This is a genomic window from Kitasatospora sp. Ki12, from assembly GCF_054601375.1.
Genome location: NZ_BAAIHT010000003.1, coordinates 1482252 through 1596177, shown reverse-complemented (window position 1 = coordinate 1596177; position 113926 = coordinate 1482252). Strand labels below are relative to the sequence as shown.

The 113926-nt window shown below is 74.2% G+C and carries 98 protein-coding genes, 1 pseudogene and 1 riboswitch (2 of these 100 only partly in view); of the genes and pseudogenes, 56 read left to right on the top strand and 43 right to left on the bottom strand.

Annotated elements, in window-relative coordinates; translation table 11 throughout:
* Positions 1 to 4, bottom strand: partial view of an ABC transporter ATP-binding protein gene (locus ACYP53_RS37600; RefSeq protein WP_459650692.1) — the beginning only. Its footprint begins 914 nt before the window's first position; the window shows 4 of its 918 coding nt (coding positions 1-4); it begins with the start codon at positions 2 to 4; its stop codon lies beyond the left edge, outside the window.
* Between the two features lie 198 nt (positions 5 to 202).
* On the opposite strand from ACYP53_RS37600, the gene ACYP53_RS37595 reads away from it, so the two are divergent.
* Complete coding sequence (locus ACYP53_RS37595) at positions 203 to 1513, top strand: sensor histidine kinase (protein ID WP_459650691.1); 1311 nt, start codon at positions 203 to 205, stop codon at positions 1511 to 1513.
* Positions 1510 to 2217, top strand: a complete 708-nt coding sequence (locus tag ACYP53_RS37590) for a response regulator transcription factor (protein WP_459650690.1) — start codon at positions 1510 to 1512, stop codon at positions 2215 to 2217. The genes ACYP53_RS37595 and ACYP53_RS37590 overlap by 4 nt, the downstream gene beginning before the upstream one ends.
* Positions 2218 to 2287: 70 nt before the next feature.
* On the opposite strand, the gene ACYP53_RS37585 is transcribed toward ACYP53_RS37590, so the two are convergent.
* The 4 genes from ACYP53_RS37585 to modA form a co-directional block, all read right to left on the bottom strand.
* Positions 2288 to 3382, bottom strand: a complete 1095-nt coding sequence (locus ACYP53_RS37585) for an ABC transporter ATP-binding protein (RefSeq protein WP_459650689.1) — start codon at positions 3380 to 3382, stop codon at positions 2288 to 2290.
* Complete coding sequence (locus ACYP53_RS37580; protein WP_459650688.1) at positions 3379 to 3507, bottom strand: hypothetical protein; 129 nt, start codon at positions 3505 to 3507, stop codon at positions 3379 to 3381. Before ACYP53_RS37580 ends, ACYP53_RS37585 begins: the two co-directional genes overlap by 4 nt.
* Positions 3504 to 4313 (bottom strand): ABC transporter permease, encoded by an 810-nt coding sequence (locus tag ACYP53_RS37575; RefSeq protein WP_229928360.1) that lies wholly within the window; start codon positions 4311 to 4313, stop codon positions 3504 to 3506. Before ACYP53_RS37575 ends, ACYP53_RS37580 begins: the two co-directional genes overlap by 4 nt.
* A 92-nt stretch (positions 4314 to 4405) precedes the next feature.
* Positions 4406 to 5290, bottom strand: coding sequence for a molybdate ABC transporter substrate-binding protein (modA, locus tag ACYP53_RS37570; protein WP_459650687.1), 885 nt, complete (start codon positions 5288 to 5290; stop codon positions 4406 to 4408).
* A 368-nt stretch (positions 5291 to 5658) separates the two neighbouring features.
* On the opposite strand from modA, the gene ACYP53_RS37565 reads away from it, so the two are divergent.
* The 7 genes from ACYP53_RS37565 (at position 5659) to ACYP53_RS37535 (ending at position 13962) form a co-directional block, all read left to right on the top strand.
* Positions 5659 to 6726 carry an RNA ligase (ATP) gene (locus tag ACYP53_RS37565; protein WP_189913820.1) on the top strand — a complete coding sequence of 356 codons (1068 nt, stop codon included), beginning with the start codon at positions 5659 to 5661 and terminating at the stop codon, positions 6724 to 6726.
* A gap of 89 nt (positions 6727 to 6815) precedes the next feature.
* Entirely contained in the window at positions 6816 to 8162 is a 1347-nt protein-coding gene (locus ACYP53_RS37560) for a cytochrome P450 (protein WP_459650686.1), read from the top strand.
* A gap of 416 nt (positions 8163 to 8578) precedes the next feature.
* A complete protein-coding gene (locus ACYP53_RS37555) occupies positions 8579 to 9427 on the top strand; it encodes an MHYT domain-containing protein (protein WP_189913818.1) in 849 nt (282 codons plus the stop codon).
* A gap of 72 nt (positions 9428 to 9499) precedes the next feature.
* Positions 9500 to 12358 (top strand): sensor histidine kinase, encoded by a 2859-nt coding sequence (locus tag ACYP53_RS37550; RefSeq protein WP_459650685.1) that lies wholly within the window; start codon positions 9500 to 9502, stop codon positions 12356 to 12358.
* On the top strand, positions 12355 to 12765 hold the full coding sequence (locus tag ACYP53_RS37545; RefSeq protein ID WP_189913816.1) for a roadblock/LC7 domain-containing protein: 411 nt from the start codon (positions 12355 to 12357) through the stop codon (positions 12763 to 12765). Before ACYP53_RS37550 ends, ACYP53_RS37545 begins: the two co-directional genes overlap by 4 nt.
* Before the next feature lie 5 nt (positions 12766 to 12770).
* Positions 12771 to 13283, top strand: a complete 513-nt coding sequence (locus ACYP53_RS37540; RefSeq protein WP_459650684.1) for a DUF742 domain-containing protein — start codon at positions 12771 to 12773, stop codon at positions 13281 to 13283.
* Positions 13264 to 13962, top strand: coding sequence for a GTP-binding protein (locus ACYP53_RS37535; protein WP_459650683.1), 699 nt, complete (start codon positions 13264 to 13266; stop codon positions 13960 to 13962). Before ACYP53_RS37540 ends, ACYP53_RS37535 begins: the two co-directional genes overlap by 20 nt.
* 73 nt (positions 13963 to 14035) lie before the next feature.
* Here the strand turns inward: ACYP53_RS37535 and ACYP53_RS37530 are convergent, their stop codons facing one another.
* Positions 14036 to 14407, bottom strand: a complete 372-nt coding sequence (locus tag ACYP53_RS37530) for a hypothetical protein (protein ID WP_189913813.1) — start codon at positions 14405 to 14407, stop codon at positions 14036 to 14038.
* Between the two features lie 245 nt (positions 14408 to 14652).
* On the opposite strand from ACYP53_RS37530, the gene ACYP53_RS37525 reads away from it, so the two are divergent.
* Together ACYP53_RS37525 and ACYP53_RS37520 are read left to right on the top strand one after the other, a co-directional pair.
* Entirely contained in the window at positions 14653 to 15255 is a 603-nt protein-coding gene (locus ACYP53_RS37525; RefSeq protein WP_189913812.1) for an RNA polymerase sigma factor, read from the top strand.
* Positions 15256 to 15332: 77 nt separating this feature from the next.
* A complete protein-coding gene (locus ACYP53_RS37520; protein WP_189913811.1) occupies positions 15333 to 16310 on the top strand; it encodes a hypothetical protein in 978 nt (325 codons plus the stop codon).
* A 183-nt stretch (positions 16311 to 16493) separates the two neighbouring features.
* Here ACYP53_RS37520 and ACYP53_RS37515 read toward each other — a convergent pair whose 3' ends face one another.
* Entirely contained in the window at positions 16494 to 17912 is a 1419-nt protein-coding gene (locus tag ACYP53_RS37515) for a cation:dicarboxylate symporter family transporter (RefSeq protein ID WP_189913810.1), read from the bottom strand.
* A gap of 154 nt (positions 17913 to 18066) precedes the next feature.
* Between ACYP53_RS37515 and ACYP53_RS37510 the strand changes: the two genes are divergently transcribed.
* The 6 genes from ACYP53_RS37510 (at position 18067) to ACYP53_RS37485 (ending at position 26660) form a co-directional block, all read left to right on the top strand.
* Positions 18067 to 20112, top strand: coding sequence for a sensor histidine kinase (locus ACYP53_RS37510; RefSeq protein WP_459650682.1), 2046 nt, complete (start codon positions 18067 to 18069; stop codon positions 20110 to 20112).
* Positions 20109 to 20849, top strand: a complete 741-nt coding sequence (locus tag ACYP53_RS37505; RefSeq protein ID WP_189913809.1) for a response regulator — start codon at positions 20109 to 20111, stop codon at positions 20847 to 20849. Before ACYP53_RS37510 ends, ACYP53_RS37505 begins: the two co-directional genes overlap by 4 nt.
* 210 nt (positions 20850 to 21059) lie before the next feature.
* Complete coding sequence (locus ACYP53_RS37500) at positions 21060 to 22541, top strand: diaminobutyrate--2-oxoglutarate transaminase (protein WP_459650681.1); 1482 nt, start codon at positions 21060 to 21062, stop codon at positions 22539 to 22541.
* Entirely contained in the window at positions 22538 to 24052 is a 1515-nt protein-coding gene (locus ACYP53_RS37495; RefSeq protein ID WP_229928299.1) for a pyridoxal phosphate-dependent decarboxylase family protein, read from the top strand. Before ACYP53_RS37500 ends, ACYP53_RS37495 begins: the two co-directional genes overlap by 4 nt.
* A 505-nt stretch (positions 24053 to 24557) precedes the next feature.
* Positions 24558 to 25403, top strand: a complete 846-nt coding sequence (locus ACYP53_RS37490) for a tRNA-dependent cyclodipeptide synthase (protein WP_459650680.1) — start codon at positions 24558 to 24560, stop codon at positions 25401 to 25403.
* Between the two features lie 54 nt (positions 25404 to 25457).
* On the top strand, positions 25458 to 26660 hold the full coding sequence (locus ACYP53_RS37485) for a cytochrome P450 (RefSeq protein ID WP_189913806.1): 1203 nt from the start codon (positions 25458 to 25460) through the stop codon (positions 26658 to 26660).
* Positions 26661 to 26731: 71 nt separating this feature from the next.
* Here ACYP53_RS37485 and ACYP53_RS37480 read toward each other — a convergent pair whose 3' ends face one another.
* The 10 genes from ACYP53_RS37480 to ACYP53_RS37435 all read right to left on the bottom strand — a co-directional run bounded on the left by ACYP53_RS37480 (position 26732) and on the right by ACYP53_RS37435 (position 39310).
* Positions 26732 to 27529, bottom strand: coding sequence for an inositol monophosphatase family protein (locus ACYP53_RS37480; RefSeq protein WP_189914093.1), 798 nt, complete (start codon positions 27527 to 27529; stop codon positions 26732 to 26734).
* Positions 27530 to 27757: 228 nt separating this feature from the next.
* Positions 27758 to 28996, bottom strand: a complete 1239-nt coding sequence (locus ACYP53_RS37475) for a type III PLP-dependent enzyme (protein ID WP_459650679.1) — start codon at positions 28994 to 28996, stop codon at positions 27758 to 27760.
* Complete coding sequence (locus tag ACYP53_RS37470) at positions 28993 to 30762, bottom strand: IucA/IucC family protein (RefSeq protein ID WP_459650969.1); 1770 nt, start codon at positions 30760 to 30762, stop codon at positions 28993 to 28995. Before ACYP53_RS37470 ends, ACYP53_RS37475 begins: the two co-directional genes overlap by 4 nt.
* A 26-nt stretch (positions 30763 to 30788) precedes the next feature.
* Complete coding sequence (locus ACYP53_RS37465; protein ID WP_189913804.1) at positions 30789 to 32012, bottom strand: MFS transporter; 1224 nt, start codon at positions 32010 to 32012, stop codon at positions 30789 to 30791.
* Entirely contained in the window at positions 32009 to 33922 is a 1914-nt protein-coding gene (locus tag ACYP53_RS37460) for an IucA/IucC family protein (protein ID WP_459650678.1), read from the bottom strand. The genes ACYP53_RS37465 and ACYP53_RS37460 overlap by 4 nt, the downstream gene beginning before the upstream one ends.
* Positions 33919 to 35145 carry an ATP-grasp domain-containing protein gene (locus ACYP53_RS37455; RefSeq protein WP_189913803.1) on the bottom strand — a complete coding sequence of 409 codons (1227 nt, stop codon included), beginning with the start codon at positions 35143 to 35145 and terminating at the stop codon, positions 33919 to 33921. Before ACYP53_RS37455 ends, ACYP53_RS37460 begins: the two co-directional genes overlap by 4 nt.
* Positions 35146 to 35306: 161 nt before the next feature.
* Positions 35307 to 36302, bottom strand: a complete 996-nt coding sequence (locus ACYP53_RS37450; protein WP_189913802.1) for an ABC transporter substrate-binding protein — start codon at positions 36300 to 36302, stop codon at positions 35307 to 35309.
* A 46-nt stretch (positions 36303 to 36348) separates the two neighbouring features.
* Entirely contained in the window at positions 36349 to 37299 is a 951-nt protein-coding gene (locus ACYP53_RS37445) for an ABC transporter ATP-binding protein (protein ID WP_459650677.1), read from the bottom strand.
* Entirely contained in the window at positions 37299 to 38333 is a 1035-nt protein-coding gene (locus ACYP53_RS37440) for a FecCD family ABC transporter permease (RefSeq protein ID WP_459650676.1), read from the bottom strand. The genes ACYP53_RS37445 and ACYP53_RS37440 overlap by 1 nt, the downstream gene beginning before the upstream one ends.
* Entirely contained in the window at positions 38330 to 39310 is a 981-nt protein-coding gene (locus ACYP53_RS37435; RefSeq protein ID WP_459650675.1) for a FecCD family ABC transporter permease, read from the bottom strand. Before ACYP53_RS37435 ends, ACYP53_RS37440 begins: the two co-directional genes overlap by 4 nt.
* A 226-nt stretch (positions 39311 to 39536) precedes the next feature.
* Between ACYP53_RS37435 and ACYP53_RS37430 the strand changes: the two genes are divergently transcribed.
* Both ACYP53_RS37430 and ACYP53_RS37425 read left to right on the top strand, forming a co-directional pair.
* Complete coding sequence (locus tag ACYP53_RS37430; protein ID WP_459650674.1) at positions 39537 to 40418, top strand: (2Fe-2S)-binding protein; 882 nt, start codon at positions 39537 to 39539, stop codon at positions 40416 to 40418.
* Positions 40419 to 40484: 66 nt separating this feature from the next.
* Entirely contained in the window at positions 40485 to 40886 is a 402-nt protein-coding gene (locus ACYP53_RS37425) for a VOC family protein (RefSeq protein ID WP_189913797.1), read from the top strand.
* On the opposite strand, the gene ACYP53_RS37420 is transcribed toward ACYP53_RS37425, so the two are convergent.
* Positions 40847 to 41293 (bottom strand): DUF6191 domain-containing protein, encoded by a 447-nt coding sequence (locus tag ACYP53_RS37420; protein ID WP_459650673.1) that lies wholly within the window; start codon positions 41291 to 41293, stop codon positions 40847 to 40849. The genes ACYP53_RS37425 and ACYP53_RS37420 overlap by 40 nt on opposite strands.
* 107 nt (positions 41294 to 41400) lie before the next feature.
* On the opposite strand from ACYP53_RS37420, the gene ACYP53_RS37415 reads away from it, so the two are divergent.
* The 5 genes from ACYP53_RS37415 to ACYP53_RS37395 all read left to right on the top strand — a co-directional run bounded on the left by ACYP53_RS37415 (position 41401) and on the right by ACYP53_RS37395 (position 49042).
* Positions 41401 to 42159, top strand: coding sequence for a dienelactone hydrolase family protein (locus ACYP53_RS37415; RefSeq protein ID WP_189913795.1), 759 nt, complete (start codon positions 41401 to 41403; stop codon positions 42157 to 42159).
* Between the two features lie 197 nt (positions 42160 to 42356).
* Positions 42357 to 43367 carry an alpha/beta fold hydrolase gene (locus ACYP53_RS37410; protein ID WP_459650672.1) on the top strand — a complete coding sequence of 337 codons (1011 nt, stop codon included), beginning with the start codon at positions 42357 to 42359 and terminating at the stop codon, positions 43365 to 43367.
* A 113-nt stretch (positions 43368 to 43480) separates the two neighbouring features.
* Positions 43481 to 45625, top strand: a complete 2145-nt coding sequence (locus ACYP53_RS37405; RefSeq protein WP_459650671.1) for a serine/threonine-protein kinase — start codon at positions 43481 to 43483, stop codon at positions 45623 to 45625.
* A 507-nt stretch (positions 45626 to 46132) separates the two neighbouring features.
* Positions 46133 to 47773 (top strand): M4 family metallopeptidase, encoded by a 1641-nt coding sequence (locus ACYP53_RS37400; RefSeq protein WP_459650670.1) that lies wholly within the window; start codon positions 46133 to 46135, stop codon positions 47771 to 47773.
* A 315-nt stretch (positions 47774 to 48088) separates the two neighbouring features.
* Entirely contained in the window at positions 48089 to 49042 is a 954-nt protein-coding gene (locus ACYP53_RS37395; protein WP_459650669.1) for a CPBP family intramembrane glutamic endopeptidase, read from the top strand.
* A gap of 112 nt (positions 49043 to 49154) precedes the next feature.
* On the opposite strand, the gene ACYP53_RS37390 is transcribed toward ACYP53_RS37395, so the two are convergent.
* Together ACYP53_RS37390 and ACYP53_RS37385 are read right to left on the bottom strand one after the other, a co-directional pair.
* Complete coding sequence (locus ACYP53_RS37390) at positions 49155 to 50132, bottom strand: ABC transporter substrate-binding protein (protein WP_459650668.1); 978 nt, start codon at positions 50130 to 50132, stop codon at positions 49155 to 49157.
* A gap of 255 nt (positions 50133 to 50387) precedes the next feature.
* Positions 50388 to 51176 (bottom strand): MerR family transcriptional regulator, encoded by a 789-nt coding sequence (locus ACYP53_RS37385; protein WP_459650667.1) that lies wholly within the window; start codon positions 51174 to 51176, stop codon positions 50388 to 50390.
* 301 nt (positions 51177 to 51477) lie between these two features.
* Here ACYP53_RS37385 and ACYP53_RS37380 point away from each other — a divergent pair, with 301 nt between their 5' ends.
* The 3 genes from ACYP53_RS37380 to ACYP53_RS37370 are packed head-to-tail and all read left to right on the top strand — an operon-like array spanning position 51478 to position 54931.
* Positions 51478 to 53001 carry a flavin-containing monooxygenase gene (locus ACYP53_RS37380; protein ID WP_373313679.1) on the top strand — a complete coding sequence of 508 codons (1524 nt, stop codon included), beginning with the start codon at positions 51478 to 51480 and terminating at the stop codon, positions 52999 to 53001.
* Positions 52998 to 54029 carry an alpha/beta fold hydrolase gene (locus ACYP53_RS37375; protein WP_459650666.1) on the top strand — a complete coding sequence of 344 codons (1032 nt, stop codon included), beginning with the start codon at positions 52998 to 53000 and terminating at the stop codon, positions 54027 to 54029. The genes ACYP53_RS37380 and ACYP53_RS37375 overlap by 4 nt, the downstream gene beginning before the upstream one ends.
* Positions 54026 to 54931: an SDR family oxidoreductase gene (locus tag ACYP53_RS37370; RefSeq protein ID WP_189913787.1), complete on the top strand. Its 906-nt coding sequence runs from the start codon at positions 54026 to 54028 to the stop codon at positions 54929 to 54931. Before ACYP53_RS37375 ends, ACYP53_RS37370 begins: the two co-directional genes overlap by 4 nt.
* Before the next feature lie 86 nt (positions 54932 to 55017).
* On the opposite strand, the gene ACYP53_RS37365 is transcribed toward ACYP53_RS37370, so the two are convergent.
* Positions 55018 to 56412, bottom strand: coding sequence for an aminotransferase-like domain-containing protein (locus tag ACYP53_RS37365; protein ID WP_459650665.1), 1395 nt, complete (start codon positions 56410 to 56412; stop codon positions 55018 to 55020).
* Between the two features lie 100 nt (positions 56413 to 56512).
* Between ACYP53_RS37365 and ACYP53_RS37360 the strand changes: the two genes are divergently transcribed.
* A complete protein-coding gene (locus tag ACYP53_RS37360) occupies positions 56513 to 57175 on the top strand; it encodes a LysE family translocator (RefSeq protein WP_459650664.1) in 663 nt (220 codons plus the stop codon).
* A gap of 17 nt (positions 57176 to 57192) precedes the next feature.
* Here ACYP53_RS37360 and ACYP53_RS37355 read toward each other — a convergent pair whose 3' ends face one another.
* From ACYP53_RS37355 to ACYP53_RS37340, 4 genes are all read right to left on the bottom strand, one after another.
* Positions 57193 to 58218: a serine hydrolase domain-containing protein gene (locus tag ACYP53_RS37355; protein ID WP_459650663.1), complete on the bottom strand. Its 1026-nt coding sequence runs from the start codon at positions 58216 to 58218 to the stop codon at positions 57193 to 57195.
* Positions 58215 to 59150, bottom strand: coding sequence for a DUF6895 family protein (locus ACYP53_RS37350; protein WP_459650662.1), 936 nt, complete (start codon positions 59148 to 59150; stop codon positions 58215 to 58217). Before ACYP53_RS37350 ends, ACYP53_RS37355 begins: the two co-directional genes overlap by 4 nt.
* On the bottom strand, positions 59147 to 59881 hold the full coding sequence (locus tag ACYP53_RS37345) for a hypothetical protein (RefSeq protein ID WP_459650661.1): 735 nt from the start codon (positions 59879 to 59881) through the stop codon (positions 59147 to 59149). The genes ACYP53_RS37350 and ACYP53_RS37345 overlap by 4 nt, the downstream gene beginning before the upstream one ends.
* A gap of 80 nt (positions 59882 to 59961) precedes the next feature.
* Positions 59962 to 60168, bottom strand: a complete 207-nt coding sequence (locus ACYP53_RS37340; RefSeq protein ID WP_459650660.1) for a hypothetical protein — start codon at positions 60166 to 60168, stop codon at positions 59962 to 59964.
* A gap of 155 nt (positions 60169 to 60323) precedes the next feature.
* On the opposite strand from ACYP53_RS37340, the gene ACYP53_RS37335 reads away from it, so the two are divergent.
* A complete protein-coding gene (locus tag ACYP53_RS37335; protein WP_459650659.1) occupies positions 60324 to 61097 on the top strand; it encodes an SDR family NAD(P)-dependent oxidoreductase in 774 nt (257 codons plus the stop codon).
* 171 nt (positions 61098 to 61268) lie between these two features.
* Positions 61269 to 63101, top strand: coding sequence for an ABC transporter ATP-binding protein (locus ACYP53_RS37330; protein WP_459650658.1), 1833 nt, complete (start codon positions 61269 to 61271; stop codon positions 63099 to 63101).
* 116 nt (positions 63102 to 63217) lie between these two features.
* On the opposite strand, the gene ACYP53_RS37325 is transcribed toward ACYP53_RS37330, so the two are convergent.
* Positions 63218 to 63886: a lysophospholipid acyltransferase family protein gene (locus ACYP53_RS37325; protein WP_189913780.1), complete on the bottom strand. Its 669-nt coding sequence runs from the start codon at positions 63884 to 63886 to the stop codon at positions 63218 to 63220.
* 176 nt (positions 63887 to 64062) lie between these two features.
* Between ACYP53_RS37325 and ACYP53_RS37320 the strand changes: the two genes are divergently transcribed.
* Entirely contained in the window at positions 64063 to 64275 is a 213-nt protein-coding gene (locus ACYP53_RS37320; RefSeq protein WP_189913779.1) for an EF-hand domain-containing protein, read from the top strand.
* Between the two features lie 149 nt (positions 64276 to 64424).
* Here the strand turns inward: ACYP53_RS37320 and ACYP53_RS37315 are convergent, their stop codons facing one another.
* Positions 64425 to 66626 (bottom strand): bifunctional glycosyltransferase/CDP-glycerol:glycerophosphate glycerophosphotransferase, encoded by a 2202-nt coding sequence (locus ACYP53_RS37315; RefSeq protein WP_459650657.1) that lies wholly within the window; start codon positions 66624 to 66626, stop codon positions 64425 to 64427.
* An 866-nt stretch (positions 66627 to 67492) separates the two neighbouring features.
* On the opposite strand from ACYP53_RS37315, the gene ACYP53_RS37310 reads away from it, so the two are divergent.
* Positions 67493 to 67759, top strand: coding sequence for a hypothetical protein (locus ACYP53_RS37310; protein WP_189913777.1), 267 nt, complete (start codon positions 67493 to 67495; stop codon positions 67757 to 67759).
* Between the two features lie 232 nt (positions 67760 to 67991).
* The gene (locus ACYP53_RS37305; RefSeq protein ID WP_189913776.1) at positions 67992 to 68438 is read left to right on the top strand and encodes a YjbQ family protein; all 447 of its coding nucleotides are present in this window, start codon (positions 67992 to 67994) and stop codon (positions 68436 to 68438) included.
* A gap of 87 nt (positions 68439 to 68525) precedes the next feature.
* On the opposite strand, the gene ACYP53_RS37300 is transcribed toward ACYP53_RS37305, so the two are convergent.
* Positions 68526 to 69077, bottom strand: coding sequence for a DUF1990 family protein (locus ACYP53_RS37300; protein WP_189913775.1), 552 nt, complete (start codon positions 69075 to 69077; stop codon positions 68526 to 68528).
* Between the two features lie 153 nt (positions 69078 to 69230).
* Here ACYP53_RS37300 and ACYP53_RS37295 point away from each other — a divergent pair, with 153 nt between their 5' ends.
* Entirely contained in the window at positions 69231 to 69449 is a 219-nt protein-coding gene (locus tag ACYP53_RS37295; protein WP_444542933.1) for a hypothetical protein, read from the top strand.
* Between the two features lie 57 nt (positions 69450 to 69506).
* Here ACYP53_RS37295 and ACYP53_RS37290 read toward each other — a convergent pair.
* Together ACYP53_RS37290 and ACYP53_RS37285 are read right to left on the bottom strand one after the other, a co-directional pair.
* Positions 69507 to 72547 (bottom strand): annotated as a pseudogene (locus ACYP53_RS37290) (AAA family ATPase).
* Positions 72544 to 73713 (bottom strand): exonuclease SbcCD subunit D, encoded by a 1170-nt coding sequence (locus tag ACYP53_RS37285; RefSeq protein ID WP_459650656.1) that lies wholly within the window; start codon positions 73711 to 73713, stop codon positions 72544 to 72546. Before ACYP53_RS37285 ends, ACYP53_RS37290 begins: the two are co-directional and overlap by 4 nt.
* Positions 73714 to 73977: 264 nt before the next feature.
* Between ACYP53_RS37285 and ACYP53_RS37280 the strand changes: the two genes are divergently transcribed.
* From ACYP53_RS37280 to ACYP53_RS37270, 3 genes are all read left to right on the top strand, one after another.
* On the top strand, positions 73978 to 75147 hold the full coding sequence (locus tag ACYP53_RS37280; protein ID WP_189913772.1) for a hypothetical protein: 1170 nt from the start codon (positions 73978 to 73980) through the stop codon (positions 75145 to 75147).
* Between the two features lie 324 nt (positions 75148 to 75471).
* The gene (locus ACYP53_RS37275; protein WP_189913771.1) at positions 75472 to 76098 is read left to right on the top strand and encodes an NUDIX domain-containing protein; all 627 of its coding nucleotides are present in this window, start codon (positions 75472 to 75474) and stop codon (positions 76096 to 76098) included.
* A gap of 528 nt (positions 76099 to 76626) precedes the next feature.
* A complete protein-coding gene (locus ACYP53_RS37270; RefSeq protein ID WP_189913770.1) occupies positions 76627 to 77424 on the top strand; it encodes an SGNH/GDSL hydrolase family protein in 798 nt (265 codons plus the stop codon).
* A 93-nt stretch (positions 77425 to 77517) separates the two neighbouring features.
* Here ACYP53_RS37270 and ACYP53_RS37265 read toward each other — a convergent pair whose 3' ends face one another.
* The 3 genes from ACYP53_RS37265 to ACYP53_RS37255 all read right to left on the bottom strand — a co-directional run bounded on the left by ACYP53_RS37265 (position 77518) and on the right by ACYP53_RS37255 (position 82267).
* Positions 77518 to 78492 (bottom strand): nitroreductase/quinone reductase family protein, encoded by a 975-nt coding sequence (locus tag ACYP53_RS37265; RefSeq protein WP_459650655.1) that lies wholly within the window; start codon positions 78490 to 78492, stop codon positions 77518 to 77520.
* Between the two features lie 496 nt (positions 78493 to 78988).
* Positions 78989 to 80155: a polysaccharide deacetylase family protein gene (locus ACYP53_RS37260; RefSeq protein WP_459650968.1), complete on the bottom strand. Its 1167-nt coding sequence runs from the start codon at positions 80153 to 80155 to the stop codon at positions 78989 to 78991.
* Between the two features lie 285 nt (positions 80156 to 80440).
* Positions 80441 to 82267, bottom strand: coding sequence for an AMP-dependent synthetase/ligase (locus ACYP53_RS37255; protein ID WP_459650654.1), 1827 nt, complete (start codon positions 82265 to 82267; stop codon positions 80441 to 80443).
* 609 nt (positions 82268 to 82876) lie between these two features.
* On the opposite strand from ACYP53_RS37255, the gene ACYP53_RS37250 reads away from it, so the two are divergent.
* The 6 genes from ACYP53_RS37250 (at position 82877) to ACYP53_RS37225 (ending at position 89779) form a co-directional block, all read left to right on the top strand.
* Complete coding sequence (locus ACYP53_RS37250) at positions 82877 to 86122, top strand: sensor histidine kinase (protein WP_459650653.1); 3246 nt, start codon at positions 82877 to 82879, stop codon at positions 86120 to 86122.
* Positions 86119 to 86538, top strand: coding sequence for a roadblock/LC7 domain-containing protein (locus ACYP53_RS37245; protein ID WP_189913765.1), 420 nt, complete (start codon positions 86119 to 86121; stop codon positions 86536 to 86538). Before ACYP53_RS37250 ends, ACYP53_RS37245 begins: the two co-directional genes overlap by 4 nt.
* A gap of 182 nt (positions 86539 to 86720) precedes the next feature.
* On the top strand, positions 86721 to 87188 hold the full coding sequence (locus ACYP53_RS37240; RefSeq protein ID WP_459650967.1) for a DUF742 domain-containing protein: 468 nt from the start codon (positions 86721 to 86723) through the stop codon (positions 87186 to 87188).
* 67 nt (positions 87189 to 87255) lie between these two features.
* Complete coding sequence (locus tag ACYP53_RS37235; protein ID WP_229928350.1) at positions 87256 to 87804, top strand: GTP-binding protein; 549 nt, start codon at positions 87256 to 87258, stop codon at positions 87802 to 87804.
* A 397-nt stretch (positions 87805 to 88201) separates the two neighbouring features.
* Complete coding sequence (locus ACYP53_RS37230; protein WP_189913763.1) at positions 88202 to 88345, top strand: hypothetical protein; 144 nt, start codon at positions 88202 to 88204, stop codon at positions 88343 to 88345.
* 693 nt (positions 88346 to 89038) lie between these two features.
* Positions 89039 to 89779 (top strand): winged helix-turn-helix domain-containing protein, encoded by a 741-nt coding sequence (locus tag ACYP53_RS37225; protein WP_459650966.1) that lies wholly within the window; start codon positions 89039 to 89041, stop codon positions 89777 to 89779.
* Between the two features lie 110 nt (positions 89780 to 89889).
* Here the strand turns inward: ACYP53_RS37225 and ACYP53_RS37220 are convergent, their stop codons facing one another.
* Together ACYP53_RS37220 and ACYP53_RS37215 are read right to left on the bottom strand one after the other, a co-directional pair.
* On the bottom strand, positions 89890 to 90672 hold the full coding sequence (locus tag ACYP53_RS37220) for an IclR family transcriptional regulator (protein ID WP_459650652.1): 783 nt from the start codon (positions 90670 to 90672) through the stop codon (positions 89890 to 89892).
* A gap of 673 nt (positions 90673 to 91345) precedes the next feature.
* The gene (locus ACYP53_RS37215) at positions 91346 to 92338 is read right to left on the bottom strand and encodes an aldo/keto reductase (RefSeq protein ID WP_459650651.1); all 993 of its coding nucleotides are present in this window, start codon (positions 92336 to 92338) and stop codon (positions 91346 to 91348) included.
* A gap of 440 nt (positions 92339 to 92778) precedes the next feature.
* On the opposite strand from ACYP53_RS37215, the gene ACYP53_RS37210 reads away from it, so the two are divergent.
* The 7 genes from ACYP53_RS37210 to ACYP53_RS37180 all read left to right on the top strand — a co-directional run bounded on the left by ACYP53_RS37210 (position 92779) and on the right by ACYP53_RS37180 (position 98336).
* Positions 92779 to 93798 carry an LLM class flavin-dependent oxidoreductase gene (locus ACYP53_RS37210; protein ID WP_459650650.1) on the top strand — a complete coding sequence of 340 codons (1020 nt, stop codon included), beginning with the start codon at positions 92779 to 92781 and terminating at the stop codon, positions 93796 to 93798.
* A 331-nt stretch (positions 93799 to 94129) separates the two neighbouring features.
* Positions 94130 to 94696, top strand: coding sequence for a TetR/AcrR family transcriptional regulator (locus ACYP53_RS37205; RefSeq protein ID WP_459650649.1), 567 nt, complete (start codon positions 94130 to 94132; stop codon positions 94694 to 94696).
* A gap of 125 nt (positions 94697 to 94821) precedes the next feature.
* Positions 94822 to 95439 (top strand): DUF4865 family protein, encoded by a 618-nt coding sequence (locus tag ACYP53_RS37200; RefSeq protein WP_459650648.1) that lies wholly within the window; start codon positions 94822 to 94824, stop codon positions 95437 to 95439.
* A 17-nt stretch (positions 95440 to 95456) separates the two neighbouring features.
* Positions 95457 to 95936 (top strand): carboxymuconolactone decarboxylase family protein, encoded by a 480-nt coding sequence (locus tag ACYP53_RS37195; RefSeq protein ID WP_459650647.1) that lies wholly within the window; start codon positions 95457 to 95459, stop codon positions 95934 to 95936.
* The gene (locus tag ACYP53_RS37190; protein ID WP_459650646.1) at positions 95933 to 96877 is read left to right on the top strand and encodes a phosphotriesterase family protein; all 945 of its coding nucleotides are present in this window, start codon (positions 95933 to 95935) and stop codon (positions 96875 to 96877) included. The genes ACYP53_RS37195 and ACYP53_RS37190 overlap by 4 nt, the downstream gene beginning before the upstream one ends.
* Positions 96878 to 97087: 210 nt before the next feature.
* The gene (locus tag ACYP53_RS37185) at positions 97088 to 97762 is read left to right on the top strand and encodes a Pr6Pr family membrane protein (protein ID WP_459650645.1); all 675 of its coding nucleotides are present in this window, start codon (positions 97088 to 97090) and stop codon (positions 97760 to 97762) included.
* A gap of 37 nt (positions 97763 to 97799) precedes the next feature.
* Positions 97800 to 98336: a GNAT family N-acetyltransferase gene (locus tag ACYP53_RS37180; RefSeq protein WP_459650644.1), complete on the top strand. Its 537-nt coding sequence runs from the start codon at positions 97800 to 97802 to the stop codon at positions 98334 to 98336.
* Positions 98337 to 98409: 73 nt separating this feature from the next.
* On the opposite strand, the gene ACYP53_RS37175 is transcribed toward ACYP53_RS37180, so the two are convergent.
* The gene (locus tag ACYP53_RS37175; RefSeq protein ID WP_459650643.1) at positions 98410 to 99174 is read right to left on the bottom strand and encodes an SDR family NAD(P)-dependent oxidoreductase; all 765 of its coding nucleotides are present in this window, start codon (positions 99172 to 99174) and stop codon (positions 98410 to 98412) included.
* A 138-nt stretch (positions 99175 to 99312) separates the two neighbouring features.
* On the opposite strand from ACYP53_RS37175, the gene ACYP53_RS37170 reads away from it, so the two are divergent.
* Positions 99313 to 99933 (top strand): TetR family transcriptional regulator, encoded by a 621-nt coding sequence (locus ACYP53_RS37170; RefSeq protein ID WP_459650642.1) that lies wholly within the window; start codon positions 99313 to 99315, stop codon positions 99931 to 99933.
* Positions 99934 to 99963: 30 nt separating this feature from the next.
* Here ACYP53_RS37170 and ACYP53_RS37165 read toward each other — a convergent pair whose 3' ends face one another.
* Complete coding sequence (locus ACYP53_RS37165) at positions 99964 to 100398, bottom strand: PPOX class F420-dependent oxidoreductase (RefSeq protein WP_459650641.1); 435 nt, start codon at positions 100396 to 100398, stop codon at positions 99964 to 99966.
* 344 nt (positions 100399 to 100742) lie between these two features.
* On the opposite strand from ACYP53_RS37165, the gene ACYP53_RS37160 reads away from it, so the two are divergent.
* The gene (locus ACYP53_RS37160; protein WP_189913749.1) at positions 100743 to 101885 is read left to right on the top strand and encodes an alpha/beta hydrolase; all 1143 of its coding nucleotides are present in this window, start codon (positions 100743 to 100745) and stop codon (positions 101883 to 101885) included.
* A 108-nt stretch (positions 101886 to 101993) separates the two neighbouring features.
* Here the strand turns inward: ACYP53_RS37160 and ACYP53_RS37155 are convergent, their stop codons facing one another.
* Complete coding sequence (locus ACYP53_RS37155) at positions 101994 to 102323, bottom strand: phenolic acid decarboxylase (protein WP_189913748.1); 330 nt, start codon at positions 102321 to 102323, stop codon at positions 101994 to 101996.
* Positions 102324 to 102694: 371 nt separating this feature from the next.
* A riboswitch (cyclic di-AMP (ydaO/yuaA leader) is annotated at positions 102695 to 102851 on the top strand.
* Positions 102852 to 102871: 20 nt separating this feature from the next.
* Between ACYP53_RS37155 and ACYP53_RS37150 the strand changes: the two genes are divergently transcribed.
* Positions 102872 to 104107, top strand: a complete 1236-nt coding sequence (locus tag ACYP53_RS37150; protein WP_459650640.1) for a glycoside hydrolase family 16 protein — start codon at positions 102872 to 102874, stop codon at positions 104105 to 104107.
* Between the two features lie 128 nt (positions 104108 to 104235).
* On the opposite strand, the gene ACYP53_RS37145 is transcribed toward ACYP53_RS37150, so the two are convergent.
* The gene (locus ACYP53_RS37145; RefSeq protein ID WP_459650639.1) at positions 104236 to 104883 is read right to left on the bottom strand and encodes a hypothetical protein; all 648 of its coding nucleotides are present in this window, start codon (positions 104881 to 104883) and stop codon (positions 104236 to 104238) included.
* 235 nt (positions 104884 to 105118) lie between these two features.
* Positions 105119 to 105964, bottom strand: a complete 846-nt coding sequence (locus ACYP53_RS37140; protein ID WP_189913746.1) for an IclR family transcriptional regulator — start codon at positions 105962 to 105964, stop codon at positions 105119 to 105121.
* Between the two features lie 153 nt (positions 105965 to 106117).
* On the opposite strand from ACYP53_RS37140, the gene aceB reads away from it, so the two are divergent.
* Together aceB and ACYP53_RS37130 are read left to right on the top strand one after the other, a co-directional pair.
* Positions 106118 to 107797 carry a malate synthase A gene (gene aceB, locus ACYP53_RS37135; protein ID WP_459650638.1) on the top strand — a complete coding sequence of 560 codons (1680 nt, stop codon included), beginning with the start codon at positions 106118 to 106120 and terminating at the stop codon, positions 107795 to 107797.
* Between the two features lie 146 nt (positions 107798 to 107943).
* A complete protein-coding gene (locus ACYP53_RS37130; protein WP_189913744.1) occupies positions 107944 to 108345 on the top strand; it encodes an allophanate hydrolase-related protein in 402 nt (133 codons plus the stop codon).
* A 108-nt stretch (positions 108346 to 108453) separates the two neighbouring features.
* Here ACYP53_RS37130 and ACYP53_RS37125 read toward each other — a convergent pair whose 3' ends face one another.
* Positions 108454 to 109482: a winged helix-turn-helix domain-containing protein gene (locus tag ACYP53_RS37125; protein WP_459650637.1), complete on the bottom strand. Its 1029-nt coding sequence runs from the start codon at positions 109480 to 109482 to the stop codon at positions 108454 to 108456.
* A 55-nt stretch (positions 109483 to 109537) separates the two neighbouring features.
* Between ACYP53_RS37125 and ACYP53_RS37120 the strand changes: the two genes are divergently transcribed.
* Positions 109538 to 110815, top strand: a complete 1278-nt coding sequence (locus ACYP53_RS37120) for an MFS transporter (RefSeq protein ID WP_459650636.1) — start codon at positions 109538 to 109540, stop codon at positions 110813 to 110815.
* Between the two features lie 237 nt (positions 110816 to 111052).
* Here ACYP53_RS37120 and ACYP53_RS37115 read toward each other — a convergent pair whose 3' ends face one another.
* Positions 111053 to 112438, bottom strand: coding sequence for an 8-oxoguanine deaminase (locus ACYP53_RS37115; protein ID WP_459650635.1), 1386 nt, complete (start codon positions 112436 to 112438; stop codon positions 111053 to 111055).
* A 78-nt stretch (positions 112439 to 112516) separates the two neighbouring features.
* Positions 112517 to 113926, bottom strand: partial view of a nucleobase:cation symporter-2 family protein gene (locus ACYP53_RS37110; RefSeq protein ID WP_459650634.1) — the 3' portion only. The gene runs 66 nt beyond the window's last position; 1410 of the gene's 1476 nt are visible here — the last part of the coding sequence; its start codon lies off the right edge, out of view; the stop codon is at positions 112517 to 112519.

Below are 113926 nucleotides of genomic sequence, written 5' to 3'. Positions count from 1 at the left end.
TCACGGCCGCGCTCCCCTCTGGTGGTCCGGTGCCGGGTGGTCCGGTGTCCGGCGCCGACGTCCGGTCGGCGATCACATTCCACCGGAGCGGAGGCACCGCCGGATCCCGCCGCGGAGTGGAGCCGTCTCCCTCTCGGGAGGGAGCCCGGCCCCGGCCCCGGGTGTGACGCCCGCCCGGCCGTTGACCTGGCAGGATGTCCCGGTGACCGAGACCGCAGTGACCAAGACTGCAGTGACCAAGGCTGCAGTGCCCGAAGCCGCGGTGACCGGGGCCGCGGTGCCCAAGGCCGAGGTGCCGAAGGCGGCCGTGCCCAGGACCGCCGTGCCCGGGTTCCTCGCGCCGCTGCTGGCCGGTGCCACGTACGCGCGGCTGCTGCACCTCCTGGTCGGATGGATCTTCATGGGGGTCATCCTGCTGATCTATCCCGGGACGTACGGGCTGACGCTCGGCCGGCTCGTGGCGGAGGCCGCCGCGGTGGACTCCGCCCTGCTGGTGCTCGTCGCCCTCATCCCGGCGGCGCGGCGGGCGGAAGGGGTCCAGGCCAGGCTGTTGCTGGTGCCCGACCGGGAGCAGGACATCGCCGTCGACCCCTCCGGGGGCTGGGCCGACCGGTGGCGCACCGCGCTCTGGCTGATCGGCCGGGTCGTGCTCGGCTCGGCCGTCGGGATGGCGACGGTCCTCTGCATCAACGGCGGTTCCGGTCTGCTGGCCGGTCCGCAGGGGCTGAACTGCCTCCTGCTGCTGCCGGTGGCGCTGCTCGGCTACGGGTGGCTGGTGGTGGGTGCCGGGCGGCTCCAACTCGCCATGGCGGTGCGGCTGTTGGGTCCGTCGCCGGCCGAGCGGCTGGCCGAGGCGGAGCTGCGGGCCGAACGTCTCCTGGAGCGCAACCGGTTGGCCCGCGAGCTGCACGACTCGATCGGCCACGCACTGACGGTGACGGTCCTTCAGGCGGGCGCCGCGCGGGAGGTCGGGGACCCGGCCTTCGTCGCCAGGGCGCTGGAGGTCATCGAGGAGACCGGCCGGCAGGCCATGGAGGACCTCGAACGCACCCTCGTGCTGCTGCGCGAGGCCCCCGAGGGCGCGACCACCGAACACCCGGGCGTCGACCAGTTGCCCGCGCTCTTCGAGACCGTACGGGCGGCCGGCAGCCCGGTCGAGGCGCGGGTCGACCTGCCGGCGGGGAAGCTGCCCGGGGTGCTCTCCCGGGAGTCCTACCGGATCGTCCAGGAAGGCGTCACCAACGCGCTCAAGTACGCGCCCGGCGAGCCGGTCAGCGTCCGGATCGCCGTCCAGGACGGGCAGTTGGAGCTGCGCTGCGCCAACGCGCTGTCGGTCGGCGGGACCACCGCGGCCCGGCACCCCGGCGCCGGAGCGCGCAAGGGCGGCAAGGGGCTGCGCGGCATCCGCGAACGGGCCACGCTGCTCGGCGGGGAGGCCACGGCCGGGCCGGCGCAGGACGGCAGCGGGGAGTGGGTACTGGCCGTCCGGCTGCCCCTACGCTTGGGGTCGTGACGAACGATCTTGTGGTGGACGGCCCGACCAAGGGGGCTGCCGGGGTGACGGACATCCTGCTCGCGGACGACGAGGAGCTGGTCAGGTTCGGCCTGCGGGCCGTCCTGGAGGCGCAGGGGGACCTGCGGGTGGTCGGCGAGGCCGCCGACGGCGCCGAGGCGGTGGCGATGGCCCGTACGCTGCGCCCGGACGTCGTGCTGATGGACGTCCGGATGCCGGTGATGGACGGACTGGCCGCCACCCGCGAACTGCTGCGCCCCGGCGCACTGGGCGAACGGCCGCCGCGGATCCTGGTCGTGACCACCTTCGAGAACGACGACTACGTCTACCAGGCGCTGCGCGCGGGCGCCGACGGCTTCCTGCTCAAGCGCTCCCGCCCGGCCGAGATCGCGCACGCGGTCCGGCTGGTGGCCGCGGGCGAGACGCTGCTCTTCCCCGCCGCGATCCGGCGGCTGGCGGCCGGGCACGGCAACCCCACCGCCCGCGCCACGATGGAACGGGCGGCGCTGACCGAGCGGGAGGCGGAGGTGCTGCGGCTGGTCGCCGGCGGCCTCAGCAACGGGGAGATCGCCGAGCGGCTGTTCCTCGGCGTGCAGACGGTGAAGACGCACGTCAGCAGCGTGCTGGCGAAGCTGGGCGCGCGGGACCGCACCCAGGCGGTGATCGCCGCGTACGAGTCGGGGTTCGTCGAGCCGTCGGAGTAGGGCGTCCGGGGTCCCCCCGGTCCTCCGGGGTCCCCCCGGTCCCCCCGCGGTTCACGGCCGACGGGGGGGCTCAGGCCGGGTAGGCGTGGGTCTGGGTCGCCTTGACCGAGGCCCAGACCGTGACCCCCGGTGCCAGCTCCAGCTCCGCGACGGCGGCCGGGGTGAGGTCGGCGGCCATCGGCAGGTCGCCGGCCAGGTCGGCGCGGACCCGGTCGGCGTGCAGGTCCAGGCCGATGACCTCGGCCTTCCACAGGTTGCGCGCGCTGGACTGCGGCCGTTCCCGGTGGAGCGTCACGGCGGACGGCGGGAAGGCGACGAACGCCGGGCCGTCCACCTCCTCGGTGGTGGCCACGAGGGTGCCGTCCGGGAGCGTGACACGGGTGCCCTCGGACCGGCCCTGGTACAGGTTCAGCCCGACCAGGCGGGCGATGTAGTCGGTGCGCGGCCGCCGGGCGACCTCCGCCGGACTGCCGGACTGCACCTCCTGCCCGTGCTCGATCACCACCAGCCGGTCGGCCAGCACCATCGCGTCCAGCGGGTCGTGCGTCACCAGCACCGCCACCGCCTCGAACTCGGCCAGGTGGCGGCGGAGTCGGGCCCGTACGTCCAGGCGGGTACGGGCGTCCAGGGCGGCCAGCGGCTCGTCCAGCAGGAGCAGCCGGGGGCGGACGGCGAGCGCCCGGGCCAGCGCGACCCGCTGCGCCTGGCCGCCGGAGAGCCGGCCGGGGCGGACCGAGGCGTGGTCGGCCAGGCCCATCCGCTCCAGCCAGTCGGCGGCCTCGGCCCGGGCGGCGCGCTTGGAACGGCCCTGGCAGCGCGGGCCGAAGGCGATGTTGTCGAGCGCGCTGAGGTGCGGGAAGAGCAGGTAGTCCTGGAACACGACGCCGACCGGCCGTTCCTCGGCGGGGGTGTGCACGCGCTCGGCCGGGTCCTCCAGGAGGCGGCCGTCCAGGCGCAGGTGGCCGCCGGTGAGCGGGAGCAGGCCGGCGAGGGCGCGCAGCGCGGTGGACTTGCCGGCGCCGTTGGGGCCGAGCAGGGCGATCACCTCGCCGGGGGCGGCGGTGAGGGCGAGGTCCAGGGTGAACGCGGCGCGGTCGACCCGCAGTCGGGCGTCGAGCGCGGTGCTCGGGAGGCGTTCGGTGCTCGGGAGGTGTTCGGTGCTCATCGGGTCGGCGTCCAGGTGTCCGAGGGGGTGGCCGAGGAGACGTCAGGGGAGACGTCAGGGGAGACGTCGAGGGAGGCGTCGAGGGAGGCGTCCGAGGAGGCGGGGGTGGTGGCGGGCGGCGTCACGGCGTCGACAGCCAGCGGTCGCGCAGGCCCGCCAGGACCGCGACGGAGACCACCAGCAGCACCAGCGACAGCGCGATCGCGGCCTGCGGGTCGGACTCCATGGCCAGGTAGACGGCCAGCGGCATGGTCTGGGTACGGCCGGGGAAGTTGCCCGCGAAGGTGATCGTCGCCCCGAACTCGCCGAGCGCCCGGGCCCAGGCCAGGACCGCTCCGGCGGCGATCCCCGGGGCGATCAGCGGCAGGGTGACCCGCCGGAACGCGGTCAGCCGGGAGGCGCCCAGGGTCGCGGCCGCCTCCTCGTAGCGGGGATCGGCGGCCCGCAGCGCGCCCTCGACGCTGATCACCAGGAACGGCATCGCCACGAAGGCCTCGGCGATCACGACCCCGGTGGTGGTGAACGGCAGCGTGATGCCGAACGCCGAGTCCAGCCAGGAGCCGACGATGCCGCGCCGCCCGAGCACCAGCAGCAGCGCCACACCGCCGACCACCGGCGGCAGCACCAGCGGCAGGGTGACCAGCGCCCGGATCACCCGCCGGCCCGGCAGCTCGGTGCGGGCGAGCAGCCAGGCCAGCGGGACGCCGAGGACCAGCGACACGGCGGTGGCCGCCGTCGCGCTGATCAGCGACAGGCGCAGCGCCTCCCAGACGGCGGTGCTGGTGAGCTGCTCGGACAGGCCGCTCCACGGCGCCCGGACCAGCAGCCCGACCAGCGGGAGGATCAGGAACGCCAGCCCGAGCAGCGCCGGGAGCAGCAGGGTGACCGGGACCCGGTGCGTGCGCGACCGGCGACGACGGCGGCGCGGCAGGGCCTGCGCGGGTCCCGCCGGGTCTGCGGGTCCTGCCGGGCCCGTGGGTCCGGCCGCGTCGCTCTTCCCGGAGCCGGCGGTGGTGCGGTCGTTCACGGCGCCTGGAAGCCCGCCGCGGTCAGCACCTGCTTGGCCTCGGGCGACTGGACGTACGCGACGAAGGCGGCGGCGCCGTCCTTGTTCGGCGCCTTGGCGAGCGCGGCGATCGGGTAGTCGTTCACGGCCTTGTCGGCCTCGGGGAAGTCCACACCGTCGATCTTCGCAGCATCGGCCCGCACATCGGTCTTGTACACCAGCGAGGCGTCGACCTCGCCGAGTTCGACCTTGGTGAGGGCGCCCTTGACGTCCTGCTCCAGGGTGACCGGGGTGAGGTCGACGCCCGCGGCCTTGAGCGCGGTCTGCGCGGCGGCGCCACAGGGCACCTCCTTCGCGCACAGCGCGACCTTCACCCCGGAGGCGGTGAGGTCCTTGAGGCCGGCGACGTGCTTGGGGTTGCCCTTGGGCACGGCGATGGTGAGCGTGTTCTTGACGAAGGTCGCCGGCTGGCCGCTCGCGCCGCCAGCGTCGGTCACGGTCTTCATGGTGGCCGGGCTGGCGGCGGCGAACACGTCCGCCGGGGCACCGGAGTTGATGCTGGTCGCGAGGGCGGAGCTGCCGCCGAAGTTGAAGGTGACCTTGCTGCCCGGGTTGGCGGCCTCGAACTTCTTGCCGAGCTCGGTGAAGGTCTCCTTGAGCGAGGCGGCGGCGAAGACGGTGATGGCGCCGCTGGCCTTCGGCACCCCGCTGCCCGTGGCGGAAGCACCGGAAGCGGTGGAACCGGTGGAGCCGGCGGAGTTCGCGGAGGCGGCGGCCGAGCTGGAGGAGGCCGAGGACGTGCCGCCGTCGCTGCCGCAGGCGGTGGCCCCGAGGCTGAGGACGAGGGCCGCGGCGGCGGCGACGGCGAGTCTGCGGGTGGTGCCGGTGGTACGGGTGCTCATCGGTGCTTCCCCTCCGGGGTGCGCGCCGGGAGGGGCGCGAGGGCGTGGCCGCAGCTGCGGCCATTACGGCGATCATAGTGCCGCATATGCGAGCGATAAATCCTCTGTCTCTTTGCACAGGCGGTGACGGGCGGGGGTGCCGGGGCCGCTGTGGGATGGCTCAAAAGGGGTGACGGGCGGGGGTGGTTGCCGGGTGCTCCCGGAACGGTCGGGGGCGCGCTGGGGTGCTCTGGGGCGAGCCGGCGTGAGCTGGGGGCGCGCGGAAAATGCGTCGCGCCGGGAGGGGTGAGCGGCCAGAGTGGTGACCGTCCGCGACCGGGCCGCGCGGTCGCGCCGCCACGGTCGAACCAAGGGGAGGAGTCCGTCCCATGTCCACGCTGCGCGTCACCGTCGAGAAGCTGACCGTCCTGGAGCACCCGAACGCCGATGCCCTGGAGCTCGCACAGGTCGGCCTCTACCGGGCGGTGGTCGCGAAGGGCGTGTACCGGACCGGTGACCACGCCGTCTACATCCCCGAACAGTCCGTGCTCCCCGAGGAGTTGATCGCGGAGCTGGGGCTGACCGGAAAGCTGGCCGGCGCCGCGGCGAACCGGGTGAAGGCGGTACGGCTGCGCGGCGAGCTGTCGCAGGGCATCGTCTGCCGTCCCGCCGCGCTCGCCGGCACCGACCTGGCCGCCGCGGCCGAGCGCGGCGAGGACTTCGCCGAGCTGCTCGGCGTGGTCAAGTGGCAGCCTCCGGTGCCGACGTCGATGAGCGGCGACGTGGTCAGCGCCCCGGACCTGCTGCCCTGGGTGGACATCGAGAACCTCAAGCGCTACCCCGACGTCTTCGAGCCCGGCGAGCCGGTGGTGCTGACCGAGAAGCTGCACGGCAGCTGCTGCCTGGTCACGTACACCGCCGCGACCGGCGAGACGCGGGTGTCGTCCAAGGGGATCGGCGCGCAGGGCCTCGCGCTGGTCGAGGACGAGCGCAACCTCTACTGGCGGGCGGTGCGCGCCCACGACATCCCGGCGGTGGCGGCCCGGCTGGCGGAGCGGCTCGGCGCCGAGCGGGTCGGCATCTTCGGCGAGGTCTTCGGGGAGGGCGTGCAGGACCTGAGTTACGGCGCCTCCTCGCGCACCGACCGGCCCGGGTACGCGGCGTTCGACGTGTCGGCCGTCGTGGACGGTCAGCTGGTCTGGCTGTCCGCGCCCGAACTGCTGGACGGTGAACTGCCGTTGGTGCCCGAGCTGTGGCGCGGCCCGTTCGACCCGGAGGTCGTGCTGGGGCACGCCCGCGGCAAGGAGACCCTCTCCGGTCGCGAACTCCACCTGCGCGAGGGCGTCGTGGTGCGGCCGGTGACCGAGCGGTGGAGCCCGGTGCTCGGCGCCCGGGCGATCGCCAAGGTGGTCAGCGACGCCTATCTGACGCGCAAGGGCGGCACCGAGTACGAGTAGGAGCCGGGTGGCGGCCGCCCACTCCTTCCGGTATTGACTACCCGTCAGTAGAGTCGACGGTGCGCATCCCTGTGCAGAAGGAGTCGCTCATGGCCGCCACTACCGCCGTACCCGGACCGGCCGGGAACCCCCTGGTGGGATCGCTGTTCGACCTCACCCGCCGTCCGTTGCGCACCTACCTCGCGGCCCGCCGCGACCACGGGGACGTGGTGCGGCTCCAGGCCGGTCCGCCCGGTCTCCGGGTCGAGTTCTACGCGATCTTCTCCCCGGACGGCGTCCAGCAGGTACTCGGCGGCGAGGCGGCCAACTTCCGCAAGGAGAGCGCCTTCTACGACGAGCTGCGGACCAGCGTCGGCAACGGGCTGCTGACCAGCCAGGACGCTGACTACCAGCGCCAGCGCCGGCTGATCCAGCCGCTGTTCACCCGCCGCCGGGTGGACGGCTACGCGGACGTGATCGCGCAGGAGGCGCAGTCGCTGACCGAGCGGTGGCGGGCCGCCCCGGACGGGGTGGTGGACGCGGCGGAGGAGATGTCGCGGTACACGATGCGGGCCGTCGCGCGGATCCTCTTCGGCGCGGACGTCGAGGAGGCGGCGGAGGTGGTCCACCACAACTTCCCGTTGCTCGGCGAGTACGTCAAGGAGCGAGGCTTCGCCCCGGTCCGCTTCCCGCGCACCTGGCCGACCCCGGGCAACCGGCGCGGTCTCGGAGCGCAGCGGGCGCTGTACGAGGTCTGCGACCGGATCATCGCGGAACGTGCCGCGCGCGGCAGCGGCGACGAGGACGCGGACGACCTGCTCACCCTGCTCGGGCGGGCACGCGGCGAGGACGGGGAGCGGCTGGACCCGGCCGAACTCCGGGACCAGGTACTCGTGTTCCTGGTCGCCGGGCACGAGACCACCGCGACCTCGCTGGCGTTCGCGCTGCACCTGCTGGCCAAGCACCCGGAGCAGCGGAAGCTCGCCCAGGAGGAGGCGCGGACCGTCCTGGCCGGGCGGGCGCCGACCGCGGCGGACCTGGAGGCGCTGCCGTACCTCACCCGGGTGCTGAAGGAGGCGATGCGGCTCTACCCGGCGGCGTCGCTGGTCGGCCGGCGGGCGGTCGACGAGACCGTCGTCGACGGGTACGTCATCCCGGCGGGGGCGCAGGTCGTCGTGGCGCCGCTGGTCACCCACCGGCACCCCGACCACTGGGCGGACCCGGAGCGCTTCGACCCGGACCGCTTCCTGCCGGAGGAGGAGAAGGCCCGGCACCGCTACGCCTGGTTCCCCTTCGGCGGCGGGCCGCGGGCGTGCATCGGGCAGCACTTCTCGATGCTGGAATCGGTGCTGACCCTGGGCGTGCTGCTGCGGGAGAGGTGGAGGCGGTGGACCGTCGGGTGGCACTCGCCCAGGGGATCACCCTGCGGGCGGCGAGCCCGATGCGGATCCGGGTGACGGCCGGCGGCTGACGGCTGGTGGCTGACGGGGGTCGGCGGGCAGAAGACTGCGGCCGGCGGACAACAGACAGCGGACAGATAGCAGCGGACAGATTTCAGAGTCTGTTATCTGTCCGCTGTCTGTTGTCATCTGTTCGCCGCGGCTCGGCGCGGTGTCCACGGTCCGGGCACACGACCGGATCATTCGAACACATCACCCGCCGCCTGCGGGCAGCTTTTCAGATCTTCGGGTGGCAGTTTCCGGCCGCTCGATAGCGTCCCACGCACCCCAGGCCGAAAGCGCACATGCGGCTGGCATATGACGAGACCTGAACAGGACGAGACCTCGCCGCCGGTCGCATGGAGTCCGCCCGGCCCGGGGTGCCCGGGCGCACCGCGTACCGCCCCGGGCCCGACCGGTCGACCGGAGGTCCCATGGGCACCCTCAACCACCTCAGCCTCGGCTGGCTGACCCCCGTCCTCTCGTACCTGATGGCCTGCGCGGGTGCCGCCCTCGGGCTGCGCTGCACCCTGCGCGGCCTGGCCGCGACCGGTTCCGCCCGGCGCAACTGGCTGCTCACCGCCGCCGCCGCGATCGGCTCCGGGATCTGGACCATGCACTTCGTCGCCATGTTCGGCTTCGCCGTCGACGGCACCGAGCTGCGCTACAGCGTCCCGCTGACCGTCCTCAGCCTGGTGGTCGCGGTGCTGGTCACCGGCCTCGGCCTGACCGTGGTCTGCTACGGCCGGCACCGCGGCCTCGCCCTGCTGGCCGGCGGCGTCACCACCGGCCTCGGCGTCGCCGCGATGCACTACCTCGGCATGGCCGCCGTCCGGATGCACGGCGGCCTGCGCTACGACGCGGGGACGGTCGCGCTGTCCGTCCTGGTCGCGGTCGGCGCGGCCACCGCGGCGCTCTGGGCCGCCGTCACCATCCGCAACGTCTACGCGGCCGGGGCCGCCGCGCTGGCCATGGGCCTGGCCGTCAGCTGCATGCACTACACCGGCATGGCCGCCGTCCACGTCCGGCTGGAGCCGACCCGGGCCGGCCTCGGGGGCGCGACCCCGATGGAGTTCGTGTTCCCGCTCGCCGTCGGCCTGGGCTCGTTCCTCTTCCTCGCCTCGGCCTTCGTCGCGCTCTCACCGACCGCCCAGGAGCGGGCCGGCTACCGGGAGGCGGGCGAACTGGCCATCGAGGAGTTCCCCGCCGCGGCCGCCCGTCCCGAGGCCGCTCCTCCCGCGCCCGCCCGCCCCAGCGCCGAGCACCACGAGCGCGCGGCCTGAGCGCCGTCCGGAGGTCATCCGGCCCGCACCTCTCCCTCTCCCGCCCTTCCCGCCTCGAAAGGCTCCCCCCGCATGCGAGAACACCGCGGTACCGCCCCCGGTACCCGCCGGGGTGCCCATGCCGGGCCGCCCGCCCGGCCGCCGCGCCCGGGCGCCTGGCTGCCGCGCCCGGGCGCCTGGCTGCGCGGGCTGCGCCCCCGGACCGTCCGGGCCCGGATCATCGCCCTGCTGATGGTCCCGGTGGTCTCGGTCATCGCCCTGTGGGGGTTCGCCACCGTCACCACCGCCCAGGGCGTCTGGGACCTGCTGCGCCAGCGCGACGCCCAGCGCACCGTACTCACCCCCGTCGCCGGGACGGTCGCCGGGCTGCAGGCCGAACGCGCCGCCGCCGGACAGCTGTTGGCCGCCCCGGCGACCGCCCCCGGCGCCGCCCGGGAGAGCGCCCTGCGCGAGGCCGCCGCCGCCACCGACCGCGCGGTCACCCCGCTGTTCCCCGACCCCCGGCACCCCGACCGGGGCTACAACCGAGCCGACGCCCAGGGCCTCGGCGGTGACGCGGCCGGCCGGCTGGACGCCCTCGGCGCCGCTCTCGCCACCTTGCCCGAGCTGCGCGGCCGGGTGCTGGCCCGGAGCGTCGGCTGGCCCGAGGTGTACGGCGCGTACGGCGAGGCGGTGGACCGGGCGCTCGCCGCGGCCGGTGCCGTCACCCCGCCGCAGGACGGCCCGGCGGCCGGCGACGCCCGGGTGCTGCTGGAACTGGCCCGGTCCCGCGAGCTGTTGGCCCGTGAGGACGCCCTGCTGCGCGCCGCCCAGCTCTCCGGTGCTCCGACCGACGACCAGCTGCGGGAGTTCTCCGGCGCGGCCTTCGCCCGACGGGAGTTCGAGCGGGGCGCCGCCGCCGGCCTGCGCCCCGCCGACCGGGAGGCACTGCTCGCCGTGACCGGTGGCCAGGACCACCGCGAACTGGTCGGGTACGAGGAGAGGGTCCGGGCGGCCGTCGACGGTCGGGCGGCCGTCGCCGCGCTGCCGGCGGACCGGTGGGCGATGGTCGCCGGGAACGTCGCGAGCGGCCTGCGCACCGTCGAGGACCGGGCCGGGAGGGTCGCCGCGGAAAGCCGGAACCCGTACGCCCTGGGCCTGTTCACCCCGGCCGGGACGGCCGTGGTGCTCGGGCTGGTCGGCGTGGTGGCCTCGCTGGTGATCTCGGTGCAGATCGGACGCGGCCTGGTGACCGAGCTGATCGGACTGCGCAACTCGGCACTTGAGCTGGCCGGTCGCAAACTCCCCGCCACCATCCGGAAGTTGCGCGCGGGGGAGGCGGTGGACATCGACGCCGAGGCGCCGCGGCCGGCGGGCCGGGGCGATGAGATCGGCCAGGTGCACCGGGCGCTCGGCACCGTGCAGCGGGCTGCCGTCACGGCGGCGGTCGAGCGGGCCGAGGTGCTGTCCGGGGTGTCCGGGGTGTTCGTCAACCTCGCCCGTCGCAGCCAGGTCCTGGTGCACCGCCAACTCACCTTGCTGGACGCGATGGAGCGGCGCACCGAGGACCCGTCCGAGCTGGCCGACCTGTTCCGGCTCGACCACCTCACCACCCGCATGCGCCGCCACGCCGAGGGCCTGATCATCCTCTCCGGCTCCGCCCCCGGCCGGGGCTGGCGCCGGCCCGTCCCGCTGGTGGACGTGGTGCGCGCGGCGGTCTCGGAGGTCGAGGAGTACGCCCGGGTCGAGGTGCACCCGCTGCCCCGCGCTGCCGTCGCCGGGCACGCCGTCGCCGACCTCACCCACCTGGTCGCCGAACTGGTCGAGAACGCCACCGGATTCTCCCCGCCGCACACCCGGGTGCACATCCGGGGCGAACAGGTCGGCACCGGCTACGCGTTGGAGATCGAGGACCGCGGCCTCGGCATGGGCCCGGAGGCCCTGGCCGCCGCCAACCGGCGGATCGCCGCGGCCGAGCAGAGCGACCTCTTCGACAGCGACCGGCTCGGCCTGTTCGTGGTCAGCCGGCTCGCCCGGCGCCAGGACGTCAGGGTCTCGCTGGTGACCTCCGCGTACGGCGGCACCACCGCCGTGGTCCTGCTGCCCACCGTGCTGCTGGCCGACGGGACGGCGGGCGGTGTGATGGGCGGTGTGATGGGTGGTGCGGCGGACGGGCGGTGCCGGACCTTCGAGCAGGATCCGGATCCGCTCGGGCCCGGACAGCCGCTCGGGCCCGAGCAACCAGTGTGGCCTGAGCGGGAGTTCGGCCCGACGGGCGGGGGCTACCCGCTGCGTGCGGGCCGTGAAGGACTTCCGGCGGCGGGTGGGCCGCCGCCGGAGGGTGGGGCGCTGCTGCCGTTCGGCGTCCCGGGGGCCGACCCCGGGACGCCCGCGCGCCGCCCCCCGTCCCGGGCCTCCGGTGCCCGGGCGGCCGGTCCGGCTGCGGACGGGGGCCAGGGTGCCGCCGCCCGTCCGCAGTCCGGGCCGCCGCAGCCGTACCGCCCGGGGCGTGAGCCGGGTCCCGAGGCGGGGCCGCGGCCGGGGCCGGGACCGGATCCGTTGCGGGTGTCCGATGATCGTCAACCTGTCCCGGACCCCGAGGAGTTGCCACGCCGGACCCGGCAGGCGAGCCTCGTACCGCAACTGCGCGAGGCCCCGGAGGCCCCGGACCGGCGCACCCGGCGTCCGGGCACGGGCCTGGGCACCTCCGCCGGTACGGGCGGTAGCGCAGAGGTCCGCCATCCCGGAGGCCGCAGCCCCGAGGCGGCGCGCGCGGCGATGGCGGCCTTCCAGAACGGGTGGGCACGCGGGCTGCGCCCCGAGGACGGGCGTCCCGACCGGACCGCCGACCGGACCTCCGACCGGACCGCCGACCGACTCGCCGACCTCCCGCCGCCGCAGGGCCCGCGCGGCCCCCTGTCCCCGCCCCGACCCGAAGGAGAGCGTCCGTGATCGGCACCACCCACCGTGCGGGGGAGCTGAACTGGCTCCTCGACGAACTGGTCCGGCGCGCCCCCGAGGTCCGCTTCGCCGTGATGCTCTCCGCCGACGGTCTGGCCGTGGGCAGTTCGGCCGGGCTGCCGCGCGAGGACGGCGAGCACCTGGCGGCCGTCGCCTCCGGCTTCCACAGCCTGGCCAAGGGGGCCGGACGGCACTTCGGTGCCGGTGAAGTCCGGCAGACCATGGTCGAGTTGGAGGGCGGCTACCTGCTGGTCGCGGCGGCCGGGGAGGGTACCTGCCTGGCCGTTTTCGCCGGTGCCCGGGCCGACCTCGGCCTGATCGCCTACGAGATGGCCAGACTGGTCCGCCGGGTCGGGGAGCACCTGAGCGCCTCACCGCGCGCGGTGGACGGCTGGTGAGCCCGGTGCCCCGCCCGTCTGCCGAGGGACCGTCCGGCGACCGGAGTCCGGAACACCCGCGGGGCGAGTCCGACCCGCACTCCCACGATCCGGACTCCCACAGCCCGCACTCCCGCAACCCGCTCGCCGCCGCCCACCGGGCGCGCTGGTACGACGACGAGGCCGGACCGCTGGTCCGCCCGTACACGATGACCCGGGGGCGCACCGGGGCCGGCGGGCAGCAGCTCGACCTGATCGCGGTGGTCGTCTGCGATCCCGCCCACCCGGTGTTCGCCCCGGACGCGCCCGAGCCGCCGGTCGGCCCCGAACAGGCGCGCATCCTCGCGCTCTGCCGGGGCACCCCGCTGTCCGTCGCCGAGCTCGCCGCCGACCTCGACCTGCCGGTGGGCGTCGTGCGGGTGCTGCTCGGAGACCTGCTGGCGGCCGGGCTCATCCGGGTCAGCCGCCCCGTTCCACCCGCCCTGCTCCCCGACGAGCGCATCCTCCAGGAGGTCATCCATGGACTCCGTGCACTCTGACCGCCCGACCGATCGGACGGACAAGACGGATAGGAACGATCCGGCCCATCCGGCCCATCCGACCCACCCGGCCGGGCCGGCCGCGGCGGAGGACCCCGAGGGCACCGTGCTGGCGCTCAAGATCCTGGTGGCGGGCGGCTTCGGGGTCGGCAAGACGACCTTGGTCGGGGCGGTCAGCGAGATTCGCCCGCTGCGCACGGAGGAGCGGCTGACCGAGGCCGGGCGCGGGGTGGACGACCTCGACGGAGTGGAGCGCAAGAGCACCACGACGGTGGCGATGGACTTCGGGCGGATCACCATCCGCGAGGGCCTCGCGGTCTACCTCTTCGGCACCCCGGGGCAGGACCGGTTCTGGTTCCTGTGGGACGAGTTGGCCCAGGGGGCGCTCGGCGCCGTGGTGCTCGCCGACACCCGTCGCCTGACCGACTGTTTCCCGGCCGTCGACTTCTTCGAGCACCGGGGCATCCCGTTCGTGGTCGCGGTGAACCGCTTCGCCGGCACCAGGGAGTTCGGCCCGGACGAGGTGGCCCGGGCGCTGGACCTGGACGCCGGGACGCCGGTGCTGCTCTGCGACGCGCGGCGCCGGTCGTCGGGCAAGGAGGTGCTGATCAACCTGGTCGAGCACGCCGGGCGGGTACGGGCCGCCCGGTTGCTCGCGGACGTCGCGCCGGTGGGGTGAGCGGGAGGGGGAGAGGGTGAGGGGGTGGGGGCGAGGGGAGAGGGCGATGGGTGGGGTCACCCCCTGGCCGCGGTCAGCCGCGCCACTGGAAGACGATCTTCGTCCAGCTGGACCCGGGGCAGTTGCCCCAGACGTCCCAGGCCTGCGGCCGGGCGCCGATCCACAGGCCGGTGCTGTGCGTTCCGTCGGCACAGTAGGTGATGGTGCGCAGCTGTCCGGAGTAGACGTAGCAGTAGCCCTCCCAGCGCCAGCCGTAGTTCGCGGTGATGGCGCAGCGGTAGGGCGAGGCGGCCACGGTGTTCGACGCGGCGACGGCCGCCGGGGTGACGCTCTGGTCCGGCGCGGGTGCCGCGGCGGCCGGCAGGGTGGTGGTCCCGAGCACGCCGAGGGCGGCCGCGGTGGCCATCCCGAACGTGGCGATCTTCCTGGCGATACAACCTCGCACGGTGGTTCTCCTCACTGAACGGTTCTCGCTGAACGGTTCTCGTCGGGCGGAGCGCCCCGGCCGTCCCGGGGTCCGCGGGCGGAGGTGAACTCCCGCTCCCCGTAAGGCCGGTGACATGTTGCATACGAATGACTGCGCACAGTGAAACGACGGCCTATGATGTGACCTGTGTCACAAGTGGTCCCGGCTGGGCTGTGACCAGGCCCGGGCGGGTGTTCGGGGTGCCGACGTCCGGGGAGGGCGGCATGGCGGAGTGCGGCGGTCGGCCGGTGGACGGCGGACCGGAGAAGGGCTTCGGCCCGTCCGGGGACGGCGGCGGGTCGGCCGAGTTCAACCGGGTCTTCACCGGCCTGCTGCCCAGACTCCAGCAGGCGGCCGCCGTGCTCACCGGAAGTCCGCTCGCCGCCGGGGACGTCGTCCACGACGCGTACCTGCGGATCGCCCGCCGGCCGGAGCGCTTCCTCGGCCATCCGCAGCCCTACGCCTACGCGTTCACCACGATGGTGAACATCCTGCGCGACCAGTGGCGCCGCGAGCGGCGGCGGGTGCCGATGCCCGAGGTGCCGGAGCCGGGCGACGGCGGCGAGCGGGACCGCGCGGCGTCCGCCGCCCGGGCGGTCGGCGGGATGACGGAGCTGCAGGCGCGCTGGGAGGTGGTCCGGCTGCTGGGCTTCCTGACCGCCAAGCAGGCCCGCGCGGTGGCGCTGGTGGACCTCGACGGCTACACCGTCGACGAGGCCGCCGAGCTGCTCGGCCTCCATCGCAGCACCCTGGCCGTCACCCGCCGCCGGGCCCACGGGCGGCTGCGCGCCGTCCTCGAACGGGAGCGCGAGCGGGGGAGCGGATGACTCCCGCCCGGCGGCTCGACGCACCGTACTGACGACAAGTCAGCTGATGCGCGGCCCCGGCCCGTACGCTGAAAATCGTGATCACGTACGAGGACCACCGCCTGCGCGCCCTGGCCGAGGACGGCCGCTGGCAGGAGCTGCTCGCCGCCTACCGGCAGGGCCGGGCGGCCGCCGTGGTCGAGGCGGGCGAGGAGGCCGCAGCGGCCCTGACGGCGCCGCTCGGCCATCTGATCGCCTACGCGGCGCCGCCCGAGCTGGCCGTCCGGCTGTTCGACCGGGACGGCGGGGAGGGGACGGTCGCCGGGGTGGCCGACCACGACGCCGGTCCGCTCTGGGAGGTGCTGGCGACCCGGCACTCCTGGCTGCGGCTGGCCCCGCTGCTCGGCCCGGCCCCGGTGCGCCGACTGGTTGCGCACACCCGGGTGCTGCTCGGCGAGGACCTCTCGTACGGGGCCGAGCCCGATCCGGAGGGCGTGCCGCTGCGGCTGGAGCCGTGGGAGGCGGCGGGCTGGGAGGAGGCGGTGCGGGTGCGCGAGTACCTGCCCGGCGGGGGTGCGCGGAGCGCGCTGCTGACCCTGCCGGCCAGTCGCGAGGGCCTCGGCGAGGTGGAGCTGCCGGCGCCGGTGGCGCGGGCGGACGGCCGGCCGGTCGGGCCGCGGGTCACCCGGGCGCGGGCCGAGCTCGGAGCGCTGGCGTCCTGGGCGGAGGTCGCCTGCGTCCGGGGGCAGGCCCCGCTGGCGGCCGCGCTGCTGGCCCGCAGCCGACGGGTGGTCGGCGGGTACCTGCCGTTCGCGCTGGCCTACCCGGCGCTGGTGCGGGCCGCCGCGGTCGGGCGGGCCCAGGGGTGCGCGCACGGGCGGCTGGGGCTGTGGCGGGCGCTGGCCGCGATGGCCGGCACGGACGGGCCGGAGCCGGGCGAGGTGAACGCGCTGGTGGCCCGGATGCGCTGCTTCACCTGGCAGGAGCCGGCCGCCGGGCTGCACCACCTGCACGTGGCGCTGGAGGATCCGGCCAGCGGGGTGGCCTGGGCGGTCAGCGGCTCGCAGGAGCTCTGAGGGGCCCGGTCGGCCGGTCGGGCCCCTCAGCCGGTAGGCCCCGGGCCCCTCGGCCGGTCGGCCCGTCGGGCCTGATCAGCTGAGGGGCCCGAGGCCGGAGCGGGGACGGGAAGCCCCCGGTCCGGCGCCGTTTCCGGGGGTTGGGGTGGCGCCGGACCGGGGGAGTCGCGGGGGCGTGGCGGCTCAGGCGGCGGCGGGCGCGGCCTCGGGGGTGCCGCCCGGGGCCGGGCTGCCGCCGGGGGCGGGGCGCTCGGCGTCGGTGCCGGGGGAGTGGTCGGCGCCGTGTCCGTCGACCAGCGTCAGCTCGTCGAACGGCACCTCGCCGGCCAGCACCCGGTGGGCCCGCTCGGTGTCGAGCTCGCCGGTCCAGTGCCCGATCAGCACGGTCGCGACGGCGTTGCCCGCGAAGTTGGTGAGCGCGCGGGCCTCGGACATGAAGCGGTCGATGCCGACGATCAGGCCGACCCCGTCCACCAGTGCCGGCTTGTGCGACTGCAGTCCGCCCGCGAGGGTGGCCAGGCCGGCGCCGGTGACCCCGGCCGCGCCCTTGCTCGCGATCACCATGAACACCAGCAGCGAGAGCTGCTCGCCGATCGACATCGGCTTGTCCATCGCCTCGGAGATGAAGATCGACGCCATGGTCAGGTAGATCGCGGTGCCGTCGAGGTTGAAGCTGTAGCCGGTCGGCACGGTGATGCCGACGACCGGCCGGCTGACGCCCAGGTGCTCCATCTTGGCGATCAGGCGGGGCAGGGCGCTCTCGGAGGAGGAGGTCGAGAGGATCAGCAGGAACTCGCGGCCGAGGTACTTCAGCAGCGCGAACACGTTGATCCCGGCGACCAGGCGCAGCAGGGTGCCCAGCACCACGACGACGAACAGCGCGCAGGTCAGGTAGAAGCCGACCATGATGACCGCGAGGCTCTTCAGCGCGGCCGTGCCGGTGGCCCCGACCACGGCCGCCATGGCTCCGAAGGCGCCGATCGGCGCGACCCACATGATCATCGCCATGACGCGGAAGACCAGCTTCTGCACGTGCTCGATCCCGCGCAGCACCGGGGCGCCGGCCGTTCCCATGGCCTGCAGGGCGAAGCCGGTGAGCAGGGCGACCAGCAGGGTCTGCAGGACCTTGCCCTGGGTGAGGGCCGAGAACATGGTGTCGGGGATCATCCCGAGCAGGAAGTCGGTGGTCGACTGGGCGCCGCCGGCCGCCGCCTGGGCGTGGCCGGACTTGGCGAGCGCGGCGGTGAGGTGCAGGCCGCCGCCGGGCTCCAGCAGGTTGCCGACGACCAGGCCGATGGCCAGCGCGACGGTCGACATCGCGAGGAAGTAGCCGAGGGCCAGTCCGCCGACCTTGCCGACCTTCGCGGCCTTGGTCACCGAGCCGATGCCCAGCACGATGGTGCAGAAGATCACCGGGCTGATCATCATCTTGATCAGGTTGACGAAGCCGGTGCCGACCGGCTTGAGCTCCACGGCGAAGCCGGGAGCGGCCAGACCGACCACCACGCCCGCGATCACCGCGGCGATCACGGCGAGGTAGAGGTAATGGGTCCGGTCCTTGCGTCTGGGTCCCCCCGCCGTCGCGGCTCCAGTGATCGACATCTGCGGCTCCTTCGCCCTGCAGTCCTGGCGGCCCCGGGTGGTGGGCCGCTCCGACTATGGGGCCCGGGAGTGACGGAGGTCACGTTTGCGTTCATAGAGTTCACGGTCGGTGCACCCGGGCCGGCGGCACCGGTGGTGGTGCACACTGGCTGGCATGTCCGAGCGCACCGCCCCCACCGCCGCGCGCCGCCGCCTCGCCTCGCTCCGCCCGGCCGGTCCGGCCCGGCTGGGTCGCCCGGCCGGTCCGGCCCGGCCGGGTCGCCCGGCGCGGCTGGGTCGCCCGGCCGGTCTGGCCCGGCTGGTCCGCCGCCTGCCCGGCTGCCGGGACCGGCGGCTGGTACGCAGTCTGGCCGGGCAGCTGTTCGTCGTCCAGGTGGTGATCGTCGCCGCCGTGGTCGCGGGCGGTGCGGTGCTCGCGTACCTGTTCACCGCCGACCGGAACGAGGACGCGGCCCGCCGGGAGGTCACCGCGGTCGCGCAAGCCGTCGCAGGATCGCCGTCCGTCCGGGCCGCCGTGGCCGGACCGGACCCGACCGCGGCGCTCCAGCCGTACGTCGAGCAGGTCCGCGCGGACACCGGGGTCTCCTTCATCACCGTCATGGACACCGACGGCGTGCGCTGGACCCACCCGCTGCCCGAGCAGATCGGCAAGCGCTACCTCGGGCACATCGACTGGGCGCTGGCCGGGCAGACCCGCAGCGAGACGTACACCGGCACGCTCGGTCCGTCCGTCCGGGTGGTCGCGCCGGTGTGGGACGACCGGCACCGGGTGGTGGCGCTGGTCAGCGTGGGCCGTACGGTCGAGTCGATCTCCGCGCAGCTGAGCGGACCGCTGATGGCCCTGGTCGGGGTGGCGGTGGCCGCGCTCGCGATCGGCGGCGTCGGCACCTACCTCGCCAACTCCCGGCTGCGGCGGCACACTCACGGCATGGGACCGGACGAGCTCAGCCACCTCTACGAGTACCACCAGGCCACCTTGCATTCGGTGCGCGAGGGGCTGGTCCTGCTCGACCGCTCGCACCGGGTCGTGCTGTGCAACGACGCCGCCCGCGAACTGCTCGGCCTGGCGGGCGAGGTGGACGGCCGCCCGGTGGCGGGGCTGGGCCTGCCCGAGGCGCTGGTGGCGGCCGTGCTGGGCGAGGAGCCGGTCCGGGACGAGGTGCACCTGACGGCGGAGCGGGTCGTGGTCCTCAACACCTCCACCATCGGCACCGGACTCGGCCGGGTGGTGACCCTCCGCGACCACACCGAACTGCAGGCGCTCAGCGGCGAGTTGGACTCGGTGCGCGGCTTCACCGAAGCACTCGGCGCCCAGGCGCACGAGGCCGCCAACCGACTGCACGCGGTCGTCTCGCTGATCGAACTCGGCCGCCACGAACAGGCGGTGGAGTTCGCCACCGCCGAGCTCGAACTCGCCCAGCAGCTCACCGACCGGGTGGTCGCGGCGGTCAGCGAGCCGGTGCTGGCCGCCCTGCTGCTCGGCAAGGCCGCCCAGGCCGCCGAGCGCGGCGTGGAGTTGACCCTCACCGAGGACAGCCGGATCGACGACGGGGTGCTCCCGCCCGGCCTCTCCGCGCGGGACCTGATCACCGTGCTCGGCAACCTGATCGACAACGCCGTGGACGCCGCCATCGCCGGGGCCGGGCAGAACCCGGTCCCGCCGGAGGTCACCGTCACGGCCCGGATCGACGGCGCCGGCGGGTCGCGTGACGGTGGCGAGGGCGTGGCGGGCGCGGCGGGCGTGGCGGGCGTGGCGGGCGCGGCGGGTGCGGCGGACACGGCGGAGCCGCCCGGGGACTGCCTGCTGCTGCGGGTCGCCGACACCGGCGCGGGCATCGACCCCGCGGCCGTCGAGGACGTGTTCCGGCGCGGCTGGAGCACCAAGCAGGACGGCCGCGGGCACGGCCTCGGGCTGGCGCTGGTCGCCCAGGCCGCCCGGCGCAACGGCGGCACCGTCGAGGTCGGCCGGGAGCGGGGCGCGGTGCTCACGGTCCGGCTCCCGCTCGCCGGACGGCCCGCGACGGCGGGCGGGCAGCGGCCGCGGTCGGACGGGCACGAGCCGGACGGCCGTGAGTCGGGTGGGCGCGAGTCGGACGGCCGTGAGCCGGGGCGCCGTGCGCCGGAGGGGCGCAAGCACGACGGGCATGAGTCGGACGGTCGTGAGCCGGACGGGCGTGCGCGGGAAGGGGTGCCGGCGTGACCCCGCGCGGCGGTTCCGGTCCGCCGGGGATCTCCGTCCTGGTCGTCGAGGACGACCCGGTGGCGGCCGCGGCGCACACCCTGTACGTGGAGCGCGAACCCGGCTTCCACGCCGCCGGTACGGTCCACAGCTGCGCCGAGGCGCTGCGCTTCCTGGAGCGGGCCCGGGCGGCCGGCACCCCCGTCGACCTGACCCTGCTCGACCTCTACCTGCCGGACGGCCACGGGCTCCAGCTCTGCCGCACGCTGCGCGCCGCCGGCCACACCACCGACGTCATCGCGGTGACCTCGGCCCGCGACCTCGCCATGGTCCGGCAGGCGGTCTCGGCGGGCGTCGTGCAGTACCTGCTGAAGCCGTTCAGCGCCGCCGCCCTGCACGACCGCCTGGAGCGCTACGCCCGGTACCGGCACAGCCTCGGGCGCACCGGCGAGGCGACCGGCCAGGACGAGGTCGACCAGGCGTTCGCCCTGCTGCGCACCCCCGAGCGCAGCACCCTGCCCAAGGGGCTGAGCGCGCCCACCCTGGACACCGTCGCCGCGGTGCTCCGCGAGGCCGCGACCGGGCTGTCGGCGGCGGCCGCGGGCGTCGCGGCCGGGGTCTCGCGGATCACCGCGCGGCGCTACCTGGAGCACCTGGTGGACACGGGGCGGGCGGTGCGGGAGCCGCAGTACGGGAGTGTCGGGCGGCCGGAGCTCTGCTACCGGTGGAAGGCGGGCCGCGACCGGTCCGAGGGTTGACCGTTCGCTGCGGCCTCCCGATGAGGCCTTCCGGCGTGACCTTCCGGCGTGGCGGTCGTTGGAGTTCCCGGGGCCGGGTATCCGGACGCGGGGGCGGGGACGGAACTGGCGGAGGTTCACTCGCGCGGGTGGTTCTGGGTGCCCCGGCTGCATTCTGCCAGCTCAGGGGCAGTAAAGTTAGGCTAACCTAACTTCTCCTGGGGGTTTGTCGTGTCGCTCGCAGCCGTACCCGTTCAGGCCGCCTCCGGAGCCACGGCCCCGGCCGCCGGTGAGGCCATCCTGCGTCGCCAGCGCGTCCGCGAGTCCGCCGCCAGGACGTACGCCCGCTCCTTCCCGATCGTCCCGGTGCGCGCCAACGGCATGACCGTCGAGGGCGCGGACGGGCGGCGCTACCTCGACTGCCTCTCCGGCGCCGGCACCCTCGCCCTCGGCCACAACCACCCCGTCGTGCTGGAGGCCATCCGCCGCACCCTCGACAGCGGCGCCCCGCTGCACCTGCTCGACCTCGCCACCGCCGAGAAGGACGACTTCACCAGCGCGCTGTTCGAGAGCCTGCCCGCCGAGTTCGCCGGCCGCGCCCGGATCCACTTCTGCGGCCCGGCCGGGACGGACGCGGTCGAGGCCGCGCTCAAGCTGACCCAGACCGCCACCGGCCGCTCCGGCGCGCTCGCCTTCACCGGCGCCTACCACGGCATGACCGCCGGCGCCCTCGCGCTCACCGGCAGCGTCGCGGTCAAGGAACCGCTGCCGAGCGGCGGCGAGGTCGTCCGGCTGCCCTACCCGTACGGCTACCGCTGCCCGTTCGGGGTCGGCGGTGAGGCGGGCGCCGAGCTCTCCGTGACGTACGTCGAGCGGCTGCTGGACGACCCGTCGGGCGGGGTGGTGCCGCCCGCCGCGATGATCCTGGAGGCCGTCCAGGGCGAGGGCGGCGTCGTCCCCGCGCCCGACCGCTGGCTGCGCGAGATGCGCCGGATCACGGCCGAACGCGGCATCCCGCTGATCGTCGACGAGGTGCAGACCGGAGTCGGACGCACCGGCGCCATGTGGGCGGTCGAGCACAGCGGCATCGTCCCGGACGCCATGGTGCTCTCCAAGGCCATCGGCGGCAGCCTGCCGCTCGCCGTCGTCGTCTACCGCGAGGACTACGACGGCTGGCGGCCCGGCGCCCACACCGGAACCTTCCGCGGCAACACCCTCGCCATGGCGGCCGGGGCCGCGACGCTCCGGTACGTCGCCGCGCACGGGCTGGCCGAGCGGGCCGCCCTCGTCGGCGACCGGATGACGGCCCGGCTGCGCGAACTCGCGGACGAACTGCCGGTGATCGGCGACGTGCGCGGCCGGGGGCTGATGATCGGCGTCGAGCTGGTCGACCCGACGGCCGAGGCCGACGCCTGCGGGGCCCGTCCGGCGGACCCGGCGCTCGCCGTCCGGGTGCGGGAGGCGTGCCTGGCGCGCGGGCTGATCGTCGAGCTGGGCGGGCGCCACGACGCGGTTCTGCGGCTGCTCCCGCCGCTCACCATCACGGACGAGCAGGTGGCGGCGGTGCTGGAACGGCTGGCCGAGGCGATCGCGGCCGCGGCCGCCGGTGGTGCCGGGGTCGGTGCCGGTGGTGCCCGTGGTGCCGGCGCCGGTTCCGGTGGTGCCGGGGCTGGTTCGGGCGGCGTGGGCGGCTCGGGGCAGGGGGAGCGGTGAGCGGGCTCGGCCCCGGGCCGTTCGGGCTGCCGGACGGCGAGGCCGCGACGGACGCCCTGGCCGGCGGCGCGGCCGGGCCCGGCGCGCTCGGACCGCTGCTCGCCACCGTCCTCGACGCCATGGAAGCGGGCACCGCGATGCGTTCGGGCCCGCTGCCGGCGGGCAGTCCGGCCGAGATCACCGCCCTGGTCGGCGACGCGATGGCCGCCGCCCACGGCCGCGGCGCGCTCGCCCGGCTCACCGAACTGCTCGCGTACGGCGCCGCCGACCCCGCCGACCCGGCCTGCGCCGCCCACCTGCACTGCCCGCCGCTCGCCGTCGCCGCCGCGGCCGACCTCGCCGTGAGCGCCCTCAACCCCTCGCAGGACTCCTGGGACCAGGCCCCCGCGGCCACGGCCCTGGAAACCGCGCTGCTCGCCGAACTCGCCGGACTCGTCGGCTACGACCCGGCGCGCTCCACCGGCGTCCTCACCTCGGGCGGCACCGAGTCCAACCTCATGGGGCTCATGCTGGCGCGCGACCAGAAGCTCGACGGCATCGTGGAGTTGGACGGGATCCCGGCAGGCGTCCGGCCGTGCGTCCTCGCCTCCGAAGCCGCGCACTTCTCCGTCCAGCGCGCCGCCGCGCTCCTCGGGCTCGGCGAACGGGCCGTCGTCCCCGTCCCGGTCGACCGCCGGCTCCGCATGCGGGAGGAGGCGCTGGAACGGGCCCTGGCCGAGGCCAGCTGGGCGGGCCGCACCCCGATCGCCGTGGTCGCCACTGCCGGCACCACCGACACCGGGGCCGTCGACCCGCTGCACGCCGCCGCCGACCTCGCCGGCCGCTACGACGCCTGGCTGCACGTCGACGCCGCGTACGGCGGCGGCGCCCTGCTCTCCGACCGGCTCGCCCCCCTGCTCGACGGCATCGCCCGCGCCGACTCGGTCTCCCTCGACTGGCACAAACTCGGCTGGCAGCCGGCCGCCGCCGGGGTCTTCCTGGTCCGCCGCGCCGAAACCTACGTCTCGCTCGCCCGCCGCGCCGAGTACCTCAACCCGGTCGACGACGAGCAGGCCGGCTACCCCAGCCTGCTCGGCCGCTCCCTGCGCACCACCCGCCGTGCCGACGCCTTCAAACTCGCCGTCACCCTGCGCACCCTCGGCCGCGACGGCCTCGGCCGCCTCGTCGACACCTGCCACGACCTCGCCCGCGCCGCCGCCGACGCCGTCCGCGCCGAACCCTCCCTCGAACTCCACGCCGACCCCGTCCTCACCGTCCTCCTCTTCCGCTACCGCCCGCCGGGCGTGACCGACGGGGTGGCGCTGGACGAGATGAACGGGCGGCTGCGGCGGTTGCTGCTGCGCAGCGGCCGGGCGGTGGTGGGGCGTACGGAACTTCCGGGCGAGGGGCCGGGGCGGGTGCGGCTGAAGCTGACGCTGCTCAACCCGCACACGACGGTGGGGGAGGTGGGCACGCTGCTGCGCGAGGTGGTGGGGGCCGGCCGCAAGGTGGCGGGCGAGCACGCGGGGTAGCGACCGCTCCAGGTCTCAGCTCAGTGGCCAGGGCCAGGGCCAGGGCCAGCGGTCGGGGTCCCATGGTCGGGGCGTCACACGGTTCGTGTGGCGCCCTTTTCCTGCCTCCAAATCAGAATCCTTTTACCGGTGTGGTGTTGGAGGAATCGACACTGGCGTGGGAGGCTGTTCGGGGGATATCGGATCGCTCCCCGACAAGCTCCGTGGACATAGCTTCGCGAGGGTGTACAGGCTGATTCCGGCCGCCCGGTGATCACATTCCGCCAACTCCCGGGCAGGGCTTGCGGAGTTCCCGAAGAGCGGCGGTAACTTCATGTGGCCGCAGCCCCACCATGCGCACACGGCACCCCGAGGCAGGCTGCCTGACCAGGCCCATGTCGCCCGTACGCGGTCATCGCGCCCCGGCATCCGGACGAACTCCGCCTGCCCGCCGTGCATTTCTGTGAATCCCGGTCGTTCCACGCGAACACCGTCCTGTGACCATGCTGCGAAGCGGAGGAAAGGCATGCGCGAAACCGTCCCGGACGACGAGCCGATAACCACCCCGACGGGCCCGTTCGAGGCCCTCCCGTACTCCCGTCGGTGCCGGGAGATATGGCAGCGGGGCGAGCACCTGCTGATCGGCGTCAGCCCGGGGAACAGCTATTTCAGTCATCGCCGGATCACCGAACTCATCGGGTGGGGGCTGGAGTTCTTCGAGCGCGTCGACATCGTGTACGCCGACCTCCATGTCGCGACCCAGTACGAGACCTTCGGGTACACCCCCGAGCACGCGCAGCGGCGGGCCGCCAAGGAGGTCAAGGCCACCGCCCGCCGGATCGAGCGGGGCGTGGAAGGGGCCGGTCGCCGCAGCGGCGTGGGGGTGCACGCCCTGTCCGAGTTCACCGCCGCCGACGCCTACCGGCGGCTGCACCGCCGGGCCGTCGACGGGCTGCGGACCGACCCCGCGTACCGGGCCGCCGCCGAGGGCATGGCGCGCGGCTTCCTGGCCGCCCGCCTGGACGAGGGGCTGGCGCCGAACGAGACGCAACTCGCCGCCGGACTGCGCTACATCACGGCCGAGCTGCCGTTCTTCCTGGACACCCCGGCGCTGCTCGGGGTGGCGTCCTCGGTCAGCTGCTACCACCTGCAACTGCCGCTCACCCCGGTCCTGTTCGGGCGGGACGAGGGGATCCGGGCGGAGGCGGGCCAGGCCTACGCGGTGATCCGGCCGGCGGGCGGTCCCGCGGTGCCGACCGACGTGCTCGCGGTGCCGACAGCCGTTGTGGCCGGGCCCGTCGTGGCCGCGCCGGTGGTGGCCGCGCCGGTGGCGGCCGCCCCGGTCGGGGTCGGTCCCGTCCGGGCGGCGTAGCCGACCCCCCTTCCCGTCCGCGGGCCTCCCGCGCTCTCATACGAGGAGCCACACATGACGCAACTGCTGACGACCGACCCGACCTTCCCGCTGTCCCGGCGGGGCGACGTGTTCCCCGAGGAGGCCGGCCGGCTGCGCGAGCAGCGGCCGGTCGCCCGGGTCCGCACCATGACCGGCGACCCCGCCTGGCTGGTCAGCAGCCACCGACTCGCCAAGCAGGTACTGGAGGACGAGCGGTTCAGCCTCAAGGACACCGCCAACCCCGGCGTGCCGCGCCAGTACGCGCTGACCATCCCGCCGGAGGTGGTCGACAACATGGGCAACATCAACAGCGCCGGGCTGCGCAGTGCCGTCATGAAGACGCTCGCCCCGCGCGCCGACCGGGAGCTCGACGGCTGGCTGCACGCCGAAGCCCACCGCCTGATCGACGAGTTGGAGGCGCAGGGCGCGCCCGGTGAACTGCGCGACGGCTTCACCGAGCCCTACTCGGCCGCGCTGCACTGCCGACTGCTCGGCATCCCCTCCGAGGACTGGCGGCGGCTGATGTCCGGCATCGACGTGGCCTTCCTGACCAGCCCGGTGCCCTTCGAGGGGTCAACGCCCAACTGGTACAAGGATCTCGGCTACATGCTCGGAAAGCTCAACGCCGATCCGGAGCCGGTGGAGGGGCTGCTCGGACGGTTCGCCGCGCTGCGCCGCTCCCCGGACGTCCCGGACCGGGTGAGCGACGAACTGCTCGCCACCGTCGCCCTGTCGCTGTTCGGCGCGGGAGCGGTGTCCACCTCGGCGTTCCTGCTGAACGCCGTCGTCTACCTGTGCGAGCAGCCCGAGCTCGCCGAGCGGTTGCGGCGGGAGCCCGCGCTGATCGGCCGCGCGGTGGACGAACTGCTGCGGGTCAACCTGTCGATCGGCGACGCGCTGCCACGGCTCGCGCTCGCGGACGTCCAGGTGGGCGATGTGCTGGTCCGGGAGGGCGAGTTGGTGCTCGTCCTGGTCGAGGGAGCCAACTACGACCCGGCGGTCTTCCCGCACCCGGAACGGATCGACTTCGACCGGACGGAGAACCCGCACCTCGCCTTCGGGGCCGGCCGCCACTTCTGCCCGGCCTCCGCGCTCGGCCGTACGCATGCCGAGATCGCCGTCACCGCGCTGGTCGAGCGAATGCCGAAGCTCCGGCTCGCTCTGCCCGTCGAGCAGTTGGCCTGGCGGCCGGGGTTCATCAAGCGCATGCCGGAGCGGCTGCCGGTGGTGTGGTGACGGAGTGCTCCCCGCGGAGCCGTGACGGGGGTGCCTCCGGCGGCTCCAGCGGCTCCGGCGGCCGGGTGCCGTCAGGCGCCCAGGAGGACCTTGCGGGTCAGCTCCCAGGTGTGGGGGTCGGCGGCGACCAGGAGGCCGTCCTCGCAGCCGGGGGCCTCGGGGCGGTAGGGGGTGCCGTCCAGGCGGGCGGACACGCCGCCGGCCTCGGTGACCAGGAGGGACCCGGGGGCGTGGTCCCAGGGGAGGGTGCGCCAGTAGAGGAGGAAGTCGAAGCGGCCCTCGACGAGGTCCGGGTACTCGATCCCGGCGGCGTGCCGGCCGGGGGAGACCTCGCCGAAGGCCCCGACGTTGGCCTGCAGGAGGCGCTGGTGCTCGGGGTCCAGGAAGCGGCTCTTCACCGAGCCGTGCAGCTCGGCGGCCTCCTGGGGTGCCGGCGGGCGGGTGAGACGCTCTCCGTCGCGCCAGGCGCCGGAGCCCAGCTCGGCGCTGTACGCGGTGGCGGTCTCGGGCTGCCAGATCCAGGAGGCCACCGTCCGGCCGCTGCGGACGAGGGAGCACATCACGGCGTACTCGGGGCGGCCGGCGACGAAGTTGGCCGTGCCGTCGACCGGGTCGACCAGCCAGGCGGCGGGCTCGTCGTGCAGGGCCCGGGCGAGCGAGGGGTCGGCGGAGACGGCCTCCTCGCCGACCACGGGGACGGGCAGCAGCTCGTGCAGGCGGCGGGCGATGATGGCCTCGGCCTCGCGGTCGGCGACGGTCACGACCTCGCCGGGCGCCTTCTCCATCACCTCGCCGGCGGCCAGCGCCCGGAAGCGCGGCTCGACGACCTCGGCCGACGCCTCGGCGAGTATCTCCGCCACCTTGTCCATCAGCACGTTCGTGCTCCCTTCGCTGTGTACCACTCTCCCACGAGTGAAGGGAGGGGGCTGCGGCGGAAGGGGGTGCGAACAGCTAACAGCCGACAGACTTCAGACAACGGATGACGGCGAACAGATGACAGCCGACAGATAACAGATTTCGAAATCTGTCAGCTGTCATCTGTCATCTGTCATCTGTTATCTGTTCGCCGTTGCCCGTCGCTCGTCGTGTGTCGCCTGTCAGTGGCCCAGGTAGTGGAACCCCGGACGCGGGTGCATCAGGAACTCGTGGTGCGAGATGTTCCACCCGTACGCGCCCGCCATGGCGAACAGCACGCGGTCCGCCGTGCGCAGGCCCGCCGCGTCGTCGGCCGCGCGGGCGAGGACGTCCTTCGGGGTGCAGAGCTGCCCGGCCAGGGTGGCGCGCCCGGTGGTGACGGCGGGGCGCGGCCACGGGTGCGGCCAGGCGTCCACCGGGAGCACCTCGAAGGGCTGGGAGTGCCCCCGGGTCGCCGGGGTGCGCAGGTGGTGGGTGCCCCCGCGGACCACCGCGAAGTCCTCGCCGTGGCTCTGCTTCACGTCCAGCACCTCGGTCGCGTACCAGCCGCAGTAGGCGGTCAGCGCCCGGCCCGGCTCGATCCGCAGGGTGAGTCCGGGGTGGGCGTCGAGCAGCTTGGCCAGGCCCTCGCCGAAGGCCGTCCAGTCGAAGCGCGCCGCCGGGTCCTCGTAGTCCACGGCCATCCCGCCGCCGATGTTGACCTCGGTCAGCGGGAAGCCGTGCCGCTCGGCGAGCGCCGCCGACCAGGCGACGATCTGGGTCGCCACCGACAGCTGCTCCTCGGCCGCGAGCCCGCTGGCCAGGTGGGCGTGCACGCCGCGCAGGCGCAGCCGCCGCGCGAGCGGGCCGCCGTCGGTGAGCAGCCGGACGCACTCCTCGGCTTGCTCGGGGTCCAGGCCGAACGGCGTCGGCCGTCCGCCCATGGCGAGCGGCACCGCGTCGAGGGCGTCCGTGCCGACCGCCAGGTTGACCCGCAGCAGCACGTCCACGACCGCCTCCGGCCGGTCCTCGAGGGCGGCGGCGAGCCGGTGCAGCTCCTGCTCGCTCTCGACGTGCCAGCGGTGCACCCCGGCCGCCACCGCGGCGGCGATCTCGGCCGGGGTCTTGCCCGGACCGCCGAAGGCCAGCGGAGCGTCCGGCACGGCGGCCCGTACGTGCGCCAACTCGCCGCCGCTGGAGACCTCGTAGCCGTCCACCGCGTCGCGCAGCGCGGCGAGCAGCGGGGCCTCCGGGTTGGCCTTGGCGGCGTAGTACAGCTCGACCCGGTCGGGCAGCGCGGCCCGGACGGCGGCGGCGTGCTCGCGCAGCGCGGCCAGGTCGTAGACGTAGGCGGGCAGTTCCTCGGGCGTGAGGGCGGCGACGTGGTCGCGGACGGACGCGGCCGCCCGGGCGGGGCCGGTGGTGCGGTGGGTCTCGGTCATCGGGCGGTGCTCCCGGCGGGAAGGCGTACGGGCGTACGGGCGGGCGTACGGGCGGGCATGCGGGCGGCTTCGGCGAGGACGGAGCCGGCCAGCGGGGAGGGCAGCCGGACGTACCCGGCGTCGCGGTCGGCCTTGCGCTCCCAGCGGGTCAGCAGGTTGGCCTTGGCAGGCAGCGGGACGCCGGCGAGCAGGGCGCGCAGCCGGGGCGGGCAGCCGTGGTCGGCGGCGTACTCCTCCAGGGTGTCCCGGACGGTCTGCCAGAGCGCGCACTCCAGCCCGGGGTGGCGGTCGGCGAGCGCGGCGAGCAGTTCGGAGACGTGGTTGACCAGCAGGCAGTAGACCACCCGGTCCCAGCCGCGCTCGGCGTCGTACGTCATCGGGCCGGCCACCTCGGGCGGGAGGGCGTCGAGGATGTCGGCGTTGTGCTCGGGGACGAGCTTGGTGCCCTCGAGGTCGCGGAAGAGCACCTGGACGGGGTGGCCGGTGGCGTCGACGCCGATGAGGACGTTCTGCAGGTGCGGCTCCAGCACCACGCCGTGGTCGAAGTAGGCGGCCAGGACCGGCGGGAGGAGCAGGCGCAGGTAGGCGCGCCACCAGTCGCGCGCGTCCGAACCGCCGTCCAGCAGCCGGGAGATGTGCGCCGAGCTGGTCGGGTGCTCGTCGGCGACGGCGGCGGCGAGCAGCGGGGTGACGCCGGGGCGCAGCACGCCGCCGAAGCCTTCGCGGACGATCAGGCCGAAGCCCTCGTACAGCGCCCGGTCGGGGTGGCCGTCGGTGCCGGGCAGGGCCAGGGTGCGGAAGGCCGGTTCGCGCAGCATCGCCGCGTCGGGGAAGTGCCGGGCGAGGTCGGCGAAGGCCGGGGCGAGCAGCCGGGTGAGCGCGACGGCGCCGGTGAGCTCGTAGGCGGCGTTCTTGCGCAGGCAGTTGGTGATGCGGACGTTGAGGCTGAACTTCAGGAAGGCGTCGGCGCCGTACAGGGTGCGCACCGAGGCGGTGGCGGCGAACGGTTCGCCGCGCGGGCCGAGGTCGAGGACGTCGCCCCGGGCCATGGCCTCGCGCAACAGCGGGTGTTCGCCGATGAGTTGGTACTGCCAGGGGTGAACGGGCAGCAGCCGGTAGCCGTCCGGCACCTCGCCGAGACCGTCCAGCAGGGCGCTGATGCTCCCGTCCAGAGACTCCCCGGCGAGCAGTTCGGCGCGGACGGCGAAGTGGCGCAGCGGGAAGGCGGCGCGGGACTCCGGGGCGTACCGGCGCCAGTCGCCCCGGGCGGCGGAGCGGGACTTGGGGGCCGGGTGGAAGCGGTGGCCGAACAGCAGGGCCTGCTCGGACTCCAGGTAGCGGTCGGCACCGGAGGACGGTCGCCGGTCAAGGCCCTGGCGGACGCCGTCGTGGCTGGAGGCCACCTGGTCGAGGAACTCCTCGTTGACCGTGCCGGTCCGCAGCTCCAGTTCGTCCTGGACGTACTCGGCCAGCTCCTGCCAGCCCAACTCGTCCCATCCGCCGTCCCGTTCGACCTGCACCGGTCCGCTGAAGCGGTGCGCCCCGAGCAGTGAGGTGCGGCGGAGGACGACCCGCAGCAGGGCGCCGCGGCGGGGCAGGCGCAGCAGCAGCCGGCCGTCGTCGGCGGCGGTCTGGTGCTCGGGTGCGGAGACCTCGCGCAGCAGGCAGTTCAGCAGGGTGTGGGCCACCGCGTCGTCGGCGGTGGGGAGTTCGTGGTCCACGGCTTCACGGGTGTCCGTCGTACGGGCCGTCTGCTCGGCGGTCATCGGCTCGGCGGTCATCTGCTCGGCGGTCATCGGCGACTCCAGCGCTGGCGGAGGGACGGGAGGTTGAGTGCGGTGGCCGCGACGGCGGCCAGCAGGGCGGCGGCGGTGCCGGCCACCACGGGAGCGGCGGCGCCGAATCGCCCGTTGGCCAGCGCGGCGACGGCGCCGGCGGCGACGGCGCCACCCTTGGAGACGAGTTCGAGGGTGCCGAACATCCGGCCCGGCGCGCGGCCCTTGGCGGCTCCGGCGGCGAGCACGGCGAGGCAGACGAGGCCCAGCGTGAGCCCGGCCCCGAGCAGCAGCCGTACCGCGATGAACACGGGCAGCGAGTACGCCACGGCGTGTCCGGCCAGGCCGAGCGCGACGAAGCCGAACCCGAGGGCTAGGCCGGTGTGCGGACGGGAGTCGAAGACGGTGTGGGTGCGGGCGGCGAACACCAGGTAGCACAGGTGCGGCAGGGCGAACAGCACGCCGGTGGTGGTGCCGTCCACGCCGGGCAGGCGCTGCTCGGCGAGGGCGATGAGGTACGGGAAGGAGATCACCGTCGCGAAGACGAAGGCGAATTCGAAGACGTAGAGCGTCAGGAGCGGCGTCGTCGCGGCCGGCGCGGGCGCCGGTCCGGCGGCGGCCTCCGGGGCCTCCGGGCACTGCGGCTCGGGCAGCAGCGAGAGGAACACCGCCGCGGTGAGCGGGAGTACGGCCATCACCAGGTACTGGCGGTGCGGGTCGATCCACGGGGAGAGCGCCCCGACCAGGATCGGTGCGGCCACCAGGGCCGCCCGTGCGCTGCCCTGCATCAGGGTGAGCGCGCGGGAGAGCCGGGAGCCGTCGAGCGCGGCGGCCAGATAGCCGTTGGTGGCGGCGAAGGTGCCGCCGAGGAAGCCCTGGAGGACCAGCGCGAGGGTGAACGCGGGCAGGCTGTTCGCCGCTCCGGCCACCAGGAAGGAGACGGTGAGCCCGAGTTGGGCGCGCAGCAGCAGCCGCTTGCGGCCGAAGCGGTCGGCCAGCCGGCCCCACAGCGGCGCGCCGAGTGCGCTGAACACCGTCGGGACGATGTACAGCACACCGGCCCACCGGGCCTGCGGGTCGCCGAGCGTGGGCAGGATCGCCGTCAGGTACGGCGGCAGGCCGAGCGCGGCGAAGGACGCGACGAAGTAGCAGGCCGCGACGGCGTGCACCTGGCGTCGGCCGAGTCCACCGGAGGGCGCGGCCGAGGGCGGCGACTGCTGCGGCAGGGTCTCCACGCTCATCGGGCGGTCCCGTCGGCGCGGGCGGTGCCGGCTTCGGCGCGGGCGGTGCTGCCTTGGGCGGTCCCGTCGGCGCTTCGTGCGGGGTCCCGGACGGAGTCGCGCAGGTAGTTGGGGCCGGTGGTGTAGTGCTTGTTGATGTCGGCGGCGCCCGAGCGCTGCTTGCTGAGCAGCGTTCCCGCGGTGACCATGGCCTTGACCGGCAGGCGTTCGGCGTCCAGCAGCGCCGCCCGCAGCGGCTCGCCGACCGGGCCGAGCCGTTCCACGGCCTCCGCCGTCCGCTTGCGCAACAGGGCTAGGGTGTCCGGGAGTTCGGCGCGGCCGTGGTCGGCGAGGCCGAAGGCGAGCGCGCCGGTGCACAGGTGGCCGGTGATGGTGGCGAACAGGGCGACGAGCGCCCCGTCGTCCTCGCCGAAGATCCTGGCGTCGTCGAAGTCCTCGACGGACGGGGCGAGTTCGCCGAGCGTCGAGGCCATCCGGGCGGTGTGCACGCGCGGGCCGTCGTCGTCCTTGTAGAGCAGCCGCAGGCCGTCCGGGTCGAGCACCAGCGAGGTGTTCTGCTGGTGGGACTCCAGGGCGATGCCGTAGCCGAACAGCGTGGCCTGCCAGTCCAGCAGCAGTTCCAGCAGGGCGTCGTAGCAGGCCAGGACGTCACCGCCGTGGTGACGGTCGGCGAGGTGGTCGATGACCAGGCGGCCGTCGGGCGCGGGGGCCAGCAGGGCGGCCAGCGGGACGGTCGTCGCCCGCTCCAGCCCGGCCGGGTAGCGGCGCAGCAGGACGGCCAGCAGCTCGTGTCCGGCGTGCGCCCAGGTCTGCTCGTCGGCGTGCAGGATCCGGCCGGCGAACCGCGGCTCGCGCTCCAGCACGGCCTCGATCAGCCGCTGGCCGGCCGCGCCGTCGAGCAGCGTGCCGGGCTTGATGGTGCGGCGGTTGAGCCGGCCCAGGGTGGCGGTGGCGAGCGGGAGTTTGAGGTGGCAGGCCGGGTCGTCGGCGACGGCGACGGTGCGCATCGACAGGGTCGGGACGACGGTCAGGTACGGCCGGTCGGCGAGCACCGTGCGACCGGTCAGGCCGGCCGCGGCCAGCGCCTCGTCCAGCGGTGCGCCCACGGTGAGCGGGTGGACCGGCAGGGTGGCCCAGTCCTCGCCCGGGCACTGGTCGCCGAGGCCGAGCCAGGCCGGGGTGGGCCACCAGCTGGGCAGCGGCTGCTCGCCGCGGACGGTCAGCGACCCGGCCGGCACGGCCAGCCAGCGCAGCTCGAAGGCCGGGTGGAACTCGGGTGCGTAGGAGCGAAGTTGGGCCTCGCTGAGGCCGGAGCGGCCGCGCGCGGTCGGGTAGACCGGGTGGTCGAGGTAGGCGGCCAGGGTGTCGTGGCCGAGGGCGGCGGCGAGGCCGGTCCAGTCGGACGGGTCGGCGCCGTAGAGGTCGGTCAGCCGGTCGTGCACCCCGGCGCGGGCGCGCTCGTGCAGCTCCATGGTGGCGAGGGTCTGCCGGCACTCCTCGGCGAAGGCCGACCAGCCCGGCCGGTCCTCGGCCTCGGCGAGCTCGGCCAGGGCCGCCACGACGGTGTCCGGGCCGGTGAGGCGGCGCCCGTCGAGCTCCAGCAGCGGCAGCCGGGCGGCGTACTCGCACTGGAAGCCCTCGGGGGCCACCGGAAGGGCGAGCCGCAGCTCGGCGACGGTCAGCCAGGGGCCGTCCGGACGGTCCTCGACGGCGCCGCGGGTGCGCAGCCCGAGGACGTCCTCGCGCAGCAGGGCGGAGAGCACCCGCAGGGTGAGCTGGTCGGCGGCGGTCGCGGGGCTCGGGGCGCCGGCCTCGGCGAGAGCCTCGGCGGGGGCCGTGGTGCGGGCCTCGACGGGGGCCGCGGCGGCGGGCTGGGCCGCGGCGTTCGCGGGCAGGGCTCCGGCGGTCACGGGGTGATCTCCCAGCGGTTGGCGGCGAGGAAGCGGGCGACGGCGCCGTCCACCGCGTCCTGGTCGGTGCCGACGGCCCAGATGACGCCCAGGTAGTCGCGGTTGGTGCGGTAGTGCTCGTGGCGTTCGCCGACCGGGCGCAGCGGGCGGTAGGCGAGCCGGACGCCGTCGCGCTCCTCGTCGTACGGGCCGGGGGCGGCGGTGAGGACGCCGGCGCGGTCGGCGCAGACCACCTCGTTGCGGGCCCGGCGGGGGGTGGCGGCGCAGCGTTCGGCCAGGTCGGCGGGAAGCTCGCGGCCCAGGTGGACGCCGAGGATGAGCTCGAACAGGGGTATGCCGAGGATCTCGGCGAGCATCAGGTCGCACTGGTCGCCGATGGCGCGGTAGTTGACCTCGATGATGCGGGCGCGGCCGTCCGGCTGGAGGACGAACTCGGTGTGGCAGGCGCCGAACCCGACGCCGAGCGCGTCGAGTTGGGCGAGCACCTGGTCGACCACCGGTTGCGGGTGCGCCGGGACGAAGGTGAGCACCTCCTCGATGAAGTCCGGCGGCGGGGAGAGCCGGGTGCGGAAGCCGCCGAGGACGTGCCGGCGGCGGCCGTCGCCGAGGGTCTCCAGGGTGTACAGCTGTCCGTCCAGGAACTCCTCCACCACCAGGGTGGCGCCGGCCCTGCGGTGCTGGATCTCCTTGCAGCGCTGGGCGAGTTCGGTGGCGTCGGCGACCAGGGTGACGTCCTCGCTGGCCACTCCCTCGCGCGGCTTGACCACGCAGGGGAACGGCGGGTCCAGCTCGGCCGGGTCCTGCCCGGGGGCCAACTCGGCGGACCAGACGGTGTCCTGGCCGGTCAGCGCGAGGTGGCGGCGCAGCTGGCCCTTGTCCTTGGCGCGCAGTGCGGCCTTCCAGTCCTTGGCCGGGAGGCCGAAGTACTCGGCGGCCAGGGCGGTCTGGGTCTGCAGGTGGTCGCTGTTGCTGAACACCGCGACGGGCGCGTGGTCGCCGGAGTCCAGGCCGCGGCGGGAGATCAGGCTGATGACGGCGCGGAAGTCGCGCACGTCGCAGTCCAGGACCTCGGGCGCGGTGAAGGGGAGCGCGGCGTAGGCCTGCCGGTGGGGCTCGGCGTGGTCGGTGAGCACGGTGACGTCGAGCCCGAGCCGGGCGGCCGCGGGCAGGAAGCCGTCGGTGACCGAGTCGGTGGGGTTCAGGGCGAGCAGGTAGAGCCGCATGGAAGGTCCTCGGAGGGATGGCGGAGGAGGGTGGGCGAACGGATGACAGCCGGCAGGTGACAGGTGACAGGTGACAACCGACAGATGACAGCTGACAACTTTCGAAATCTGTTATCTGAAATCTGAAAGCTGTCATCCGTTCGCCCGCGTTCACGGGACGACTACTTGGGCGCGTCCACGCCGGTGGCCTTGGCGATGTCGACGAGCATCGCGTCGGCGGCCTGGACGCCGATGCCGGACATCCAGGTCTCGTCCGGGACGTTGAACACCTTGCCGTTCTTGACGGCGTTCAGGCCCTGCCAGACCGGGGTCTGCTGGACCTCGTTCTCCTTGGTCTTGCTCGGGTCGTCCGCGGTGGTGACGAACACCAGGTCGGCGTCGGCCTGGGTGATCTGCTCGGCGCTGACCTCGACGATGTTCTGGTCCACGTCCTGCGAGGCCGGGCGGGCCAGGCCGACGTCCTTGAGCACCACACCGCTGTAGGAGGACTTGGCGTACAGGCGGGTCGGGCCGGCCACGAAGCGGACCACCGAGGCGGTCGGCATGGTGCCGTTGTACTTGGCCTTGATCTCCTCGCCGAGCTTCTTCGCCCGCGCCTCGTAGTCCGAGAGCGCCTTCTTCGCCTCGTCCTCCTTGCCGAGCGCCTGGGCGTACAGCGCCAGGTTGTCCTTCCAGGGGAACCCGGTGGTCTCGGCCAGCACGGTCGGGGCGATCGCGTTCAGCTGGGAGTACACCTTGGCGTGCCGGACCTTGGAGGACAGGATCAGGTCGGGCTTGAGGGAGGCGATCAGCTCGAGGTTCGGCTCGTTCATCGGGCCGACGTCCTTGGTGTCCTTGATCTTGTCCTTGAGGTAGTTCGGAAACCCGCCCTCGGTCTTCATGTGCGGGGACACCGCGCCGACCGGCGTGATGCCGAGCAGGGTGACGTCGTCCAGCTCGCCGCTGTCCAGGACGACGACGCGCTTGGGCTGGCTCTTGAGCTCGGCGGTGCCGGCGGCGTGCTTGACGCTGCGCGGGAACCCGGCGGCGGCGCCGGCCGGGGCGGAGGACGCGGAGTCGCCGCCGGACTTGGCACCGTCCCCGTTGCTGCCGCAGGCGGCGAGCAGGGTGGTCGAGAGGGCGACGGCCAGGACGGCGACGGGGAGTCGGCGGTTCATCGGGATTCCTTGGATCGGGTCGAACAGGGGGACGGGAAAGGGGAGTTCAGAGCGCCGCGGGAGCGGCGGAGGCATCGGAGCCGGCGGCGCCGCGGGAGCCGCGCACCCGTGCCCGCGGCACGACCAGCGGCGTCCCGGTCTCCGGGTCGGGCACGACCCGGCACGGCACCTGGAAGACGGTCTCCACCAGCTCGGCCGTCAGCACCTCCGACGGCGGCCCGGCGGCCGCGAGCCGGCCGTCCTTGAGCACCACCAGGTGGTCGGCGTACCGGGCGGCCTGCCCGAGGTCGTGCAGCACCATGACGACGGTGCGCCCGGCCTCCGTGTGCAGGTCGGCGACCAGGTCGAGCACGTCGAGCTGGTGGCGCAGGTCCAGGAAGGTGGTGGGCTCGTCGAGGAGCAGCAGGTCGGTCTCCTGGGCGAGGGCGAGCGCGATCCAGACGCGCTGGCGCTGTCCTCCGGAGAGCCGGTCGACCTGCCGGTCGCGCAGTTCGGCGGTGCCGGTGCGCTCCAGCGCCTCCTCGACGGCGGCCTGGTCGGCCTTGGACCACGGGCTGAGCATCCGCTGGTGCGGGTAGCGGCCGAGCCGGACCAGGGCCTCGACGGTGACCGCCTCCGGCGTGACCGGCTGCTGCGGCAGCAGGCCCATCCGCTTGGCGAGGGTCCGGGCCGGCATCCGGTGGATGTCGGCGCCGTCCAGGGTGACGGTGCCGGCGGCCGGGTCGAGCAGCCGGACGAGCCCGCGCAGCAGGGTCGACTTGCCGCAGGCGTTGGGGCCGACGATCGCGGTGACGGCGTTGCCGGGCAGTTCGAGGTCGAGCCCGTCGACGATGGTCCGGTCGCCGTAGCGCAGGCCGAGGCCCCGGGTGGCGAGCCGGTTCGCGACCCCGGCCGGGGTCGCGCTCCCGGTCCCGGCCGCGGTCACCGCGGACCCGTCGGCGGGGCGGGCGTCGGGCCCCGCGGCGGCGCTCGGGGCGGAGGTCTTGGCGGACGACATCAGCTGCTCCTCTGGGGAAGCCGGCCCTGGCGGATCATCAGCACCAGGAGCCAGGGCGCGCCGAGGGTGGCGGTGACGGCACCGACCGGCAGACCGTGGACGGGGATCACGTGGAGCACCAGGAGGTCGGCGGAGAGCAGCAGCACGGCGCCGGTGAGCGCGGTGAGGCCGAGGGTGCCGAGGGTGGGCGGTCCGGCGAGCAGCCGGACCAGGTGCGGGACGGCGAGCGCGACGAAGGCGACCGGCCCGGTGAGGGCGGCGGCCAGCGAGGCGAGGGTGATGGTGAGCAGCAGCAGCCAGAGCCGGTCGCGGGCCGGGTTGAGGCCGAGGCCGCCGGCCGAGTCGTCGCCGAGGTCGAGGACGGAGACCCGCCGCTGGCAGAGCAGTACGGCGAGGGCGGTGAGCGCGATGGCGGTGCCGCCGATCCAGACCTCGGTCCAGTTGCGGCCGTAGAGCGAGCCGGTGGTCCACTGCAGCGCGGAGGAGGCCAGCTCGGCCGGGAACCGGACGATCATCAGGTTCACGGCGGCGGCCAGGCCCTGCTGCACCGCCAGGCCGACCAGCACCAGCCGGGTGACGGCCATCTTGGAGCGCCAGGCGAAGCCGCCGAGCAGCAGCGCCGCGAGCAGCCCGCCGCCGACGGCGGCCACCGGGATCAGCTGCTGGGAGGCGCCGCCGGCGAGCATCAGCACCGCGCCGAAGGAGGCGCCGCCGGTGATGCCGATCGTGTCGGGGGCGGCCAGCGGGTTGCGGAACAGCCGCTGCAGCATCGAACCGGCCATCGCCAGTCCGGCGCCCGCGATCAGTGCCGAGACCACGCGGGGCGCGCGGAACTGCTGCACCACCAGGACGTTGCCGGGCTCGCCCTGGCCGACGAGGGCGCGCAGCGCGTCCCAGACGGGGATGTCGACCTGGCCGGTGCCGAGCGCGACGCCGGTCAGCACCACCAGCAGGGCGGCGGCGACCAGGGACCAGAGGGCGGTACGGGTGCGGCGGCGGGTGAGGGCCCGGGCGGGGAGGGTGAGCGCGGTCACTTGGCCACCTTCCGGGCCAGCACCGCGAGCAGCGGCGCGCCGAGGAAGGCGGTCACGATGCCGACCTCGATCTCGGACGGGCGGACCACCAGCCGGCCGAGCACGTCGGCGGTGAGCAGCAGCAGCGGACCGGCGATCAGGCAGCCGGGCAGCAGCCAGCGGTGGTCGTTGCCGAGCAGCGGGCGGACCAGGTGCGGAGCGGCCAGTCCGATGAACGCCACCGGTCCGGCGACGGCCACCGCGCCGCCCGCGAGCAGGACGACGGCGAGCCCGCCGACCACCCGGATCCGGGCCACCGGCACGCCCAGCGCCTGCGCGGTCTCGTCGCCGAGCGCCAGCGCGTTGAGCGCGGGCGAGACGGCGAAGGCGCCGACCAGGCCGAGCACGAGGAAGGGCAGGACGGGGGTGAGGGTGTCCAGGTGCCGCCCGGCGATCGAGCCGGCCAGCCAGAACCGGGCCTCGTCGAGGGTGCGGTGACTGGCCAGCATCAGCGCGGAGGTCCAGGAGGTGAGCACCACGGTGAGCACGGTGCCGCCGAGCGCCAGCCGGACCGGGTCCAGGTCCCCGCCGCGCCGGGACATCGCGTACGCGGCGAAGGCGGCGACGGCCGCTCCGGCGAAGGCGAACCAGACGTACTCGATGGTGCGGGAGAGGTCCAGGGTGTAGATCGCGGCGACCACGGCGAGGCTCGCGCCCGCGTTGATGCCGAGGGTGACCGGGGAGGCCAGCGGGTTGCGGGTGACGCCCTGGGCGACCGCCCCGGCGACGCCGAGCGCGGCCCCGACGGCGAGCCCGATGAGCGTGCGCGGGACCCGAAGGCCCGTCACCACATCGGCGTCACCGCCGTGGGCGGCGCCGGTGAGGGCGTCGACGACGGTGGTCAGCGGGATGGGCCGGGAGCCCAGCGCAAGGCTCAGGGCCGCGCACAGCACGAGCGCGCACACGCCGACGACCAGCAGCAGGGGCCGCCGGAGCATCGAGGCGCGAGGCGTCGCCGGAGCCGTGGGGGGCGGCGGTTCGGTTCTCAACACAAGGCGACATCTTAGGTTAGGTTTACCTAAGTTCGTCAAGGTTGAGCCGGTTGGGCGGGATGGTCCGATCTGTCGGACCGGTGGTGGTCCGGCATGGTCGCCGGACACCATGAGGCATTGTAAGGTGAGCCTCACCTTAATCGATCATACGGAATCGATCACGGGAGGGTCGATGGTTCCCGGAACACACCTGTCCGTCGTGCCCCACGGCGCCCCACCGCTCGCGCCGTCCGCCGCCCTGGTCGGCGACTACCGGCGCCTGCTGGAGCTGTGCCCGGTGCTGGAACTGCGCCTGCTCGACCCCGCGGAACCGGCCCCGTCCGCCGCCGACGGCTGGTACTCCGGAGCCGAACTCGCCGACGACGAACGGGCACTGGCCGCCGCCCTGGCGGGCGAGGAAGCCCGGATCGCCGCCGAGCACGGCCGCGCCCCGCGACCGCACGTCACCGCCTCCCGGCTGCTCCACCACTACGTCTGGTCCGCCTGCCTGATCGTCGCCGGCCCCTGGCACCTCGCCCGCCGGGTCCCCGTCGTCAGCCCGGCCGACCTCTGGCTGCACGCCCCCACCGGCGCGCTCGCGCTGCGCCCGCGCGGACACGCCACCGTCCCCGGTGACGACGAGCTCCGCGCCGAACTGCGGGCCGCCGTGGTCGCGCACCTCGAGCCGGTCCTGGCGGCGTTCGCCCGGCCCACCCGGCGCCGCGACCGCGCGCTCTGGGGCATGGTGACGGACGACCTGGCCTCCGCGGTCTGGTACCTCGGGCGGATGCTCGACGGGGACGCCGCGGCGGTCGGGGAGGTGCCGGCCGTCGGGGAGGTTCTTGCCGGGGACGCCGAGGGTGCCGCGGTCGCCGCGGCCGGGGCCGTCCTGCCGGGCGGCACCCAGCCGCTCCCCGGCGCCGCTGACTTCCGCCTCCTGCACACCCCCGACGGGCGCGCCCACCACACCCGCACCCGGCTCGGCTGCTGCCTCTACTACGCGGTCAAGCCCGAGGCCGTCGCCTGCATGACCTGCCCGCGGACCTCCGACGAGGAGCGGCTGAGCAGGCTCTGACGGTCCATCGGCCGAGGTGCCGTACCGCCGGGTCCGCTGTCGGTGGCGTCGGCTAGGGTCGGCGACATGATCGATTCCAGCATGCGGGTCCGGATCGCCCGGCCCTCGCGCGACCTCGCGGCGGCCGAGCGCTTCTACGTCGGCGGCCTCGGCCTCGACGTGCAGTGGCGCACCACCGAGCGGGTCTCCGGCGAACACGACCTGCTGATGGTCGGCCCGTCCGGCGGAGCCTGGCACTTCGAGCTGACCCACGACCCGGAGCGTCCGCAGGAGCCCACCCCGACGGTGGAGGACCTGTTCGTCGTCTACCTCGGCGCGCCCGTGGACGAGGACCTGGTCGCCCGGCTGGAGGCGGCCGGCGGCACCCGGGTCGAGAACCACAACCCGTACTGGAACGAGTACGGCGTGACGGTGGCCGACCCGGACGGCTACCTGCTGGTGCTCTGCTCCCGGACCTGGGGCGCCTGACCGGCCGCGTCCGCGCCGTCGGCGTTCGCGCCCACGCGGTCGGCGTTCGTGTTCGCTCCGGCCGCGTTCGCGCCCAAGCCGTCAGTGTTCGTACCCTCGCCGTCGGCGTTCGCGCCCACGCCGCGCAGCACCGCCACGCCCCGGTCCAGGTCCACGCCGAGGTGCGGCGGCGAGCCGGCCTGCGCGTCGTCCCGCAGCGCCAGCTGCTCCTTCTTCTGCTCGACCTGGATCCGCTTGCCCGGGCTGAACAGCGCGTGCAGCTCGTCCAGGCCCGCGACGCCGAACCCCGCCCCGGGGCCGCGCTGCCGCTGACGCGGTGACGCCTCGTCCCGGATCTGCAACGCCGCCAGCACGGCCAGCCCGAGTAGCGCCGCCACCGTCGCCACCACACCCACGATCCACCCCATGCCCGCTCAACGCCGCACCGTGGCCCGAGCGTTCCCCGGCAACCCGTGTGGATCAGGCTCGGCGTCCACCGGATACCCTGCCGCACGAACGGAAGGAGCGCCTCACCATGACCGTGCGCGGAACCATCGTGGACATCCCGACGGCGGACGGCACCGCCGACGCCTACCTCGCCCACCCCGACGACGACCGGGCCCACCCCGGCGTCATCCTCTACATGGACGCCTTCGGGCTCCGCCCGCACCTGCAGCGGATGGCCGACCGGCTCGCCGCGGCCGGGTACACCGTGCTCGTCCCCAACGCCTACTACCGCAACGGCCGGGCACCGGTCGTCCAGCTCCCGGAGTTCATCGACCCGGAGAACGACGACACGATCTTCGACCGGCTCATCCCGCTGCTCGCCACCCTCACCCCCGAGGTGACCACCCGCGACGCGGACGCCTACCTGCGCTGGCTCGCCGAGTCCCCGCTGGTCCAGGACGGGCCGGTCGGTCTCACCGGCTACTGCCGCGGCGCCCTCCTCGCCCTGCGGACCGCCGCCAGCCACCCGGACCGGATCGCCCTCGCGGCCGGATTCCACGGCGGCAACCTCGCCACCGAGCACCCGGACAGCCCGCACCTGGGCGCCGACCGGATCACCGCCGAGCTGTACTTCGGCCACGCGGACCAGGACGAGGCGCTGCCGCCCGAGCAGATCGACCGGCTCGCCGAGGCCCTCACTGCCGCCGGCGTCCGGTACCGGGCCGAGGTCTACACCGGCGCCCTGCACGGCTACACCCAGGCCGACACCGCCCGCTACGACGCGGCCGCCGACGAACGGCACTGGGAGGCACTGCTCGGACTGCTGAAGCGCGTCCTGCCGGCCTGAGGTCCGGCGCGCGGTTCGTGGGCGTGGTGCGCGCCCGAGCTGTTGGTCTCCTGTTCATCGCCAGGCCAATGGAAATTCGGGAGACCGAGCGAACGGGCGGGCAGCGTCGGGTGCCTGAGGAAGAGTCAGGTAGCGTCGCGCGGGGCATCGGGGGAACGGGGCCGAGCGACGGATCCAGGGGGCCGTAGGTGCACACCATGCAGGACAAGCGGGGGACGCAGGCCGGGCCGGGGCTGCGGAGCGTCCAGGAGGCCGTCGCCCAGGCGTTCGCCGAATGCACGCCCGGCGGCGTGCGGCCGGGCGAACTCGACCGCGACGGACGGGCGTTGCGCTGGGTGGAGGCGGGGCAGGGCGCCGGTGCGCCGGTGGTCCTGATCGCGGGTTGCGGCACCTCGTCGCTCACCTGGACCCCGGTTCTGCCCGAACTCGCCCGGCACGGACGGGTGGTGGCGTACGACCGGGCCGGGCTCGGCGCGAGCGAGCCGCACCGCCCCGCCGTCCGGGTGGCCGGTCGGGGCGCCAATCCGGGCGCCGGCCCGGCCGTGAGCCGGACCGCGCACCAGGCCGTGAGCCGGGCCGGGGACCCGACGCTGGACGGCCAGGTCGAGGACCTCGCCGCCCTGGTGCGGCACCTGGACGCCGGTCCGGCCGTCCTGGTCGGCCACAGCTGGGGCGGTCAGCTGGCCCAGCTCCTCGCCTGGCAGCGGCCCGAGCTGGTCGCCGGGCTGGTCCTGGTGGACCCGGCGCACGAGGAGTTCCAGCCGCCCGCCGTCCGGGTCGCCGAAGCGGCGCTGAACCGGCTGTGGCTGCTCCGTACGGCGATGGCGTCCGTGTCCTCGTCCTCACCCGGCCCGGCGGATCCGCTTGCCCGGGCCGAGGCGGCCGTGGTCGCGCACTACCACCAGCGCCGGACCGTCCTCGCCGAGAACCGGCTGACGGCGGCCGCCGTCCCCGAGATCCGCCGGCGTCGGTCCGGTGCCCGGCTGCCCGAGGTGCCGGTGGCCGTGCTGAGCGCGACCGAGGGGCTGCCCCGGGTGTTGCGCTCCCGCTGGACCGCCCTGCAGTCGCAGGTCGCGTCCGCGGCCACCAGGGGAACGCACATCCTGGTGCGCGGCGCCGGTCACGCCGTCCACACCGACCGGCCCCGGGCCGTCATCGCGGCGGTCCTGGAGGTGTCCGACCACGCCCGGTACCTCCGGAATGCCTGACATTCGTGCTCAATTCCTTGTCGGATCCGGTCTGCTGAGGACACGACATGCTCTGGCACACTGTGTGCCGACGACCCGTCGGGGAGGGTCACGACACACTGGGGGACCGGGGTATGAACGGGGCGGGCAGCGTGCTCGGGGGGCGGTACAGGCTGGTCGAGCGGATCGGCGGCGGCGCGATGGGCTCGGTCTGGCGGGCCGAGGACACCGTGCTGGCCCGGCAGGTGGCGGTCAAGATCCTGCGCTCGGAGCTGTTCGAGGACGGCACCGCGACCCAGCGCTTCCGCCGGGAGGCCCAGCTGGTCGCGGCGATCGACCACCCCGGTGTGGTGGACGTCCACGACTACGGTGAGAGCGGCGCGGACGGCGACGAGCGCTGCGCCTACATCGTCATGGAGCTGATCGACGGGCGGCCGCTGGACCGGGTCCTGGAGGACACCGGCCCGATGACCGTCGCGCGCGCCCTCGACCTGGTGGCCGGCGCCCTGGACGCGCTGCACGCCGCGCACCGGCAGGACATCGTGCACCGGGACATCAAGCCGTCCAACCTGATGCTGCGCACCGACGGCCGGGTGGCCGTCACCGACTTCGGCATCGCCAGGGCGCTCGCCAGCACCAAGCTCACCGCCCCGTTCGCGATCATCGGCACCGCGCTCTACATGTCCCCGGAGCAGGCCGAGGGCTCGGCCCTCGGACCGGCCACCGACCTCTACTCGATCGGCGTGGTCTGCTACGAACTGCTGGTCGGCGAGCCGCCGTACTCCGGTGACGGGCCGCTGCAGATCGCGCTCAAGCACGTCAACCAGCCGGTGCCGGAGCTGCCGGAGACCTTCCCGGTGGCCGTCCGGGCGCTGGTCGCCCGGGCACTGGCGAAGAAGCCCGAGGAGCGGTTCGCGGACGCCGCCGCGATGGCGGCGGCGGCCCGGGCGGCGATCAGGCACGCCGGGGGCCCGGGCGGCGCGGCGGGCGGCCCGGGTGGCGTGGCGGGCGGTGCGGGCGCGGGGAAGCCCGGGGCGGCCGGCAGTGGGACGATCGCCCTCCGGCCGGCCGCGGCGCCGGCGGCCAAGGGCAAGCCCGGGGGAGGGGCGGAGCCGGAGCAGGCGGCCGGGGCAGGTGCGGCTACACCGGCCGCCACCAAGGGCGCCGCTGCCGAGGGAACCACTGGTAAGGGTGCGCAGGCCGGGGCCGTGGTCGTTCCCGGCGCGGGCGACGACGGCGCTTCGTCGAAGGACGCCGCCGCGTCGGGCGAGGTCGCACCGGACGAGGTCGCGAAGGTACGGCCGCAGGCGCAGACCGAGCCCGGCACGCGCCGGCCCCGGCGCACCCTGCTGGTGCCGGTGATCATCCCCATCATCATCTCGGCGGGCACCGCCACCGCCCTGCTGATCGACCGCAGTCCCGGCGGCTCCGACGCGATTGCGCCGCCCGCCGCCCAGCCGACCGTCGTGGTGACCGTTCCGGCGAGCCCCGTCAGCGGCACCCCGGCGGCCGCGACCACCACCCCGCCCGTCACCCCGCCGCCGACCGACACCCCGGCGGCCACCCCGAACCCCGACCAGCCGGTCCCCGGCGCCCAGAACCAGCAGCAGCCCCCCGTCCCGGTCCCGGCCCAGGGCGGATCCGGCGGCGGCGCCTCGGGCGGCACCCGGACCGGCGGCACGGGCACGAGCTCCGGCGGCGCGTCAGGTGGCGGGTCCGGCGGCGGGGCCTCGGGCGGCCAGGCGAACCAGCCCGGGGGCGGGGGTGGCGGCAACCAGCCCGCACCGCCCGCACCGCCCGTCAACCAGAACCCGCAGCCGCCGGCCCAGACCGCGGGCGGCGGCACCACCGCCGCCCCGCAGAGCCCGAGCCGGCCCGCGTCCTGCGGCGGCAACAGCTGGACGACCATCGTCAGCGTGAGGGACGACCGCGCGATCGGGATGCGCAACGACAGCCTGAACGGTGACAACCCGATCATCCTCGGCGGCGCCTCGCAGTACGGCTGGGTGCGTTCCACCGACCCGGGCACGTGGATCCACTTCAACGCCTGCAACAACGGCGGACCGGCGCTGGTCCAGACCATGGACGGGAAGGTCACGGCCACCACCGGGTACAGCTTCCTCACGAGTTGGACCGTCCGCAACGGCTCCACCGCGGGCTCGTACACGCTGGCCGACTACATGAACTCGGTCTGCATGACCAGCAACGGCCCGGGCAACGCGGTCACCATGGTCGCCTGCACTCCCGGCAACACGGCCCAGGAGTGGCGCTTCCAGTGACGGCGGAGCTCTGACCGCCACGGATTAGCACGGGCCCGGTGGGCGGGCAAGGGCCCGGGGTGGCGGAACCTCGCCACCCTGGTGGCAAGGAGCCTTGTGGAAGCTTCTACACACTTGTAAAAGTCGATCGACGATCGACCGGCCCCGCCCGCCGAACCCGCGTTCGGCGGGCGTTCGGCTGTCGGTGCAGGCGACCGGGCGTGCGTCGTACGGAAACCATTCGCGGGGTGGGGCGGATTGCCCCGGTTCGCGGGCGACTTGAAGACTCTTCACCTTCTGGCGGGCCCTGGCCAACTGCTGAAGCAGACCTGTCAATTCATCTGCTGGATTGTCATGCTTCTGTTCATCCCCCCGGCGGCCGCCACCACCCCCACCCCTTGGTGGCGAGCCGCCCGGCTGAACGGGATCTCAGCACGTCAGCGCCCGTCCCGCCCCACAGGTGCCGACCCGGCCCCCCGGGACGAGGTGCGACCGCGCCCACACGCGGTTTCCCGGAAGGACTCGTACGTGAAGCGAAAGCTCGCGGCCGTCGCCGTACTCTCGGCCACCGCCCTGCTGACCGGTGTGATCCAGGTGAGCACCGCCGCCCAGGCCGCCTCCTCCGACCCCTCGCCGCAGGCCCAGGCCGCTCAGCAGCACGCGACCGTGCTCGCGGTGGCGAGCGGCCAGGCCGGCCCGCTCGCCAAGGCGCTCGGCCTCGGCGACAAGGAGCAACTGGTCGCCAAGGACGCCGTGCTGGACAAGGACGGCACCCGCCACCTGCGTTTCGAGCGCACCTTCGCCGGTCTGCCGGTGATCGGTGGCGACCTGGTCGTCCACCAGAAGGCCGACGGCGCGGTCAAGTCGGTCTCCAAGGCCGTCTCCGCGCGGATCGCCCTGCCGAGCGTGACCCCGAAGGTCCCGGCCGACCAGGCCGCCGCGCAGGCCACCGGCGCCGTCAAGGCCACCGTCGGCGTGACCGTCGACGCCGACCAGTCGCCGCTGGCCGACGTCCACCAGACCGGCGAGGCCCAACTGGTGGTCTGGGCCACCGACGGCAACCCCCGCCTCGCCTACCGCACCACCGTGGAGGGCGTGCGCGCCGACGGCACCCCGAGCAGCCAGATCCTGGTCACCGACGCGGCCACCGGCGCGGTGCTCTCCACCCACGAGAAGGTGCAGACCGCGGCCGGCACCGGCAAGGGCGTCTTCGTCGGCCAGGTGCCGCTGACCACCACCGCGAGCGGCGGGCGGTACCAGCTCAAGGACGCGACCCGCGGCGGCCAGTCCACCACCGACATGAAGAACGGCACCTCGGGCAGCGGCTCGCTGTTCGCCAACACCAGCAACAGCTTCGGCGACGGCACCGCCGCCAACCGCGAATCCGCCGCCGTGGACGCGCAGTTCGGAGCGGCCACCACCTGGGACTTCTACAAGAAGACCTTCGGCCGCAACGGCATCCGCAACGACGGCGTCGGCGCCACGAGCCGGGTCCACTACGGATCCAACTACGTCAACGCGTTCTGGAGCGACGACTGCTTCTGCATGTCGTACGGCGACGGCAGCGGCGACGCCGCCCCGCTGACCGAACTGGACGTGGCCGGACACGAGATGAGCCACGGTGTGACCGCCGCGACCGCCAACCTCAACTACTCGGGCGAGTCCGGCGGCCTCAACGAGGCCACCTCCGACATCATGGGCACGATGGTCGAGTGGTACGCCAACCTGCCCTCCAACCCGCCGAACTACTGGATCGGCGAACTGGTCGACCTCAACGGGAACGGCACGCCACTGCGCTACATGGATCAGCCGAGCAAGGACGGCCAGTCCGCCGACTACTGGGACGCCAACGTCGGCAACCTGGACGTCCACTACTCGTCCGGCGTGGCGAACCACTTCTTCTACCTGCTGTCCGAGGGCAGCGGCGCGAAGAGCATCAACGGGTTCAGCTACAACAGCCCGACGTACGACAACTCGACGCTCGCGGGCATCGGCCGGGACAAGGCGGCGCAGATCTGGTACAAGGCGCTGACCACGTACTTCACCTCCACCACCGACTACGCGGGCGCCCGTGCGGGCACCCTCAGCGCGGCGGCGGACCTGTACGGCTCGGGCAGCGCGGAGTACAACGCGGTCGCCGCCACCTGGACGGCGGTGAACGTCAACTGACCCGGAGCTAGCGGGAAGGGACGCGAGCGACGGCCCAGGGTGCGAACGGCCGTCGTGCAGGCGCGAAGGTGCAGGCGCCAAGGTGCAGACGCCACGGTGCAGGCGCCAAGGTGCAAGCGGTAGGGGCGACGGTGTGCGGACCACCGTCGCCCCTGTCGCTGCTTGCTGTCTGACGCCATGTCAGAATCCGCGTTGGCATCCACGACCCGTCGCCGACACCCAGAAAACTGGACCATCCGCCCGGTAGTCGACAACCCCTCGGACCGGCAGTGCACTTGGTTCCCGGGCATCCTTCGGGTCCGTAGCGTCCTCGGCATGACGTTACTGACTTCAACCCCGCCGAGCGCGGGCCGTCGGCGCGGCCTGTTGGTCTACCTGGTCCTCGCCTACGCCGGGATGTGGGCGGCCATGGCGCCGTTGCTCGCCGACGGGTACCAGCGGGCCGACGCCCGGGAGGAGGTCGGCGGGCTCGAGCAACTGTGCATCGGTGCCGCGATGTTCGCCCCGGCGCTGGCGGCCCTGTTCGTGGTCCGCTTCGTGGAGCGCGGCCGCGGCGACGATGTGGACGGGGGTGGGGGAGGCGGGGTGCGGGACGCCCTCGCGCTGCACTGGCCCCGGCCGCGGGCCCGCGCCGTCCGGGCCTGCCTGCTGCCGCTCGGGGTGCTCGGCGGGCTGACGGCGGCGGTGCTGGCGGTCGGCGCCCTGGCGGGCAGTTATCCGTTCGCCGGATTCGGTGCGCTGGACGCGGGGGCGGTCGTTGCCTGGGCGGTGCGGGGCGTGATCGGGATGGCGCTCTCGCTGCCGCTCTTCTTCGGCGAGGAGCTCGGCTGGCAGGGCTTCCTCTTCCCCCGGCTGGTACGGCTCGGCGGTGGCGCCGAGGCCGGTACGGCAACCCTGGTCCGGGCGTACCTGCTCACCGGGACGGCCTTCGCGCTCTGGCACCTGCCGCCGCTGTTGATGGGCGGCCAGTACCCGGGACGGCCCTGGTACGTGGCGGTGCCCGCGTTCGTGGTCAGCTGCGTGCTCGTCCTGCCGGTGTTCACCTGGCTGCGGCTGCGCTCGGGGTCGGTGGTCCCGGCCGTACTGGCGCACACCTTCGCGAGCAGCATGAGCGTCTCGACGGTCAAGGAGTTCGCCGACCCGGACGCCGAGCTGGACCCGCTCACCATGGGGCTCGGCGGCTGGCCCGGCTGGATCGTCCTCGGCGCCTTCGTGGCCTTCCTGGCGTTCACCGGCCGGCTGCGACCGTCCCGGTATGGCCGGGGGTAGCGGGCGAGGCGGGCGAGGCGGGCGAACAGATGACAGTCGACAGATGACAGCTAACAGATGTTGAAATCTGTCAGCTGTCATCTGTTATCTGTCGGCCGTCCGTTGTCATCCGTCACCCGCCCGCCGGCACCAGGTCCTTGCGGATCTCGTCCAGGACCAGGCCGGCCCCGGTGTACCCGATGCCGAGCATCCACAGGTTGTCGTCCACCCGGAACACCCGCCCGTTGCGGACGGCGTCCAGGTTCTTCCACAGCGCGCCCTCCGTGATCTTCCCCTGGTCGGACTTGGCCGCGTCCCCGTACAGCGAGTAGAAGATGACGTCGGCCGCCGCCTGGTCCACCTGCTCCGGGCTGATCTCCATCGAGAAGCCGGGCTTGTCCTGGTTGGCGGGCCGGCCGAGTCCGAGGTCCTTGAACAGCGAGCCGACGAAGGTGTCGTTGAGGTACAGCCGGGTCGGCGCGCCCGCCAGGAAGCGGGCCATCTCGACCCTGGTCGCGGCGGCCTTGGCCGGTCCGCCGAGCGCCGTCACCAGGTCCCGCAGCTTCGTCCGGTACGCCGCGTCCGCCGCCTCCGCCTCGGCCTGGCGGCCCAGCGCCTCGGCGTGCAGCCGGACGTTCTCCTTCCAGGTCGGCCCGGTGGTCTTGGAGAGCACGGTCGGCGCGATCTTGGACAGCTCGTCGTACCGCTTGTCGTCGCGGACCTGGTTGCTCAGGATGAGGTCCGGCCGTAGCGCCGCGATGCTCTCCAGACTGGGCTGGCCGATCGTGCCGACGGTCTTGGTCCCGGTCAGCCGTTCGGCCGGGAGGTAGTTCGGGAAGGGCGCGCCCGCGCTGACGGTGGTGGCGCCGACCGGGGCGAGGCCGAGGGTGAGCACCGAGTCCAGCGCGTCCGTGTCCAGCACCACCACCCGGGTGGCCCGCGCCGGCACGGTGCTCTCGCCGCGCGCGTGCCGGACCGTCCTGGTGCCGCCCCCGCCGGGCGAACCGGCCGTCGGGGCGGGCGAGTCGGCTCCGCAGGCGGCGAGGGCGAGGCCCGGGGCGAGTCCGGCGGCGAGGCCGATCGCGGCGCGGCGGCTGAGGGTTCTGGGCATCGACGGCACCTCCAGGGTACGGGCGGGGCGCGGGGATCCCTGCCCCGAGCCCGCCCGGTTACGCCTGGACCCAGGGCGATCCGCAGGCGTCCGGAAGCACAACTGCCCCGCCACGCCCAGGAGTCGAGCGCCCCCTACGCGCGCCCGGATGCCGACGTGGCCCCGCCGTGCCTGGGCGCGCCGACGTGACCCGCCGATGTGACCCGCCGACGTGGCCTGACGACGCCGCCCGCCACGCCGGTGTCGACGCGGCCGCTACGCCTCGGAACCGCCCTCCCGTCGCTGGCGCAGCAGTTCCTCGTACTCGGCGTGCACCCGGCGGTCCATCGCGAGGGTGAACTGGGCGTCGGCGACGGTCCGGGCCAGCGGCCGCACCCGCAGGATGCGTTCGGTGAGCCGGGCCGCCTCGCCGGGTGGCAGCGGGGCGTCGGTGGACAGGGCGCTGAGCAGGTGCGCGGTGACCACCTCGATGAAGATCTCGGCGATGGCGTCCACGTGGTCCCGGGTGCGCCGACTGGCGTCGAGGACGGCCGCGAGCGGTACGCCCTCCGCCACCAGCTCGGTGGTGGCGTCCATCAGGCGGCGGCTGACGTGGGTGATCCCTTCGTCCTCGATGGTGATGAAGCCCTGGGCGATGGACTCGGCGGTGTTCTCCTCGGTGAGCTGGTCCCCGAAAGCCGCCTTCAGTTCCTCCCAGTCCAGGCGCACCGGGGTCTCGTCCGACCAGGGCGCGACGATGGCCGCCTCCAGTCCGATCAGGTCCGCGACGTCCCGCCCGCTCTCGCCCGCGCCGATCAGTTCGGCGATGCCGCCCAGGGTGTGGCCGCGCTCCAGCAGCTCGCCGATCATCCGCAGCCGGGACAGGTGCTCCTCGCCGTACCAGGCGATCCGGCCCTCCTTGCGGGGCGGCTGGAGCAGTTTGCGCTCGCGGTAGAAGCGCAGGGTGCGGGTGGTGATCCCGGCCGCTTCGGCCAGTTCCTCCACCCGGTACTCGCGTTTTCTGTCGCCCGCGGCAGCTCTGACCTTGTCCACGGCGATCAGCATAGGTCCGTCGGCCGGGAAGGCCGCCGGAACCGGGTCCGTCCGGCTTCTTCCATCCGGTGTCAGCAAGGACTACCCTGCCAACCGTGCCAGTGATTACTGGCGCGATTGAACAGGGTCCCGGGGGTAGACCCCGGAGAGCGCGACGATCACCGCCCCACCCTCAAGAGGAGGCCGCATGGCATCCAGCAGCAAGCGCCCCCGCTCCGGCGCGTCCGGTTCGTCCGAGGCTTCCGCCGCCGCCGGTGCCACCGCCGCCGCTACCGGCGAGGCCGAGGCGGCCGACGTGACCGAGGCGGCCGACGTGACCGAGGCGGCCCAGGCCGTTCCGCACGTCCGGGTGGCGGTGATCGGCTCCGGCTTCGGCGGCCTCGGCGCCGCGGTCCGGCTGCGCCGTGCCGGGATCACCGACTTCGTGGTCCTCGAACGCGCGGACTCCGTCGGCGGCACCTGGCGCGACAACAGCTACCCCGGCTGCGCCTGCGACGTGCCCTCGCACCTCTACTCCTTCTCCTTCGCGCCCAACGCCGAGTGGCCGCGCAGCTTCTCCGGCCAGCCGGATATCCGCGCCTACCTGGAGAAGGTCGCCACCGTCTTCGGTCTCCGCCCCCACTTGCGCTTCAACGCCGAGGTGCTGGAGGCCCGTTGGGAGGGCGACGAGACCCGCTGGCGGATCACCACCTCGGCCGGCCAGTGGACCGCCGACGCCGTCGTCTCCGCCGCCGGGCCGCTCGCCGACCCGCAGATCCCCGACCTGCCCGGCCTCAGCGGCTTCCCCGGCAAGGTCTTCCACTCCTCCCGCTGGGACCACGACTACGACCTGGCCGGCAAGCGCGTCGCCATGGTCGGCACCGGCGCCTCCGCCGCCCAGATCATCCCGTCGATCCAGCCCGAGGTCGGCAAGCTCACCGTCTTCCAGCGCACCCCGGCCTGGGTCCTGCCGCGCCGCGACCGCGAGATCAGCCAGCTGGAGAAGTGGGTGCACGGCCGCCTGCCGGTCACCGCGAAGATCCGCCGCGGCACCCTGTTCGCCCTCCGGGAGCTCCAGGTGGACGCCTTCGTCCGCCGGCCCGGACTGCTGCGCCTCGTCCAGCAGCTCGCCGAACGCCACATCGCGCAGGGCGTCCCGGACCCGGCGCTGCGGGCCAAGCTCACCCCGGACTACCGGATCGGCTGCAAGCGCATCCTGCTCAGCAACACCTACTACCCGGCGCTCGCCGCGGCCAACACCGAGGTGGTCTCCTCCGGCCTGCGCGAGGTGCGCGGCTCCACGCTGGTCGCGGCCGACGGCAGCGAGCACGAGGTGGACGCCATCGTCTTCGGCACCGGCTTCCACGTCACCGACATGCCCATCGGCTCCCGGGTGTTCGGCGTCGACGGCACCAGCCTGGCGGAGGAGTGGAAGGACGGCATGGAGGCGCTGCGCGGCTCGACCGTCCGCGGCTTCCCGAACCTGTTCTTCGTCATCGGCCCCAACACCGGCCTCGGCAACAGCTCGATGATCCTCATGATCGAGTCCCAGCTGAACTACATGATCGACGCGTTGACCACGCTCGGCTCGATCGGGGCCGCCGCGATGCAGCCGACCGCGCGCGCCCAGCGGCAGTGGAACCTCGAACTGCAGCACCGGATGGACCGCACCGTCTGGACCACCGGCGGCTGCCGCAGCTGGTACCTCGACCCGAGCGGCCGGAACACCGTGCTCTGGCCCGGCTCCACCACCTCGTTCCGCCGGGCCACCCGCAAGGTGGACCTCGGTGAGTACGAGCTGATCATGCGCACCGCGCCGGCCGCCGCCGCCCGTACCGTCCAGGAGGTCTCCGCGTGACCGTCCACCTGCCCGCCGAGTACGAACACCCCACGCCGGTCGAGGAGTTGAGCGTCCGATCGGCGGACGGCAGCCGGCTGCACGTCGAGGTGCACGGCCAGCCGGGCGCGCCCACCGTGGTGCTGGCGCACGGCTGGACCTGCTCGACCGCGTTCTGGGCCCCCGTGATCCGCGAACTCTCCGACCGCTACCGGGTGGTGGCCTACGACCAGCGCGGCCACGGCCACAGCGAGATCCCGCCGAGCCGGGTGCGCTACTCGACCCGGGCGCTCGCCGAGGACCTGTCGGCGGTGCTCCGGCGGACCGTCCCGGCGGGGGAGCGGGCCGTGCTGGCCGGGCACAGCATGGGCGGGATGACCATCATGGCCGCCGGCGGCCGCCCGGAGGTCGCCGAGCGCACCGCCGCGGCCGTCCTGATCTCCACCGGCCCGGCCGAGTTGGTGGCCGAGCTCACCGTGCTGCCCCCGGGCGTACGCTCCCCGGGCCTGCGCCGCTTCCTGCACCGGCAGCTGCTGCGCTCCCGGATGCCGCTCGGGCCGGTCTCCCGGGTCACCCGGGTAGCGCTCAAGTACGCGACCATGGGGCCGGGTTCGCCCGCCGGTCAGGTGGAGGCGACGGCCCGGATCGTGCACGCCTGCCCGACCGGCGTCCGCGCCAACTGGGCCGCGGTGCTCGACCGGCTGGACGTGCGCGCCGGACTGGCCCGGCTCGCGGCGCCCACCGCCGTCGTGGTCGGCACCGACGACCGGCTGACGCCGCCGGTGCACGCGCACCGGATGGTCGCCGAACTCAAGGACCCGCAGGGGCTGTTGCTGCTGTCCGGGGTCGGCCACATGTCCCCCCTGGAGCGCCCGGTGGAGGTCGCCGCGGAGATCCACCGGATGGCCGCCGCGTACCTGGTCGGTACGCCCGCCGTCGACCCGGCCGCGTCCGCCCCCTCCGTGGTGGACCCCGCCGTTGACCCCGTTGACCCCGTTGACCCCGTTGACTCCGCTGACTCCACCGACGAGAGGACCACCGTCGCATGAACGCCGTCCCGCCGTTGTCCGCGCAGGTCGTCGTCGTCACCGGGGCCGCCCGGGGCGTCGGGGCCTCGCTGGCCCGCACGCTCGCCCGGCGCGGGGCCAAGGTCGCCCTGCTCGGACTGGAGCCGGAGGAGCTGAAGGCCGTCGCCGCCCAGTGCGGCCCGGACGCCACCAGCTGGGAGGTGGACGTCACCGACCTCGACGCGCTGGAGGACACCGCCGCACGGATCAAGGACCACTACGGGCGGATCGACACCGTCGTCGCCAACGCCGGGATCGCCATCGGCGGACCGTTGACGGACAGCGACCACCGGGCGTTCAGCCGGGTCATCGAGGTGAACCTGCTCGGTAGCGTCGCCACCGCGCGGGCCTTCCTGCCGGCGCTCACCGAGAGCCGGGGCTACCTGCTGCAGATCGCCTCGCTCGCCGCCCTGACGCCGGCGCCGCTGATGAGCGCGTACTGCGCCAGCAAGTCCGGGGTGGAGGCCTTCGCCCACTCGCTCCGCGCCGAGGTCGCCTACCAGGGCGTGAAGGTCGGTGTCGGGTATCTGAGTTGGACCGACACCGACATGGTGCGCGGCGCCGACGAGGACACCGTGCTGAAGCAGATGCGGTCCCGGCTGCCGTGGCCGGCGAACAAGACGTACCCGCTGGAGCCGGCGGTGGACCGGATCGTGGCGGGGATCGCCCGCCGGTCCGCCCACGTCTACGCCCAGGCCTGGGTGCGGGGCATGCAGCCGGTCCGCTGGCTGCTGCCGAGCCTGATCGCGGTGGTCGGCTCCCGTGACGTCGCCAAGCTCGCCCCCCAGCTGGCCGCCACCGCCGCGAGTCGCCTGCGCGCCGTCGGCGCCGGAGGCGCGGCGGACACGGCCACCCGGGGGAGCCGCAAGGGCTCGACCGGCTGAGGGTCGCCGGGCGACGGCGGATGGCGGACAGCCGACAGCCGACGGATCACGGGTAACAGATGACAGCTGACAGACTTCAAAATCTGTTATCTGTCATCTGAAATCTGTCGGCTGTTACCTGTCATCCGTAGGCCGCCCGCCTCCCGCCTCCCGCCTCCCGGCGCCCCCGCCGCGATCCGCCCCAGCACCTCCAGTGCCCGCGCCAGCACCGGCAGCGGCGGAGAGGCCAGCCCGACCCGGACGGCCGACGGCGAGCGCCGGGGGTCCACGGCGAACGCCGTCGCCGGTGTGAGCGAGATCCCGGCGCGCGCCGCCGCCGCGACGAAGGTCTCCGCCCGCCAGGTCCCCGGCAGCTCCCACCACAGGTAGTACGAGCAGGGGTCGGCCCGCAGCCGCTGCCCCGCCAGCGCCTCGCGCGCCAGCAGCTGCCGGGCCGTCGCGTCGGCCCGCTTCGCCGCCTCGACCGTGGCCAGCGTGCCGTCCCCGATCCAGCGCACCGCCGCCTCCAGCGCGAAGCCGCTCGGCGCCCACCCGCCCGAGCGCAGGGCGCCCGCCACCCGCTCGCGCAGCCCGGCCGGGACGACCGCGAACCCGGTGGTCAGGCCGGGGGCCAGCCGCTTGGAGAGGCTGTCCACGAGGACGGTCCGCTCGGGTACGAGCGCGGCCAGCGGCGCCGCTTCGGGCCGCAGGAAGGACCAGATGGCGTCCTCGACCGCCGGCAGGTCGAGCCGTCGCAGCTCCGCCGCGAGGGCCACCGCCCGCTCGTGCGGCAGGCTCACCCCGAGCGGGTTCTGCAGTCGCGGCTGCACGTACACGGCGCGCAGCGGGGCGGCCCGGTGGGCGGCGGCGACGGCGTCCGGCAGCAGCCCGTGCTCGTCGACGGCGAGCGGTACCAGCCGGATGCCCAGCCGCTCGGCCACCGCCTTGACCACCGGATAGGTGAGCTCCTCGACCCCCAGCCGCTGCCCGGGCGGGACCAGTGCGGAGAGCGCCCCCGCGACGGCCTGCCGGCCGTTGCCCGCGAACAGCAGCTCCGGGCCGTCGACTTCCCAGGCGCCGGTCGAGAGCAGAGCCGCGAAGGCCCGCCGGGCCGCGCCCGTCCCGGCCGCGCCGACCGGCCGCAGCGCGTCCCCGAGCGCGTCGGCGCGCAGCAGCGGTGCCAGGCCGCCCGCCAGCAGTTCGGCCTGTCCGGGGACGGTGGGGTAGTTGAGCTCCAGGTCCACGGGCGCGACAGCCGGTTCGGCGAGTGGGACCCGTCCGCCGTCGGTCCGGTGCCCGGCCCGGACGAAGGTGCCGCGCCCGACCTCCCCGACGGTGAGCCCGCGGCGGACCAGTTCCCGGTAGACCCGGCCCGCCGTGGAGGCGGCGATGCCGCGGCTGCGGGCGAAGGCGCGCTGGGTGGGCAGCTGCTGGCCGGGTCGCAGCCGTCCGTCCGCGATGTCGGCGGCGACCTGGTCGGCGATCAGGCGGTAGTCGTCCATCGGTGCCGGGCCCTCCGTCGTGTCGTACCTCGGCTCGCACATTGCACCGAGTGCAAAGTCATCATTGCATCGAGCCGCTCGCCCGTCCTAGCCTCCTCGCATGAACGCGTTGACATCCGCCGTGGACGGCCACGCCGTGCTCGGCATAGCCGCGGTGGCCCTGGGCATGGTGCTCTCCCCGGGGCCCAACATGATCTACCTGGTCTCCCGCTCGATCGCGCAGGGCCGGCGCGCCGGGCTGATCTCGCTGCTCGGGGTCGGGGCCGGCTTCCTGGTCTACCTCGTCGCGGTCACGGCGGGGGTGGCGGCGGTGTTCTCGGTGGTGCCCGCGCTCTACACCGCGATCAAGCTGGCCGGCGCCGGCTACCTGTTCTGGCTGGCCTGGAAGGCGGTCAAGCCGGGCGGCACGGCGGTGTTCGCCCCGCAGCAGCTGCCGCCGGACCCGCCGCGCCGGCTGTTCGCGATGGGGTTCCTGACCTGCCTGCTCAACCCCAAGATCGCCATCATGTACATCTCGCTGCTGCCCCAGTTCGTGGCGCCGGAGCGCGGCCACGTCGCCCTGCAGAGCCTGCTGCTGGGTCTGGTCCAGATCGCGATCGCGGTCACCGTCAACGGCCTGATCGCGATGAGCGCGGGCAGCATCGCCGAGTTCCTCAACCGCCGCCCGGCCTGGCTGCGCGTCCAGCGCTACCTGATGGGCACCGTCCTCGCGGGCCTGGCCGTGCGCATCGCCGCCGACCGCGCCAAAGCCGTCACCGTCTAGGGCCTATCCGGCGGGTCCTAGCCGCCCCGGGCGACCGTCCGCAGCAGCTCGTACCCGGCCTGCACGAACCGCCCGTCGAGCGTCGGTCCGGTGTTGGCGAGCGCCGCGACCGCGGCCGAGTCCTGGGGGGAGAACCCGACGAAGGACGTGAACCCGCGGGTCGCTCCCGAGTGGAACCAGAGGTCGCGCCCGCTCGATCGGCGGTGGTTCCAGACAAGGCACAGCTCGTCGTCCGAGCGGGGCAGTCGCAGCCGAGGCCGCCGAACTTCTTGCACAGCTGCCCCCAACTCGGATCCCCGGCTGTCGAGATGGGCCAGCAGGTAGTGCAACAGGTCGGCCCCGCTCGCCCGTACAGCCGCTGCTCCCGGCAATCCGGGGATGTGCCAGGGCGGCAGCGCACGCTCGCGCCGGTACCCGATCGCCCGCCCCGGCGGGTCCGGTGCGCACGTCGTGGAGCGCAGCCCCAGTGGTCGGCAGATTCGCTTCGTGAGCAGTTCCTCGTACGGCAGCCCGCCGGTCTCGGCGAGCAGTCGGCCGAGCAGGCCGACTCCGTAGTTGGAGTACCAGTAGTGAGTACCGGGCTGTCGCCGTACGGTGGTTCGGGCCAACCCGGTGCGCAACTGCTCCTCCCCGAATGCGATGTACGGATCGCTGAACCAGGTCGGAGCGGCCCGAGCGACCAGGCCGGGCGGCAGTCGGGGCAGCCCCGCGGTGTGGGTGGCCAGGTGTAGCAGCCGGATCGGCTCGTCCGAACGCACCGCCGCAGGCCGCCAGTCGCGCGGCAGATGGCGCTCCACCGGGTCACCCAGGTCGAGTTCGCCGCGCGCGGTCATGTCCGCCAGGAGTAGCGCGGTGAACGTCTTCGTCACGGAACCGAGTTCGAAGACGGTGTCCGGCGTGCAGGCGGCCGCCCGTCCGCGCCCCAGTGATCCGTGGCAGCGCACCTCCTCCCGGCCCCCGTACGCGACGGCGACCGTGACGGCGGTGGCATACGGCTCGGCCGCCCGCACCGCCGCCGTGACCGCATCGTCCAGCCCGTTCACACGGCTGCCGCGCCGGCGCCCAGTGCCCGGGCCAGAGTGACGCTACCGGCCAGCACCGCCACCACGGCCGTGTGCTGGTGCTCCCGGAACGCCTCTTCGCGGTCGTCGGTCACCGGCTCGGCGCCGTCTCGCGGGACCAGCCCGTCGTCGCGTTGGACGGCGGCCAGGGTGTCCCAGCCCTGCCGGCCGGTGATCGGCTCGCCGACGCACGCGTCGACGATGAGGAGTTCGATGGCCAGATCCCATTGCCCGATCTCCAGCCAGATGTCGAGCCAGACCGGGAGCCAGTCGCGCACGTAGTCGCGCAATGGCTCGGGCAGGCCTTCCGGGTGGGCGCCCCAGTCGGTGAGGTGGAAGACGGTGTGGGTGATCTGGTAGGCGATCTCCCACTCGACGGCCCAGGGCTCGGGCCTGGCACCGAGCCAGGTGGCGTCCGCGAGCGCGGCCCAGTCCGGCTGGTGGCTGAGCCCCACCAGCCGCCGGGCGTTGGCGATGGCGAGCCGCCGGTTGGCCTGGATCTCGGTGGCGTGCGCGGCCCGCAGGCGGCTGACGGATTCGAGCAGTTCCTCCAGCGCGGGGTGCCGGTAGCCGGCCCTGGCGAAGTGGCCGTAGAGCTCCAGCGGGTCGCTCATCGTGACGTGCCGTAGCTGCCGCTCGTACAGCAGGTCGCCCTCGCGGACTTCCTGCCACGCGTGGTCGAGGAGTTCGCGGGCGGCCCGGGCTTCGGCGGGCCCGGCGACGCCGTCGCGCAGGACCACCGAGGCGACCAGGGCGAGCTCGCCGAGCGGCTTGTAGGCGTCGTTGGGGGTGGCGAGGTCGACGACGGTGTTGTCGGGGATCCGGCCGAGCCCGTCGCTGTGCGCGGCGTGCAGCCAGGCCATCGCGCGGGAGCCGAACTGCTGGGCGGTGGCGAGGACATGGGTGTCGGTCATCGAGTACGGCTCCGTTCGGCGTCCGACGGGCGGGAGCGGTCGAGCAGCAGGCGGGCGACGGCGAGTTCCAGTCCGGTGCGGGCGCTGCCGTCGCCGGCCAGGCGGATCCGGTCCAGTACGGGCTCGACCTCCAGTCGCGGCGGCAGGCCCTCGGCTCCGGCCCAGGCGAGCCAGCGGGCCAGCCGGGCGGCGGTGGTCAGGTCGCGGCGCAGCATCGAGCGGACGGTGCCGCGGGCGAGGGCCAGGGTGTGGGTACGGGCCGCCTCGTGCACCGGGCCGTCCAGCCCGGGCAGCGCGAGGACGGACAGCTGCGCCATCCGCACCGACCAGGCCTGCCAGCCCAGGGCCTCCGGGTCGGGCAGCGGTGCCGGCTGCGGCACGGCCTCCCCGTAAGGGGTGCGGGCGAGGAGCTGGCCGGCGGCCCAGTCCTGCCACCCGATCGCCAGTGCGGCCTGCTCGGACGGGGCCGCCGGGGTGGGGAACGTGTGTCGGGCCTCGGCCAGCAGGGCGGCCGCAGGGCCGTCGGGCTCGGCTCCGCCGAGCAACTGCGGGGCGAAGAGGTCCGCGCCGAGCAGCCGAACAGCGGCCAGCAGCGGGCGGGGCACGGGGATGTCCGGGTCCGCGAGTGCGGCCGCACCCCCGCCGTCCCGGAGGGCGTCGAGGGTTCGGCCGGCCACTCGCTCGACGGCCGCGGCGTACTCGTCGCGCAGCGACGTCTCGGCGAATGGCATCAGTGGGGTTCCTCCTTAGTGAAGCGGGCCGACCCGTATGTCGGGTCGGCCCGGTCATCACACGATGAGACCGTCCCGGTTCACCGGGTCGGCTTCTCCTTCGGCGGCTTCGGCGAGGCCAGGAGCAGCCCCAGCAGCAGGGCGGCACCAGCGGCCTCGGGCAGGTACGTGGGCGCGTCGGACACGACGGCCTCGTCCTCCACCATCAGGCTGGCTAGGGTGTCGGCCTCGGTCGACGTCGCGCTGCGTGACGCCGAGGCGGTTTCGGTCCGGAACTGAGTAAGCATCAGTTGTGCCTCCTCGTCTGGATGTCATCGTCCGGTCGGGCGATGCCCCTGTCCGACACTACGAGCACGATCTAACGGCTGCATCCGCAACCCCGTGAGCTGGGACGTTGCACTCGGTGTGGGCTCGACTGCGGCGAGTCGGTACGGTCAGGGGCATGACCACAGCCATGATCACCGGCGCGACCGCCGGCATCGGAGCCGCCTTCGCCCGCCGGCTCGCCCGCAGCGGCTACCAGCTCGTCCTGGTGGCGCGGGACGCCGAGCGCCTGGAGCGCGCCGCCGAGGACCTGCACACGAAGTACGGAGTCGAGACGGAGGTGCTGGCCGCCGACCTCGCGACCGACGACGGCATCGGGGCCGTGGAGGCCCGGCTCGCCGACTCCGCCCGCCCGGTCGACCTCCTGGTCAACAACGCCGGCTTCGGCAACAAAGGCGCCTTCGGGGCGGTCCCGCTGCAGGACGAGCTGGACATGCTGAAGGTGCACATCGAGGCGATCCTGCGGCTGACCACGGCCGCGCTGCCGGGGATGCGCGAGCGCGGGCGGGGCGCGATCGTCAACGTCGCCTCGGTGGCGGCCTTCCTGCCGCGCGGCACGTACGGGGCGAGCAAGGCCTGGGTGGTCAGCTTCACCCAGGGCGTGCTGCGCGACCTCGGGGGTACGGGCGTGCGGATGATGGCGCTCTGCCCGGGCTTCACCCGGACCGAGTTCCACGAGCGGGCGGGCATGGGCACCGGCAACATCCCGGCCTGGTCGTGGCTCTCCGCCGAGCGGGTGGTGGACGAGGCGATGCGCGACCTGGCCCGCGGGCGCTCGTTGTCGGTGCCGAGCAAGCGGTACAAGCTCGCGGTGGCGATCGCCAGGCTGCTGCCGTCCGGCAAGCTCGGGGGCGTGTCCTCCAAGGCGGCGCGCTCGTACCGGACGAACTGAGGCGCCCGGCGGCCGGGCGGAGGCGGCTTCCGGCGAGGGAATAGGGCCACCCTCACTATTAGCTTGCCTAACTATGAGCTACTCTCGCTATGCTGGCGTCCGCCCGGTCGCCGTACCCGCATCCGCGCCAGGCCCCGTACCTGGGCGCGCCCTACCCCGGGAGGCCCGTACTTGAGGCCCGCCATCAGCTGGACCCCGCCCGAGCGCGTCGAGGGCGAGCCCCGCCCGCCCGCCGAGTGGCGGCGCATCCTCGCGCTCTTCCGCCCGTACCGCGGCCGCCTCGGCGTGGTCGGGCTGCTGGTCGCCGCGTCCGCCGTGGTCTCGGTCGTCTCGCCGTTCCTGCTGAAGGCCGTCCTGGACACCGCCATCCCGCAGGGCCGCACCGGGCTGCTCAGCCTGCTCGCGCTCGGGATGATCCTCACCGCCGTGGTGAACAGCGTCTTCAACGTCCTGCAGACGCTGATCTCCACCACCGTCGGCCAGCGCGTGATGCACGACCTGCGCACCGCCGTCTACGGGCACCTGCAGCGGCAGTCGCTCGCCTTCTTCACCCGCACCCGCACCGGTGAGGTGCAGTCCCGGATCGCCAACGACATCGGCGGCATGCAGTCCACGGTGACCTCCACCGCGACCAGCCTGGTCTCCAACCTCACCGCGGTGGTCGCCTCCGTGGTGGCCATGGTCGCCCTCGACTGGCGGCTCACCGTCATCTCCCTGGTCCTGCTCCCGCTGTTCGTCTGGATCAGCCGCCGGGTCGGCCAGGAGCGCAAGAAGATCACCACCGAGCGGCAGAAGCAGCTGGCCGCGATGAGCTCGGCCGTCCAGGAGTCGCTCTCGGTCAGCGGCATCCTGCTCGGCCGCACCATGGGCCGCTCCGACTCGCTCGCCCGCGAGTTCACCGAGCAGTCCGACCAGCTCGCCGACCTGGAGGTCCGGGCCAGCATGGCCGGGCGCTGGCGGATGAACACCATCCAGATCGTGATGGCCGCGATGCCCGCGCTGATCTACTGGGCGGCCGGGCTGACCTCCGCCGCCGGCGCGCCGATCGTCTCGACCGGCACCCTGATCGCCTTCGTCACCCTCCAGCTGGGCCTGTTCCGCCCCACTGTCAGCCTGCTGTCCACCGGCGTGGACGTGCAGACCTCACTCGCGCTCTTCCAGCGCATCTTCGAGTACCTCGACCTGCCGGTGGAGATCGCCGAGCCGGCCGACCCGGTCACCCTGACCGACATCCGCGGCGAGGTCCGCTTCGAGGGCGTCGACTTCCGCTACGACCCCGCGCAGGAGCGCCCGACCCTCGCCGGCGTCGGCCTCGTCGTCCCGGCCGGCAGCTCGCTGGCCGTGGTCGGCGAGACGGGCTCGGGCAAGACCACCCTCAGCTACCTCGTCCCGCGGCTGTACGACGTCACCGGCGGCAGGGTCACCCTGGACGGCGTCGACGTGCGCGCGCTCTCCTTCGACACCCTGGCCCGCGCGGTCGGCGTGGTCTCCCAGGAGACCTACCTCTTCCACGCCTCGGTCGCCGAGAACCTGCGCTTCGCCAAGCCCGGCGCCGACCACGCCGAACTGGTCGAGGCCGCCCGGGCCGCGCAGATCCACGACACCATCGCCGCCCTGCCGGACGGCTACGACACCCTGGTCGGCGAGCGCGGCTACCGCTTCTCCGGCGGCGAGAAGCAGCGCCTGGCGCTCGCCCGGACGATCCTGCGCAACCCGCCGGTGCTCATCCTCGACGAGGCCACCAGCGCGCTCGACAACCGCACCGAACGCGCCGTCCAGCAGGCCGTGGACACCCTGGCCGCCGGCCGGACCACCATCACCATCGCGCACCGGCTCTCCACCGTCCGCGCCGCCGACCAGATCGCCGTCCTGGACCGCGGCGAGGTGGTCGAACTCGGCACCCACGAGGAGCTGGTGGAACTGGACGGCCGGTACGCGGCCCTGCTGCGCCGGGAGGCACCGGAGGCGGCCGCCCTGCCGGAGGCCGCCCTCGGGCACGTCTGAGCGGGCCGGGTTCCTCCTGTGGTCGGGCTCGACGTGCGGTCGGGCCCGACGTGCGGCCGGGTCCGACCTGCGGCCGGGCTCGATGACCTACGGCCGCGGCCGGGCCCGTCCCGCGGTCAGGCCGCCTTCGGCGCCTCGTTGTAGCTCTCGGCGACCTCCTGGCCGGAGAGCCGCTGGATCGCCGCCATCACCTCGTCGGTGACCTGTCGACGGGCCTTCAGCGAGCGGGCCTGCCCGTGCAGCTCGTCGAAGTGCAGCGGCTCGCCGAAGCGGACCGTCACCTTCTTGAGCCGCGGCACCCGCTTGCCCACCGGCAGGATCTGCTCCGGGCCCTCCAGCGCCACCGGCACCACCGGCACGCCCGCGGTCAGCGCGAGCCAGGCGACGCCCGTCTTGCCCCGGTAGAGGCGGCCGTCCAGGGAGCGGGTGCCCTCGGGGTAGATGCCGAAGGCCTTGCCGTCCTCCAGGATCTCCAGCGCCGACTCCAGGGAGGCCTGAGCGGAACGGTAGGTGCCGCGCTCGACCGGAACCGCGCCGATCGCCTCGAAGAAGTCCTTGGAGAGCTTGCCCTTGAGCCCGGTGCCGGTGAAGTACTCGGCCTTGGCGAGGAAGTGGACCCGGCGCGGGGCGGTCAGCGGGATCACCACGCTGTCGATGAACGACAGGTGGTTGCTGGCCAGGATCACCCCGCCCTTGCGCGGAACGTTCTCGACCCCCTCGATGACCGGCCGCCAGATTCCCCGCGAAACCGGTTTCAGCACCAGCTTGGTGACGAGGTCGAGCACGATTCCCTCCCTGGACGAACAACCGCCCGGGAGGTGCCCGGGCCCGCGATCAGATCCGCAGACTACGACACCCACCCCCGCGCCCGTCCACTCCCGCCCACCGTGGCGAACACCACGGCCGGGTAGGGTACCGCCGTCCGAACAGAGCAACACCCCGCAGTACCCAGGAGGGCACGATGGAGAGCACCGAGGCGATCAAGGCCATGTTCGACCGTTACGACGAGGACGGCGACGGCAAGATCACCGCGGCCGAGTACGCGCTGGCGGCCAACGAGATGGGCGACCACGGCGTCACCATCTCGATGGCCGAGGCGCTGATCCACAACATGGACACCAACCACGACGGCGTCCTGACCTTCGAGGAGTTCCTGGCCGCCCGCCGGCGCTGAGCCGCGCCGACGGGGCCGGTCGCCGTACCGGCGGCACCGGCCCCGTCCGGAGGCCCACCCGGAGGCCCGTCCGGAGGCTCACCCGGAGGCCCGTCCGGAAAGTTTCAGGAGAGCCCCGGCGGAGCCCCCGGGGAGAACCCCTTCGGCTGCTACGGCTGCTCCACCGGGAACACCCGGCGCACCACCCGCTCCGCCGCCCCGCCGTCGTCCCAGACGCAGAACTTGGCCCGGAACCGCGCCCGCGCCCCCGGCGCCGGATCGCCGGCCAGCAGCGCCCGCGCCAGCTCGTCCGCGGTCTCGGTGACCGCGCCCGGCGGCTCCGCGAACAGGTCGAAGTAGACGCCGCGCTCCTGCTGGTACTCCTCCCAGTCCGGCGCGAAGATCACCACCGGCCGGTCCAGCACCGCGTAGTCGAACATCATCGACGAGTAGTCCGTCACCAGCACGTCCGCCGCGAGGTAGAGGTCCTCGACGGTCGGGTGCGCGGAGACGTCGACGATCGCCGCCGCCTCCCCGTCGGCCGTCAGGTCGCCCGGCCCGCCGGTGTGGAAGTAGTGCGTGCGCACCAGCAGGGTGAAGTCGGGGCCCAGCCGCCGGGCCAGCTCGGTCACCTCCAGCAGCGGCACGTAGCCGCCCTTGCCGCCGCGGTGGGTCGGCGCGTACAGCACGGCCCGCGTCCCCGGCCGCAGCCCCAGCCGCTCGCGCACCGCCCGCACCTCGGCCGGGGTGGCGTCGGCCAGCCGGTCGTTGCGCGGGTAGCCGGTGTCCAGCATCTCGTACCGGCCGGGGAAGGCCCGGGCGAAGTGCTCGCTGGTGTGCGGGTTGGGGGAGACCAGGAAGTCCCAGCGGTCGATGGCCTCCTGGAGCAGGTCGAAATCCATCCCCTCCGCCGCCGCGGGGCGGTCGCGCAGGTCCATGCCCATGGCCTTGAGCGGGGTGCCGTGCTGCGTCTGGACGTGCACCGAGCCGGGCCGCTTGACCATCGTGCGCGGGAAGTTGACGTTGTTGACGAAGTACTTGGCGGTCGCCATCGTCCTGAGGTACGCGGGGGTGTTGACGATCACGTACGGCACCCCGGGCGGCAGCGTGGCGGCCTGCCGGCGGTTCTCCACCACCCAGACGCCCCGGATCCGCGGCGCGAGCTCCTTCGCCTTCTCGTAGATCGCCGCCGGGCTGCACGCGTAACCCCGGTGCCAGTACGCGGCGTAGACCGCCAGGTGCTCGTCCAGCGGCAGCCGGCGGAAGGCGTTGTACGCGGTGAACCGGGCGCCGCTGCGCATCCCCTTCTTCACCGCGGGCGCCACCGCCCGTGCCCCGCGCTTGAGTTCGCGCGGCAGCCGCCCGGTGCGGCGCAGCTCGGCGTACGCGATCCGGGCGCCGCGCGCGGCCAGCCGGTACTGCACGCCGCGCACCCCGCCGGGATAGCGGTAGCCGGCCGGGCGGTGGCGGTCGAAGTGCCGGGCGATCCGCTGGAAGAACTCCCGGCGCCGGTCGGCGGGGACCAGCCCGGGGGTGTCGTAGACGTTGAGGGCCTGGCGGACGGTCCGGTCGAAGACCAGGGTGCGCAGCGACTCCGGGACGGGCCGGCCGGGACGGTCCGGGCGGTCCAGGAAGGCGAAGATCGCGTCGTACTGGGCGAAGACGTCGGCGTGCTTGGGGGACGCGGTGGCGGTGATCGCGCCGTCCCGGCCGCGCCGGTAGTTGTAGCAGGGGCGGTCGAGGTAGCGCAGCCGCTCGGCGGCCAGCAGCGCGGGGTAGGTGACCGAGATGTCCTCGTAGTAGCCGCGGCCGAAGGAGACGCCGAGGCCGTCCAGGAAGTCCCTGCGGAACACCTTGTTCCAGACCGACATCACGGTCTGGAACAGCGCCGGATGCTCGGCCAGGGTGCAGCCCTCGACCAGGGGGGAGCCGGTCAGCACGTGCCGCCAGGGGTTGGACTCCGTCCCGCCGTCCGGATAGACGTGGGTGAAGTCGGTGATCAGCACGTCGGCGGGGGTCTCGCGGCGGCGCTCCTGCGCCAGCTCGTCGAGGATGACGCTGACGGTCCGCTCCGGCACCCAGTCGTCGCTGTCCAGGAACCACACGTACTGGCCGCGGGCCTGCGGCAGGGCGGCGGTGCGGGCGCCGCCGAGGCCCTGGTTCTCGGTGAGGTGCATCACCCGCAGCCGGGGGTCGCGGGCCGCGTAGGCGTCCAGGATCGCGCCGGAGCCGTCGGGGGAGAGGTCGTCGACCGCGATGACCTCGAAGCGGGACTCCAGGGCGGGGGTGTCGCCGAGGATCGAGTCGAGGCAGCGGGGCAGATACCGCTCCACGCCGTGGACCGGGAGCACGATGCTGAGGAGGAGGGACACGCTGGCCGAGTCTACCGATCCACCAGGTGCGACCTGCGCGGACGTCCGGTCCGGGGGCCTCGAGGGGCTGCGGTCGCTTCCGGAGGGCTCCGGGGCTTCGCCGCGGGGAGGACCGGAGGAGGCGGGGGAAGCGGGGAAACCGGCGTGGACCCGGAACCGCCGGTGCCGGGCCCCTCGCGGGGCGGCACCGGCAGTCAGGTGGCGGCCCGGCCGACCCTCTACGGCCGGCCGCCTGTCCGGGCACCGCGCGAGCCTGGCCACCGCAGCGTCGAGGCGGCCGGGCAGTGGCTCGCGGGAGCCGGAGTCTTTCCATCATTCTTCATCAATCGAACACACGCCTGGTGCGGTGCGGGCACTGGCGGGTGCAATCAGATATTGCTTGGAGCTTTGACGGGAGTCAATCCCTCGAATGTGTTCACTTCATGAAGTCATCCGGACTCGGGCCGGAGCCGGGTGGGAGCGGGGCGCCCTCGGGCCGGGCTCGAAGATCACTTTGTCGATCTGGCGGCTGTCCCCTATATGGGTCGTCCGCGCGGGCCTCTGTACGGGTCCTCGGGGAGGGGGTCGCCGGGGTGTGCGCGGGCGCCCCGGCCGCTGCCGGGCCGGACGCCGCCGCAGCGCCCCCGTGCGCCGGGCGCGTGCCGCGCGGGCGGGCGCCGGGCCCGCACCTCCTGGCCCTGCTGACGGATGGCGGGTCGTGCACCATCATTGATGCCTAGTCGTGATTCGGCCGGGTGGCCCCTGGTGCATCGTCAGTTGACGCCGCACGGTACGGTGGCACAACACCAGGACGGTTGCGCGAAGGCCGTCTGTCACGGATAGTCTTCGCCTCACGGCCCTGGCGCCTCGTAGGGGTGGGAAAACTGATGGAACACATGCAAGTGCGGACTCGGCCCCGTGTGCCGGCGATCCAGTGCGGTGTCGGCACGACCGGCCGCCGGATCGAGCGACACCTGGCCGTGCTCGGCGCGCCCGCACTCTCGGCGGTGGAAACCGCCGAGGCGCTCGGGCTGATAAGGGAGCTGACGCCGCGCGGCGCCGAGGTCCCGACGACCCGTCGTCGCCACACCAGGATCTCGCTGCTGACGCCGCTGCGTCGGCTGCGGCGCAGCCTCTTCGGCGGGCGCGGCTAGGGGCTGCTCGCCCCGGTCGTCGTCAGTCGTCGTCCCGTCCTGGTCGGGAGCAGACCCGGTGGACCGTCCGGTCCGCCGGGTCATTGGCGTGTCCGGGCGGACGCCGTGGCGGAGGCGGTCCCGGGCCCCGCGCCGTGGTCCGAACCTTGCACCCTATGCGAGCTCGCCTCCTTGGCAGGCCGAGTCGGCGAGGCAGTACGCCGAGCCCCCTGAGCTGGGCCAGGATGGCGCCATGGCGGACAACAACCACTCCAGCCCGACCGACCGGTTCCAGACCACCACCTTCGAGATCACCACCGGCAGCCGCGAGGTCGCCCTCGACATCACCGACCGCTGCGCCGCGTTCCTCGACGAGCGCGCCGCCGGCCGCGACGGCCTGCTCAACGTCTTCGTCCCGCACGCCACCGCCGGGATCGCCGTCCTGGAGACCGGCTCCGGCAGCGACGACGACCTCCTCGCCACCCTGCGCGAGCTGCTCCCGGCCGACGACCGCTGGCGCCACCGGCACGGCAGCCCCGGGCACGGCCGGGACCACGTGGTGCCCGGACTGGTCGCCCCACACGCCACCCTGCCGGTGCTCGGCGGCCAACTCGCGCTCGGCGTCTGGCAGTCCGTGGTGCTGGTCGACACCAACGGGGACAATCCGCGGCGTACCGTCCGGCTGTCGTTCCTGGGCTGATCCCGGCCGGGCGGGTGCGCTGCTCCGCCGGTGCGCGGCGGTGCCCGCCGGTTGCCGGTTGCCGACGTACCGGCTCCTGGCTCCCGGCTACCGGCCGACGTGCGCGGACACCGCCACGAGGTAGCGCTCGATCGCCAGGTACTGGCAGAGCAGTGCGACCGGCCGGCCCAGGCGCGCGTACCAGGCGGACAGCCGGGAGAACGCGGTGACCTCGAACCACACCTCCCCCTCGGCGTCCATCGAGACCAGGAACGCCTCCTCACCGCACTCGGGGTGCCCGGGCAGCGTGCCGTACGCGAAGCCGATCCGGTCCGGCTCGTCCACCGTCCACACCACCCGGCAGGGGATCACCAGCCGCGGCCAGTGGGTCCCGGGCAGGCGCAGCCGCAGCAGCACCGTCTCCCCGTCCCGGGCCGGGCCGCCGGGGAAGACCGCGAACCCGGTGCCCGACTGGCTGCCCCAGCCCAGCACGTACCGCCCGGCCCGCTCCAGCACCTCCGGCCCGTGCCCGAGGTGCACCCGCCGCCGCAGGTGCGCGTACCCGTCCGGCAGCCGTCCGCCCCGGGTGGCGCCCACCTCGGGGTACGAGGGGGCGGTGGTACGGGCGGCGCGCAGGCGCTGGTGCAGGTCGGTGGCCATGCCGGTCACGCTAGCCGTCGGCCGGAACGGCGTGACCGGCGGGTCGGTGCGGTCCGGTGGGTCGGCCGGGTTCGGGCGGGTCGGTGGGATCGGGCCGGGACCGCCTTGCGGTGGGGCGGAGCGGCGGAGTAGGAAGGCGGCATGAGCGACAGCATGACGAACGAGTCCACCGCGGTCTGCGAGCTCGCCTCCGAACTCGCCTCCGAGGGCGGCGCCGAGGCGGCGCTGCGGCACGATCCCGCGGCGACCGGGCCGCTCGCCGACTGCGTGCTGTGCGGCGAGCCGACCGAGCTGCCCGCCGACCAGCCGGGCAGCACGCTCTGCCCGGTGTGCGCCTGGCAGCAGGCGCAGCGGATCGCCTGCTCGGGCTGATACCCCTCTGCTACCCCTCCGCGGCCGACGGTCGACTGCCTGGTGGACCGGCCGGCGCTACGCGTCCTCCCGCCCGGCCAGGGCCAGGGTCGAGCCGCGCCGGCCCTTGCGGACCAGCAGCTGGGCCGGGATGCGGCTGCGCAGATCGCCGACGTGGCTGACGATGCCGACCGCCCGGTCCCGCTCGCGCAGGCCGTCGAGGACGTCCATCACCTCCTCCAGGGACTGCTCGTCGAGGGTGCCGAAGCCCTCGTCGATGAACAGGGTGTCCAGCGGCATGCCGCCGGCCTCGTCGGTCACCACGTCGGCCAGGCCCAGGGCCAGGGAGAGCGAGGCGAAGAAGCTCTCGCCGCCGGAGAGGGTCGCGGTGTCCCGCTCGGTGCCCGTCCAGGCGTCCACCACCCGCAGGGCGAGGCCCGAGCGACGGGTGCCGGTGCCCCGGTCGTCGCTGTGCACCAGGGTGTAGCGGCCGCCGGACATCCGGACCAGCCGGTCGCTGGCCGCCGCCGCGACCTGCTCCAGCCGGGCCGCCAGGACGTAGGACTCCAGGCGCATCCGCAGCCGGTTCTCGGCGGAGGTGCCGGCGGCCAGTGTGGCGAGCCGGTTGATCCGCCCGTACCGGTCCAGCGCCGGGGCCAGCTCGGCGGCGAGCGCGGCCAGCTGCCGGCCGATCGCGGCCAGTGCCCCGCACCGCTCGTGGGCGGCCGCCCGGCGGCGTGCGCCTGCCCGAGCCGGTCGGTGGCGGCGCGGAGCGCGTCCGCGGCGGCGGGCAGGTCGGCCGGTGGCCGGGCCGCGGCCCCGGCCAGCTCCGGGAGGTCCAGCTCGCGCCGGACGGCGGCGGTCTCCGCGCGGTGCCGCTCCAGCCGGGCCTCCAGCCGCTCGCGCTCCTCGCGGGGCAGCAGCACCGCGAGCGCCGCCCCGGCGTCCGGGAAGCCCGCCGCGGTGGCGGCCTTGCCGAGTTCCGCCTCGGCCTCGTCGAGCCGGGCCGCCGTCTCCGCGCGGGCCCGGACGGCGGCGGCCGCGGCGGCGACCCGCTCGGTGAGCCCGGCCAGGGCCGCGGCCCGGTCGGCGACGGAGGCGGCCTCCCCGCGGGCGGCGGCCACCCGGGCGGTCAGCGACTCCCGCTCGGTCTCGAGCGCCTGCAGCCGGTCGGTGAGGACCGCGGCGCGCTCCTTCGCCTCGCGCAGCTCCTCACCGCGGCGGGTGCGGTCCCGGGACAGCCGGGCGATCTCCTGCTCGATCCGGCCGAGCGCCTCCGCCGTGTGCCGGGCCTCGCGGTGCTCGCGCTCCAGCTCGGCGAGGGCCCCGGCGAGCGCGTCCGCGGTGTCCGGCCCGGCCGCGCCGGCCGCGGTGGCCTCGCGCATCCGCAGGGCGGTGAGTGCCCGGTCGGCTTCCGTCCAGGCCTGTTCGGCGGCGGCCTGGGCGAGGCGGGCCCGCTCCTCGTCCTCGGCGCCGACCCGGCCGCCGGGCGCCACCTCGGCGGGCGCCGGGTGCTCCGGCGAACCGCAGACCCGGCAGGCCTCGCCCGAGCGCAACTGCTCGGCCAGCTCCGCGGCCATGCCCGTCAGCCGGCGGTCCCGCAGGTCCAGGCCGTGCTCGCGGGCGTCCAGCGCGGCGGTGCGCAGCCCGGCGACCCGCGGCTCGGCCGCCGCGATCCCGGCGCGCAGGCCGTCGCGCTCCCGGGCCGCCGCCAGCCGGGCGGCCGACTCGGTGCGCAGCCCGTCCAGCCGCTCGACCGCGGCCGTCGCCGCCAGGGCCCCGGCGTGCCGCTCCTCCAGGCGGCGCAGCTCGCCGTCGAACTCGGCCAGCCAGTCCTCGGCCTCCTCGGCCAGGGTCTCGGCGGCGCTCCGGTCGGTCGTCAGGGAGCGCTGCTCGCGGGCGAGTTCGGTACAGCGCCGCTCCTCCGCCCGGGCCGCCTCCAGTCGGACCACCTCGGCCCGCAGCTCCAGCTCGGCCTCGGCCAGCTCGGCGGCGCCGGCCGCCTCGAACCGCCGGCCCTCCGCGCCCGGGGCGGCGGCCAGCGCCGCGCGGTGCCGGTCCTGCGCCGCCCGCGCGCGGCGCAGCGCCTCGGCCGCCGTCTCCCGCAGCCGCAGCGCGGACTCGACCCCGACGGCCTCCTGCGCGGCGGCCAGCCGCTGCCGGTCCCGCGCCGCGTCGGGCTCGAACCCGGCCAGCCGTTCGGCCCGGTCCAGCGCCTCCCGGTGCCGGCGCTGCCGCCCGGCCAGCTCCTCGGCTGCCTCGCGCTGCCGCTGGGCCGCGCGCTGCCCGGCCTCGGCACCCGCGAGCGCCGACTCCGCGACGGCGAGCTGCTCGGCCGCGCCGCTGCGCAGGACCGCGGCCCAGCCGAGCACGTCGGCGGTCGGCCCGGCCTCGCCCTCCCCGTCCACGGCCCAGCCCCCGGCAGGCTCGGCGTCCGGACCGGCCGCCTGCTCGGCCTTGCCGATGAGGTCGCGCAGCCGGCGCCGGCCGGACTGGACCTCCGCCTCCTGGGCGCGTCGCTGCTCGGCCAGCCAGTCCTCGACGAACCGGTACCGCTCGGTGTCGAACAGCCGCCGCAGCAGCTTGCCGCGCTCCTCCGAGTCGGCCTTGAGGAAGCGGGCGAAGTCGCCCTGCGGCAGCAGCACCACCTGGCAGAACTGCTCCCGGTTCATGCCGATCAGCCGGAGGATCTCCTCCCCGACCTCCTGGTGCGACTTGCTGAGGCCCCGCCAGCCGGGCGTGCCGTCGCCCGTGTCGGGGACCCACTCGCGCAGCAGGGTCTGGGCCCGCTCGACGGTGGTGCCGGTGCCGACCTTCTTCGGCCGGCGCTGCTCCGGCAGCCGGGTGATCTGCAGCCGCCGCCCGCCGAGGGTCAGCTCCAGGCGCACCTCGGTCAGCCGCTTCGGGTCGGCGTGGTCGCTGCGCAGCCGGTTGGCGCGGCGGGCGCCCGGCGTCTCGCCGTACAGGGCGAAGCAGACCGCGTCCAGCACGCTGCTCTTGCCCGCGCCCGTCGCGCCGCGCAGCAGGAACAGCCCGCCGGCGGCGAGCGCGTCGAAGTCCACCGTCTCGGAGCCCGCGAACGGGCCGAAGGCGGTGACGGTGAGCCGGTGCAGCCTCATCGGGGCAGGTCCGCCTTCCGGTCGGTGGTCTCCCGGACGCGCTCGAAGCCCTCGCGCAGCCAGCCGAGCTCGTCCGGGCCCGGCTCGGCGCCCGGGCGGACGTGCCGCAGGAAGCCCTCGGCGATCTCCAGGTCCCCCCGGCCGCTCACCCGCGCCGCGTACGAGGGGGAGGACCCGGCCTCCGGCTCCTCGGGGTCGAAGAGCAGCTGCAGGGTGTGCGGGAAGCGGCGGCGCAGCTTCTCCATCGGCTCGCTCGGGCGGGCCGCGTCGGTGAGCGTGGCCTGCACCCAGGCCTGCTCGTGCTCGGCGTACGCCTCGTCGGTGAGCAGGGCGTCGAGGGTGTCGCGCAGGGTGGCGAGCCGGCGCGGCTCGGGGCAGGGGACGCGCTCGGCGGCCACCGAGCCGTCGGCGGCGAGGTCGACCAGCCACATGCTCTTGCGCTGGTGCACCTCGGAGAAGGAGTAGGCGAGCGGGGAGCCGCTGTAGCGCAGGTGCAGGGCGAGCGTCTGGCAGCCGTGCAGGTGGCCGAGCGCGACGTAGTGCACCCCGTCGAACACCTCGGCCGGCACCGCGGCGACGCCGCCGACCGCGATGTCCCGCTCGCTGTCGCTGGGCGCGCCGCCGGTGACGAAGGCGTGCGCCAGCACCACCGCCCGCGTCCCGGCCGGGCGCGCGGCGAGGTCGGCCCGCACCTCGTCCATCGCGGCGCCGAGCACCGCCGCGTGGCCGCCCTTCGCCAGCCCGAATCGCTCGCGCACCAGCGTCGGCTCCAGGTAGGGCAGCCCGTACACCGCCACCGGCCCGTGCTCGTCGGCCAGCACCACGGGCGCGGCGCACTGGCCCGGATCCGTCCGCAGGTGGATCCCGGCCCGCCCGATCAGGCCCGCCCCGACCCCGAGGCGGCGGGCCGAGTCGTGGTTGCCGCTGATGAAGACCGTCGGCACCCCGAGGTCCGCCAGCCGGTGCAGCACGTCGTCGAACAGCGCGACCGCCTCCAGGCCCGGCAGGGCCCGGTCGTAGACGTCCCCCGCGACCAGCACGGCGTCCACGGCCTCGGCCCGGACCACCTCCACCAGGTGGTCCAGGAAGGCGCGCTGGGCGTCGTGAAGGCTCTCCCGGTGGAACGAGCGCCCGAGATGCCAGTCGGAGGTATGCAGCAGTCGCATGGTCCCCGACCCTAACGCGCGGCACTGACAATCCCGCGTGGACCGGTGGAGGCATGCGTCTCACGGGTACCTGGCGGCACCGCCGTTCCCGGGTGCCCCGGCGGTCGACGGGGCGGCGCCGGGCCCGCTGTTCGATTACCAGGAGTGCATTGTCAGTGGCTCTGTGTATGTTCCTCGATGTCGGCGGCTCCGGTGTTCGGGGCGGCCGGTGCCGACGGGTGTCGGGTGCGCGGGGAAGAGGACGAGCGAGGAAGAGGAGGGGCCATGGCTGCCGTGCGGGAGTTGGTGCGTGTGGTGGTGGGTGCCGCGGGGCGGCGCCGGCGGGTGCTGGTGCTGGCCGGCCGAAAGCAGGGGAGCGGTGCCGGTGCGGCGCCGGGCGGCGGGCCCGGCGGGGCCGCGCCGCCCGGGGGCGGGCGACCGCCCGGCGGGCGCGCGGGCGGACGGGGTGCGGGCGGAGGGGGAGCGCGGGCCCGGCAGGACGGGCGGGCCCGGGGCGCGCCGCCGCCGCAGCCGGTCGCGGTGGCGCTGGCCGTGGCGGCCGGGGACTTCGCGGGGCTCGCGCGGTACGGGCTGTTCGGCGGGCTCGGCCACCGGGACTACCTGCGGCGGGCGGAGGAGCAGCTGACGGCCCTGCACCGGCAGGGCCTGGAGGTGCACCTGCGGGTCCTGGACGCGGACGACTTCGAGGACTACTGCGAGGCGGTCGGCCTCGATCCCCGGACGGCGGCGGCCCGGGTCGCCTACGCGGGCGATCCCGAGCTCGCCGGGGAGCCGTTCGTCTACGCGGGGGAGCGGCTGGCCGAGCTGCTGCCGGTGCTGATGGACGACCACCGGGCGCGGGTGCGGATGTCCGTGGCCTGCGCGGCCCTGCTGGACGCCGTCGGCGACGACCCGGCCGGGCAGCGCCGGATGGCGGCGGTGATGCGGTACGTCACCTCGGTGTTCCTGGCGCTGGCCGAGGGCGCGGGGGAGGGCTGCCACCTGCTGACGCTGCGCTGCCACGGCCCCGAGGACGGCGAGGAGCTCACCTCCGCGGTGGACGTCTGCGTGGAGGAGGGGCGGCTGTACCCCGCCGGGCGGGACACCGAGGCGTTCTGCGTCACGCTGGCGGCGGGCGTGGCCGCCGGCGGGGAGGGGGCGCTGCTGCTGCACGGCGATCCGGAGACGAGCGGCCGGGCCGACCCGAGGCCCGGCGGGCCGGGGGAGCACCGCCCCGGGGATCCCCCGGACGACGGCGCCCCGGCCCGGCCGCCGGTCCGCGGCTGGGCGCTGGTCGGCGGGCGGCTGCGGCCGATGACGGCGCACGAGGTGTTCGACGAACTCGCCGACGACGCCGCGCGCGGGATGCCGTTCCCGCCGGGCGTGGACCCGCGGCCGGGGTTCCCGCTGCCGGGCTTCCCCGGGCCCGGGGACGGGGGTGCGCCGCTGGGATGATCAGGGCGTTCGCCGGCTCCGCGTCCACCATGCGGCGCTGGGGACTGTTCATCGACCGCCTGTTCGGGGAAGATTCGGAGAAGATCAACAGCAGGAGCGCGCGGTACCCCACGCCGCCGCTCCCGCCGCTCCGCTCCGTACCGCGCCCTGCAGGTCCCCTCCGCGCACCGCCGGTCCGGCGAGCCCGACAGCGAGAGGGGGACGCATGAGCGAGCGGCGCGAGCTCGGTACTGGGGGGTGCGCCGGAGTCCCTGCCGCACCCGCCGGACCTGCCGTACCCGCCGGATCCACCGGCGCCTCGGCCGAGCACGGCGGGGCCAGAGCATGAGCCCGATCGAGTACAGCGCGGAGATCGCCGAACTGCTCGGGAAGGTGCGGCGGCGTCCCACGGCGGGCTGGCCGTGGCGGCCGGGCGAGCAGGTGCCCGACGGGCTGCCGGTCAAGCAGTCCTGGGGGTGGCTGTTCGCCCCGGACGGGCGGGTGCTGACCCTGGTGAACCCCAAGGACGGGATCTGCTCGCTGCCCGGCGGCTCGCTGGAGCCGGAGGACACCTGGGACCCGGCGGCCGCCCTGGCCAGGGAGGCCGCCGAGGAGGCGCAGGCGGTGATCGGCCGGCCGTACTACCTCGGCTACCTCTACGACCGGGTCGGTTCGGCGAACGGCGGGCACGAGTGCGCGCGGGTCCGGATGGCGGCGGCGCTGCGGTCGGTCGGTCCGAGCGTCGCCGACCCTGCCTCGGGCCGGCACTACCGGCGCCTGCTGGTCGCGCCGGGGCTCGCCGTCGAGCTGCTGGGCTGGGGCGCGCCCGGCCTGCGCCAGGCCCGGGCGGCGGTCGCCACTGCCGTCCGCTGGCTCGGCGTGCCCGCCGCCGCGAACGAGGCGATCGAGGAGCTTCCGGTCGGCGGCTGCACGGTCTCCCCGGGCGCCGTGTACCCGGGCGTGCGGGGCTGATCCGGGGGCGGGTCCGACTCCGGATCTGAAGGCGGCTCACACGGCGCCCACCCGTGCCCGTTCAGTCCGTGTGCGCCGTTCGGGCCCACGCGTCCGCCCGTCCGGGCGGATCCGCGCCCGCCGCCTCCCCGCGCCCGTCGTGGCCTCCTCGCGCTCGCCGCGGTCTCCTCGCGCCCGTTGTGGTCTCTCCGCGCTCGCCGCGGTCTCCGCGTGCTCGCCGTCGCGCTCTCGCCCGGGCGGCCGGCCCGGCTCGAAACTGACTCAACGGTGGTCGGACAACGACTCCAGGTTTACCGCTCCCTTAACTAGCGCAAGTTGCCGGTCTACGCGCAAAGCGCTACGCGCGTCCGAGCGCACCGGGGCTGACCAGTGTGAACTCACTTGCTGTTGGCGGCAGTTCACCTCTGAGTTATCAGACGGTCCGTCAATATCCTTGGCATGAGCGCTTCCGGGTTCCGCTACCGCCTGGTATCACTTCTGTGACCCACGCCACGCCCCCACCCCCCCACCCCCCACCCTGGAGGTGTCATGATCCGCCCCGCCCGTGCCCTGTCCATCGCCGCGATTGCGGCAGGCCTCACCATGACCACGCTCTTCGCCGCCTCGTCCGCCAATGCGGCCGGTGTCAACTACGTGGCCCTCGGTGACTCGTACTCCTCCGGTGTCGGCGCCGGCAGCTACCTGAGCGACAGTGGCAGCTGCAAGCGCAGCACCAACGCGTACGCGTACCTCTGGAAGAACGCGCACTCGCCGTCCTCCTTCAAGTTCGTCGCCTGTTCGGGCGCCAGGACCGGCGACATCCTGAACAACCAGATCTCCGCCCTGGACTCCGGCACCACGCTGGTCAGCATCTCGGTAGGCGGCAACGACGCCGGCTTCGCCGACACCATGCAGACCTGTGTCCTGGGCTCCGACAGCTCGTGCCTCAGCGCCGTCAACACCGCCAAGAACTACGCGCTCAACACCCTGCCCGGCCAGCTGGACACGGTGTACTCCGCCATCAAGTCCAAGGCGCCGAACGCCCACGTCGTGGTGATGGGCTACCCGCACATCTACAAGGTCGGCGGTGACTGCGTCTTCGGCATCGGCGACACCAAGCGTGCCGCCATCAACAGCGCCGCGGACACCCTGGACGGCGTCCTCGCCAAGCGCGCCGCCAACGCCGGCTTCACCTTCGGCGACGTCCGCAGCATCTTCACCGGCCACGAGATCTGCGGCAACCTCACCACCTGGCTGAACAGCACCACCCTGCCGATCGACGAGAGCTACCACCCGAAGGCGGCCGGCCAGTCCGGCGGCTACCTCCCGGTGTTCTCGCAGTCGTAACGGTCCGTCGGACCTCGTCCGACACCACCGCACGGACGGTGCCGCCGCCCCCTCCAGAGGCAACAGGAGGGGACGGCGGCAACGCCGTTTCCGCTACCGGGCCGGGGCGGGACGCGGCGGGGCAGCCCGGGTCGGGTCAGTCCGGGCCGGGGCGGGCCCGGTCGGGCCGGGTCCCGTCGGCGGGAAGGGGATGGCGGCAAGGACCGGCAACAACTCCGCCTCCTCGTGGTCGAGGTGCGCCTCCAGTTCGGCCGACATCCGGTCCAGCTCGGTGCGCAGCCGCCGCGGCTCGGTGATCTCGATCCCGGCCAGCAGCGCCACCAGCTCCTCCTTGATCCGCCCGATCGCCCGGTGCTCCTCGTCGAGCCGCGCGAGCACGTCGGCCAGTTCCGGGTGGCTGCGGGCGAGGGCGGGGAATACGGCGTTGTCCTCGCCGGTGTGGTGGTGCGTCAGCCCGTCGCAGAACGCCAGGCAGTGCTGCCGCAGCTGCAGTCCGAGCCCGGCCGGTCGGCCGGGGGTGTGGGCGTGCGCCTCCTCCCGGACGTGGCGCAGTTGTGCGCGCAGCCAGGTGTGCGCCTCCAGTAGCTTGTCGGCGAGGGTGCGCACCACCGGTGCCGCGGCGTCGGGCGTGGCTCCGGGGGCGGCGTCGGGCCGTTCCCGTTCCAGGACGACGACCGGCAACTCGCCTTCGGTCCTTGCCTGGTAGTCGCCGTACCCGGGGGCCGCGCGGACGACGGCGGTGAACAGCCGCTCGCGGCGGTCGCCCTCGGCGGGGACGGCGATCGCGTCGAACGCGTCGGTGCCGAGCTCGACCCGGACCACCGGGTGGGTCAGCAGGTTGCGGTACCACTGCGGGTGGTCCGGTGCCCCGGCGGCGGAGGCGACGACCAGGAGCCGGCCCTCCGCCCGGACGTACCCGAGCGGCACGGTGTGCGGCCGTCCGGACCGGGCCCCGGTGGTGGTGAGCAGCAGCAGGTCGCCGCCCTCGAACGGGCCGCCGACCCGCCCGCCATTGGCGCGGAACTCTTCGATGACGGTCAGATTGAAGGAATTGAAAGACATGGGCATGCGTGTGTGGTGGGTTCTCCGTAGGCATGGGGGAGTCGCGGCCACACGCGGTGACAGTCAGGGATGGCACATCGCGCACGCGGACACCGCGGGTGACCGCCTGGCGTCAGATCAGGGAAGCGGAGAGAGTGCTCATCGCGCATCGTCCCTTCGGAAAGGTGCTCGCTCGGCCGCCGGCCGGCCCACTGCTCTGTGGCCGGCGCCGCGCTGCACGCCCCCATTAGAGCCACGCCGCGGACGGGCTGTCAACGCGCGCGATCACGCACCACCGGAGAGGGACGGGGAAGGCCTTGGGCCGTGGGGTCGACCTCGGCGATGACGCCGGGCGGACCGCCACCCCCGCCTCCCCGGCCTGGCGCGCCGCCGGGCTGACGGTAAGTACGCTCGCCTGGCGGCGGAACCTGCCTGAGAGCGCCCGGGGAACGGCGACGCGCCGCCGCTCCCCCCGGAGGCGGCGGCGCGTCGGGTCTGTGACGGCCGGTGGCGGTGGCGCGGGTCAGCGCAGGTAGTCGACCAGGCCGGCCGGCTTGAGGCCCGCGGCGTCGGCGGCCGCCAGTGCGCGCTGGAGGTCGGCGGCCACGGTGTCGCTCCAGTGCATGATGATGACATCGCCCGGCTGCAGCAGGCCCGGGTGCCAGATGTTGCCGGCGCCCCAGCTGAAGTCGGCGTCGGCGGTGAGCACGGTACGGATGCCGCAGTTGGCGGCGGCCTGCAGGGTGTCGGCGTTCCAGGCGAAGAACGGCGGGCGGAAGACGACCGGCGCGGTGCCGAAGAGGCGGGTCATGGTGTCGCGGGCGTCGCAGATCTCGACCTGCTGCTGGTCCAGTGGGAGCTTGCTGAGGTCGGAGTGCGAGACCGAGTGGTCCTGGACGGACGAGCCGGGCACGGCGGTGACCCGCTTGAAGAAGGACGGGTCGGTGCCGGCGGGCATCGGCAGCGGGAACGTGGTGATCGGCAGCCGGTGGTCGGCGATGAACTGCTCGGCCTCGGGGGAGCGCTGCCAGCCGTCGTCCACGGTGAGGAAGACGACCTTGTCGGTGGTCGGGATCGAGCTCGCCGCCACCGCCGGGGCGGGTGCGGGGCCGTCGACCCGGACGTCGTCCACCGAGAAGGGGCCCTGCTGGTACCAGCCGTGCACGTACAGCCGGATGCTGTGCGCCTTCGGGCCGGTGGTGAAGCGGGTGGTGAGCCGCTGCCAGCCGCCGCCGGTGCTCTCCGTCCAGGCGGGCGGGAGGTCCCTGCCGGTGCCGGTGGCGCCGAGGTGGACGAAGTTGCCGCGCACCCAGGCGGAGGCGGTGTAGGTGGTGTCGGGCTGGACGGCGACGGTCTGGGCGCACTCGCCGGAGGAGTCGGCGGTCGCCGGGGTGACGGTCAGCGCGGAGGCGCCGGAGTGCGGGGCGGTGGTGGTGACGGCCGCTTCGGCCGGGCCGCCGGTGCAGGTCCAGCCGGGGATGCTGCCCCAGTCGGCGAGGTTCGGGGCGGGCAGCTCGAACCCGGGGTTGGTCGCCAGGTTGACGGCCGGGGCGCTCGGGGTGCTCGGGGTGCTCTGGGCGCTCGGCGCTCCCGCGGCTCCCGGGGTGTTCGGTACGGCGGACGCCGCCGGCACGGCGACGGCGGTGAGCAGCGCGACGGCAGCGGCCAGCGCGGACAGGCGCGTGGACATCGACACGTGAGGACTCCAGCGTGTGGGGGAGACGCCCGTGGGGAGGGCGTGGGCGGAGGGCGTGAACAGAGGGGTGGGTGGTGCGCCGCACTCGGACCGAAGAGAAACAATGGACTGGACCAATCGGCCCGTCAAGGGAACGGCAGGTGAACCCGCCCGGCCACCGCGCCGGTGCCGTAAGGGACAAGACGGACCGTCAAAGCCCTTACCGGACATCCTGCTCAGGAGCTCAGGAGCTCAGGAGCTCACGACCTCAGGAGCTCAGCTGCTCAAGAGAGGCAGGGCTCACGAGCGGTAGAGCTCCTCGACGTCCTCCGCGTAGTACTCCGCCACGGCCGCCCGCCGCAGCTTGAGCGACGGGGTCAGCAGCCCCTGCTCCTGGCTGAACTCGCGTGGCAGCAGCCGGAACGCGCGGATCGACTCGGCCCGTGACACCGCCGTGTTGGCCGCCGCCACCGCGCGCTGGATCTCTCCGTGCAGGTCCTCGTCGGCGAGCACCGCCCACGCTTCCAGCTGTTCCCGTCCGTGGCTCTTCAGCCAGTGCGCGAGGGCCGCCGGGTCGAGCGTGATCAGTGCGGCCACGTACGGGCGGTCGTCGCCCACCACCAGGCACTGGGAGACGAGCGGATGCGCCTCGACCCGTTCCTCCAGGGCCGCCGGGGCGAGGTTCTTGCCGCTGCTGGTGACGATCAGGTCCTTCTTGCGGCCGATGATGGTGAGGTAGCCGTCCTCGTCCAGCCGGCCCAGGTCGCCGGTCGCGAACCAGCCGTCGACCAGCGAATCGGCGGTGCACTGCGGATGGTTGAGGTAGCCGCCGAAGACCGAGGCGCCGCGCACCCACACCTCCTCGTCGTCGGCGATCGCCACCGAGGCGCCCGGCACCGGCTGCCCGACGGTGCCGAGCTTCTGCCGCGCGGTCGGGTTGGCGGTGATCGCGGCGGAGGTCTCGGTCAGTCCGTACCCCTCGTACAGCTGGAGGCCGGCGCCGGTGAAGAACAGTCCCAGCTCGCGCCGGAGCGAGGAGCCGCCGCACATCACGCTGCGCACTCGGCCGCCGAGCACCGCGCGCAGCTTCGGGTAGACGGTCCGCTCGTACGCCAGGTGGCGCAGCCGCAGTCCGGCGCCCGGTCCGGGGCCGCGTCCGAAGGACTTCTGCTCCCGGGCGGCGGCCCAGTCGACGGCCACCTGCCGCGCCTGCTCGAAGAGTTCGCCGCGCCCGGCGTCCTCGGCGGCGCGCCGGGCCTGCTGGTAGATCTTCTCGAAGACGTACGGGACGGCGTGCAGGAAGGTCGGCCGGAAGCTCTCAAGTGCGGGCAGCAGCGCGGCGGTGGAGACCTCGGGGAGGTGGCCGATCCGGAAGCCGCCGCGGACCGCCGCGATCTGCACGGCCCGCCCGTAGACGTGGGCGAGCGGTAGGAACAGCAGGGTGCCGGGCTGGCTGCCGCCGGTGTCGCGCAGGACCTCGCCCCAGCCGGCGAGCAGGGCGTCGGCCTCGGAGGCCAGGTTGCCGTGGGTGATCAGGCAGCCCTTGGGGCGGCCGGTGGTCCCCGAGGTGTAGACGACGGTGGCGACGTTCTGGGCGCCGACGCCGAGCCGCTGGCGGTGCACCAGGGAGTCGGGCACGTCGCGGCCGTCCTCGGTGATCGCGGCGACGCAGTCCCGGTCCAGCTGCCAGATGCCGGTGAGGTCGGGCAGCGCGTCGCAGACCGCGCCGACGGTCATCGCGGCGTCCTCGTCCTCGACCAGGCAGGCCACCGCCTGGGTCTCGGCGAGGATCCAGCGCACCTGCTCGGGGGCGGCGGTGGGGTAGACCGGGACGGTGATCGCGCCGATCGACCAGAGCGCGTAGTCGAAGAGCGTCCACTCGTAGCGGGTGCGGGACATCAGGGCGACCCGGTCGCCGTAGCGCACCCCGTGGGTGAGCAGGCCCTTGGCCAGTGCGAGCACCTGGTTCCTGAACTCCCGGGCGGTGACGTCCCGCCACCGTCCGTCGCCGGTCCGCCGGGACACCTGGACCAGCTCGGGGGTGCGTTCGGCGGTGTCGTACAGGGAGTCGGCGAGTCCTCCGGTGGCCTCGGGCACACCCGGGGCGGGGGTGGTGAACTCGCGCACAGTCCTCCCCAGTTCCGCTTCTCCCCGGCGCCGCCTGTGGGTCCGGCCCGCCCGCCCTCCGGCCGCCGGGGCGGCGGCGCCCGGTGGTACGGGTGGAGCGAAACTATCGGATCGTTCCGGCACTGCCCAGGGTTGTGACGGTGACGCGACGAGATCGGCACGGGTCCGCTCGGACGGTGCCGTGGTCGGGGAGGCCGGAGGGAGGCGAGGGGGAGGCGAGGGGAAGGAGCGGGGGAGGAGCGGCGGAGGACTCAGGGAAGACCCAGGAAGGACTCAGAGAAGACCGAGGGAGGTCCCGGGGGCAGGGGCGGCGGTCGGCGCGGAGGTGCGGAGCGTCCGGAAAATCCGGATGTCTGCGGATGTTCCGGGCGCGAAGCGGACATGATCGCGACCGGTTTCTGACGTGTGCGGGGCAAGGTGCGGAAGCGGACCCGTTCGACCCTCGAACGAGTGGTCAGGGCGTAGTAGAGTCGCGCAGACCCGTGGCCGGGAGCCCACCGAATCCCTCCTCATCGTCCCCCGCCGAGCCCCGCCCCTCCCGCCACGCCCACCGCTTCCACGGCCCCCACCCTCCCCGTCCGCGCCTGGCACTTCCCGACCGAGGACTCCATGCGTCTGCGCAGCAGCTCGATCCGCGCGAAGATCATCGCGCTGCTCCTGGTGCCCATCGTCGCCCTCACCGCCCTGTGGGTGTACGCGACGATCGCCACCACCGGGGACGTCTGGAACCAGCTGGGGATCAGCCGCACCTACAAGGAGTTCGCGGGCCCGGTCGACCAGTACGCCGTCGACCTGCAGAACGAGCGCCGCGCCGCCGTCCAGCGCCTCGCCGACCCCCGCTCGCCGGTCGCCCGGGACGCCTACGAGCACGCCAAGGCCGCCACCGACCACAGCCTCGCCGTGCTGCGGCAGAAGAAGGACGGCTCGGGCGGCAAGCTCTCCACGCCCCAGCGCGGCCGCCTGGTGCAGATCATCGCCGCCGCCGACCAGCTCGGCCCGCTGCGCTCCCAGGTCGGCCGTGCCGCGCTGAACTGGGAGTTCGCGCTGGGCCAGTACAGCGACCTGGTCAAGCCGGTGTTCGGCTTCCGTTCCGCCTACGTCGCCCGGCAGACCGGCCAACTCCCGCGCCAGGGAACCATCCTGATCGAGCTGGTGCGCGCCCGCGAGTACCTGTCGCAGGAGGACGCGGCGATGGAGGGCCTGCGGGCCGGCGCCGGCAAGCCCAACGCCGAGCAGTACCAGGTCGCGCTGGACGCCCTGCACAACCAGCAGGCGCTGTTCACCGTCTACATCGCCGAGCTCGATCCCGCCGACCAGTCCGACTACATCGCTCTGCGCAGCGGCGAGGCCTGGGGCGCGCTGGCCCGCGCCGAGGCGGACTTCGTCGGCGCCGGCGGCCCCGACCGGGTGGTCCAGGCGCTCAACACCGACTCCTGGCGGGAGACCGCCGACCGGGCGCTCGGCGACCTCACCTCCATCAACAACCGGATCGCCACCGGACTGGACGAGCGTGCCCGGTCCACGGCGATCGGGATGCTCTGGCGCGGCGGCATCGCCGGTGCGATCGGCCTCGTCGCGATCGTGCTGACGATCATGATCTCGTTCCGGATCGGGCGCGGCCTGGCCCGCGAGCTGATCGGCCTGCGCAACGCGGCCAACGAGCTGGCCGGCACCCGGCTGCCCTCCGTCATGCTGCGGCTGCGCCGCGGCGAACCGGTGGACGTGGCCACCGAGGCGCCCGAACTGCACTTCGGCGACGCCGAGATCGGGCAGGTCGGCCAGGCCTTCAACGCGGTGCAGCGGGCCGCCGTCGAGGCCGCCGTCGAACAGGCCGACCTGCGGCGCGGCGTCTCGGCCGTCTTCGTCAACCTGGCCCGGCGCAGCCAGGTGCTGCTGCACCGCCAGCTCACCCTGCTCGACACCATGGAGCGCCGCACCGAGGACCCGGCGGAGCTGGAGGACCTCTTCAAGGTCGACCACCTCACCACCCGCATGCGCCGGCACGCCGAGGGCCTGATCATCCTGGCCGGCGGCTCGCCCGGGCGCGCCTGGCGCAAGCCGGTCCGGATGGTCGACGTGGTCCGGGCGGCGGTCGGCGAGGTCGAGGACTACGCCCGGGTGACCGTCCGGCCCTTCCCCGGCACCGGCCTGCTCGGCAGCGCCGTCGCGGACGTCACCCACCTGGTCGCCGAACTCGTCGAGAACGCCGCGGTGTTCTCCCCGCCGAGCACCCATGTCACCGTCCAGGGCGAGGTGGTGGCGCACGGCTTCGCGCTGGAGATCGACGACCGCGGGCTCGGCCTGAGCGAGCAGCTGCTCGCCGAGATCAACGAACGCCTTGCCGTGGAGCAGGAGTTCGACCTCGCCGACACCGACCGGCTGGGCCTGTTCGTGGTCAGCCGGCTGGCCCGGCGGCACGGCATCCGGGTCCACCTGCGGCCGTCCCCGTACGGGGGGACGACGGCGGTGGTGCTGATCCCGCGTGAGCTGCTCGCCGAGGCCTCGGACGGGGCGCCGGAGCCGGTCGCGGCCGGGCGGCGGCCGGCGGGCGGCGGCCGGCGCGGGCAGCGCGACCTGGTCGCGGTGCCGGGGTCGAGGGCGGCGTCGGGGTCGGGGTCGGGGTCGGCGGCCGGGGCGGCGGTACGGTCATCGGCCGGATCGTCCGCGGGGGCGTCCGGCGGTTCCCCGTCGAGCGCGTCGTCCGAGGCCGGCACGGGCGGCCGGCACCGGGTGACGGGCGGGCCGCGCCCCTCCGCTCCCGAGGCGGGGCGTACGGCGGGCGGTCTGCCGCGTCGGGCCTCCCGGGTCAAGAGCGGGCCGGTCCTGGTCCCCGTACCCGGGGCGGACGCCGAGGAGGCCCCGGGCAGGGGGCGGCACCGGCGGGAGGACGTGGTGGTGGCCGCCGCCGAAGAGGCCGTCGCGGCTGCCGAGGCGGCCGCCGGCGATGCCTCCGCCGGCGCGCGGACGGCCGGTGGTGCTGTCGGGGCTTCCACGGCGGCCGGGGCTCCGTCGGCGGACACCGCGCCGCGGACGGCGGGCGGTCTGCCGCGCCGGGTCCGGCAGGCGAACCTGGCGCCGCAGCTCAGGGAGCAGCGTACGGAACAGCTGAAGGAACGGTTCCGCAGTGCGGGCGGAGCCGAGGACCGGGCCGGGGACGGAGCCGGGGAGCGCTCGGCCGGGGGCGTGTGGACCGACCGGGGCTCCCAGGAGGCCCGCGAGGCGCGGGAGCGTTCGCCCGAGGAGGCCCGGGCGGCCTTCGCCTCGTTCCAGCGCGGCTTCACCCGGGGGCGCGTCGCCATCGCCTCCGGGGGCCTCACCGGTGTCGCCAGGGACGGCGACGGCGCGCCGAAGGACGGCGAGGGCACCTCGAAGGGGCGGGGCGGCGCCTCGAAGGGCCGCGACGGCTCCTCGCAGGGGCGGGACGGCGCGTCGAAGGGGCGCGCGGGTTCGCCGCGCGACCGGGTCGCGGTCGTGCCGGCCTGGCAGCCGCCGAACCCGTCCCTCCGGGCGATCAGCCCGGCCCCCTCCCCGGCGGCGCTGCCCGCGCCCTCGGACACCGGACGGGCACCGCTCGCCCGCTGGGTGCCGCCCGCGCCGCCGGTCGGTCGCGGCCCGGGCCCCGGAACACCCGTACCGCCGGCGGCACCCGCCGGATCCGGTACACCGACTTCACCCTCACCGATCGCACCACCCGCACCACCCGCAGGATCCGCACCAATCGCGGCAACCGCACGGCCCGTACGACCGGTACCACCTGTGCGACCCGTGTCACCCGCAGCACCCTCATCACCCGCTGCACCCGTACCACCCGCATCACCTGCACCACCCGCTCCAGCGGAAGGAACTGATTCATGACCACTTCGACGCAGCCGCCCGGGGACCTCAACTGGCTCCTGGACGACCTGGTGGGGCGCGTCGCCGCCCTGCGGCACGCGGTGATCCTGTCCAGCGACGGCCTGGCCACCGGGGCCTCCGGCGACCTCGACCGCGAGGACGCCGAGCACCTGGCCGCCGTCGCGGCCGGGTTCCACAGCCTGGCCAAGGGGGCCGGCGGGCACTTCAAGGTCGGCGGCGTCCGGCAGACCATGGTCGAGCTGGACGAGGCCTTCCTCTTCATCACGGCCGCCGGCGACGGCAGCTGCCTGGCCGTGCTGAGCGACGCCGAGGCCGACATCGGCCAGATCGCCTACGAGATGGCCCTGCTGGTCAAGCGGGTCGGCGAGCACATGGCCGCCGAGCCGCGCACCGAAACCGCCCCGCCGGGGAGATGAGCGGGCCCATGGCGGATCCGAAGACGGACGCGCCGGACGGCCCGGAGGTGCCGGTGGGCACCGACGGGCCGGTCGGCGCGGGGGCGTCGGAGGCGGCGGGCCCGGCGGCGGACGCGAGCGCGTCATCCGGCGCGGCCGCGTCTCAGGATGTGGGAATCCCGGCGGACACCGACCCGGCGGGCATGGCGGACCCGGCGGACACTGACCTGCCGGCCCCGGCGGACCCGGACGGACCCGAGGTGGACCTGTTCCAGGCCCGTACCCCGGCCGACGACCGCTGGTTCGACGACGAGGCCGGCCCGGTGGTGCGGCTCTACTCGATGACCCGCGGCCGCACCCGGCCGGTCGAGGAGGGGCTGTTCGACCTGATCTCGCTGGTCGTCGCCGTCGAGCCCGGGCCGGCCGCGGGGGCCGTGCCCGCGCACGTCCTCGACCCGGAACACCAGACACTGCTCGCCCTGTGCCGCCGCGAACCGCTCTCCGTCGCCGAACTCGGCTCCTTCACCGACCTGCCGGTCAGCGTGGTGCGGGTGCTGCTCGGCGACCTCTACGACGCCGACCTGATCAGCGTCACCCGACCCGTTCCGCTCGCCGAGCTGCCGGACGAGCGCCTGTTGCGAGACGTGATCAATGGACTCCGTGCGCTCTGACCACCACCCCCGCCCGGCCGGCGGCAGTCCGAACGACCCGCGGTGGCGTGGCGGTCCGGCCGCCGCGGTGAAGATCCTGGTCGCGGGCGGCTTCGGCGCGGGCAAGACCACCCTGGTCGGCTCGGTCAGCGAGATCCGCCCGCTGCGCACCGAGGAGGAGCTCAGCGAGCTGGGCCGCCCGCTGGACGACACCTCGGGCGTCGAGACCAAGCGCACCACCACGGTGGCGATGGACTTCGGCCGGATCGACCTGCGGCCCGGCCTCGCGCTCTACCTCTTCGGCACCCCCGGGCAGGACCGGTTCTGGTTCGTCTGGGACGAGTTGGCGCGCGGCGCGCTCGGCGCCCTGGTCCTCGCCGACACCCGGCGGCTGGCCGACTGCTTCCCGTCGGTCGACTTCTTCGAGCAGCGCGGCATCCCGTTCGTGGTCGCGGTGAACTGCTTCGAGGGCACCGACCGGTTCTCGCCGGACGAGGTGCGGGACGCGCTCGACCTCGACCCGGGCGTCCCGGTGCTGCTCTGCGACGCGCGACTGCGGGAGGACGGGAAGGACCTGCTCGTCGCGCTGGTCGAGCACGCCGCGGCGCGGCGCCAGCGCACTCCCGTCCGCACCTGACGGGCGCCCGGGAGGGCTCCTCGCCGGGCGCCCGCCAGGGCCTGCCGGGGAGCCCTCCCGGTCCGCTCCGTCCCTGGTGGAGGCCTCGGGCCGTGCTCCCGGCGGGGTCTGAGGGAGCCTCGGGCGGCGCCGCCGCCGGCGTCCCGTCCCGGCCGACGTCTCATTCGGGTGTCCGTATCCCGGACGGTCGGGACGCGGAAGGTTGCCTAGACCGCCCCGGCCGTGGAAGGCTCTGTGGACGAAGGCCGCCCGGCCATGCCGTCGGGAGCCCCGGCAACGCCTCGTTCACACGGGCGGTGCCGACCGGCGGACGGCCTTCGACGATCCGGCGAGGAACCGTCGGCACGCACCCGCAGCGGTGCGTCGCCGCGCGCAGAGCGAGGGGGAGGGCAGCAGGATGACCGTCGGCCGACGACTCATCGGCACCGCCGCGCCCGGGTCCCTCGTACCCGGCTCCGCCATCTCGGGTGCTGCCGTACCGGTGCTCACCGTCCGCCGCTACATCGACCACGCGCTGATCTGCAGCGCGTGTTGTCGCTGACCGGCCTGCCCCGTCCCGGTACGTCCCCGGCGCTCCCGGCCCACCGGCCACCGCCCGACGCACCGCTGATCCCGTCGACCAGGCCGTAGCGGACCGCCGTCCCGGCGAGCCGCGGCCGACCAACCGGACCCGCCCAGCGGAGAGACCACCAGTGAACATCGTCTGCCCCAGACCTTCCCCCGCCGTCGTCGGCCGTACTCGAACGACCGTTGCGGCCCCCATGACACGTGCGGGCGGTGGACGGGCCGGGCGGTGGAACGGGCGCGCGGTCCGCGCCGCGGACAGCCGGCGGGGTCGTCCCGACCTCGAACCGTTCTGGCCGTCCCGGCAGCCGCACCTGTTCGATCAGACGTGTCCGGGTTCGCCCAGCGCGTCCCGGCCCTCCGCCCGCTGACCCGGTTCGATCCGGTCCAGCCCCGGCAGTACGCCCGGTCGACGCGCAGACGACTCCACCCCGTCCGTCACGCGCGAAATGAGCGGCACACCATGTCTTCTTCCTCCACGGCCACCCTGCCCCTGCCCACCGCGACCCCGCACCTGCGCGCGGTCCGCTCGGTTCCGTCCGTCCCTCCCGCTTCCGGCCCGTCCGGCCCGTCGCTTCCTCCCCTTCCGTCCGGCCTGTCCGGGAGCTCCGCCGCTCCTGGTGCGCCCGGGCAGGTCAGGGGCGCGGGGCCGGCCGTCCCGCCGCCCTCGGTGGCCGACCGGTGGCCCGGTGCGGCCGCCCGTCCGCCGCACGCCGGCCCGGCCCGCCCGGCGGTCGCCCCGCCGCACGCCGGTCCGCAGCCGGGCGCGGCCCTGCCGCCGGCGCCCCAGGCACTGCTCGCCGCGCTGCCGGAGGGCGCGACCGTCGTCGCCGCCCTGCCGCAGGGCCTGCTGCCCCAGGGTCTGCTCGCCCAGTACGGTGCGCAGTTCGGCGGTGCGAGCGGGAGCCCGATGGTCGGGTACCTGGTGCTGGTGCCGGCGGAGAACCCGGCGGCGGGCCCCGGGCTGTCGGGTGCGCCGGTGTCGGCCCTCTCGGCCGTCCAGGCTGTCCCGGCCGGCTCCGCCGCTGCGCCGGGGGCCTTCGGCTCTCCCGTCGTGCTCGGCACCTCCGGCGTCCCCGGTGCGCCGGCCCCGGCGGGTGCCCGCCCGGTGCGACCGGGCGGGCGAGGCATCAGCGTCGACAGCGAGCGGCGCAACGCCTACGTCGACGGGCGGCTGCTCGACCTCACCTACCTGGAGTTCGAGCTGCTGGCCCACCTCACCGAGCACCCGCAGCGGGTGCACACCCGGGACCACCTGGTCTCCGCGGTCTGGGGCTACGGCCACGTCGGGGACGGCCGGACCGTCGACGTGCACGTGGCCCGGCTGCGCCGCAAGCTCGGCCCGACCTACCGCGACACGATCGTGACGGTCCGCCGGGTCGGCTACAAGTACACCCCGGCCGCGGTCTGATCCCTGATCCCTGGTAGACGACCGCTGACCACAGCGGCAGCCCGTCCGCACCTCCGACTGGTGTGGACGGGCCGACGCTGCAGTCATTTTGACGAGCCGTCAGAGAATTGTCAGGCGCGCTGGCCCGGCGGCAGGAGGAGGACGGCGAGGGCGTCGGCGCAACCGCGGGCGTATCCAAGGAACCAGTCCACCCGGTCGTCGGTGAGGTGCGCGGGGGTCGAACGGACCGCGAGCGCGAAGCGGGCCTGCCCGGCGACGTCCAGGACGGGGACGGCCACCGTCCGCACCCCGGCGGCCGACTCGCCGTCGTTCAACGCGTACCCGGCGGCCCGTACCCTGGCCAACTCCTCCTCCAGGAGCGCCGGTTCGGTGATCGTACGGTCGGTGAAGGAGCGCAGCGGGCCGAGCGTGGATGTCGCCGCCTCGCCCGGGCGGGGCCAGGCCAGCAGGACCTTGCCGAGCGCCGTCGAGTGCAACGGGCGGCGCAGGCTCAGCCCGGTGTCCGGGCGGACGGAGCCGCCGACCAGGATCACCGCGTGCGGGCCGCTGCGGATAGCGAGGTCCGCCGTCGCCTTGGTGCGCCGGGAGAGCACCTCCAGCTCGGGCGCGGCCAGGTGCAGTCCGCGCTGGTGGAAGCTGAGTTGGCCGAGTTCGGCGACGGCCGGGCCGAGCCGGTAGCGGACGGTCTGCTCGTCTTGCTCCAGGAATCCGGCGCTGACCAGCGTGCGGGCCAGCCGGTGTGCGGTGGAGACCGAGAGGCCCATGCGGCGGGCCAGGTCGGAGGCGCTCAGGTCGGGGCCGTTGTCGTGGAAGCAGTGCAGCAGCCCGAGCGCGCGCTGGACGGCCTGCGCACCGGCCGGCGGGCTCTGGACGGCGGTGGCGGCCTCGGCCATGACACCTCGGGTTTCTGTTCGGGACCCCGGCCGGTCCGCCGGAGGGAGTCTCAGCGTAGGGCAGCCAGTGCTTCGGGAATGTGTCGATGACGTTGCGATGGAATGGCGTTGATGATCAACTGATCCCATAACGTGGCACATTCTTGCCCCGACAGCCCGTGACCTCGCCTTCGTCGGCTGCGCGATCCCCCAACTCGTAGGAAGGGGTGGCGCTGTGACGTCCTGCCAGCGTCTGCCTCCCCGCGGGTGTTGTCGCCGACCGGCATCTCCATGCCCGCCGGTTCACCCGTTGCCCAGTGCCCACCGTGACCGGGATCGCTATCCATTCCCACATCATGGAATAGGCACAGATTTCCGGCGAGCCATGACCCTGGGTGGCCTCCGCGGCCTCCGCGGCCTCCGCGGCCTCCGCGGCCTCCGCGGCGTCCGCGGCGTCCTCGGGCTCGCCGGGCTCACCCTCGACGACGCCGAACTCGTCGACGTCCCGGCCGTCCGGGCGGCGGTCGGCCGAACTGGCCGTGCTGCGGGACGGCGCGGTGGACGCGGTGCCGGACCGCCGACGACGGACAGCGTTCAGCCGACAGATAACAGCCGACAGATGACAGAGTTCAGATTTCAGAATCTGTCAGCTGTCATCTGTCACCCGTCGGCTGTCACCCGTCCACGAGCAAGCTCAGCGGCTCAGCCGGTCGATCTCCGCCAGCTCCTCCGCCGTCAGCGGTCCTCCGGCCAGCGCGTCGAGGTTCTGGTCCAGCTGCCGCACGCTGCTGGCGCCGATGATCACCGACACGACGCGCGGGTCCCGCAGCACCCAGCTCAGCGCCAGCTGCGCCAGCGTCTGCCCGCGCCCCTCGGCGATCTTGTTCAGCGCCCGCAGCTGCTCCAGCTTCCTTTCGGTCAGCGTCTCCTCGGTCAGGAACTTCCCGACCGACATCCGCGAGCCCGTCGGTACCTCGCCGGAGAGGTAGCGGTCCGTCAGCAGCCCCTGCGCCAGCGGCGAGTAGGCGATCAGGCTGGTCCGGGTGTCGCCCACCGCGTCCAGCACGCCGCCGTCCTCGACGGACCGGTTGAGGATCGAGTACGCCGACTGGTTCATCAGCACCGGCGTGCCCAGCTCCCGCAGGATCGCCACCGCCTCCCGGTGCTGCTCCGCCGGGTAGTTGGAGATCGCGGCGTACAGCGCCCTGCCCGAGCGCACCGCGCTGTCCAGGGCCCCCATCGTCTCCTCGATGGGGGTGTCCGGGTCGTAGCGGTGCGAGTAGAAGACGTCGACGTAGTCCAGCCCCATCCGGTCCAGCGACTGGTCGAGGCTGGCCAGCAGGTACTTGCGGCTGCCACCGTTGCCGTACGGGCCGGGCCACATGTCGTAGCCGGCCTTGGTCGCGATGAACAGCTCGTCCCGGTACGGCCGGAAGTCCTGGGCGAACAGGTAGCCGAAGTTGCGCTCGGCACTGCCGTACGGCGGGCCGTAGTTGTTCGCCAGGTCGAAGTGGGTGACGCCCCGGTCGAAGGCCCGGCGGAGCACGGCCCGCTGCACCTCCAGCGGCTGGGCGTCACCGAAGTTGTGCCAGAGCCCGAGCGAGACGGCGGGCAGCTGGACGCCACTGCGCCCGGCCTTCCGGTAGGTCATGGAGGCATAGCGGTCATCCGCGGCGAGGTAGCTCATGCCGGACATCTTGCCAGCCGGACGCGTCCGGGCAAGGCCTTGCCCCGCTTCTGACCGGTGCTTATCCTCGCGGAGGACCGTGTGCGCACGAGGTGAGGGGGAGGCGTGAGGGCAGTGCTGGCCGTATCCGCGGTTCCCGCCGTCGCCGCCGTTCCCTCCGCGCCCACCTCGCCCCGCTGTTGTTGTCGCCGCCACCGCGGCACCGCGCGCTGACATCGCGCCCGGGCGTTCCGGCGCCCCGGTCCGTCAGTGACTCCGCCGGTGCCGGCCGCGCGAGCGCAGCCCCGGGCCGTCGCACCGCACCCCTGCGCTTCCGGCGGCCCACCGACGTCCGAACCTGAGCCCGAGCCCATCCGGCCCTGAGCCCATCCGGCCCCGAGCCCGGTCGGCCCCGGCTCAGTCGACCCCGAGCCCCCTCCGAGCCTTCCAAGGAGACCGCCGTGCGGTTCACCGTCTCGTCCCTCGTCGCCAACACCCCCGACCCGGTCACCGGAGTCCTGCGCACCCCACGGCAGAAGCTGCAGAGCGTCATCGACCAGGCGGTCCTCGCCGAGCAACTCGGCTACGACGGCTACGGCGTGGGGGAGCGGCACGGCGAACCCTTCCTCTCCCCGGCGCCGCCCGTGCTGCTGAGCGCCATCGCCGCCCGCACCTCCACCATCCGGCTGTTCACCACGGTGACGGTGCTCAGCGTCCTCGATCCGGTCCGGGTCGCTGAGGACTACGGGATGCTCGACCAACTATCGGGTGGCCGACTTGAGTTGATCATCGGCAAGGGCAACGACCCGCGCCACTTCGGCCTGTTCGGCCTGCCCGAGGAGCGCCAGTGGGAGGCGCTCGCCAAGAACTACGAACTGCTGCGCCGGCTCTGGCGCGAGGAGAAGGTGACCTGGCGGGGGTCGACCCGCCCGCCGCTCGACGAGGCCGCCGTCTCCCCGCGCCCGCTCCAGGATCCGATCCCGGTCTGGCACGGCAGTGCCACCAGTACCCGGTCCACCGACCTCGCCGCCCGCCACGGCGACCCGCTCTTCTCCGCCAACTCCTTCCACCCGTTGGAGAAGTACCGCTCGCTGGTCGAGCACTACCGCGAGCGCTGGGCGCACTACGGGCACGACCCGAAGTCGGCCCGGGTGGGCGCGGGCTTCGGCGGGCTGTACGTCGCGAAGCGCTCGCAGGACGCCGTCGAGGGCTACCGCCCGTACTGGAACGCGCTGTTCGCCTCGGCCGCCGGCCGTCACAACAACTCGCCGTTCGGCTCGCTGGAGGATGCGCTGGAGCACGGATCGGCGCTGGTCGGCAGTCCGCAGCAGGTGGTCGAGAAGATCCACCGCTACCACGAGGCCTTCGGCAACGAGGTGGTCGGCATCGGGGTGGACGCGCTTACGGAGGGAGCGCAGCGCGAGCAACTCGAGCTGTTCGCGGCCGAGGTGGCCCCCGTGATCCGGTGCGAACTCCCGTAGTCGGCGCTCCGCCGTCCGCCCGCGCAGTGCGCCGTGCACCCCCCTACTCGGCGTGACGCCGGCCACCGTGGGTGACGTGACGCGCGCCACCGGTCGCACCGGAATGCCGGTCGGCGGTGCGGGGGATGACGAACGGTCGAGGGGCCGTGGCCGCCGGGGGGCGGCGCACGGCCCTCCGTCTTCGCCCGGCCGCCGACAGCCGGGCCGTCTCGGACCGTCCTGGGCCGGCTCGGACCGGCTCGGGCGGTCCCGGCTCGGGGTGGTCCGGGTCGGAAACCGGAGCCGCGATACCACTAGCCTTCTGTACCTACTGGTATGTACAGTGATCCACATGAGCACTCAGGACCGTCTCATCGAGAGCACCCAGGACCTCCTCTGGGAGCGCGGCTACGTCGGCACCAGCCCGAAGGCCATCCAGCAGCGCTCCGGCGTCGGCCAGGGCAGCATGTACCACCACTTCACCGGCAAGCCCGACCTCGCGGCCGCCGCCCTGCGCCGCAGTGCCGAGCAGCTGCGGGGCATCGCCGAGGCCGACCTCGGCGTTCCCGGCACCGCGTACGAGCGCATCGCCGCGTACCTGCGCCGCGACCGCGACGTCCTGCGCGGCTGCCGGATCGGCCGGATGGCCCAGGACCCGGACGTCGTCGCCGACCCGCAGCTGCGTGCCCCCGTCGAGGAGACCTTCGACTGGCTGCGCGGCCGGATCGCCGACCTGGTCGCCGAGGGGCAGGCGGACGGTGAGTTCGCTCCCGGCCTGGATCCGGCGGACACCGCCGCCGCCGTGGTCGCCGTCGTCCAGGGCGGCTACGTGCTGGCCCGGGCCGCGGACAGCGCCGAGCCCTTCGACCGGGCCGTCCGCGGCGCCCTCGGCCTGCTCGCGGCCCACCGAAGGGGCTGACGCCGCGCCGTGAGGCCCGAGGTCATGTCGACCTGACGACCTGACGACCTGACGACCTGACGACCTGACGACCCCGGCACCGCGCCCGACGAACGGTCTGCCGCACCGACCCGAGGAGTCCCGCCGTGCACGCCATGCAGTACGAGATCACCCTCCCCGCCGACTACGACATGGGCATCATCCGCAAGCGGGTCGCCGACAAGGGCCATCTGCTCGACGCCCACCCCGGCCTCGGCCTCAAGGCGTACCTGGTCCGTGAGCGCGGCCACCAGGGGTCGCCGGTCAACCAGTACGCGCCGTTCTACCTCTGGCGCACCGCCGAGGGCATGAACAGCTTCCTCTGGGGCCCGGGCTTCCGGGGCCTGAGCGCCGACTTCGGCCGCCCCGCCGTCCACCACTGGCTCGGCGCCGGCCTGGCCCGCGGCAGCGCGGCGGAGGCGGCCGAGACCAGGGCCGGAACCGCCGGGACCGCCGAAGCCGCCCCGACCACCGCGACCCGCGACACCGTACGGCTGCCGGAGGGCGTCGACCCGGCCGAGGCCGTCGAGCGGGCGCTCGCCGAACTCCCCGCGCACCCGGCCCTGCACACCGCCGCCGTCGCCGTGGACCCGAGCCGCTGGGAACTGCTCACCCTCGCCCTCTGGCACGGCCCCGCCCCGGAGGACGTGCCCGGCGCCCGCTACCAGGTGCTGCACCTCTCCCGCCCCGAACTCGACCGGCTGCCGGCCGGCCGCCACTGGTGAAAGGACCCGCTGTCCCGATGACTCCCACCACACCGATCCCGGCCGACCTCGCCCCGGCGCCGTCGGACCGCGAAGCCGGCTACGCCCTGCTCGCCGAACTCGCCGGCCCGGCCTCCGCCACCGCCCTCGGCGGCCTGGACGCCCTCGCCCCCGGGTTCCCCGACTGGATCGTCACCAGCCTCTTCGGCGGCACCTACCAGCGGCCCGGACTCGCCCTGCGCGACCGCCAGGTGGCCAACCTCGCCGCACTCACCGCGCTCGGCGGCGTGGAGCCCCAGCTCGCCGACCACGTCCGCTACAGCCTGCGGATCGGCCTGACACCGGAGGAGATCACCGAGGTCATGGTCCACCTCGCCCCGTACGTCGGCCTCCCCAAGGCCCTGGCCGGCCTGCGCGTCGCGACCGCCACCTACGCCGAAGCCGCCACGGCCGGCGCCGGCGCCGGCTCAGCCACCACAGCCACCGCGCCCACCGAAGCCCCGAAGGAGCAGGCATGAGCCGCACCGTCCGGACCGTCCTCGGCGACCTCGCGCCCGCCGACCTCGGCGTCACCGACTCCCACGACCACCTCTTCATCCGCAGCCCGCTGCTCGCCGGCCAGGAACTGGACGACCCGGCCGCCGCCGAGGAGGTCCTGCGGGCCTTCGCGGCCGCCGGTGGCCGCTCCTTCGTCCAGTGGACTCCGAGGGGCATGGGCCGGGGCGCCGACACCCTCGCCGCGCTCTCCCGGACGACCGGCGTCCACATCGTCGCCGCCACGGGGGCGCACCAGGCGGTCCACTACACGCCGGGCGCCGACCCCGCCGTCAACAGCCCCGACGTCCCCGACACGTCCGCCTCCGAGGACCTCGCCGAGCGCTTCGTCGCCGACATCACCACCGGACTGCCGGGTGCGGCCGAGGGCGTCCGCGCAGGGTTGATCAAGGTCGCGGACGACCCGGGGCGCACCACCCCGCACACCCACCGCACGATGGCCGCGGCCGCCGAGGCGCACCACGCCACCGGAGCGCCGATCGCCGTCCACCTCGAACCGGAGGGCGATCCGCACGAGGTCCTGGTCCGGCTGAGCGGCCGGCACGGCGTCCGGCCCGACCGGATCATCCTCGGACACCTCACCCGCTTCCCGGACCGCGCCGTGTACCGCGGCCTCGCCGCCGAGGGCGTCCACCTCGCGCTGGACAGCCCCTCCCGGGCGGGCCACCCCGCCGACCTCCAGGCCTTCGACGTCATCGCCGACCTGGTCGAGGCGGGCCACGCCGACCGGCTGCTCCTCGGCGCCGACACCACCACCCGCACCGCCCGGCAGGCGGGCGGCCCGGTCCGCCTGCTCACCGACCTCGCCCCGCGACTGGCCCGCACCTTCGGCCCGGAGCTGACCGAACTGCTCCTCACCACCAACCCGGCCACGGCCTTCGCCGCCGACTGGCGCACCCCGTGAGCCCGACCCGGCCGCTGCCCGGGGGCGCGCCCCGCCGAAGCCGCCGCGAGGCTCGGGCCGGCTCCTGTGGCCGACTCCGCCCGCCCGGGTTTGAATCCGAGTAGCCCTCCCGCCGGACGACCGTACGGCCGGACAACCGGATGATCGACCGTACGGACCGGATGACCGGACGACCGGGGGAGGGGCGCTCGCAGAGAGGCGGATCCGACGATGCCCGCACCACCGGTCCACGCGTGGCTCGCGCCCGCCCGGCTCGCCGTCGCGGCCCTCGCCGCCGTCGCCCTCTGCTTCTCCGGCTACCGCGCGGCGAACGACCCCACCGGGGTGCTGAACTTCTTCGGCTCCTTCACCAACCTGAGCAACCTGGCCGGCCTCGCCGTCCTGGGCTACGGCGGCTGGGCGGGCCTGGCCGACCGCCGCCCGGTGCCGGACGAGGTGCGCGGGGCGGTGGTGCTCTACCTGGCGATCACCGGGCTGGCCTTCGGCACGCTGCTGGCGACGTACCCGGAGCACCTGGTGATCCCGTGGGTGGGTGACGTGCTGCACCGGGTGGTGCCGCTCCTGGTGCTCGCCGACTGGCTGGTCGACCCGCCGGTGCGGCGGGTACGCCCGGCGGTCGTGCTCGGCTGGCTGGGGCTTCCGCTGCTGTACCTGGCGTACGTCCTGCTGCGCGGCCACGCCGTCGACTGGTACCCGTACCCGTTCCTCGACCCGCGGCTGCACGGCGGCTACCGCCGGGTGGCCGGGGCCTGCTTCCTGATGACGGTGGCCTTCCTCCTGGCCGGGGCCGCCGTCGCCGCGGCGGGCAACACCCTCGCCGACCGGCGCGACGCCCGCGGCGGCACGCTCCCGAGGGGCCGTCACGCCCGGGCCCGAACGGGCTGACGATCACCCGACGCGGTCCGGTCTACGGTGATCGGCCATGGTGACACTCCGAACCCTCACGACCGCCGACTGGCCGCTCTGGCGCGACCTCCGCCTCGCGGCTCTGACCGACGCGCCGTACGCCTTCACGTACGGCCTCGCCGAGTGGCACGACGGCGGCGAGGAACGCTGGCGGGCCCGGCTCCACCTCCCGGGCGCCCACCACGTCGCCGCCTTCCTGGACGACGTCCCAGGCACAGCGCCCGCCACCCCCGCCACCCCGGTCGGCCTCGTCGGCGGGGTCCTCGGGTCGCCCGAGGGCGTACGGGAGCTGCGCTCGCTGTGGGTCGCCCCGCGGGCGCGCGGCCGGGGCGTCGCCGACCGGCTGATCGAGGAGGTCGAGCGCTGGGCCCGTGCCGGCGGCGGCACCACCCTCCACCTCGGCGTCCTCCCCGGGAACACCGCCGCCCTCGTCCTCTACCGCCGCCACGGCTTCACCCCGCTCACGCCCACCGAAGCGGACGCGGGCGAGGGTACGGAGGCCGTCGCGGACGCGGGCGGCCGGGAGATCCGCCTGTCCAAGCCCCTCCGCTGACGCCGCGCGGGGCCCGCGCCGTACGGGGGACGGCACGGGCCCCCGCCGTTCGGGACCGCGTGGGCGGGCTGGGTCACATGTGCGTGCCGCCGTCGATGCGGAGCTCGGTACCGGTCACGAAGGCGCCGTCGTCGGAGGCGAGCATGGCGATCACGCCGGCCACCGTCTCCGGGCCCGCGAAGCCCTGGCCGAGGGCGGGGGCGAGCTTGGCGAGCAGGCTGAAGTCGGTGTCGGCGGGCAGGCCGGGGTTGTTGGTCATGCCGCTGTCGATGCTGCCCGGGGCGACGCAGACCGCGCGCAGGCCCTGCTTCGAGTACTCCGAGGCGATGGCGTGGGTGAAGGACTGGATGCCGCCCTTGGTCGCGGCGTACGCGGCCATGTAGGGGTGGGCGAAGCTCGCGGAGGTGGAGCTGAAGTTGACCACCACGCCCTTGCCGGCGGCGAGCAGCGCGGGGAGCGCCTCGCGGGTCATCAGGAAGGTGCCGGTGAGGTTCACCGCGAGGAGCGTGTTCCAGAACTCCAGGCTGGTCTCGTGGGTGTGCGAGGCGCGGAGGATTCCGGCCGCGTTGACCAGGACGTCCAGGCCGCCCAGGGCGGCGACCGCCTCGGCGACGCCCGCGACGACGGCGACCTCGTCGGAGATGTCCAGGACCCGGATGGCCAGGCGGTCCGCGGTGCCGTCGGTGGTCGCGCGGTCCAGGGTCTTCTTCAGACCGTCCTCGTTGACGTCGACGGCGACGACGTTCCCGCCCTCGGCGAGGATCCGGTGCGCGGTCGCCTGGCCGATGCCCGAGCCGCCGCCGGTGATCAGGACGTTCCGTCCGCTGAAGCGCTCCATGGTGGTACTCCGTTCCGTTCGTGGTCTCTCGACCTCTGGCGGCACGGTACGCCTACTTGGCACGACGTGCCAAAAAGTCTTGTCGTGCCAACTCGGCGTGGAGTGCCACAGTGGCATTCGCCCGCGTAGGCTGACCCCGTGACCGGACGCCCGACCCTGAACCAGCGCCGCCGTGACGCCACCCGGCTGGAGATCGCCCGCACCGCCGCCGCGCTCTTCGCCGAGCAGGGGGCGGAATCGACCACCGCCGAAGAGATCGCGCTCGCCGCGGGCATCTCGCTGCGCACCTTCTACCGGTACTTCTCCGTCAAGGAGGACGCCGTCGCCCCGCTGCTCGCGGCCGGCGGACGGCAGTGGGTCGACCAGCTCGCCGACAGCCCGGACGACCTGCCGCTGCGCGAGGCGCTGGAGCGCGCGGCGGTCGCGTCGCTGACGCCGCCCGACGAGGCGGGCGCGGAGATGATGCGGTGGACCCGCAGCCTGCTGCGCGACCCGCGGCTGGAGGGAACCTGGCAGCGGGTCCACGCCGACTCGGAGGAACGGCTGCGGGTCGTCCTCGCCGAACGCTGCCCACAGGGCACCGACCCGCTGGAGATCCGGCTGGCCGCCGCCGCGGCCACCGCGGCGATCCGGGTGGCCCTGGAGCAGTGGGCCACCTCCGACGCCCCCGCCACCGGCCCGGGCTCCCCGCAGGACCTGGGCGCGCGCTGCATGCGGGAGCTCACGGCGGGGCTGCGGCTCTGGGGGCGGGTGTCCTGAGGGCCCAGGGGCCGGCGGGCGAAGGCGGGGTCAGTCGGCCCGGTGGGTGGCGGGCAGGGGCTCGACGCCGACGACCCGGCGGATCCGGGTGGGCTGGACGAACACGGTGACCCGCCGCTCGCCCGGGATGCCCCACTCGTAGCGGTCCACGCCGAGGTACTTGTGCGCGAGGCGGTCCATCTGGCGGTCGGCCGTCTCGCCGGTCACGAACTCGACGGCCCGGCCGTGGATCTGGACGCGGTCGTACGGGTCGGTCGGGTCCGCGTGGGAGAGGCAGACGCGGGGGTCGCGGCGGAGGTTCCGCTCCTTGACCCGGCCGATGGTGGTGTTGAAGAACACCCGGTCGTCCGCCAGGTCCACCCACATCGGTGTGACGTGCGGGGCGCCGTCCACCCCGGTGGTCGCCACGTACCAGATCCGCGGCTCCCGTACCCGGGCCCTGATCTCCGCCGTCCAGCCGCCCATCGGTCGCCTCCTGTGTCGGGCCCGCACCGGTTCGCGCCGGGCTGCGCCGGCTCGCATCGGTTCGTTCCCCCGTCGTCGCCCGGGCCAACCCGACAGCGGACGGGTCACAGCGGACGGGTGACAGCTGACAGAATTCAGATTTCAGCTTTCAGATTTCGAAAGTTGTCAGCTGTCATCTGTCATCCGTCCGCTGTCATCCGTTCCTCGCGAACTCCCAGACTCGCGGGCCTTCTCCCAGGTAGCGCTAGGGTTGGTCCTCGCGTCCCGGCGGGGGAACCGGGGTGACCTCCTCGGATGTCCCCAGCGGAGGGGACTGGAGTTCGAGGCGTGGGAGCAAGTAGGACATGGGTCTGACGAGCCACAAGGTGTTGGCGCTGACCGTAGTGATCGCCCTCCTGGTGATGGGGGGTACGGTCTGGCTGTGGCCCAGGCTGGCCAAGAAGTCCTGGCAGGCGGTGCTCGGCCGGATCGGCGCGCTGTTCGCCACCCAGCTCACGGTGCTCGCGGCGCTCGGCCTGGTGGCGAACAACTACTTCGCCTTCTACAGCAGTTGGGACGACTTGCTGGGCACCGGCCAGACCGGCCCGGTGGTGATCCACAACAAGGCGGACGCCGCCGGCCGGCTCGTGGTGGAGACGATCGGCCACGCCGCGGTCAAGGGCGGCGGTGCGATGGGCCGTGAGCCCAGCCAGTCCGGCGAGATCCGCAAGGTCCGGATCGACGGCGCGGTCAGCCGGCTGTCCACCGAGGGCTACGTCTTCCTGCCCCCGCAGTACTTCCAGCCGGAGTACGCGCAGAAGCAGTTCCCGGCCGTGATCGTCAGCACCGGATTCCCGGGGATCGCCGAGAACCTGATCACCCGCTTCAACTACCCGGGCGCGGCGCTCAAGCTGCTGCAGGAGGGCCGGATGCAGCCGACCGTCATGGTCCTGATGCGTCCCTCGCCCGCGCTGCCGCAGGACACCGAGTGCGAGGACATCCCGAACGGCGCGCAGTCCGACACGTACTTCACCAAGGACGTGCCCTCGGCGATCCAGGCCAGCTACCGGGTCTCGTCCGACCCGCAGGCCTGGGCCTTCATGGGCAACTCGACCGGCGGCTACTGCGCGCTCAAGCTGGCCATGCGCCACCCGGACGTCTTCCCGACGGCCGTCGCCCTCTCGGCCTACTACGACGCCGCCGACGACCCGACCACGGGTGACCTGTTCGGCGGCAGCAAGCAGCGCCGGGACGAGGCCAACCTGATGTGGCGGCTGAAGAACCTGCCGCCGCCGAAGGTGTCCGTGCTGCTCGCCGGCACCAAGAAGGGCGACGGCGACTACCGGCGGGAGACCGAGGCCTTCGTCGACGCGGTGCAGAGCCCGATGAAGGTCTCGTACAGCATGCTGGAGAACGGCGGCCACAACTTCGAGACCTGGAGCGCGCTGCTGCCGTCCTCGCTGGAGTGGATGTCCCAGCACCTCAAGGTGCCGAACCAGACCGTCTGACCTGGACCGCCCGGCCGCCGACCGTCCGAACAGACCGAAGCGTCCGAACAGAGCGAACAGACCGAACCCCCGGAGCCCGCGGCCCCGGGGGTTCGGTCGTCAGGCGGTTCAGGCCACCCGCTCCAGCGTGCCGGTGTGCAGCTGCCCGACCCGGCCGCCCTCGCCCTCGAAGGTCCAGAACGCCCGGACCGTCTGCGCGTTGAGGTCCATCACATGACTGACGGTGATCCCGCTCTGCTCCGTCCAGCTGACGAAGTAGATCCCCGGCGCGACCTCGGCGACGTGCAGTCGCACGTCCTCCCACTGGCCCGCGGACTCGCCGAGGCCCTCCCAGCGCAGCCGCGTGCCGTCGGCCGAGTAGGTGTTGCGGAAGGCCGCGCCGTTGTCGGCCCGGAAGACGTAGGTGCGGCCGGCGAAGGCGGGCAGGGACACGGTCATGGTGGGGCGGCTCCTCGTTTCGGGGTTCGGTGCTCTTGTGCACTGCGGAAGATGTCAGGCCTCCAATTTATCCGACCGGGTGAATTCGGTCAGATCTTTGTCACGGTGTGGCCCGGCCACGGTGCGGATCGCGACCGCAGCCGGGCCGCAGCGGGGCCACCGCGCCGGCCCGAAGCCCGGCCACCACTGGGCCGCGCGAGGTGATCAACTCGGCCACCACGCAGCGTCGTTGATCGACACCACTGTGAGCTGCACGACAACCGGCCCGAGGAAGTTGTCCGTTCACGTACGGCCTGCCTAGCCTGCAACGACCGTCCGCCTCCGCGGACCCCGTCGCCGGGACGCCGAGTCCTGTCCACTCGCCGACGGGTCACCGAGCACCACAGCGGACAGGGGCGGGGGAACCAAGGTCGGCGCCCGGCCCCGTGCGCTCGCGCGTACGGGTCGAGGCTAGGGGTGAAGCCGCTCCACAGGCGGCCGGGCAACTGCAGCCCGAACCCGACAGCTAACCTCGCAGGCGTCGCAGAGGCCACCACATGCGTATATCGATGCCTGCTGCCCGGAGCCACGCGCCGCGCCACGCCGCCCGTTCCTCCCGCCGCGGCCGCAACGCCGCCTTCGCCGCCACCGGGGCGCTCGCCATCAGCGGCGCCGGACTGCTCGGAGTGCCCTCCGTCACCGGTGCCCAGGCCGCCACCGCGCCCACCGTCACCCAGGACCGTCTCGCCCCGGCCACCATGGTCGCGGGCAAGGCCACCACGGCCTCGCTCGCCCTGCACTCCTCGGCCTGCTTCACCGCGAAGACCGTGGGCGTCGGCGTGCGCGACGCGCGCGGCACCAACCTGGACTTCCCCGGTAACGCCTCCAACCTGCAGATCTGCCCGGGCGGGGTGAACTTCACCAGCGGTGCGCGCACCCTGCCCGCCGGGACGTACACCCAGTTCGGCTTCTGGCAGGACCAGGCGGGCGCCTGGCACAACCTGCCCGCGCAGCAGCTGGTGGTCTCGACCGCCGCCACCCCGGCCCCGGCGCCGAGCCCCACCCCGACGCCGAGCGCCACCGCGACCCCGACCACCCCGGCGCCGTCCTCCCCGGTCGCCGGCAAGTCGCTGACCTGGTCCGACGAGTTCAACAGCGGGATCTCCTGGGGCCAGCGCTGGGTCGGCGACAAGAGCAGCTCGTACCACTACGGCAACCACAATCCGGACGACAACAAGCTGGACTGGCTGAACAAGAACAACGTCAGCGTCGCCAACGGGGTCGCCACCTTCACCGCCGCGCCCGGCTCCAACACCCTGGAGAACGGCAAGCAGGCCTGGAACACCGGCTTCCTGACCACCGAGGGCTCCAGCGAGGGCTTCCAGGTCAAGACCGGCGACTACGCCGAGACCCGGGTCAAGCTGCCGGCCGGCACCGGAGCCTGGCCCGCCCTGTGGACCTGGAAGAACGGCAACGGGGAGATCGACTCCTTCGAGTACCACCCCGACAACCCGAACCTGCTGGAGCTGACCAACCACGTCAACCCCAGCACCCCGAAGTACTACACCGACGCGAGCGCCGTCGCGAAGGACCAGTGGGTGACCATCGGCACCTACTACGGCGCCACCTCCGTGGACTGGTACGTCAACGGCGTCAAGGTCCACTCGGACGGCAAGGGCGTCGGCTCCAACTGGTCGGCGTACCTGATCCTCAACCTCTCGGTGTGCGCCGGGAAGTACCACCCCGCGCCGCAGGGGACCGCCCCGATCACCATGGCCGCCGACTACGTCCGCGTCTACCGCTGACCGGCGGCGGGTGACCGGTGACCGGTGACCGGTGATCGCTAACCCGTAGGACCGCCCCACCGGGGCCGGAGGCCGGCAGCCGCTCGTCGGCGCCCGGCACCCGGTGGGGCGAACCTGGTTCAGGGACCCTAGGCCGTCTCGACCACCTTGAGGTCGAACGGCTGCCGGTTGTTGTTCCCGTTCCGGTCGTCCGGGCTGCGCAGCGCGACGAAGCCCTCGTGCGAGCCGAACGCGATGTCGTCGGAGAGGCGCACCGGGATGAGTGCGGTGGCGCTGCGGCCTTCCTTCAGTCCGGGCCCGAAGACACAGCGCACCCGGTGGCCGTTCTGGAACACCTCGCAGTCGGTGGGGAAGAACGGAGGGTCGGGCGTCACTCCCTCCGGCAGGGTGACCACGACCGTGACCGGGGAGGCGGTGGTGTCCGGGCCCAGGTTGGCGATGAAGGCGTGGATGGTCGTGCGGCCGCCGGGCGGTGCCGGGTCCGGGTCGAGCTGGACCACCTCCAGGTCGGAGTCGGACGGCGCGGCCGCGAGGGCGGGCAAGGTGGACACCTCGGGGGAGGCGGACGTTCCCGGTGCGCCCGGTGCGACGACGTCCACCGCCGGACGGGGCTCCGGCCGGCGCAGTGCCCAGGACGGGCCGGTGGCCAGCATCGCCACCGCGCAGCCCGCCGTCACGGCCGCGACCAGCCCGGCCCCGCCGAACCCCTTGCTCCTCGCGCTGCCGCGCGACTCCGTTCCACCCCGTGCGACGCCCCGTACATCCCGGTGCTTCATCCCGGTCACCCTGCTCTCGTGCTCCGGCGGCCCGCACCGTCGCGGGCCGCGTCCGGGATCAGCGTGGCCGAGCCGCCGTCGCGACCGAGGGGTAACCCGATCCGCCCCGCTCGCCGTCCGCCCGAATGGAGGACGCGCGGTCCTTCCCGCCGGAGCGCGGGGTTGACGGGAGTCGGGGTGCGAGTCCGAACGGGGCGCCGGACGGGGTGCCGAATGGGGTGCCGGGCGTGCCGGGTCAGGGGGCGAGGACCTGCCCCAGCCGGGTCGCGATCTGCTGCATCACCGGTACCAGCGAGGCGGCCCCGGCCTGCTCCTCCAGGGCCCGGATGCGGGCCTCCGGCCCGGAGACCGAGAGCGCGGTGGGCGTCGGCGCGCCCGGGACGGCGAGCGCGATGCAGCGGACGCCGATCTCCTGCTCCTGGTCGTCGACGACGTAGCCGCGTTCGCGCGCCTCGGCGAGCTGGCGCATCAGCTCCTGCGGGTCGGTGACCGTGTACTCGGTGTGCGCCGCCAGCGGGTTGGGGCCGAGGACGGCGCGGGCCTCCTCCTCGGGCAGCTGGGCGAGCAGGGCCTTGCCGACGCCGGTGCAGTGCGGCTGCACCCGCCGGCCGACCTCGGTGAACATCCGCATCGAGCGGCGCGACTGCACCTGGCCGACGTAGACCACCTCGCCGCCCTCCAGCACCGCCAGGTTGGCGGTCTCGCCGGTGGCCTCCATGAGTTCGGCCAGGTAGGGGCGGGCCCAGCTGCCGAGCAGCCGGCCGGCCGTCTCGCCGAGGCGGATCAGCCGGGGGCCGAGGGTGTAGCGGCGGGCGGTGTCCTGGCGGACATAGCCCTGCTGGACGAGGGTACGAACCAGTCGGTGGATGGTCGGCATCGGGAGGCCGGAGGTGGTGGAGAGCTCGCTGAGCGTGGCCACGCCGCCCGAGTCGGCCAGCGCCTCCAGGAGTTGGAAGGCGCGCTCGACGGACTGCACGCCGCCGCTCGCGCGGTCGGCGCCCGTCGTCGATGCTGTGTCGGGGGTCGCAACCACCGGCGTTCCCTTCGCTGTCGGGGAGGAGTAGAGTCCCGGCGACCTCATCAACAAACCGTTGAAATTCTGTATCGCGGAAACTAGTCTCCACCTTACAGAATCGAACTCGCCGACAGGTGGGTATCGATCGAGGAAGTTCCCGAGGAGGCTCCCACCGGAGCTCCCTTCGCCAGGCTCAACCGTCTTAGGAGTGTCCTGCTCATGGCTGCAGATCAGGGGCCCTCCCCCAGCCTCCGGCCGGGGGTACCCCCAACCGCCTCTCCCGCCGCCCCGGTCGTCACCGTCGCCGGTCCGCGCGTCCCCCGGGCGGAGGAGGTGCTCACTCCGGAGGCGGTCGCCTTCGTCGTCGGCCTCCACCGCGCCTTCGAGGGCCGCCGGCAGGAACTCCTGGCCAGGCGGAAGACCCGCCGCGCCGAGATCGCGGCGACCGGCACGCTGGACTTCCTCCCCGAGACCGCCGACGTCCGGGCCGGCGACTGGAAGGTCGCCGAGGCGCCCCGCGCCCTCCAGGACCGCCGGGTCGAGATCACCGGGCCGACCGACCGCAAGATGGTCATCAACGCCCTCAACTCCGGCGCGCGGATCTGGCTCGCCGACTTCGAGGACGCCACCTCCCCGACCTGGGAGAACGTGGTCAGCGGCCAGGTCAACCTGATCGACGCCTACGAGGGCCGGATCGACTTCACCACCCCGGCCGGCAAGGCGTACGTCCTCAAGCCCGCCGCCGAACTCGCCACCGTCGTCGTCCGCCCGCGCGGCTGGCACCTGGACGAGAACCACCTGCTCGTCGACGGCACCCCGGTGGCCGGCGCCTTCGTCGACTTCGGCCTCTACTTCTTCCACAACGCCGCCCGGCTGCTCGCCAGGGGCGCCGAGGACCCCAACTCCGGGCCGTACTTCTACCTGCCCAAGACCGAGAGCCACCTGGAAGCCCGGCTCTGGAACGACGTGTTCACCCACGCCCAGGCCGAACTCGGCATCCCGCACGGCACCGTCCGCGCCACCGTCCTGATCGAGACCATCACCGCCGCCTTCGAGATGGACGAGATCCTCTACGAGCTGCGCGACCACGCGGCCGGCCTCAACGCCGGGCGCTGGGACTACCTGTTCTCGATCGTCAAGAACTTCCGCGACGCCGGCGAGCACTACATCCTGCCCGACCGCAACAGCGTGACCATGGCCTCGCCGTTCATGGCCGCCTACACCCGCCTGCTGGTGCAGACCTGCCACAAGCGCGGCGCCCACGCGATCGGCGGCATGGCCGCGTTCATCCCCAGCCGCAAGGACCCGGAGGTCAACGCGGCCGCGCTGGAGAAGGTCAAGGCCGACAAGGACCGCGAGGCCGGCAACGGCTTCGACGGCTCCTGGGTCGCCCACCCGGACCTGGTGCCGGTCGCCCGTGCCTCCTTCGACGCGGTGCTCGGCGAACGGCCCCACCAGAAGGACAACCCCGGCCCGTCCGAGCCGGTCACCCCCGCCCAGCTGCTCGACATCGCCGGCGCCGGCGGCAGCTGCACCCACGCGGGCCTGCACAACGCCGTCCAGGTCGGCGTCCGCTACATCGAGGCCTGGCTGCGCGGGCTGGGAGCGGTCGGCATCTTCAACATGATGGAGGACGCGGCCACCGCCGAGATCTCCCGCTCCCAGATCTGGCAGTGGATCCACAACGGGGTCGTGCTCTCCGACACCGGCGAGAAGGCCACCGCCGAACTCGTCCGCAACCTGGTCGCCACCGAACTGGCCGAACTCCTCGCCGAGCTGGGCGAGGACGCCTACCGCGCCGGCCGCTGGCGCGAGGCCGCCCAGCTCTTCGAACAGGTCGCCCTGGCCGAGGAGTTCGCGGACTTCCTGACCCTCCCCGCGCTTCCCCTGCTGGGCTGAGACCGAACCTATCCGCCGGGTGCCGGCCTCGGCGCCTGCCAGGCTGTAGCACTCCGGCGGCCCGTTGCTCCGTTCCGTACGGCGACGAATCCACCTGTCCTCTCGTCGCCGTACGGAACGGCCTTTTTCCCGTAAGGAGTTCACCCGTGCCGCGGATCTTCTTCAACGGCCAGGCGATGGTCGGCGGTCCCTTCCACGCCAAGGTCGCCGACGCGCTGATCGGGCCGGTCCGGACCGCCCCCGGCTACCGCTTCTTCTCCATCGACCACAGCGGCGGGACGGACGTCTGCCCGGGGCTGCTGGCCGACCCGGGCGTCGAGACCGCCATCGAGGGCGAGCTGTACGACATCAGCCTGGAGCGGCTGCGGGACGACATCCTGCCCGGCGAGCCGCGCGAGCTGGAGCTCGGCGTGATCGAGCTGGCAGACGGCTCGGCGTGCCTGTCCATGCTGCTCGCCCGGGGCGAGGTCGAGCGCGGCGTCCACCGCGAGATCACCCACCACGGCGGCTGGCGCGCCTACCTCGCGACGATCGGGCGCGAGGCCTGACGGGTCGGCGGCTGACAGGTGACAGGTGACAGGTGACAGGTGACAGCGAACAGATTTCAGCGAACAGATTTCATTATCTGTTATCTGTTATCTGTTCGCTGAAAGCCCTCAGCCCCCGCCCCCGAGGTGCGGGCGCCCCGTCACCAGCGCGTCGCCCAGCGCGCTGCGCCCGTACAGCACGCTGCGGCCGTGGCGGTTGCGTTCCAACAGCCCGGCCGCGGCGAGCGCGCCCAGGTGGCGGCTGACCGCACCCGGGGTGACCCCGAGCCGGTGCGCCAGTTCCGTGGTGCTGGCCGGGGTCTCCACCAGCGCCAGCAGCCTGGCCCGGGGGACCCCGATCAGTGCGGCCAGCGGCCCGTTCGGCGCCGTCGCCGGCCCTCCGGCGCCCAGCCCCTCGGCCATGGTGGCCTTCCCTCGCGCCGGGTAGCTGACCAGCGGCGGTCCCAGCTGGGTGATGTCGGTCTGCGCGCCGCGCCCGAACAGCGTCGGCATCAGCACCAGCCCCCGCCCGGCGAGGTCCACCGAGGTGCCCAGCGCCCGGACCGCGGGGTTGGCGTCGTCGATCGTCAGCACGCCGGCCCGCCAGGAGAGCCGGAAGTCGAGGTCCGCGAACAGGCCTTCCGCACCGCGCTCCGAGAGCATCCGGCCCCGGTACACGATGTCCGCCTCCAGCACCGAGCGCGCCCTGGGCCACCAGGCGGGCGCGAGGCAGCGCTTCCAGTAGGCCTCCAGCGCCTCCGCGACCCGGGCGACCAACCGTGCCGGATCGTCAAGCAGCCCGGCGAGCACAGGCGGCGGCGCGCTCCCGTCGCTCCTGTACGCCGCCAGGACGTCCGCGCGCACCACCTCCGGCGGGGCGGCGGCCATCCCGGAGAGCTCCGCGGCGAAGTCGGGGCGGGGAGCGGTCGGGCGCGGCGTCAGGAAGTCCGGGACGAAGGCGTTCGGCGTGACCAGCGACCCCAGCAGGGCCGTGTCCAGGGTCTCGTAGCGGGACTGCCAGCCGGCGATCCACGGCTGCTGCTCCGGGTAGTAGGCCGTGAACCTGCGGGCGCGCAGACTCAGCACCGTCTCCTGCAGCGGGGAGCAGGCGAACCAGGTGGCGGCGAGGTCGTCGACGCCGAAGCGGAACTCGAACATTGACCGCAACGGTAAAGGAATTCCGCCGGTCCGGGAATCCCGGTGTCCTTCTGCCATGACTTCCGCCACCGTGCGTCCGCCCACCACCGGACGCCTCCTCCGCCATGACCCGCTGGTGCGCCGGCTCGCCCTGATGAGCCTGGTGACCAACATTGGGAACGGTCTGTTCGTGACGGTCAGCGTGCTGTTCCTGACCCGTTCCGTGGGCCTGACGCCGGGCCGGATCGCGCTCGGGCTCACCGCGGCGGGCATCTGCGGGGTGTTCGCCGGGGTGCCGGTCGGGCGGCTCGCCGACCGGGTCGGCGGCAAGCGGCTGCTGCTCGCGATCGGGCCGCTGGAGGCGCTCGCCGTCCTCGGGTACGCCTTCGTACACTCCTTCGCCGCCTTCGTCGCCCTCGCCTGTGTGGCGACGCTGCTGGAGCGCGGTGCGGCGGCGGTGCGCAGCGCGCTGATCGCCGGGGTGCTCCCGGCGGAGGGCCAGGTCCACTCGCGGGCGCTGCTGCGGTCGGTGATGAACGCCGGGCTGGTGGTCGGCTCGGCCGGTGCCGCGCTGGCGCTGCAGGCCGACAGCTATGCCGGGTACGTGACGATGATGGTCCTGGACGCGGTGAGCTTCCTCGGTGCCACGGTGCTGCTGGCCGGGCTCCCCGTTCCTAATCTGACAAGTAGTCAGAACGGCGACGGCGATGGAGCGGTGAAGCCCAGGGGTGCCGCTCTTCGTGATCGTCGCTACCTGCTCGTCACCGCCCTGCACGCCGTCCTGGAGCTCCAACTCGCCGTGCTCACCGTGGGGATACCGCTCTGGATCGTGCTCGCGACGGACGCGCCCCCGGCGGTGGTGGCCGCCGTCGACGTGGTCAACTGCCTGCTGGTGGTGGGGTTCCAGGTCCGGGCGAGCCGGGGTGTCGTGGACGTCCCGACGGCCGCGCGGGCCTGTCTGCGGGGCGCGCTGCTGCTGGCGGGCGGCTGTCTGCTCTACGCGGCGGCGCAGGCGGGACCGGCGGTGGTGGCCGTGGCGGCGGTCCTCGGCGGCGCGCTGGTGCACAGCCTCGGCGAACTGCTCACCTCGGCCGGCGGCTGGACGCTGAGCCTGGACCTGGCGGACCAGCGGGCCCACGGCGAGTACCAGGGCGTCTTCATGAGCGGTCAGGCGGCGGCCCATGTGATCGGCCCGCTGGTGATCAGCCTGACGGTCGTCGACCACGGCGCCCTCGGCTGGGTGGTCCTCGCCGCCTTGTTCGCCGTCGCCGGTGCCGCCCTGCCGGCGGCCGTCGCCGGCGCCGCCCGCCCGGGTGCGGCCCGCCCGGGTGCGGTCCGCGCCTCGGCGCACTGAGCCCGCGGGGCCCCTTCCCCACGGGGGTGGGAGCGGGCCCCGCGCCGGGCACACCGCGGCCCCGGACCCTCGCCGTGGGTCCGGGGCCGCGGGTCCGCGCACCCGCCGTGGGGTGCGCGGAGTCCCGGGGGCGCACCGTCCCTGGGCGCCCCCGGAGTTCGGAGGAGGGTAGATCAGACCGCTCAGACCGCTCGAACCGATCCGGGCCGATCGGACCGCTCGAACCGATCCGGCCGATCAGACCGGTCGGGCCGCCAGCTCCCTGGCGGCGCGGGCGCAGTCGCGCGCGATCCGGTCCTCGTTGACGGTGGTCAGCTGGCCCTTCTCGACCACCGCGTTGCCGTTGACGAACAGCACCGACAGCGGCGGCAGCGCGCCGAAGGTGAGCGCGGCGACCGGGTCGGCGATGGACGAGTGCATGACCCCGTCGATCTTCCACAGCGCGAGGTCGGCGAGCTTGCCGGCCTCGATCGAGCCGATCTCGTTCTGCCGGCCGAGCACCCGGGCGCCGCCCATGGTGCCGAGGCGCAGCGCCTGGCGCCCGGTGAGGGCGGTGGGGGAGCCGTGCAGCCGGTTGATCAGCAGGGCGTTGCGCAGCTCGGTGCCGAGCTCGCCGGACTCGTTGGAGGCGGTGCCGTCCACGCCGAGGCCGACCGGGACGCCGGCCCGGAGCATGTCGGGCACCCGGGCGATGCCGGCGGCGAGGCGGGCGTTGGAGGACGGGCAGTGGGCGACGCCGGTGCCGGTCTCGGCGAACTTGGCGATGTCGGAGTCGTTCATGTGGACGCAGTGCGCCATCCAGACGTCCTCGCCGAGCCAGCCGACCGACTCGAAGTAGTCGGTCGGGCCCATGCCGAACAGCTCCTTGCAGAACTGCTCCTCCTCGGCGGTCTCCGAGCCGTGGGTGTGCAGCCGGACGCCCTTGCGGCGGGCGAGTTCGGCGGACTGGCGGAGCAGGTTGGTGGAGACCGAGAAGGGCGAGCAGGGCGCGATGGCGACGTGCAGCATCGAGCCGAAGGAGGAGTCGTGGTACGTGTCCACGGCGGCCTCGGAGGCGGCCAGGATGTCGTCCAGCTCCTCGACGGCGTGGTCCGGCGGCAGGCCGCCGTCCTTCTTGCTGCGGTCCATCGAGCCGCGCAGCGCGGTGAAGCGCAGGCCGAGCTCCTGGACGGCCTCGATGGAGGCGCCGAGGACGTCGCCGCCGTCCTTGGGGAACACGTAGTGGTGGTCCGAGGCGGTGGTGCAGCCGGACTTGAGCAGCGCGGCGGCGGAGCCCTGGCTGGCGGCGTGGACGAGCTTCTCGTCGATCCGGGCCCAGGTCGGGTAGAGGGCGACCAGCCAGTCGAACAGGATGTCGTCCTGGGCGAGGCCGCGGGTGATCCACTGGTAGAAGTGGTGGTGGGTGTTGACCAGGCCCGGGGTGATCAGGTGGCCCTCACCGTTGATCCGGCGCACCACGTTGTCCAGCCACGCGGGGGCGGGGCCGTCGCCGACCGCCTCGATCGTGTTGCCGAGGATGACCACGTGGCCGCGGGCGTACTCGGTGTCGTTCGCGTCCACGGTGGCGATCGCGACGTTCTCGATCACGATCCGCTGGTCGGCGGGCGGGGGCTGGACTGCCATGGTGTCACTCCTATGGGGGAGGGCCCGGAGGGGCGCGCGTCGGGCGTGTGCGGGTGGCACGCGCCCCTCCGGGGTTGGTCAGGACGGTGTCGCCGTCGGCACCGTCGTGCCGGAGCCCTGTCCGGATCCGGTCCGGCGGGTGGTTCCGACGTGGTGGAAGAGCAGGTTGAGCAGGACGGCCATCACGCAGCCGGCCGAGATCCCCGAGTGCATCAGGGTCCGGACGGCCTCCGGGAAGGAGTCGTAGAAGTTCGGTACGGCGATCGGGATGATGCCGACACCGAGGGAGACCGACACCAGGATGGTGTGGGAGCCGGACTCCATGCCGGCCTCCGCGAGGGTGCGGATGCCGCTCGCCGCGACCGTGCCGAAGAGCACGATCCCGGCGCCGCCGAGGACGGGCTGCGGCACCAGGGAGACGACCGAGCCCAGCACGGGGAACAGCCCCAGCAGGACCAGGATGCCTCCGCCGGCCGCGACCACGAACCGGCTGCGGATCTTCGTCAGCGCCACCAGCCCGATGTTCTGGGCGAAGGCGCTGGCGGCGAAGCCGTTGAAGACGGGGCTGAGCGCGGTGGCCAGGCCGTCGGCGCGCAGGCCGGCGGCGAGGGTGGGTTCGTCGGCCTCGCGGTCGACGATCTTGCCGAGCGCGAGCATGTCGGCGGTGGACTCGGTCATCGAGACCACCATGACGATGCAGAGCGAGACGATCGCGGCGGCGTCGAACACCGGCGCGCCGAAGTGGAACGGGGAGGGGAGCGCGAAGACCTTCGCGTCCCGGACCGCGCCGAAGTCGGTGAGGCCGAGCGGGACGGCGACCAGGGTGCCGAACGCCAGGCCGACGAGCAGGGACAGCTGCTGCCAGAAGCCGCGCAGCAGCCGGTTGCAGAGCACCACCGCGGCGAGGGTGATCGCGGCGAGGCCGATGGCCCGCATGGAGCCGTACCCGGGGGCGCCCGGCGAGCCGCCGCGCGCCCAGTTCACCGCCACCGGGAGCAGGGACACCCCGATGAGGGTGATCACGGTGCCCTGGACGACCGGGGGGAAGAACCGGATGAGCTTGCAGAAGTACGGTGCCGCGAGGAAGCACAGGAGCCCCGCGACGATCACCGCTCCGAAGATCACCGGGAGGGCGTCCTTCGGTCCCCCCGTTTTGTCGATGGAGCCCTTGGCGATGGCGATCATGGGCGCGACCCCCGCGAAGGAGACGCCGTTCACGAACGGCAGTCGCGCGCCGATCTTCCAGACGCCGAGGGTCTGGAGGAGGGTGGCCAGTCCGGCGGTGAACAGGCTGGCCGATATGAGCAGGGCGAGTTCGGCGGGGGAGAGCCCGACGCCGGCGCCGACGATGAGCGGGGGTGCGACGACTCCCGCGTACATCGCGGCGACGTGCTGGAGTCCGGTGGAGATCAGCTTCACCGGGGGCAGCAACTCGTCCACGGGGTGGATTCCTGGCCCGGACTCCTCGCCGGGGAGGCCGGTGGACGT

Coding starts and splice junctions, on each gene's coding strand:
- ACYP53_RS37265 (WP_459650655.1), bottom strand. CDS start 78,492: ATGCCCATGTCTTTCAATTCCTTCAATCTGACCGTCATCGAAGAGTTC.
- ACYP53_RS37230 (WP_189913763.1), top strand. CDS start 88,202: ATGACCGTCGGCCGACGACTCATCGGCACCGCCGCGCCCGGGTCCCTC.
- ACYP53_RS37180 (WP_459650644.1), top strand. CDS start 97,800: ATGGTGACACTCCGAACCCTCACGACCGCCGACTGGCCGCTCTGGCGC.
- ACYP53_RS37115 (WP_459650635.1), bottom strand. CDS start 112,438: ATGGCAGTCCAGCCCCCGCCCGCCGACCAGCGGATCGTGATCGAGAAC.
- ACYP53_RS37435 (WP_459650675.1), bottom strand. CDS start 39,310: ATGCTCCGGCGGCCCCTGCTGCTGGTCGTCGGCGTGTGCGCGCTCGTG.
- ACYP53_RS37320 (WP_189913779.1), top strand. CDS start 64,063: ATGGAGAGCACCGAGGCGATCAAGGCCATGTTCGACCGTTACGACGAG.
- ACYP53_RS37270 (WP_189913770.1), top strand. CDS start 76,627: ATGATCCGCCCCGCCCGTGCCCTGTCCATCGCCGCGATTGCGGCAGGC.
- ACYP53_RS37450 (WP_189913802.1), bottom strand. CDS start 36,302: ATGAACCGCCGACTCCCCGTCGCCGTCCTGGCCGTCGCCCTCTCGACC.
- ACYP53_RS37480 (WP_189914093.1), bottom strand. CDS start 27,529: ATGGACAAGGTGGCGGAGATACTCGCCGAGGCGTCGGCCGAGGTCGTC.
- ACYP53_RS37420 (WP_459650673.1), bottom strand. CDS start 41,293: ATGGGGTGGATCGTGGGTGTGGTGGCGACGGTGGCGGCGCTACTCGGG.
- ACYP53_RS37350 (WP_459650662.1), bottom strand. CDS start 59,150: ATGACCGACACCCATGTCCTCGCCACCGCCCAGCAGTTCGGCTCCCGC.
- ACYP53_RS37240 (WP_459650967.1), top strand. CDS start 86,721: ATGGCGGACCCGGCGGACACTGACCTGCCGGCCCCGGCGGACCCGGAC.
- ACYP53_RS37430 (WP_459650674.1), top strand. CDS start 39,537: ATGGTTCCCGGAACACACCTGTCCGTCGTGCCCCACGGCGCCCCACCG.
- ACYP53_RS37250 (WP_459650653.1), top strand. CDS start 82,877: ATGCGTCTGCGCAGCAGCTCGATCCGCGCGAAGATCATCGCGCTGCTC.
- ACYP53_RS37565 (WP_189913820.1), top strand. CDS start 5,659: ATGTCCACGCTGCGCGTCACCGTCGAGAAGCTGACCGTCCTGGAGCAC.
- ACYP53_RS37550 (WP_459650685.1), top strand. CDS start 9,500: ATGCGAGAACACCGCGGTACCGCCCCCGGTACCCGCCGGGGTGCCCAT.
- ACYP53_RS37535 (WP_459650683.1), top strand. CDS start 13,264: ATGGACTCCGTGCACTCTGACCGCCCGACCGATCGGACGGACAAGACG.
- ACYP53_RS37415 (WP_189913795.1), top strand. CDS start 41,401: ATGACCGTGCGCGGAACCATCGTGGACATCCCGACGGCGGACGGCACC.
- ACYP53_RS37525 (WP_189913812.1), top strand. CDS start 14,653: ATGGCGGAGTGCGGCGGTCGGCCGGTGGACGGCGGACCGGAGAAGGGC.
- ACYP53_RS37305 (WP_189913776.1), top strand. CDS start 67,992: ATGGCGGACAACAACCACTCCAGCCCGACCGACCGGTTCCAGACCACC.
- ACYP53_RS37295 (WP_444542933.1), top strand. CDS start 69,231: ATGACGAACGAGTCCACCGCGGTCTGCGAGCTCGCCTCCGAACTCGCC.
- ACYP53_RS37510 (WP_459650682.1), top strand. CDS start 18,067: ATGTCCGAGCGCACCGCCCCCACCGCCGCGCGCCGCCGCCTCGCCTCG.
- ACYP53_RS37385 (WP_459650667.1), bottom strand. CDS start 51,176: ATGCTGATCGCCGTGGACAAGGTCAGAGCTGCCGCGGGCGACAGAAAA.
- ACYP53_RS37190 (WP_459650646.1), top strand. CDS start 95,933: ATGAGCCGCACCGTCCGGACCGTCCTCGGCGACCTCGCGCCCGCCGAC.
- ACYP53_RS37410 (WP_459650672.1), top strand. CDS start 42,357: ATGCAGGACAAGCGGGGGACGCAGGCCGGGCCGGGGCTGCGGAGCGTC.
- ACYP53_RS37275 (WP_189913771.1), top strand. CDS start 75,472: ATGAGCCCGATCGAGTACAGCGCGGAGATCGCCGAACTGCTCGGGAAG.
- ACYP53_RS37405 (WP_459650671.1), top strand. CDS start 43,481: ATGAACGGGGCGGGCAGCGTGCTCGGGGGGCGGTACAGGCTGGTCGAG.
- ACYP53_RS37215 (WP_459650651.1), bottom strand. CDS start 92,338: ATGAGCTACCTCGCCGCGGATGACCGCTATGCCTCCATGACCTACCGG.
- ACYP53_RS37470 (WP_459650969.1), bottom strand. CDS start 30,762: ATGACCGCCGAGCAGACGGCCCGTACGACGGACACCCGTGAAGCCGTG.
- ACYP53_RS37370 (WP_189913787.1), top strand. CDS start 54,026: ATGAACGCCGTCCCGCCGTTGTCCGCGCAGGTCGTCGTCGTCACCGGG.
- ACYP53_RS37455 (WP_189913803.1), bottom strand. CDS start 35,145: ATGCGGCTCTACCTGCTCGCCCTGAACCCCACCGACTCGGTCACCGAC.
- ACYP53_RS37465 (WP_189913804.1), bottom strand. CDS start 32,012: ATGAGCGTGGAGACCCTGCCGCAGCAGTCGCCGCCCTCGGCCGCGCCC.
- ACYP53_RS37585 (WP_459650689.1), bottom strand. CDS start 3,382: ATGAGCACCGAACACCTCCCGAGCACCGAACGCCTCCCGAGCACCGCG.
- ACYP53_RS37475 (WP_459650679.1), bottom strand. CDS start 28,996: ATGACCGAGACCCACCGCACCACCGGCCCCGCCCGGGCGGCCGCGTCC.
- ACYP53_RS37425 (WP_189913797.1), top strand. CDS start 40,485: ATGATCGATTCCAGCATGCGGGTCCGGATCGCCCGGCCCTCGCGCGAC.
- ACYP53_RS37360 (WP_459650664.1), top strand. CDS start 56,513: ATGAACGCGTTGACATCCGCCGTGGACGGCCACGCCGTGCTCGGCATA.
- ACYP53_RS37165 (WP_459650641.1), bottom strand. CDS start 100,398: ATGGGCGGCTGGACGGCGGAGATCAGGGCCCGGGTACGGGAGCCGCGG.
- ACYP53_RS37175 (WP_459650643.1), bottom strand. CDS start 99,174: ATGGAGCGCTTCAGCGGACGGAACGTCCTGATCACCGGCGGCGGCTCG.
- ACYP53_RS37515 (WP_189913810.1), bottom strand. CDS start 17,912: ATGTCGATCACTGGAGCCGCGACGGCGGGGGGACCCAGACGCAAGGAC.
- ACYP53_RS37340 (WP_459650660.1), bottom strand. CDS start 60,168: ATGCTTACTCAGTTCCGGACCGAAACCGCCTCGGCGTCACGCAGCGCG.
- ACYP53_RS37390 (WP_459650668.1), bottom strand. CDS start 50,132: ATGCCCAGAACCCTCAGCCGCCGCGCCGCGATCGGCCTCGCCGCCGGA.
- ACYP53_RS37490 (WP_459650680.1), top strand. CDS start 24,558: ATGCGCGAAACCGTCCCGGACGACGAGCCGATAACCACCCCGACGGGC.
- ACYP53_RS37260 (WP_459650968.1), bottom strand. CDS start 80,155: ATGTCCACGCGCCTGTCCGCGCTGGCCGCTGCCGTCGCGCTGCTCACC.
- aceB (WP_459650638.1), top strand. CDS start 106,118: ATGGCTGCAGATCAGGGGCCCTCCCCCAGCCTCCGGCCGGGGGTACCC.
- modA (WP_459650687.1), bottom strand. CDS start 5,290: ATGAGCACCCGTACCACCGGCACCACCCGCAGACTCGCCGTCGCCGCC.
- ACYP53_RS37560 (WP_459650686.1), top strand. CDS start 6,816: ATGGCCGCCACTACCGCCGTACCCGGACCGGCCGGGAACCCCCTGGTG.
- ACYP53_RS37205 (WP_459650649.1), top strand. CDS start 94,130: ATGAGCACTCAGGACCGTCTCATCGAGAGCACCCAGGACCTCCTCTGG.
- ACYP53_RS37195 (WP_459650647.1), top strand. CDS start 95,457: ATGACTCCCACCACACCGATCCCGGCCGACCTCGCCCCGGCGCCGTCG.
- ACYP53_RS37395 (WP_459650669.1), top strand. CDS start 48,089: ATGACGTTACTGACTTCAACCCCGCCGAGCGCGGGCCGTCGGCGCGGC.
- ACYP53_RS37280 (WP_189913772.1), top strand. CDS start 73,978: ATGGCTGCCGTGCGGGAGTTGGTGCGTGTGGTGGTGGGTGCCGCGGGG.
- ACYP53_RS37160 (WP_189913749.1), top strand. CDS start 100,743: ATGGGTCTGACGAGCCACAAGGTGTTGGCGCTGACCGTAGTGATCGCC.
- ACYP53_RS37245 (WP_189913765.1), top strand. CDS start 86,119: ATGACCACTTCGACGCAGCCGCCCGGGGACCTCAACTGGCTCCTGGAC.
- ACYP53_RS37310 (WP_189913777.1), top strand. CDS start 67,493: ATGGAACACATGCAAGTGCGGACTCGGCCCCGTGTGCCGGCGATCCAG.
- ACYP53_RS37185 (WP_459650645.1), top strand. CDS start 97,088: ATGCCCGCACCACCGGTCCACGCGTGGCTCGCGCCCGCCCGGCTCGCC.
- ACYP53_RS37155 (WP_189913748.1), bottom strand. CDS start 102,323: ATGACCGTGTCCCTGCCCGCCTTCGCCGGCCGCACCTACGTCTTCCGG.
- ACYP53_RS37445 (WP_459650677.1), bottom strand. CDS start 37,299: ATGTCGTCCGCCAAGACCTCCGCCCCGAGCGCCGCCGCGGGGCCCGAC.
- ACYP53_RS37335 (WP_459650659.1), top strand. CDS start 60,324: ATGACCACAGCCATGATCACCGGCGCGACCGCCGGCATCGGAGCCGCC.
- ACYP53_RS37300 (WP_189913775.1), bottom strand. CDS start 69,077: ATGGCCACCGACCTGCACCAGCGCCTGCGCGCCGCCCGTACCACCGCC.
- ACYP53_RS37555 (WP_189913818.1), top strand. CDS start 8,579: ATGGGCACCCTCAACCACCTCAGCCTCGGCTGGCTGACCCCCGTCCTC.
- ACYP53_RS37150 (WP_459650640.1), top strand. CDS start 102,872: ATGCCTGCTGCCCGGAGCCACGCGCCGCGCCACGCCGCCCGTTCCTCC.
- ACYP53_RS37140 (WP_189913746.1), bottom strand. CDS start 105,964: ATGAGGTCGCCGGGACTCTACTCCTCCCCGACAGCGAAGGGAACGCCG.
- ACYP53_RS37365 (WP_459650665.1), bottom strand. CDS start 56,412: ATGGACGACTACCGCCTGATCGCCGACCAGGTCGCCGCCGACATCGCG.
- ACYP53_RS37285 (WP_459650656.1), bottom strand. CDS start 73,713: ATGCGACTGCTGCATACCTCCGACTGGCATCTCGGGCGCTCGTTCCAC.
- ACYP53_RS37220 (WP_459650652.1), bottom strand. CDS start 90,672: ATGGCCGAGGCCGCCACCGCCGTCCAGAGCCCGCCGGCCGGTGCGCAG.
- ACYP53_RS37345 (WP_459650661.1), bottom strand. CDS start 59,881: ATGCCATTCGCCGAGACGTCGCTGCGCGACGAGTACGCCGCGGCCGTC.
- ACYP53_RS37145 (WP_459650639.1), bottom strand. CDS start 104,883: ATGAAGCACCGGGATGTACGGGGCGTCGCACGGGGTGGAACGGAGTCG.
- ACYP53_RS37125 (WP_459650637.1), bottom strand. CDS start 109,482: ATGTTCGAGTTCCGCTTCGGCGTCGACGACCTCGCCGCCACCTGGTTC.
- ACYP53_RS37120 (WP_459650636.1), top strand. CDS start 109,538: ATGACTTCCGCCACCGTGCGTCCGCCCACCACCGGACGCCTCCTCCGC.
- ACYP53_RS37485 (WP_189913806.1), top strand. CDS start 25,458: ATGACGCAACTGCTGACGACCGACCCGACCTTCCCGCTGTCCCGGCGG.